Source organism: Novosphingobium sp. FG137, assembly GCF_057809735.1.
In genome coordinates, this window is record NZ_JBMDKN010000004.1 from 115,343 (window position 1) to 230,685 (window position 115,343).

The 115,343-nt window shown below is 63.8% G+C and carries 96 protein-coding genes (1 of these 96 cut by a window edge); 48 read left to right on the plus strand and 48 right to left on the minus strand.

The annotated features are described in order from the left end of the window. Window positions 1-34: 34 nt before the first annotated feature. Window positions 35-658 (plus strand): TetR/AcrR family transcriptional regulator, encoded by a 624-nt coding sequence (locus ACODS2_RS12530; protein WP_488999499.1) that lies wholly within the window; start codon window positions 35-37, stop codon window positions 656-658. A gap of 807 nt (window positions 659-1,465) precedes the next feature. After that, window positions 1,466-2,056: an Arm DNA-binding domain-containing protein gene (locus ACODS2_RS12535; RefSeq protein WP_488999117.1), complete on the plus strand. Its 591-nt coding sequence runs from the start codon at window positions 1,466-1,468 to the stop codon at window positions 2,054-2,056. Here the strand turns inward: ACODS2_RS12535 and ACODS2_RS12540 are convergent. Then, a complete protein-coding gene (locus ACODS2_RS12540) occupies window positions 2,053-2,277 on the minus strand; it encodes a hypothetical protein (RefSeq protein ID WP_488999118.1) in 225 nt (74 codons plus the stop codon). The genes ACODS2_RS12535 and ACODS2_RS12540 overlap by 4 nt on opposite strands. Window positions 2,278-2,442: 165 nt before the next feature. Here ACODS2_RS12540 and ACODS2_RS12545 point away from each other — a divergent pair, with 165 nt between their 5' ends. The 9 genes from ACODS2_RS12545 to ACODS2_RS12585 all read left to right on the plus strand — a co-directional run bounded on the left by ACODS2_RS12545 (window position 2,443) and on the right by ACODS2_RS12585 (window position 14,086). Next, window positions 2,443-5,667, plus strand: a complete 3,225-nt coding sequence (locus tag ACODS2_RS12545; protein WP_488999119.1) for a glycosyltransferase — start codon at window positions 2,443-2,445, stop codon at window positions 5,665-5,667. Next, entirely contained in the window at window positions 5,664-6,587 is a 924-nt protein-coding gene (locus tag ACODS2_RS12550) for an SDR family NAD(P)-dependent oxidoreductase (protein ID WP_488999120.1), read from the plus strand. The genes ACODS2_RS12545 and ACODS2_RS12550 overlap by 4 nt, the downstream gene beginning before the upstream one ends. Window positions 6,588-6,736: 149 nt before the next feature. Continuing rightward, window positions 6,737-7,090 carry a hypothetical protein gene (locus ACODS2_RS12555; RefSeq protein ID WP_298166559.1) on the plus strand — a complete coding sequence of 118 codons (354 nt, stop codon included), beginning with the start codon at window positions 6,737-6,739 and terminating at the stop codon, window positions 7,088-7,090. 90 nt (window positions 7,091-7,180) lie between these two features. Continuing rightward, a complete protein-coding gene (locus ACODS2_RS12560) occupies window positions 7,181-8,458 on the plus strand; it encodes an NAD-dependent epimerase/dehydratase family protein (protein WP_488999121.1) in 1,278 nt (425 codons plus the stop codon). A gap of 85 nt (window positions 8,459-8,543) precedes the next feature. Continuing rightward, a complete protein-coding gene (locus tag ACODS2_RS12565; RefSeq protein ID WP_488999122.1) occupies window positions 8,544-10,004 on the plus strand; it encodes a KpsE/RkpR family capsule polysaccharide export protein in 1,461 nt (486 codons plus the stop codon). Next, window positions 10,001-10,831 (plus strand): ABC transporter permease, encoded by an 831-nt coding sequence (locus ACODS2_RS12570; protein ID WP_298167154.1) that lies wholly within the window; start codon window positions 10,001-10,003, stop codon window positions 10,829-10,831. Before ACODS2_RS12565 ends, ACODS2_RS12570 begins: the two co-directional genes overlap by 4 nt. A 3-nt stretch (window positions 10,832-10,834) precedes the next feature. Continuing rightward, window positions 10,835-11,587 (plus strand): ATP-binding cassette domain-containing protein, encoded by a 753-nt coding sequence (locus ACODS2_RS12575; protein WP_488999123.1) that lies wholly within the window; start codon window positions 10,835-10,837, stop codon window positions 11,585-11,587. 140 nt (window positions 11,588-11,727) lie between these two features. Then, the gene (locus ACODS2_RS12580) at window positions 11,728-12,858 is read left to right on the plus strand and encodes a polysaccharide biosynthesis/export family protein (protein WP_298167159.1); all 1,131 of its coding nucleotides are present in this window, start codon (window positions 11,728-11,730) and stop codon (window positions 12,856-12,858) included. A 214-nt stretch (window positions 12,859-13,072) separates the two neighbouring features. Next, window positions 13,073-14,086, plus strand: coding sequence for a hypothetical protein (locus ACODS2_RS12585; RefSeq protein WP_488999124.1), 1,014 nt, complete (start codon window positions 13,073-13,075; stop codon window positions 14,084-14,086). A gap of 147 nt (window positions 14,087-14,233) precedes the next feature. Here the strand turns inward: ACODS2_RS12585 and ACODS2_RS12590 are convergent, their stop codons facing one another. Further along, window positions 14,234-15,235 carry a hypothetical protein gene (locus tag ACODS2_RS12590; RefSeq protein WP_488999125.1) on the minus strand — a complete coding sequence of 334 codons (1,002 nt, stop codon included), beginning with the start codon at window positions 15,233-15,235 and terminating at the stop codon, window positions 14,234-14,236. A gap of 120 nt (window positions 15,236-15,355) precedes the next feature. Next, window positions 15,356-15,955 (minus strand): hypothetical protein, encoded by a 600-nt coding sequence (locus ACODS2_RS12595; protein ID WP_488999126.1) that lies wholly within the window; start codon window positions 15,953-15,955, stop codon window positions 15,356-15,358. 97 nt (window positions 15,956-16,052) lie between these two features. Between ACODS2_RS12595 and ACODS2_RS12600 the strand changes: the two genes are divergently transcribed. Continuing rightward, window positions 16,053-16,961: a cell wall hydrolase gene (locus tag ACODS2_RS12600; protein ID WP_488999127.1), complete on the plus strand. Its 909-nt coding sequence runs from the start codon at window positions 16,053-16,055 to the stop codon at window positions 16,959-16,961. Between the two features lie 47 nt (window positions 16,962-17,008). Here the strand turns inward: ACODS2_RS12600 and ACODS2_RS12605 are convergent, their stop codons facing one another. From ACODS2_RS12605 to ACODS2_RS12655, 11 genes are read right to left on the minus strand one after another with little or no spacing between them, the layout of a single operon-like run. Next, window positions 17,009-17,863: a type II secretion system minor pseudopilin gene (locus tag ACODS2_RS12605; RefSeq protein WP_488999128.1), complete on the minus strand. Its 855-nt coding sequence runs from the start codon at window positions 17,861-17,863 to the stop codon at window positions 17,009-17,011. Beyond that, window positions 17,860-20,064, minus strand: a complete 2,205-nt coding sequence (gene gspD / locus ACODS2_RS12610; protein ID WP_488999129.1) for a type II secretion system secretin GspD — start codon at window positions 20,062-20,064, stop codon at window positions 17,860-17,862. The genes ACODS2_RS12605 and gspD overlap by 4 nt, the downstream gene beginning before the upstream one ends. Beyond that, on the minus strand, window positions 20,061-20,579 hold the full coding sequence (locus tag ACODS2_RS12615) for a hypothetical protein (RefSeq protein ID WP_488999130.1): 519 nt from the start codon (window positions 20,577-20,579) through the stop codon (window positions 20,061-20,063). The genes gspD and ACODS2_RS12615 overlap by 4 nt, the downstream gene beginning before the upstream one ends. Beyond that, window positions 20,539-21,099, minus strand: a complete 561-nt coding sequence (gene gspM, locus ACODS2_RS12620) for a type II secretion system protein GspM (RefSeq protein WP_488999131.1) — start codon at window positions 21,097-21,099, stop codon at window positions 20,539-20,541. The genes ACODS2_RS12615 and gspM overlap by 41 nt, the downstream gene beginning before the upstream one ends. Then, entirely contained in the window at window positions 21,096-22,118 is a 1,023-nt protein-coding gene (locus tag ACODS2_RS12625) for a hypothetical protein (RefSeq protein ID WP_488999132.1), read from the minus strand. The genes gspM and ACODS2_RS12625 overlap by 4 nt, the downstream gene beginning before the upstream one ends. Beyond that, window positions 22,115-22,798, minus strand: coding sequence for a prepilin-type N-terminal cleavage/methylation domain-containing protein (locus ACODS2_RS12630; protein ID WP_488999133.1), 684 nt, complete (start codon window positions 22,796-22,798; stop codon window positions 22,115-22,117). The genes ACODS2_RS12625 and ACODS2_RS12630 overlap by 4 nt, the downstream gene beginning before the upstream one ends. Next, window positions 22,795-23,190 carry a PulJ/GspJ family protein gene (locus ACODS2_RS12635; protein WP_488999134.1) on the minus strand — a complete coding sequence of 132 codons (396 nt, stop codon included), beginning with the start codon at window positions 23,188-23,190 and terminating at the stop codon, window positions 22,795-22,797. The genes ACODS2_RS12630 and ACODS2_RS12635 overlap by 4 nt, the downstream gene beginning before the upstream one ends. Beyond that, on the minus strand, window positions 23,187-23,693 hold the full coding sequence (locus ACODS2_RS12640) for a prepilin-type N-terminal cleavage/methylation domain-containing protein (RefSeq protein WP_488999135.1): 507 nt from the start codon (window positions 23,691-23,693) through the stop codon (window positions 23,187-23,189). The genes ACODS2_RS12635 and ACODS2_RS12640 overlap by 4 nt, the downstream gene beginning before the upstream one ends. Further along, window positions 23,611-24,033: a type II secretion system major pseudopilin GspG gene (gene gspG, locus ACODS2_RS12645; protein ID WP_488999136.1), complete on the minus strand. Its 423-nt coding sequence runs from the start codon at window positions 24,031-24,033 to the stop codon at window positions 23,611-23,613. Before gspG ends, ACODS2_RS12640 begins: the two co-directional genes overlap by 83 nt. Then, window positions 24,030-25,256 carry a type II secretion system F family protein gene (locus ACODS2_RS12650; RefSeq protein WP_488999137.1) on the minus strand — a complete coding sequence of 409 codons (1,227 nt, stop codon included), beginning with the start codon at window positions 25,254-25,256 and terminating at the stop codon, window positions 24,030-24,032. Before ACODS2_RS12650 ends, gspG begins: the two co-directional genes overlap by 4 nt. Further along, window positions 25,253-26,947, minus strand: a complete 1,695-nt coding sequence (locus ACODS2_RS12655) for a GspE/PulE family protein (RefSeq protein ID WP_488999138.1) — start codon at window positions 26,945-26,947, stop codon at window positions 25,253-25,255. The genes ACODS2_RS12650 and ACODS2_RS12655 overlap by 4 nt, the downstream gene beginning before the upstream one ends. Window positions 26,948-27,674: 727 nt before the next feature. Between ACODS2_RS12655 and ACODS2_RS12660 the strand changes: the two genes are divergently transcribed. From ACODS2_RS12660 to ACODS2_RS12680, 5 genes are all read left to right on the plus strand, one after another. Further along, the gene (locus ACODS2_RS12660; RefSeq protein ID WP_488999139.1) at window positions 27,675-29,759 is read left to right on the plus strand and encodes a substrate-binding domain-containing protein; all 2,085 of its coding nucleotides are present in this window, start codon (window positions 27,675-27,677) and stop codon (window positions 29,757-29,759) included. Window positions 29,760-29,986: 227 nt separating this feature from the next. Then, entirely contained in the window at window positions 29,987-31,633 is a 1,647-nt protein-coding gene (locus ACODS2_RS12665; protein WP_488999140.1) for a ShlB/FhaC/HecB family hemolysin secretion/activation protein, read from the plus strand. Next, a complete protein-coding gene (locus ACODS2_RS12670; protein WP_488999141.1) occupies window positions 31,634-33,433 on the plus strand; it encodes a DUF2341 domain-containing protein in 1,800 nt (599 codons plus the stop codon). 12 nt (window positions 33,434-33,445) lie between these two features. Next, on the plus strand, window positions 33,446-33,853 hold the full coding sequence (locus ACODS2_RS12675) for an ExbD/TolR family protein (RefSeq protein WP_488999142.1): 408 nt from the start codon (window positions 33,446-33,448) through the stop codon (window positions 33,851-33,853). A 31-nt stretch (window positions 33,854-33,884) separates the two neighbouring features. Continuing rightward, window positions 33,885-34,583 (plus strand): TonB C-terminal domain-containing protein, encoded by a 699-nt coding sequence (locus tag ACODS2_RS12680; protein ID WP_488999143.1) that lies wholly within the window; start codon window positions 33,885-33,887, stop codon window positions 34,581-34,583. Here the strand turns inward: ACODS2_RS12680 and ACODS2_RS12685 are convergent. After that, window positions 34,555-34,776 (minus strand): hypothetical protein, encoded by a 222-nt coding sequence (locus ACODS2_RS12685; protein WP_298167221.1) that lies wholly within the window; start codon window positions 34,774-34,776, stop codon window positions 34,555-34,557. The two genes, ACODS2_RS12680 and ACODS2_RS12685, sit on opposite strands and share 29 nt — an antisense overlap. Between ACODS2_RS12685 and ACODS2_RS12690 the strand changes: the two genes are divergently transcribed. Genes ACODS2_RS12690 through ACODS2_RS12700 form a run of 3 tightly spaced genes read left to right on the plus strand, consistent with a single transcriptional unit; the run spans window position 34,769 to window position 50,255 of the window. After that, window positions 34,769-36,487 (plus strand): putative porin, encoded by a 1,719-nt coding sequence (locus ACODS2_RS12690; protein WP_488999144.1) that lies wholly within the window; start codon window positions 34,769-34,771, stop codon window positions 36,485-36,487. The two genes, ACODS2_RS12685 and ACODS2_RS12690, sit on opposite strands and share 8 nt — an antisense overlap. After that, window positions 36,487-36,963, plus strand: coding sequence for a hypothetical protein (locus tag ACODS2_RS12695; protein ID WP_488999145.1), 477 nt, complete (start codon window positions 36,487-36,489; stop codon window positions 36,961-36,963). Before ACODS2_RS12690 ends, ACODS2_RS12695 begins: the two co-directional genes overlap by 1 nt. Window positions 36,964-36,965: 2 nt before the next feature. Next, window positions 36,966-50,255, plus strand: a complete 13,290-nt coding sequence (locus ACODS2_RS12700; RefSeq protein ID WP_488999146.1) for a filamentous hemagglutinin family protein — start codon at window positions 36,966-36,968, stop codon at window positions 50,253-50,255. 354 nt (window positions 50,256-50,609) lie between these two features. On the opposite strand, the gene ACODS2_RS12705 is transcribed toward ACODS2_RS12700, so the two are convergent. From ACODS2_RS12705 to ACODS2_RS12715, 3 genes are all read right to left on the minus strand, one after another. Continuing rightward, the gene (locus tag ACODS2_RS12705; protein WP_488999500.1) at window positions 50,610-51,410 is read right to left on the minus strand and encodes an ATP-binding protein; all 801 of its coding nucleotides are present in this window, start codon (window positions 51,408-51,410) and stop codon (window positions 50,610-50,612) included. Window positions 51,411-51,983: 573 nt separating this feature from the next. Next, window positions 51,984-52,913 carry an SDR family NAD(P)-dependent oxidoreductase gene (locus ACODS2_RS12710; protein ID WP_488999147.1) on the minus strand — a complete coding sequence of 310 codons (930 nt, stop codon included), beginning with the start codon at window positions 52,911-52,913 and terminating at the stop codon, window positions 51,984-51,986. A 284-nt stretch (window positions 52,914-53,197) separates the two neighbouring features. Then, the gene (locus ACODS2_RS12715; RefSeq protein ID WP_488999501.1) at window positions 53,198-53,887 is read right to left on the minus strand and encodes a dienelactone hydrolase family protein; all 690 of its coding nucleotides are present in this window, start codon (window positions 53,885-53,887) and stop codon (window positions 53,198-53,200) included. A gap of 429 nt (window positions 53,888-54,316) precedes the next feature. Between ACODS2_RS12715 and ACODS2_RS12720 the strand changes: the two genes are divergently transcribed. Continuing rightward, on the plus strand, window positions 54,317-59,674 hold the full coding sequence (locus ACODS2_RS12720; RefSeq protein ID WP_488999148.1) for a trifunctional serine/threonine-protein kinase/ATP-binding protein/sensor histidine kinase: 5,358 nt from the start codon (window positions 54,317-54,319) through the stop codon (window positions 59,672-59,674). Continuing rightward, complete coding sequence (locus ACODS2_RS12725) at window positions 59,658-60,281, plus strand: response regulator transcription factor (protein WP_488999149.1); 624 nt, start codon at window positions 59,658-59,660, stop codon at window positions 60,279-60,281. Before ACODS2_RS12720 ends, ACODS2_RS12725 begins: the two co-directional genes overlap by 17 nt. A 20-nt stretch (window positions 60,282-60,301) precedes the next feature. Here the strand turns inward: ACODS2_RS12725 and ACODS2_RS12730 are convergent, their stop codons facing one another. Further along, window positions 60,302-62,941 carry a TonB-dependent receptor gene (locus ACODS2_RS12730; protein ID WP_488999150.1) on the minus strand — a complete coding sequence of 880 codons (2,640 nt, stop codon included), beginning with the start codon at window positions 62,939-62,941 and terminating at the stop codon, window positions 60,302-60,304. A 485-nt stretch (window positions 62,942-63,426) separates the two neighbouring features. On the opposite strand from ACODS2_RS12730, the gene ACODS2_RS12735 reads away from it, so the two are divergent. Together ACODS2_RS12735 and ACODS2_RS12740 are read left to right on the plus strand one after the other, a co-directional pair. Further along, window positions 63,427-64,161, plus strand: coding sequence for a response regulator (locus ACODS2_RS12735; protein ID WP_488999151.1), 735 nt, complete (start codon window positions 63,427-63,429; stop codon window positions 64,159-64,161). A gap of 72 nt (window positions 64,162-64,233) precedes the next feature. Continuing rightward, window positions 64,234-65,499, plus strand: coding sequence for an MFS transporter (locus ACODS2_RS12740; RefSeq protein ID WP_488999152.1), 1,266 nt, complete (start codon window positions 64,234-64,236; stop codon window positions 65,497-65,499). A gap of 80 nt (window positions 65,500-65,579) precedes the next feature. Here the strand turns inward: ACODS2_RS12740 and ACODS2_RS12745 are convergent, their stop codons facing one another. From ACODS2_RS12745 to ACODS2_RS12785, 9 genes are all read right to left on the minus strand, one after another. Beyond that, a complete protein-coding gene (locus ACODS2_RS12745) occupies window positions 65,580-66,584 on the minus strand; it encodes an alpha/beta fold hydrolase (RefSeq protein ID WP_488999153.1) in 1,005 nt (334 codons plus the stop codon). 61 nt (window positions 66,585-66,645) lie between these two features. Continuing rightward, window positions 66,646-67,656, minus strand: a complete 1,011-nt coding sequence (locus tag ACODS2_RS12750; RefSeq protein WP_488999154.1) for a helix-turn-helix domain-containing protein — start codon at window positions 67,654-67,656, stop codon at window positions 66,646-66,648. Window positions 67,657-67,870: 214 nt separating this feature from the next. After that, window positions 67,871-68,341: a cytochrome P460 family protein gene (locus ACODS2_RS12755; RefSeq protein WP_488999155.1), complete on the minus strand. Its 471-nt coding sequence runs from the start codon at window positions 68,339-68,341 to the stop codon at window positions 67,871-67,873. Between the two features lie 163 nt (window positions 68,342-68,504). Further along, on the minus strand, window positions 68,505-69,260 hold the full coding sequence (locus tag ACODS2_RS12760) for an SDR family NAD(P)-dependent oxidoreductase (RefSeq protein WP_488999156.1): 756 nt from the start codon (window positions 69,258-69,260) through the stop codon (window positions 68,505-68,507). A 239-nt stretch (window positions 69,261-69,499) separates the two neighbouring features. Then, window positions 69,500-69,835, minus strand: a complete 336-nt coding sequence (locus ACODS2_RS12765; RefSeq protein ID WP_488999157.1) for a putative quinol monooxygenase — start codon at window positions 69,833-69,835, stop codon at window positions 69,500-69,502. Between the two features lie 54 nt (window positions 69,836-69,889). Beyond that, window positions 69,890-70,624, minus strand: coding sequence for a dienelactone hydrolase family protein (locus tag ACODS2_RS12770; RefSeq protein WP_488999158.1), 735 nt, complete (start codon window positions 70,622-70,624; stop codon window positions 69,890-69,892). A 67-nt stretch (window positions 70,625-70,691) separates the two neighbouring features. Next, on the minus strand, window positions 70,692-71,513 hold the full coding sequence (locus ACODS2_RS12775) for an alpha/beta fold hydrolase (RefSeq protein WP_488999159.1): 822 nt from the start codon (window positions 71,511-71,513) through the stop codon (window positions 70,692-70,694). Between the two features lie 40 nt (window positions 71,514-71,553). Next, the gene (locus ACODS2_RS12780; protein WP_488999502.1) at window positions 71,554-72,399 is read right to left on the minus strand and encodes an alpha/beta fold hydrolase; all 846 of its coding nucleotides are present in this window, start codon (window positions 72,397-72,399) and stop codon (window positions 71,554-71,556) included. Window positions 72,400-72,638: 239 nt separating this feature from the next. Further along, window positions 72,639-73,505 (minus strand): MBL fold metallo-hydrolase, encoded by an 867-nt coding sequence (locus ACODS2_RS12785; RefSeq protein ID WP_488999160.1) that lies wholly within the window; start codon window positions 73,503-73,505, stop codon window positions 72,639-72,641. Window positions 73,506-73,810: 305 nt separating this feature from the next. On the opposite strand from ACODS2_RS12785, the gene ACODS2_RS12790 reads away from it, so the two are divergent. The 8 genes from ACODS2_RS12790 (at window position 73,811) to ACODS2_RS12825 (ending at window position 78,608) form a co-directional block, all read left to right on the plus strand. Next, entirely contained in the window at window positions 73,811-73,972 is a 162-nt protein-coding gene (locus ACODS2_RS12790; RefSeq protein WP_488999161.1) for a hypothetical protein, read from the plus strand. Beyond that, entirely contained in the window at window positions 73,972-74,985 is a 1,014-nt protein-coding gene (locus ACODS2_RS12795) for an SLAC1 family transporter (RefSeq protein ID WP_488999162.1), read from the plus strand. Before ACODS2_RS12790 ends, ACODS2_RS12795 begins: the two co-directional genes overlap by 1 nt. 145 nt (window positions 74,986-75,130) lie before the next feature. Further along, complete coding sequence (locus ACODS2_RS12800) at window positions 75,131-75,463, plus strand: SH3-like domain-containing protein (protein ID WP_488999163.1); 333 nt, start codon at window positions 75,131-75,133, stop codon at window positions 75,461-75,463. After that, complete coding sequence (locus ACODS2_RS12805; protein ID WP_488999164.1) at window positions 75,460-76,113, plus strand: nitrile hydratase subunit alpha; 654 nt, start codon at window positions 75,460-75,462, stop codon at window positions 76,111-76,113. Before ACODS2_RS12800 ends, ACODS2_RS12805 begins: the two co-directional genes overlap by 4 nt. After that, a complete protein-coding gene (locus ACODS2_RS12810) occupies window positions 76,113-76,448 on the plus strand; it encodes a hypothetical protein (protein ID WP_488999165.1) in 336 nt (111 codons plus the stop codon). Before ACODS2_RS12805 ends, ACODS2_RS12810 begins: the two co-directional genes overlap by 1 nt. Next, the gene (locus ACODS2_RS12815) at window positions 76,445-77,152 is read left to right on the plus strand and encodes an aquaporin (protein WP_488999166.1); all 708 of its coding nucleotides are present in this window, start codon (window positions 76,445-76,447) and stop codon (window positions 77,150-77,152) included. Before ACODS2_RS12810 ends, ACODS2_RS12815 begins: the two co-directional genes overlap by 4 nt. Beyond that, window positions 77,149-77,556, plus strand: coding sequence for a DUF302 domain-containing protein (locus tag ACODS2_RS12820; protein ID WP_488999167.1), 408 nt, complete (start codon window positions 77,149-77,151; stop codon window positions 77,554-77,556). The genes ACODS2_RS12815 and ACODS2_RS12820 overlap by 4 nt, the downstream gene beginning before the upstream one ends. Further along, the gene (locus ACODS2_RS12825; RefSeq protein WP_488999168.1) at window positions 77,556-78,608 is read left to right on the plus strand and encodes a HoxN/HupN/NixA family nickel/cobalt transporter; all 1,053 of its coding nucleotides are present in this window, start codon (window positions 77,556-77,558) and stop codon (window positions 78,606-78,608) included. Before ACODS2_RS12820 ends, ACODS2_RS12825 begins: the two co-directional genes overlap by 1 nt. 24 nt (window positions 78,609-78,632) lie before the next feature. Here ACODS2_RS12825 and ACODS2_RS12830 read toward each other — a convergent pair whose 3' ends face one another. Then, window positions 78,633-79,823, minus strand: a complete 1,191-nt coding sequence (locus ACODS2_RS12830) for a carbohydrate porin (RefSeq protein WP_488999169.1) — start codon at window positions 79,821-79,823, stop codon at window positions 78,633-78,635. A 380-nt stretch (window positions 79,824-80,203) separates the two neighbouring features. Here ACODS2_RS12830 and ACODS2_RS12835 point away from each other — a divergent pair, with 380 nt between their 5' ends. From ACODS2_RS12835 to ACODS2_RS12865, 7 genes are all read left to right on the plus strand, one after another. Continuing rightward, window positions 80,204-80,785, plus strand: coding sequence for a sugar dehydrogenase complex small subunit (locus tag ACODS2_RS12835; RefSeq protein ID WP_488999170.1), 582 nt, complete (start codon window positions 80,204-80,206; stop codon window positions 80,783-80,785). Continuing rightward, entirely contained in the window at window positions 80,782-82,434 is a 1,653-nt protein-coding gene (locus ACODS2_RS12840) for a GMC family oxidoreductase (RefSeq protein ID WP_488999171.1), read from the plus strand. The genes ACODS2_RS12835 and ACODS2_RS12840 overlap by 4 nt, the downstream gene beginning before the upstream one ends. Continuing rightward, window positions 82,434-83,801: a c-type cytochrome gene (locus ACODS2_RS12845; protein WP_488999172.1), complete on the plus strand. Its 1,368-nt coding sequence runs from the start codon at window positions 82,434-82,436 to the stop codon at window positions 83,799-83,801. Before ACODS2_RS12840 ends, ACODS2_RS12845 begins: the two co-directional genes overlap by 1 nt. After that, on the plus strand, window positions 83,801-85,102 hold the full coding sequence (locus ACODS2_RS12850; RefSeq protein ID WP_488999173.1) for a carbohydrate porin: 1,302 nt from the start codon (window positions 83,801-83,803) through the stop codon (window positions 85,100-85,102). Before ACODS2_RS12845 ends, ACODS2_RS12850 begins: the two co-directional genes overlap by 1 nt. 167 nt (window positions 85,103-85,269) lie before the next feature. Next, on the plus strand, window positions 85,270-85,869 hold the full coding sequence (gene wrbA / locus ACODS2_RS12855; protein ID WP_488999174.1) for an NAD(P)H:quinone oxidoreductase: 600 nt from the start codon (window positions 85,270-85,272) through the stop codon (window positions 85,867-85,869). Window positions 85,870-85,925: 56 nt separating this feature from the next. After that, window positions 85,926-86,315: a CopM family metallochaperone gene (copM, locus tag ACODS2_RS12860; protein WP_488999175.1), complete on the plus strand. Its 390-nt coding sequence runs from the start codon at window positions 85,926-85,928 to the stop codon at window positions 86,313-86,315. A 1-nt stretch (window position 86,316) separates the two neighbouring features. Beyond that, on the plus strand, window positions 86,317-87,819 hold the full coding sequence (locus ACODS2_RS12865) for a YncE family protein (RefSeq protein ID WP_488999176.1): 1,503 nt from the start codon (window positions 86,317-86,319) through the stop codon (window positions 87,817-87,819). Between the two features lie 61 nt (window positions 87,820-87,880). Here the strand turns inward: ACODS2_RS12865 and ACODS2_RS12870 are convergent, their stop codons facing one another. The 8 genes from ACODS2_RS12870 to ACODS2_RS12905 all read right to left on the minus strand — a co-directional run bounded on the left by ACODS2_RS12870 (window position 87,881) and on the right by ACODS2_RS12905 (window position 93,988). Further along, complete coding sequence (locus ACODS2_RS12870) at window positions 87,881-88,846, minus strand: hypothetical protein (RefSeq protein WP_488999177.1); 966 nt, start codon at window positions 88,844-88,846, stop codon at window positions 87,881-87,883. Window positions 88,847-88,886: 40 nt separating this feature from the next. After that, entirely contained in the window at window positions 88,887-89,411 is a 525-nt protein-coding gene (locus ACODS2_RS12875; protein ID WP_488999178.1) for a Dps family protein, read from the minus strand. A 44-nt stretch (window positions 89,412-89,455) separates the two neighbouring features. Beyond that, window positions 89,456-89,920, minus strand: a complete 465-nt coding sequence (locus ACODS2_RS12880; protein WP_488999179.1) for a DUF4437 domain-containing protein — start codon at window positions 89,918-89,920, stop codon at window positions 89,456-89,458. 176 nt (window positions 89,921-90,096) lie between these two features. After that, on the minus strand, window positions 90,097-90,567 hold the full coding sequence (locus tag ACODS2_RS12885; RefSeq protein ID WP_488999180.1) for a GNAT family N-acetyltransferase: 471 nt from the start codon (window positions 90,565-90,567) through the stop codon (window positions 90,097-90,099). Window positions 90,568-90,687: 120 nt separating this feature from the next. Next, window positions 90,688-91,257, minus strand: a complete 570-nt coding sequence (locus ACODS2_RS12890; protein WP_488999181.1) for a DUF6151 family protein — start codon at window positions 91,255-91,257, stop codon at window positions 90,688-90,690. A 63-nt stretch (window positions 91,258-91,320) separates the two neighbouring features. After that, window positions 91,321-91,656: a hypothetical protein gene (locus tag ACODS2_RS12895; protein ID WP_488999182.1), complete on the minus strand. Its 336-nt coding sequence runs from the start codon at window positions 91,654-91,656 to the stop codon at window positions 91,321-91,323. Window positions 91,657-91,659: 3 nt separating this feature from the next. After that, on the minus strand, window positions 91,660-92,244 hold the full coding sequence (locus ACODS2_RS12900; RefSeq protein ID WP_488999183.1) for a TetR/AcrR family transcriptional regulator: 585 nt from the start codon (window positions 92,242-92,244) through the stop codon (window positions 91,660-91,662). A gap of 199 nt (window positions 92,245-92,443) precedes the next feature. Next, entirely contained in the window at window positions 92,444-93,988 is a 1,545-nt protein-coding gene (locus tag ACODS2_RS12905) for an MFS transporter (protein WP_488999184.1), read from the minus strand. A gap of 56 nt (window positions 93,989-94,044) precedes the next feature. Between ACODS2_RS12905 and ACODS2_RS12910 the strand changes: the two genes are divergently transcribed. Together ACODS2_RS12910 and ACODS2_RS12915 are read left to right on the plus strand one after the other, a co-directional pair. Next, window positions 94,045-94,275, plus strand: a complete 231-nt coding sequence (locus tag ACODS2_RS12910) for a hypothetical protein (protein ID WP_488999185.1) — start codon at window positions 94,045-94,047, stop codon at window positions 94,273-94,275. Window positions 94,276-94,306: 31 nt separating this feature from the next. Then, entirely contained in the window at window positions 94,307-94,933 is a 627-nt protein-coding gene (locus ACODS2_RS12915; protein WP_488999186.1) for a PilZ domain-containing protein, read from the plus strand. 42 nt (window positions 94,934-94,975) lie between these two features. On the opposite strand, the gene ACODS2_RS12920 is transcribed toward ACODS2_RS12915, so the two are convergent. Further along, on the minus strand, window positions 94,976-95,632 hold the full coding sequence (locus ACODS2_RS12920; protein ID WP_488999187.1) for a response regulator transcription factor: 657 nt from the start codon (window positions 95,630-95,632) through the stop codon (window positions 94,976-94,978). Between the two features lie 224 nt (window positions 95,633-95,856). On the opposite strand from ACODS2_RS12920, the gene ACODS2_RS12925 reads away from it, so the two are divergent. Next, entirely contained in the window at window positions 95,857-97,728 is a 1,872-nt protein-coding gene (locus ACODS2_RS12925; RefSeq protein ID WP_488999188.1) for a putative bifunctional diguanylate cyclase/phosphodiesterase, read from the plus strand. A gap of 11 nt (window positions 97,729-97,739) precedes the next feature. Continuing rightward, complete coding sequence (locus tag ACODS2_RS12930; RefSeq protein ID WP_488999189.1) at window positions 97,740-98,240, plus strand: BLUF domain-containing protein; 501 nt, start codon at window positions 97,740-97,742, stop codon at window positions 98,238-98,240. 190 nt (window positions 98,241-98,430) lie between these two features. Here the strand turns inward: ACODS2_RS12930 and ACODS2_RS12935 are convergent, their stop codons facing one another. Next, on the minus strand, window positions 98,431-99,972 hold the full coding sequence (locus ACODS2_RS12935) for a PAS domain-containing sensor histidine kinase (protein ID WP_488999190.1): 1,542 nt from the start codon (window positions 99,970-99,972) through the stop codon (window positions 98,431-98,433). A 551-nt stretch (window positions 99,973-100,523) separates the two neighbouring features. Between ACODS2_RS12935 and ACODS2_RS12940 the strand changes: the two genes are divergently transcribed. Together ACODS2_RS12940 and ACODS2_RS12945 are read left to right on the plus strand one after the other, a co-directional pair. Next, window positions 100,524-102,515: a putative bifunctional diguanylate cyclase/phosphodiesterase gene (locus ACODS2_RS12940; RefSeq protein ID WP_488999191.1), complete on the plus strand. Its 1,992-nt coding sequence runs from the start codon at window positions 100,524-100,526 to the stop codon at window positions 102,513-102,515. 116 nt (window positions 102,516-102,631) lie between these two features. Beyond that, complete coding sequence (locus ACODS2_RS12945) at window positions 102,632-102,871, plus strand: hypothetical protein (protein WP_488999192.1); 240 nt, start codon at window positions 102,632-102,634, stop codon at window positions 102,869-102,871. 475 nt (window positions 102,872-103,346) lie between these two features. On the opposite strand, the gene ACODS2_RS12950 is transcribed toward ACODS2_RS12945, so the two are convergent. The 5 genes from ACODS2_RS12950 to ACODS2_RS12970 form a co-directional block, all read right to left on the minus strand. Beyond that, a complete protein-coding gene (locus tag ACODS2_RS12950) occupies window positions 103,347-104,039 on the minus strand; it encodes an anti-sigma factor (RefSeq protein WP_488999193.1) in 693 nt (230 codons plus the stop codon). Continuing rightward, window positions 104,036-104,596 carry a sigma-70 family RNA polymerase sigma factor gene (locus ACODS2_RS12955; protein WP_298166437.1) on the minus strand — a complete coding sequence of 187 codons (561 nt, stop codon included), beginning with the start codon at window positions 104,594-104,596 and terminating at the stop codon, window positions 104,036-104,038. Before ACODS2_RS12955 ends, ACODS2_RS12950 begins: the two co-directional genes overlap by 4 nt. 96 nt (window positions 104,597-104,692) lie before the next feature. Beyond that, window positions 104,693-105,076: a c-type cytochrome gene (locus ACODS2_RS12960; RefSeq protein WP_488999194.1), complete on the minus strand. Its 384-nt coding sequence runs from the start codon at window positions 105,074-105,076 to the stop codon at window positions 104,693-104,695. Beyond that, window positions 105,073-105,585 (minus strand): group I truncated hemoglobin, encoded by a 513-nt coding sequence (locus ACODS2_RS12965; protein ID WP_488999195.1) that lies wholly within the window; start codon window positions 105,583-105,585, stop codon window positions 105,073-105,075. Before ACODS2_RS12965 ends, ACODS2_RS12960 begins: the two co-directional genes overlap by 4 nt. Before the next feature lie 24 nt (window positions 105,586-105,609). Next, complete coding sequence (locus tag ACODS2_RS12970) at window positions 105,610-106,629, minus strand: DUF3034 family protein (protein WP_488999196.1); 1,020 nt, start codon at window positions 106,627-106,629, stop codon at window positions 105,610-105,612. 319 nt (window positions 106,630-106,948) lie between these two features. Between ACODS2_RS12970 and ACODS2_RS12975 the strand changes: the two genes are divergently transcribed. Both ACODS2_RS12975 and ACODS2_RS12980 read left to right on the plus strand, forming a co-directional pair. After that, a complete protein-coding gene (locus ACODS2_RS12975; RefSeq protein ID WP_488999197.1) occupies window positions 106,949-107,308 on the plus strand; it encodes a YciI family protein in 360 nt (119 codons plus the stop codon). Between the two features lie 5 nt (window positions 107,309-107,313). Beyond that, a complete protein-coding gene (locus ACODS2_RS12980) occupies window positions 107,314-108,573 on the plus strand; it encodes an RNA polymerase sigma factor (RefSeq protein WP_488999198.1) in 1,260 nt (419 codons plus the stop codon). 9 nt (window positions 108,574-108,582) lie between these two features. On the opposite strand, the gene ACODS2_RS12985 is transcribed toward ACODS2_RS12980, so the two are convergent. From ACODS2_RS12985 to ACODS2_RS13000, 4 genes are all read right to left on the minus strand, one after another. Beyond that, a complete protein-coding gene (locus ACODS2_RS12985; protein ID WP_488999199.1) occupies window positions 108,583-110,139 on the minus strand; it encodes a hypothetical protein in 1,557 nt (518 codons plus the stop codon). 40 nt (window positions 110,140-110,179) lie between these two features. Then, entirely contained in the window at window positions 110,180-110,734 is a 555-nt protein-coding gene (locus tag ACODS2_RS12990; RefSeq protein ID WP_488999200.1) for an acyltransferase, read from the minus strand. After that, the gene (locus ACODS2_RS12995; RefSeq protein ID WP_488999503.1) at window positions 110,731-111,768 is read right to left on the minus strand and encodes a glycosyltransferase; all 1,038 of its coding nucleotides are present in this window, start codon (window positions 111,766-111,768) and stop codon (window positions 110,731-110,733) included. The genes ACODS2_RS12990 and ACODS2_RS12995 overlap by 4 nt, the downstream gene beginning before the upstream one ends. Window positions 111,769-112,165: 397 nt before the next feature. Then, a complete protein-coding gene (locus ACODS2_RS13000) occupies window positions 112,166-114,334 on the minus strand; it encodes a GumC family protein (RefSeq protein WP_488999201.1) in 2,169 nt (722 codons plus the stop codon). Window positions 114,335-114,838: 504 nt separating this feature from the next. On the opposite strand from ACODS2_RS13000, the gene ACODS2_RS13005 reads away from it, so the two are divergent. Next, a protein-coding gene (locus ACODS2_RS13005; RefSeq protein WP_488999202.1) for a polysaccharide biosynthesis/export family protein crosses the window boundary here: on the plus strand, window positions 114,839-115,343 show its 5' portion. The gene runs 110 nt beyond the window's last position; only the first 505 of its 615 coding nucleotides appear in the window; the start codon lies at window positions 114,839-114,841; the stop codon falls past the right edge of the window.

The following is a 115,343-nucleotide window of genomic DNA, read 5'->3' on the forward strand; positions in this document are numbered from 1 at the left end:
GGCAGATGAGTCAATTTATTTCCGAGTGATCACTATGAAAGGTGCTGGAATGCCGACAGCCCGAGGCCGCAAAACCGGTCGGCCGCTGTCATTTGACCGCGATGCGGCGCTTGAACAAGCGATGCTGATGTTCTGGCGGCATGGTTATGAGACGACCTCGATCGTCGATCTTACGACAGCGATGGGGGTGACCGCGCCCAGCCTGTATGCAGCCTTTGGTGACAAGAAACGCTTGTTTCTCGAAGCGATGCGCCGTTACGCTGGCGACCCGGACGCGATGGCACGGGACATCCGCGAGGCGCCGAGCGCATATGACGCAGCGAATGCGATGCTAACAAAGGCTGCTGTCGGATACACGGGAGACACGACCCCCAGGGGATGTCTACTCGCCAGTGCGACCGCGACCGGTTCGGCAGCATCCTGCGATGTTCAAGACGCAGTTGCGGATATTCGCAGGTTCATCGTTGCCTGCCTCCAGGCACGTATCGATGCTGATGTGGCGAGCGGCTTGCTGTCCCCCGCCACCGACGCTGTGGCGCTGGCTGGTCTCATCATGGCTGTCGCACAGGGTATGTCTGTACTGGCGCGTGACGGTGCCTCGCGCGCAGTCTTGGTCGCTATAGTCGCAGCCACAATGGCGGCATGGCCGAAAACCTAATTGAGCCTTTGTGCGGCGAAGGTCGCATTGACGGCTTTCCACAGATCTGCCGAGCAGACCCGACGGTCCAGTTTTAACGCAGTTGCAGCTGCCGGCGCGGTACAATGCCAGTGGTGTGAAAGCTGGCTGTCGGTTTTTGGCGAAAAACCTTCCGTTGAAAACGTCGCGGGGAGGCACCGGTAAGTCCAGCGGGTTCAACGGGTGGCCCGACTCGGGGTTCGAGCGGCTTTCAGCCAATTGACCTGCCTTGATTTCCAAGTAAGCCCGACCGTCCCGGCTCGATAGTGAGAAATTCGCCGAGCTACCTAGAATGCTACCTACAAGAAGCGGACAGCCAAACAGGCCTTCCTCATCCAGATATAAGTCTATGATTTATATAAAAAATATGGTGGACGCGCTTGGGCTCGAACCAAGGACCCGCTGATTAGGAGAAAGTTTTGTGCTTTGTCGCCCCGTGGGACCACTCGGCCACCATTTCGGGCGGCAGATCGTCCTGGCGCAGGCCTAAAACGGCTCACCGTAAAGTGGCCGATTTGGGGGTAGTGGTGGGGGTATTCCGAAATCTGTGACGAAAAAAACTTTATGAAACAGTTTGATGCGGATGCTCGGTGGATCCCTCCTCCGCTACCAACCTCGGGTCCGGAAGCTTCCCAGCGCTTCCGCATTTTTCCAAAAAATTGATAAAAAGCAGAGGGTTGCGGGTGATTTGTATCCGTATGCACCCGATGCCTTCCACATGCAGCCAGATTTGGTGCGGGGGTATTTTGGGCGTGTTTTCGCGGAGTGTCGGAAAGGAGCGATACCCCCATGCCTCTGACAGGGACTCAGGCCCGAAACGCGAAGCCAAACGATCGCGCATATAAGCTCTTCGATAGCGAGGGACTCTTCCTGCTCGTCCAGCCGAACGGCACGAAGCTGTGGCCGATGAAGTACCGCTTTGCGGGCAAGGAGAAGCTGCTGTCCTTCGGCGCCTATCCCGCCGTGGGGATCAGCGTCGTCTATGATTTTCGCGATGACCTGGGTCCTCTGCTGAACCGGTCTCATGTTACCAACTGGGCGCTCTCAGGATCGATCGAGGTAAAGCGCGGCCGCTGGGATGGCGAAGTCTGGGCCAATCACAGCGTCCAGCACGAAGAACTCGTTGCAAGCAACGAAGGCAACAGTGCCCGCCTTGCAGCAGCATTGGTCCGAAGCGATGCCCTCGGACGACCGCTCGCCTTCCATCTTACGGTGGGCGAGGCGGCAGATTGCAAAGCCTATGACGCCCTGATCGGCCTGCCCGAGCGCGCACCTGAAGCTTTGCTCGCCACCAGATGCGACCAGCTTGCCAACAGCTTCCTCGGCATGGTCCATCTTGCCACCCCCAGATACTGGCTCAAATTTGTCCACGCCGCCTAGCGGACCGCAGTGAAGTGAAGCTTTGCGGCTGTCGCGAGCAGAATGATCGCCAGCATCGAGAACATTGCCGACAGCAGGCCCCGCGAGACCAGGCTGGCCCGGTCAAGACCGGTGCGCTGCCCATGGCGGCGTTCGCGCCAAGTGGAAAGCACCGCGCCAACCAGTGCGATGCCACCATCTGCGGCAAATTCGTCAAAGGTGGTCAAGGCGTCAAAATCCATGGAGCTTCCCAAGTATTTCGAAGTCGGCTCGGCAATAGGGGATCATTGATGCCCGGCTCATGACAGCGCAGCAGCGCACGCGTGCTGAGGCCGCAGCCAATTGCAGTCCTAAGTGACTTCAAATTGACAAACTCCGCGGATACCGCCGCCTCGTGAGGGACGAGAATGGCATTGCGCGGTGTAGGGGAAGACAACGAGGCAAGCGCGCAGGGCCATGATGGCCAAGGTGATAGCGCTGCGCCGTTTGGCGAACATGTCGTCTCCGATATCGAGAGCTATCTCTGCGCGCCGACAGCAGAAGGCCGGATCGATCACTTGCAATCGCGCCATCCCGAGGCCTGGCACCTGCGGCTGCCGGGACTCGATAGCCTGCTTGATGGCAATCCTGCGCAATCCGACTCCGGCCAGCCGCTCCGCATCTGCATAGCCACCGAACAGGTCGCCGGCCCGGTACGCAACGGCGGCATCGGCAACACATATGCCAACCTTGCGCTGATGCTGGCCGAGCAGGGTTTTGATGTCACCGTGCTCTACCTGCGCGGTGAACAGGTCGAGACTGAAACGATCGGGCATTGGGTGAACCACTACGCCAAGAAGGGGGTGAGGCTGGTACCCGCGCCCGACTATGCGAGTGCAGAGCGCTTCGCGTCCAACGCCGACCGCTGGCTGCGCGTGCCCTACAACATGATGCGCTGGCTGATCGACAATCCGATGGACGTGGTCCACGTTTCGGAATGGCGGGGCACGGGGTACTTGTGCTTGCTGGCAAAGCGGCAGGGCTGGGCGTTTGCGCGGACCCTTTTCGTGGTGAAGACGTCAAGCCCGTGGATGTGGAACCGTCTTTACGGCGGTCATATGCTCGAACGTGCCGACGATCTGGTCAAGAATCACGCCGAGCGCCGTAGTGTCGAACTGGGCGATATCGTTGTCGGCGGCAGCCTCCACTTGCTGCGCTGGATGGCCAGCCAGGGCTATGTCCTGCCCGAGGAGCGCACGTTTGTGCAGCCCAATGTTGCGACCTTCGCTTCGCTCGAACCCTTGATGCGTGCCCGAAAGCTGGCACCTGGCACCCGCGCGCCGATCGATGAGCTGGTGTTCTTCGGTCGGCTTGAGGTGCGCAAGGGGCTGTTCATCTTCTGCCAGGCGATCCGCCGACTGGTGCGCAAGGGGGTACCCCTGCCGCGCCGGATCACGTTCATGGGCAAACCCGGCGGCCGCCTGCCCAGTCATCCCGAACTCGACACGCCCGACTACATCCGGGAAGTTTCCGAAGGGTGGCCTTGCGAGGTGCAGATCCTGACCGGCTTCCAGCAATACGAAGCGATTGAGTATCTGCTGGGTGGCAAGCGGCTGGCGGTCATGCCCTCGATTATCGAGAACAGCTCGATGGCGGTCTACGAGGCGGCCATCTGCGCGATTCCGACCGTGGCGACCGATGTCGGCGGCAATGCCGAGCTGATCGATCCGCGCGATCGTGCGGCGGTCCTGTGCCAGCCGCACCCGGTGGCGCTGGCCGACAAGCTGGAAGAGGCGCTCAAGCTTGGCGGGATGGTGCCGCGTCCCAGCTTCAACAACGATAGCAATCTGGCGATCTGGAACGCGTTCCACCAGCAGCTCAATGGACCACTGCACCAACGGCTGCTGGATCGGGCACGGGGGGATGCAGTGCCTGCACCCGATTGTCCGGCCACGGCGGTTTGCATTTACTTCCTTGGTCATGCTGCCGCGCTGGATGCGACACTGGCCAGCCTGGCTGCGCAAGAGGTGCCGCCGCGTGAGGTGCTGGTCGGGGTTGATGGCGACAGCGATGAGGACTGCGCGGTCGCGGCGGCGGCGTTGGCCCGCCACGGCTTTGCGCCGCATGCGGTGGAATGCTTCGATCTCGATGCCGGAGCCGCGTTCAACCGGTTGGCCGATGCCGCGAGCAGCGACTTCGCTCTTTTCGTTTGGGAAGGGGCGATGCTTGAACACGGCGCATTGCGCGAACTTGAACGGATTGCCCGGCACACCGATGCCCACGTGATCAACTTTCTGGTCGAGATGCGCGAACTGGGCGCAGAAAGCCCGCCCGAACTCAAGGCACAGTTTATCGTCGGTGTTTCCGACGCTTTCTTCCGCGATGACGAGATCGAGAATCCACTCTTCGTGCGGCGCGATGCCTTCTTGCAGTTGGGTGGATTCACCAACGACTATCGGCTTCTCGGCCATGACCACGAATTCGTCGCGCGCGCGCAGCTTGCCGGATATGCTTGCGAGACGGTGCCAATGCGGCTGGGCAGCATTGTCGCGCAACCCGCAGAGTGGCTGCGCGCACGCGGCTACGATCTTTCGGCCACCGCCTTTCGGGTCATGCGTCCCAAGCTCGCGGCAGCGCCGCTGGCGATGCGCGATACGCTGCTCCTCGCGCGCGGGTTGGCGGCGCGCGGCGGGGGCAAGGCCAAGCAGGCTGCGGCAGCGAATCCCGAAAGCGTGCTGATGCGCATCATGGCCGGGCTGAAACCCGACCGCAGTCCGGCAGGGCCTATCGACCCATCTGCCGCCGTCGCTGCGCTCACAAAGCCCGCGGCCCGCACCAGACCGGTCAAACCGCGCGCAAACCGCAATGGCCCTGCCAGGATTGGCAACTACGTTGCGTTGCTCAACATGGTTGCGGGCGAGGACATTGCCATGCCGGTGATACGGCCCCGCGCACCCCGCGCCCGGCCCATGTCTCCGCTGCTCAAGACGCTGGTGGAGCGCGGCGAAGTTACACGCGATGGAGAGGTCATCGGCCAGTTGCTCGGCGTACATCACAACCGGATCCATGGCTGGGTTACACAACTGCGCAAGGATGCGCCGCCGATCAGCGTGGAGATCATCGTCGATGGCGCCGTTCTGCAGGCGACGGCCGACCGGCATTTCGCCCCGTTTGCGGCCATTCCGGATGAGGCACGGCGGGCCGGCTTCGTGATCGACCTGCCTTCGCGGGGAACCCGGCGCAAGGCAGGGATGGTGTTTCGCGTCGTGGCTACCGGCAGCAATATCGTGTTGAACGATGGCTTGATCATGCCGCGCAACGTAACGTTTGCCGGCATGGGATATGACGGCTTGGTGGATGTCGACAGCGCCGGAGCCATCGGCGGGATCATTCGCCATCGTCAGGATCGCGCCCGTCGGTGCGATCTTGCCCTGTTTGCCGACGGCGTCTTTTTTGCGCGGGTCCCCATTGGTGGTCAGAGCGAAGGGCGCTTCTCCGTGCCGGTGCCGGATATCGTCCGAAACGGGGGAGCGCATGAAATTGAAGTGGTCTTGGCAGAGAATGGCGTCGCCGTGCCGGGTGGGCTGCTGACCGTGATGGAGGGGCAGATTGTCCGACCACGTTCCAGCATCTTGTCGATGCTCGGGCGATGAGGGTCCTCGTCACTGGCGGCTGCGGCTTTATCGGCGCCAACCTCGTCCCGCGCCTTGCCGCAGCGGGTTGGGAAGTGCGTGTGCTCGACAACGAAAGCATGGGGCGCCGCGAGCATCTCGATGATTTCACCGGGCAGTTCATCCACGGCGACATCCGCGATCCGGCGGCGCTGGATGTGGCGCTCGAGGGGGTCGACGCGGTGGTCCACCTTGCAGCGGATACCCGTGTGATCGAGTCGATTGCCGATCCGGCCTTCAATTTCGACGTCAACGTGGTCGGCAGCTTTCGCCTGCTTGAGGCTATGCGCGCGCGCGGCATTCGCCGTCTGGTCAATGCCTCGACCGGCGGTGCGATCATCGGCGCTGCCACGCCTCCCGTCCATGAAGCCATGGTCCCCAATCCTATCGCACCCTATGGCGCGACCAAGCTGGCGGTGGAGGGGCTGTGCTCCGCATGGTCGGGAAGCTATGGCTTTTCCACTCTTTCGCTTCGATTTGCCAACGTTTACGGCCCGCGTTCATATCACAAGGGGAGCGTTGTCGCCGCGTTCTTCCGGCGCATCGCGGACGGGCTGCCGCTGATCGTTCACGGAGACGGCGAACAGGTGCGCGATTTCGTGTTCGTCGACGATCTGTGCGACGGCATCATGCGTGGCATCGATTACGCGCAATCGGGTGTATTGCAGCTGGGTTCCGGGGTGCCGGTCTCGGTCAATGCGCTGATTGAAGAGATGCGCCTGGTTGTTGCACCGCAGCCTGTCGCGGTAGAATATCGCCCGGCGCGGGTGGGTGAGATCGAGCGAACCTGGTGCGATGTCTCGCGCGCGCGGTCTGAACTTGGCTTTGCTCCGGACACGTCGCTTGCGGTTGGGCTGGCGCGGACCTGGGCGTGGTTTCGTGTTCGGCGCGCGGGTAACTGACGGCCGCGGCAATCCGCAGTCAAGCGCCCGGTCCGGTGCTGCGCCAACGCCCCATTTTGCAACAACGCACGCCGGACGATGTCGCAACCGTGTCATATTGAGCAACTAGCAGCCCCAATAGCGAGCAAACGCATTTCGGGGGGTTAAACATGCTGCTTTTCATTGATGAACCGCGCAATATCAAGATCGTGCGCCAGCCTCCCGAGGGCGGGATTCGGGAGCCGCTTTGCAAGGTGAAGAAGCAGCAACTGGTTATTTCTGATGAAGTGGCCGCTCTCCTCAAGGGCGACGAGGTCGTTGAGATTGAAGCTGCTTTCAATCTTCTTGCCGAAGGTGAAACGGCTCGGATCAAGGCAGCTATTGCGGCTTTCCCGAGCACCATCCGCGAAGTTCTGGATTACTACAAGGATGGCGCTAGCCCCATGGAGCAGCGCTGGATTCTGGGCGCCCTGCTTGAAGGTTTGCGCCTGATCAGGCGCCACGATCGCGAGATCGGCATCTAAGCGATTCGGCTTTCGCCGGGGGCGGCATTTGCGCGGCTGCGTCTTGCCGCCAACCAGAAATTTGGGGGTAAGAACTTGGAAAAAGTCATCGTGCTTGGCGGCGACGGATTCTGTGGCTGGCCGACGGCATTGCACCTGTCGAAGCTTGGCTACGACGTTGTCATTGTCGACAACCTGTCGCGTCGGAAAATCGACATCGATCTGGAATCCGACTCCCTGACCCCGATCAGCTCGATCGGGGTGCGGCTTGCCGCGTGGAAGGAAGTGACCGGACGTACCATCCGGTTTGCCCAGATGACCGTCGGCACGGATTATGACCAGCTGCTCGACCTGATCCAGCGCGAGCGGCCGCGCGCGATCGTCCACTTTGCCGAGCAGCGCGCTGCGCCATACTCGATGAAGGGCACGCGCGAGAGGCGTTACACAGTCAACAACAACCTGAATGCCACGCATGACGTGCTCTCGGCCATTGTTGACAGCGGGTTGGAGATCCATCTCGTCCACCTCGGCACGATGGGTGTGTATGGGTATGGCACGGCGGGGATGGAGATCCCCGAAGGCTATCTGCCGGTCACCATCAATACACCTGAAGGCGCCAAGGAAATCGAGATCCTGTATCCGGCTCATCCGGGCAGCGTCTATCACATGACCAAGTCGCAGGATGCGCTGTTCTTCTGGTACTACAACCGCAATTATAAGACGCGCATCACTGATCTGCATCAAGGCATCGTGTGGGGCACCCAGACCGACGAGACCAGCCTGGATGAAAGGCTGATCAACCGGTTCGATTACGATGGCGACTACGGCACTGTGCTCAACCGGTTCCTGATGCAGGCCGCGATCGGCCATCCCATGACTGTGCACGGGACCGGCGGTCAGACGCGCGCGTTCATTCATATCCGTGACACTGTTCGGTGCATCGAGCTGGCGATTGCCAATCCGCCGCAGCGCGGTGACCGGGTCGCGATCATGAACCAGATGACCGAGACGCACCGGTTGATCGATCTGGCGCGGATGATCGAACAGATGACTGGGGCACCTTACCAGCTGGTACCCAATCCACGCGTCGAGGCTGCCGAGAACGACCTGACGGTTTGCAACGAACGGTTCCTGAAGCTGGGACTGCGGCCCACGCGGTTGCATGAGGGGCTGGCAGCTGAAGTGACCGACATCGCGCGGCGCTATGCTGGCCGTTGCAACCGGGCCAAGATCCCTTGCGTTTCGCAATGGACCGGGCCCCATCCTGAAACCCGGCCCGAGCCGCGTGCCGAGGTTGCGCACATTGTCCGCAGCGAGACCCAGTCCGCGGCGGTCAACTTGGTCCTGGTCGGCAACGACGTCTACGCACGGCTGCCTTCGGCGATGTGATTTGGGCCAGGCCATGATGGCCGGCAATGGAATTGAGGCCGGTACGGCAAGCGGCCGGGGCAGGCGATAGCAGGGGGCAGAAGGCATGTTGGCGGGCGGTGAACCAGGAGATGAGCAGCAGAAGCGCAAAGAGGGGCAAGAGCAGGCCGGCGACGGCGTGTCGAAGCTGGCTTCGCGCTCGTTGCAGAACCTGATGGAACGTTTGCCGAGCGCGCGCGTGGAAGGCCGGTCCGGTTCACGGGCCGTTCCGATCGGGGCGCCGCTGCGCACCAATCGCGAATACAAGGGTTCAGACGTTCCCGAACCGAATACGACTGCTTCTGCCTCGACGGATGCGCCGACCCAGACACCGCCCGCCGGTGAGACGGACGGCCCCTTCATGCTGCGCTCTACAGTGGACCGGTCGGCGGCTCTTCGCGAAGCCGGACCATCGCTGCCGGGACGCAAATCGCGCATGTCGAAGGGCAGCCTGATCTGGCTCATCCTGGCCTTTGTCGCCCCCGTCTTGCTCGGGGGTGTCTACATCTTCTTCGTGTTGCCCGATCAATATGTGACCGAGTTTCGTTTCTCGGTTCGTGTGCCGGTGGGCAATCCTGCAGCATTGGCGAAATCGAACGGCGGCGCGGCCCTTTCTGCATTGTTCGGCGGCAATCCAACGCCCGGAAGCGACCTGCTCGACAACTTTACCGTCGCTGATTACGCCCGCAGTCCACAGGCGGCGAGCGATGTTCACGCCAAGGTCAATCTCAAGGCGATGTTCAGCAAGCCATCCGATCCGTTTTCGCGACTTGCTGACACGGCCAGCCAGGAAGAGCTGGGGCGGTACTGGAAGGGCATGGTCTCGTCCGATTACGACGTGACCACTGGGCTCGCGCTTGTTCGCGTCAAGGCTTACGCGCCTCAGGACAGTTTCAGCATCGCGAATGCCCTGCTCACGCAGTCTAACCAGCTCGTTAACGACATCGGCAACCAGTCGCAGACGGATACGGTGCGCTTTGCCAAGGAACAGTTTGACCGGGCCACTACGCAGGTGGCAGATCTGCAACGGCAGATCGCGGGCATGGCGCGCGGCGGTGCGGACAGCGCATCAGTTGGTGTCATCCAGGCCAATACGCAGGTGGCCACCACGTCACGGGCGAACATCGCGCTGATCCAGTCCCAGATCGAAGTGCTGGAAGGGCAGTTGCATAATCCGAAGGCGCCACAGATCGTCCTTCTGCGCCAGCAACTCGCTGCCAACGAGCGCGCGCTGGCAGATGCGGTCAGCACCGCGAACACGGTGTCGACCAACAACTTTCAGGTCCTTACCGCGCAGCTTGCAAATGCCAACAGCGAGCTCTCTGCTGCCCAGGCAGCCTTGAGTCAGGCGAAGTCTGCTGCTGCGGCACAGCGGCTTTATCTGACCACTTATGTGCGTCCGTCGCTGCCGGAGAGCCCGGTTGGCCCCGATCGCTGGGTGGCCCTTTTGCTGCTGGTTGCGGGCGCAGGCATGGTCTGGGTGGTCGGTCTGCTGGTGCGCAACTCGATCCTGGAGCATAGGCTTTGACCCAGACCTACCCGAGTGGTCGGATGTACGCGGCGGGGCCGCGGCGGCTGGCACTGCGCGCTCAATTCAATGTCCTTTCTGCGTTGCTGTTCCGCGAAGCCGGCATGCGGCACGGGCAGAACTTCACGCTTGGCTATCTGGCCTCAGGGGTTGAGCCGCTGGTCATAGTTGCCACGATCGGCTTGTTGTTTTCTGCGCTCTCACGAACCCCGCCATATGGTTCGAGCCTGATGCTGTTTATCGGCACGGGTGTTTTCCCGATCTATCTCTTCATCCATACCTCGCTGCGACTGCGCCAGCCCTTGAACGCGGTGGCGCAGCGCCAGCGATTTCCGATCGAGCGGCCGTTTGACCATATTCTGGTGCATGCGGTTCTGCACTTGTTGAGCAGCGCACTGGTCGCGGTTTTGTTCTTTGGCAGCTTGTACCTGTTTTTCGGCGTCAACGCGGCCATTCCGAGCGACCCGGTCACAGCGGTTGTCTCACTGCTGGTGGTGCTTATGCTCGGCATTGCCACTGGCATCTGCAATTCAGTCATCGCGCGGATCATTCCGGCGTGGGATTTGCTGTGGCCGGCGATTGCTCGAGCATCACTCCATTTTTCCGGTCCTTACTTTGTCGCCGCCTATCTGCCGCCAGATAGCCGTTGGTACTTTGCGCTGAACCCGGTCATTCACGGTGTGAATTGGTTCCGACATGCGTTTTATCCGTTTTATCCCAATCAGTTGACTGACCACAGCTACATCCTGGCTTTCACGGCGGTGTTGCTGTTCTTCGGGGTTTTGCTCGAAGCCGGCACACGCCGCTATCTTGAAGAGAAGGACTGAGCGATGATCAGGCTCGACAATGTCAGTTTCGCCTATCAGCGTGGTCGGAACGAACTTGATCGCGTGTCGATCGAGTTGCCTTCGCATCGCCGGATGGCAATTCTGGGCGGGCAGGAAACCGGCAAGACTACGCTGATCGGGCTTCTCGCCGGTGTCATCGATCCAACTGGCGGGCGCATTGAACGGCTGGCTCATCTGTCGTTTCCGGCGGGCTACAATCGTGCCTTTCGCCTTGCCAATACAGTCAGACAGAATGTCATCTTTGCCGCTCGCGTCTATGATGCCGATCCCGGTGAAGTGGTCGATTTCATTTGCGGGATCCTCGATCTGAATGACTGGATTGATCGTCCAATGCGCGATCTCCCGGTTCAGACCCGCCGTTCGGTCGCATATGCGCTGACCTATGCGCTCCCGTTCGATACCTATCTTTTCGACAATATCATCGGTCCCGGCGATCCGGCAACGCGCGATCTCTGGCGCGTGTTGTATGAGGCACGGACGGCGACGGCGGGGGCAGTGCTCGCGACCCGGCAGCCCCGCGTGGCGGAAACCTACTGCGATTGCGCACTCGTGCTGCGGCGCGACGCCCATCCCGTCTTTTTCGAGAATCTGCGTGAAGCGACGGCCCTGTTTGAAGCGGAAGCCGCCGCCGAACAGCGGGCGAACGCTGTCGGCCACGACCAACCGGCGGTTGATACGCCGACATTCGATGAAGGCAGTGTTGGAAATCAAGCCTTGGCCAAAGTCGCAGACTGATGCGGTTTCCACCATCTTTTCCATCCCTGCCAAAGAACCTGAGGCACGCCGTGACAGATCATGAACTTTTGCCGACCGTCGCTGTAATGGGCCGACTTTCGCGTGCAGGTCTTGCCCGATATCTTTTGTCCGGTGCCCTGATGGTTTCGCTTTCGGCCTGCGCGTCGATGCCGATTACCGGTCCGCTTTCAAAGCAGATTTTGGCAGAAGGCAGCAGCGAGGCGCCGCCTTACCTGCTGGTTCCCGTTGATCGGATCACCCTCACGGCACTGTCGCATGCCACCCTTGACGGGCTCAGCCCGCTGGCCAGTCCTGCGCCGCCGCCGGTCGTTACAATCCATGTCGGTGATGCCGTTTCGGTCACGCTTTGGGAGTTCGGGAGCGGCTTGCTCGGACCGGTCAACGCGGCCACGGCGTCACAGCCGGGTCTGGTCGGCGCGCAGAGTGCGACGGTGCCGGTCCAGACGGTCGATCAGTCGGGTACCATCATGGTGCCCTTCGCGGGTGAAATCCGTGCAGCGGGCCTCACCACGCGCCAGGTTCAGCAGGCGATCATCGCTGCGCTTCGCGGGAAGGCCAACCAGACCCAGGCACTCGTCCAGGTCGTGCAGACGACCGACAATGCCGCGACCATCAGTGGCGACGTCAATCGTCCCGGTCGGGTTCCGTTGATGTGGGCCGGGACGCGCCTGCTTGATGCGATCTCGCAGGCGGGTGGAACCACAGGCAAGGCGCGCGACATGATCGTGCAGCTGACGCGCGGCGGGGTGGTGCGCTCCGTGCGGCTTGTCGAGTTGCAGACCATCCCGACCGAAAACATCTATCTGGTTCCGGGCGATCTCGTCACGTTGTCGCAGGAGCCACAGACCCTGGTCGTGCTTGGCGCGACAAACCGCAATCAGGAGGTGACCTTTGCCAAGGCGAAGGTGAACCTTGCGGAGGCGCTGGGCAATGGCGGCGGGCTCAATGATAGTCTCGCTGATCCCTACGGTGTCTATGTGCTGCGGTACGAACCAGTGGAGGTGGCGAAGTCGTTGCGGACCGAACCCTTGCCTGACTATCTGGCGGCCAATTCGACGGTGCCGGTGGTATATCAGGTCAATCTCAGATCTGCGGACGGCCTGCTCCTGGCGCAAAGCTTCTCGATGCATGACCGGGACGTTGTTTATGTTGCGACTTCGCAGTCGGTGCAGGTGGGCAAGCTGGCGGAGCTGTTCAACCAGATCGCCAACATAGGCAAGAGCCGTTCGACCCAACGCTTTACGTACTAACCGTTATTCGCTTGGCAGCACCCCGGTAGCTGGAAACAGATCGTGGTGAGCCGGGGAAACTGCCGAATGATGCGGTCACCCGCCTCGGGGGGAAGCATCCAGCGCCAGTGTGCCTGTGGGGCCCTCCGCGGCCTTGATTCGATGGGCACCAGCAAGTCGAGGTTACAAGCTGTGGTAAGCAACGATGCATGATGTTGTGAAAAGGAGTTCGGTGATGGTCAAGGACGGTCCGGCCGCAACGGGATTGGGCGCGGCGGAGCCACATCCTGACGCGGAACCGATGCGCATGGTGCGGTTCAACCCGGCGTTTTCGCGTTTGCTCGGGAATATCAGCCCGACTGCGATGAGAGTTCCATCGATGATGTCCATGCTCGAACGACGTGTGCTGTTCACACTCGCGCGCGAGCGTTATTCAGGGACCGGGGTGATCGTCGATGCGGGCATATTCCTTGGCGCGTCGACGGTGTGCCTCGGCGAGGGGCTTCGGCTGAACAAGGATTTCAAGACGATCTCCAAGCTCTGGAAGAAGCCGATCATTTCGTTCGAACGAGCAATCATCAACCCCGGTATGCCGGCGTTTTTCAAACGCAATAATGTCGAAGGCATGGCAGAGGCGGGCGAGTCCTTTGCTGAAGCGGTCCAGGCCAACATCCGGCCGGTAAGCGATCTGGTCGATCTTCGGTTGGGTGATATTCTCGAGACCGGGAAAGGCATCACCGATCCGATTGAAATTCTGTTTCTCGATGTGCTGAAGCTTCCGGAAATCAGCCGCTTTGTTGTCCGTAATTTCTTTCCGCGATTGATTCCCGGTGTCTCGATCATTGCGCAGCAGGATTATTTTTACGATCGACTGCCCTTCATCAAGACGGATCAGGAGTTCTTCGCAGACTACTTCACCTACATCGGCGAAGTCTGCTCGACCGCGCTGTTCCTTTGCACCAAGGCCATCCCGGAATCTGCGATCAACGCGCTTGAGCAGGGACTTCCTGCGCGTGAGCAGGAACGTTTGGCCAGCGTTGCCATGCAACGTTCATGCGATCCTGCACGCCGGTACATGATGGCGCTTTCCAAGGTACGGCTGGTCAAGCAACTGTACGGCAGCGAGAGCGCGCAAGACTATCTGCAGTTTGTCAGGAACGACTTTCCTGAACAGGTCGCATCCGATCTGCCGCGCCTGAAAGACGCGCTGGTGGCTGTTGAACGCGCGTGCTCAGGTTTGGATGAGTAATTTTATCGTTTGGTGAGGCTATCGGCGGGCTCGACCGGAGCGGACCTTACCGGCCTGGTGCTGGGGACCGAGCCCGCCCAGCCTTACCTCCGGCGTTGCCGTGATCAGATCCTGTCGCTGATTGCGTCAGACTGATCCGGCAATCGGTCAGCGCTCGTTCCCGGCCTCGTCGCCAAACGCGATCGCTGCGATCCGTTGGTTGACCGGCGTTGCGCAAGCGCCGCCCTGCTTGGCATAATTGCGCCAGAACATCACCCCGGAGAGGCGATCGCGGATGATCGCCTGACGCACGAAGCGTGCATCATCAAGCGTCGTCCCCGCCAATTCGAAATCGATCAGCAGACGCCGGGTGTCCACCGGTCCGCCCGCTTTGACGATGGCCAGCTGCGCTGCGTAACTTGCGGGGAGCGAGCTTTGCGCATTCCTGCTCCACAAGACCAGCGTGGTCCGGTCGAACAGCGCCACGATCCGGTTCGCGTTCTCGGCGGTGACGCCGGTGAACCGCTGTTGCCCAGGGGAATCAAGCGGATTGATCAGCAGGATGACCTGCTTGCCCGCAGCATGGACCAGCTTGGCATAGGAGGCCAGAAACCGCTCGGTCGTCGGCGGGTCGCGACCGTCTTGCACTTCATAGTCTAGGACAATCCCGCTCGCTTGGGGAGGCAGTTTGCCCGATGCCAGCACGCAGGTATCAGCCGGTGATCGAGGGGCGGTATCGGGCAGCGCTTCTTCGCTGGTCAGCGTGATCCCCGCTTCCTGGGCATAGCGACGCGCGCGGGCATTTTTCCCCAGCAGGCTGGACGCCTGCGCCAGAGTGCAGGCATTGGCCCGGTCGATCGAGCTGAACGCCGAACGATGGCGTCGGTTGCCCGTCCATGACGGTTCGATATTCAATTTCCGAATGATCTGCCGCCCGTCAGCGCCGACCAGCGGTGTCGCGGCGCGATTGGCCCAGTGGTAGTACCAGGTCCGGATGCCGCTGGGTGCCGATGCGAGGCGGCCCAATTGCCCCGATGCCGCCGCGGAAAGAGGATAGTATGGATAGGACCCGTGGCCGCTTGGCGGCGGTGCCTGTTGATAGACTTCGAACCGCAACCGGGCATTGTCCGCTGCTGAGAAACAGTCGGGGCCGGGAACTGTGGCGGCCACTCTCGGGACTGTCATCAGAGCCAGCCCGACAGAGGCAAGTGCGACCATGCCAATCATTCGCGGCCTTCGCATAGCCATCAGAGACCTACCCCTATCAATCCGACCTGGAGCTCGGGCCAGTCAGGCCATCGACTTGCCGGTTCCGGATGCCACGAACCGGACCTTGCATTCGCCCTGATAGACATGATTGGTCTGAAAGCGCGTGAGCTCCGCCGCGCGGGTCATGAAGAAGTTCGCGGTCTGCGTCGCTGGATCATACTTGTTGATCACGATGACGTTGAGCAGGTCTCCCGCAATGACGGCAGAGAGTTCGGTCCGCTCAGGCCAGTAATCGATCGCCCGGTCAAACGTTCCGTTGTTGGTGGGCGCGATGTTGCCGGGATCCGCGAGGATCCGGGTGCGCGGATCGACCGGCTCCGGCTTGTCCTGCGGTTCGGGCGGCGGCGCGGTCCGAACCGGGATGGCGGGCAGTGCAAGTGTCAGCGGGTAGACGGCATCATACTGCAGTTCGGCCGAAGTCTGGAGCTTCTCCGGATCGAAGTTGGTGATGTGCCGCACCGAACAGGTCAGCTGCCGATCGGGCAAGCGCGCCTTCATGTCGTGACCCTCCGCGCCGGAAGCCGGCCGAGGGGCAGCCAGCAGCGGCGACAGGGCCGGGCCTGAGCCCAGCATCGCCACGAGGAGAGCGGTTTTGATCAGCGGTGAAAGGGCATGCTTCATGGTGCGAATGCAACGATTCCTGCCGGGGGCGATAAGCCACCCATCAAGGGAAATTGTGTCAATCAAATGAAACAAAAACTGTTCAGGACCATTGGTCATGGTCTCCGCGAAACTCTCGGTCTTTCCTTGTCATGTTGCGGCACGCGGGTGGGCGGTCCTTGCGCTGCTCGCGGCGGCAGCCGTGCCGCAAGGCGCGCTTGCCGAGGACGGGTTGGAGCAGGCTGGCACGGGCGTACCGGCGCTGACGATTGGCGCCACTCCTGCGCGGATCGGACCGGCCAGCACTCCGTTGTTCGTCCGCAGCGCTCCGGAGCCGGACGTTGCTGCCGCCTACAATCCTCTTTCGGCGTATGCGCCCCCGGCTGTTAGCCAACTTGATGTCGGCAGCCTTCCTGCTGCCGCGACCGCACAGAGCCGCGCGCTCGATTGCCTGACCATGGCCATCGCCTATGAAGCGGGCCGCGAGCCGCTGGCCGGCCAGCAGGCCGTGGCGCAGGTGATCCTCAATCGCACCCGCGTCGCCCGCTTCCCGAGTTCGGTCTGCGGGGTGGTGTTCGATGGGTCCCAGCGCACGACCGGCTGCCAGTTCACGTTCACATGTGACGGTTCGATCCGCCGCCGCTTGCGCGAAACCACTCTGGAAAGCGCGCGGATGGCCGCGTTGTCGGTGCTGTCCGGTCAGGCGCCCGACCGCGTGAACGGGGCAACCCATTATCATGCCAACTACGTGAATCCCTATTGGGCCTATACCGGCATGCGCGTAGCGCAGATCGGCGCTCATATCTTCTACCGGATGCCAGGCGAAGCGGCCGGGTCCGCTGCCGCGTCGCTCGCCGGCGAAGAGCCCGAGCTTGCAGCGCTTGCGGCTTCGCGCCTGCGGGGGCGACCTGCGCTGCGGACACGCGCGCGCGTGGCACCGGGCGCGACGCAGCGGTTGTTCGCGCCGTGGGGCGTGCCGATCGCCGCCGCAGGCGATGCCAGCGCTGCGCCTGTCGGACAGAACTAGGTGGCTATTCGATTGCGGCACGGCATCGCTGTGCCCGCTGAGGGACTTTAGACCACCCGCCGCATGACGTAAGGATGGTCGGGCTTTCCGGTCAATTCGACAATCGCCTGAAGGCGGTACCGCCCGCGACCGGGTGTCGTCGCTTCGACCGCTATGGTTATGGGCCGCCCCGTCCACGACACCTGATCGGAAAAGCCGATTGCCGTGCGCTGCCCGTTCAGTTCGCGCTGGCGTTCGATCCCCGCGATGGCACCGCGACTGTCGCCGATTGCCGCAAGGGCCTGGGGCCCGGCATAGCGCGGGGAGAAGGGTACGGCATCGCGCTCCACGGTGACGAAGGAGCGGAGGCGGTCAACGACCGCAGGCGTGAAGCCGCGGATCATGCCCAGTTCGTCGATGCTTTGCACGCCGCCGTTGGGCGGGGTGACCTTCTGCTGCTCGTAGTACGAGGCCTCGGCTCCGTCCGGCAGGGCTTCATCGTCGGAATCCTGCCAATCCAGCAACGAATCGCGCGCAATGTTGCGCGCGTGGCCCTCGAGACCCGCTTCGGTCAGCATGCGCTCGATGACGGGTGCCTCGATCGCATTGATGTTCACCTTGCCGCGCTCATCGATCAGTGTGATGGCGATGTGGGCACCGCCGAAGTCGAGCTCCTGCGCGCGACCATCGAGCAGCGCCAGTGTGGTGGCGTCGCGGTTGATCAGCCCGTGCAGGGCGATCGCCAGCCCGCTTTCCGCAGCCAGCCGCGCCTGCGCGCTCGACAATTCGCCTTGCCCCTTGGCCAGATCGATGCGGGTCGCGCTGATCACGACGAGCGCGATTGCGGCAAAGACGGCCAGGCTGGCGACCGCGGCAATCAGGGCAAAGCCGCGTTCGTGCGCGTCTTGCGGCATGGCTATCATGGCAGCGTGCCGGCGCCCTTGAAGGGTTCGAGCATGCGGATCTTCTGCCGCAGGGAATTGGTCGCAGCCCGGGCATCGTCGGCGTTGGCCAGGACCTTGAGCTTGAGCAGCACGATCAATTCGGTGCGCCTTTCGGTGTTACGGTGCGTTCCGAACAGCCCCCCGATAACCGGGATCTGCGAGACCAGCGGGATGCCGTTCTTGCCGAAGCTTTTGGTGGTGCTGAACAGGCCGCCCAGCGCGATCACTTCGCCGTCGCGCACGGATACTGTCGAGGCGATGCGGCGGGTCGAGATCGTCGGCGATTGGCGCTGGGTGGCTGAAGAGCCGGCCGCAGATGTGCTGATCTGGCTGACTTCCTGCGATACATCGAGCTGAACCAATCCGCTGGCGTTGATGCGCGGGGTGATTTTCAGGATGACGCCGGTATCCTTGTATTCGATCGTGTTGATCACGGCGTTGGTGTTGCCGATCAGATTGGTGGCAGACCCGGTCGAGATCGGCACCTGATCGCCCACCTGCAACGCCGCGCTCTGGTTGTTGAGTACGAGTAGCTTCGGCGCCGAGACGACCTTGACGTTGGTGCGTTCCTGCAGCGCGTTGAGCGTGGCGGTGATGCTGTTGCCGCCGTAGAAATAGGAGAATCCGGGATAGGTCTGCGTCGGCACGGCTGTCGTGCCTTCGGAATAGCCGACCTGGTTCGAGCCGCTGAGGTAATTCCACTGTACGCCGTAGCGCAGATCGTCGTTCAGGCTTACTTCGGTGATGGCCGCCTCGATCAATACCTGGCGCGGGGCGATATCAAGCTTGCGCAAGGCTGCCTCGATGGTGGCATATTCGCGCTGGGTGCCGAACACGATGATTGCGCTGTTGACCTCGTCCGCAGTGATCCGGATGGCGTTCGCGCCATTCCCGTTACCCTGTGCGGTGCCATCGGAGCCCGCGGCCTGCCCGAAAGCGGGGCGGGGGAGGTTGCTGCCCGAAACGGTTCCGCCCTGACCCAGCCCGCCCTGGCCCAGACCGCCCTGACCGAGTCCGCCCTGACCCAGCCCGGCCGCGCTGCCGCGTGGGCCGCCGGTCTGGTTCGGATCGCCCTGATCGCCAAAGGCATTGTTGCCATTGCCGGCCTGGCCGCCGGTGTCGTTGCTGCCAGTTCCGAAGGCGTTGTTGATGGTCCGCACCAGATCGCGGGCGCGCCCGTTCTGCACCTCGTATACGAACAGCCTGCGCTCATTGTTTTCGCCCTCGCGATCAAGGATCTCGATCCAGCGCTTCACGTCGGTGAGATATTGCGGCTGCATGCTGATCGCGAGAATGCCGTTGAGCTCTTCCATCGAGATCAGCCGCACCAGCCCGCGCGTCGGCGAATCCGGCGCATTGATGAGCTTGTCGATCGACGGGACAATCAGCCGCGCATCGGTGCGATCTGGCACGAAAAGCGCGAAGCTGGTGTTGCGCAGCCAATCGACATCGAACTGCTTCAGCAGATCGCGGGCACTGGCACGCTGGCCGGTGGTTCCGGCAATCGTGATGGTGCCGGTCTGGGGGGCGGTCGCGCTCACCACGCCGGGCAGTATCGAATCGAGCACCTTGCGGACTTCATCGGCATTGATGAAACGCAGCGTGACGACCTCGCTGCCGAAGCCGGTCGCGTTCGCGGCAATGACCGCGCGCGCAGCGGCAGAGTTCTGGATCTCGAAGCCGCCGGCAACCGGCACCATCGCCAGATTGCTTTGCCGCAGGGCCCGCTCGAACAGTTCGAGCAGCGACGACTTTGATACCGGACCCGGTGTGACGAGGCTGACCCGGCCGGTCACGCCGCGAGCGATCGTGTAGTTTCGCCCGAGTATGTCGCGCAGCACCGCCTGGGCAACCACGGCGACATCCGCGTCGGGGAAATTGACCGCAATGTCGCCCGGCTTCGTTTTCGGATCGGCTGATTTCGGGATTACCGGCTGCGGCTGGGTACCCGGGACGAGGGTCGCGCGGACGTTGTAGTCAGGGTCGGCAGACGGCGGAAGCAGGGGGAGGGCCTTGGGCTCAGCGGGGGCGGTCGTGTTCTGGACAGCACCGGGATCGTCGATCTGCGCCAGTTCCGGAGTTGCCGGAATGGGGAGCGGCGGTGGAGCGGCGGCAAACGCCGTGGTGCCAGTCAGGGCGATGATGAGGCTGGGCTTGAAGCGCACGTGGCGAGAGATCATTGGCCGTCTTCCGGGTCTTCTGGGGCGGGGGCGGCGGGTCCTGTGGGGATGGCGCCATAGGCTGCGTTGAACTGTTCGGTGCCGCGCGTCAGGCGGGCGCTGCTGGGGGTCAGCCCGGAAATGCGCCATCCAGCCACCGTGCCGCCCGGGGCGACATGGCGGATCCGGCCGCCGCGTTCCTGGACGACCGCGTAGAGCCTGCGTCCGTGCATCACGGTTCCGGCTATCACTGCGCCGTCAAGGACATTGGTCGGCGCAGCGGCGCCGGCGGCCGATGTGGCGGCGGGAGCGAACACGCGGCGCCCTTCGAGCGCTGTCGGCACCAGCACGCGCGGCACATCGGGCGGCGGCGCGACCTGCTTCTGGCGCAAGGGTGCGCCGCCGGCTGGCAGCTCATCGCCAAAGGGCAGCGCCAGCTGCAGCAGGGCTGCAGCGACCAGCACCGGCAGGATCAGCGCGGGCAGGCGGGCGCTGCTACCGCTTGGCGGCAGGGCGATAGGGAATCGATGCTTCAATCTGAACATCCAATGCGGAGGCCTGACCGGTCACCAGCGCTTCGTCAGCGCCGACGACCACGGAGGTGATGGTGAGATAGGGTTTGGAATTTTGAACGCTTGCAAGGAGTTGACTGAGCTGGCCCTCCGAAAGCCGCGCGGTGACCCGCACTGCGGCCTCACCGCCCGCTGCCGGGGCGATGTCTTCGCCGCCGCGGAATTCGCCTCCCAGCGCGATGATGCTCGCCTGCAACCGCTGCCGCAGCGCTTCGCCGGCGGTGGCGGCATCGGGCGCTTCGAGGAGGAAGTCGCCCAGCAGTTGCTCGTGCGCGCCCGCCATGCGGCGCAACCGCGGGATGGCGGCGATGTTGCGCACGTTGGCGCTGTATTGCAGGGCGAGCTGCTCGCGCTGTGCTGCGCGCTCCTGGAAGCCCGCGATCAGTGGTCCCACGATCAGGAACGCCACAACAACCAGCATGACGAGTAGGATGAGCACCGCAGCGGTCTGCGATTGCCGGGGGGTGAGGCTGCGCGTGCTCATGGCTTTGTCATCCGCACAGTGACTTCGAAGGGCTGACCCAGCGGGTTCTGCGCCGCCGTCGAGGCATCGCTGTAGCGCTGCACGCTGAGACCGGCGCGGCGAAAGCCCCCCGCTACGTCGGCCTGCTGCGGGCGATAGCCACTGATCCGCAGCGCATCGCCCTGCCAAGTATAGCGTTGCACCCAGGCCCCTTGCGGCAAAGCGGCCGCGACGCGCGACAGCATCGCCAGCGGCTCGGCGGTCTTGCGTGCCTCCACCGTGGCGGCCGCAAACTGGTCCGCTTTCGCGATCCGCGCGTTGATCCGACGGACTGCGTTCACCGCTGGCTGCTGCTCGGCGATACGCGCTTCGAGCATGGCTGTAGCGGCCGCGTCACGCCAGACCAGCAGGCCGAGGTTGATGGCAAACAGGGCACCGACCGCGATCCACAGCGGAAGGGCACCCCGGCCTTCGTCTCGAACCAGACCGGACCGCCGGAAAGCGGGGAGAAAGTCGATCGGATCCTCCGCCTGCGACTCCGGCGCGGCGGTGAGGATGGCGACACAGGGCTTCTCGAGCCGTGCCAGGGCCGTCCCAAGGGCCTCAGCTGCGGCGCGCGGCATCGCGGCCACTTCGATCTGCATCCGGACGCTGCCCTCGGTGCGCGCCGCGATCCGGGCAGCGAGCAGCATGCCCTCGGTTCCCATCGGCATGATCCGTGCGGCATCGAGCTGGATCATGCTCGCCGTATCGCGGGGGCTCATGACCGGCCGTTCGATCATCCGGCTCAGGCAGAGCGCGGGGGGAAGGATGATCGTGACCGGGCCGGAGCGTCGGGGATGGGCGCCGTAGCCATCGGAGCGCAGCAGCAATGCGCCGGTTTCGGGATCATAGTCCGCCAGGATCCGCCGCGCATCGCGCCAGAGCTGCAAGCGCTTCGGCGCCAGCGTGGCGAGCTGGTCCAGCCACCACCGCAGGCCATCGGTGATCCAATGCCCGACCGTGTGCATGTCTGCCTGCAAGATGGTGCGTCCGTTCATGGGATAACCCTGCACTCGTCCGTGCGCAGATCGCGCGCGCACGTATCGCCATTTGCGACGCGCAGCCGCACCACGAGATCGGGCCATGCGCGCCTGTCGCCGGGGGGAAACTCGATCCGCAGGCTGACGAGCGAGGGGAGCACGTCCCGGCTGGACCACTGCAGCTGCCATTGCGGCGGCAAGCCTGCGCCTGCAAAACGGCTGTCCGGCGAGCCAAGGTAGCGGACGGACAAGCTTGATACGCCCGAAAGCAGTCGGGTCGCGGTCCAGCCGGTCACGTCAGGCTGGCGCCGGTCGACCGTCTCGTCGAGCGTGCTGATGCGGTAGAGCATGAGATCGCCGCCACGCTCTAGCCTGAGCCGGTAGCGCTGAAGGGCGTCGGGTGCGGCATTGCCAGGCGGCTTGCCATCGAATTCAAGGCCGAACTGGTTGCCGACGAATTCCACGGTGTTGCCAGTCTGGGGACTGATCGAGGGATGAATGTTGGCGATCAGGTGGCGCAGCGTGAACTGCGCCTGCGCGATTTCGTCGATCTGCGCATCCTTCTGGCCGATCATCCGCTGGCGCAGATCCATCCGGCCAATCCCCGTGACGAGCACGGCCGAAACCATGCCGAGGATGGCCAGGCAGACCAGCATTTCCACGAGCGTGAATCCGGCGGCAGATTGCGGGCGGTTCATGGCTTGATCCGCACCGTACTGAGCTGAATGAGCTCGCCGCGTCCCGCGCCTGCAAGATCGACGGCGACCGTGATCTGCTCGAGCGGATGGCGATCAAGCGGATCGGCGAGCTGGAACGGTTGCCGCAGGACCCGCCAGCCATAGCCGCGCCACCGGCCCTCGACCGGGGTGCTGCCATCCGCCATCTGGTCCAGTACTGATTGCGCCACCAGCAGAGCCTCGCGGCGTTGCTGCACGGCAAGCCGCGTCCGCGCATCCTGTCCCACGGTGCCCACCAGCGCGGTGGTCATCGCGGCCACGATGGCCAGCGCGATCAAGAGCTCGATCAGCGTGAAGCCCAGCTCGCTGGCGTCGCATGGCGCCCCCGCCGGGGAATCGGCAGCGGACCTCACGGCGTAAACACGAGGCGCGAGGTGGCAGGGTCGACCGAAAACCGGCTGGCTCGGCCGGCGGCGAGGATGGCGCCGTCGCCGCCGTTGGCGGTGCCATCGGGAAAGAAGGCAAACCCCTCGGCAGGCCATTCGAGATCAGCCGCTTCCGGCAGCGTTTGGGCCGGGCGGCCTGAAGACGATTGCAGCATCCGTCGCGAAGCGGACCATGACACAAGGACGGGGTCAGCCCCGGCGATGGCATCGGCGCGGGCCTGGGTGAGCACCAGCGCCGTGGTCATCCGAGCTTCGGTCTGCGCACTTTGCCCAAGCCGATGCTGCAGTGCCGGAAAGGCGATCCCGGCGACCAGGGCCGCGATGGCCAGCGCCACCAGGAGTTCGATCAACGTAAATCCGTCGTCGCGGCGGGAGCCGCGCCGTCGCTCACCAATTGCCGACATCTTTGGCCTCACCGGTACCGCCAGCGGCACCATCCGAGCCGAAGCTGTAGATATCGACCTCGCCATGATCGCCCGGAGACTTGTAGAGGTAGGGCTTGCCCCATGGGTCGTTGAGGGCGGCAGGATCGGCGATGTAGGGGCCGTTCCAGTTCGGATCGTTGGTCGGCGCCTTGACGAGCGCGGTGAGACCTTCCGTGCCGGAGGGGTAGCGCCCGGCATCGAGCTTGAACAGTTCGAGCGCAGCGGCGATGTTCTTGGTCTGGATCTGGGCAGTCTGTGTGCGCGAGCTGCCGAGATACTTGATCACTTGCGGTCCGACGATGGCGGCAAGCAGGCCGAGTACGGCCAGCACGACCAGCAGCTCGATCAGGGTAAAGCCCCGTTCATTCGGGTTGTTCTTGTTCATCGGGATACCGCCAGTTCATTGAAGCCGAGAATTGCCGACATCACCGCGGCGATGATGACCGCCACCGCAGTGCCCAGCACTATCGTGATGGCCGGCGTCAGAATGGCGACAAGCCGTTCCAGCCGGGTGCGAACATCGCGATCGAGCACCACAGCCAGCCGCGAAAGCATGAGGGCGAGTTGCGAGGTTTCCTCGCCGGTGCGGATGAAACCGATGGCGAGGTGCGGCAGCATGCCGGTCGCGGCGAGCGGCGCGGAAAGACTGCCGCCTTCGCGCACGCCCTCGGCAATCTTGGCAATCGCGCTGGCCATCGCGGTGTTGCTAACGGTGCGTTGGGACAGGGCCAGCGCGCTGGGCAGCGGAACCCCGCCTTCAAGCAATGCCCCCAGCGTATGAGCAAACCGCGCGGTCTCGATGCGCCGCACCAGATCCCCGATCAGCGGCAGGCCCAGCATGATCTGGTCGAACCGTATGCGGCTGGCAGGGCGGGCGAGCAGGTTGCGTGCGACAAGGCCGATCACCACCAGTCCGGCCAGCAGCCATAGCCCATAGGCGCGCAGGAACTGGCTCGCCGCAATGACGGCCATCGAGGCGAATGGCAGTTCTACCTGATTGTTGTCGAGAAGCCGTTCGAACTGCGGCACGACAAACAGCAGCATCATCAGAATCACGGCTACAGCAATCACCGATAGCGCGATCGGGTAGATCATGGAGGTGATCACCAGCCGCCGCAGCTCGGCAGCTTGTTCGAGCATCTGGGACAATCGCTCCATCGCCTCGCCCAGCTTGCCGTTGGCCTCGCCGGCTTCTGCCATTGCCGCCTCACCGGGGCTGAACAACGCCGGATTATCGCGCATCGCGCGCGAGATCGGCGCGCCCTCGCGGACTGCGCTCAAGAGCATGCCCATCGCCTCCGCCGCGGCGGGATCATCGATGTTGCCGACCGCCAGCGCGAGCGCCCGGTCCAGCGGGAGGCCCGCCTTGAGCAGGACCGCCAGTTCGGCGATCACGGCGCGGCTGATGGCGGAGTTGCGGCGGGATATGCTCTCGCCGGTTGCGGCAGCAGGGGTGCCGGCGGTGATCAGGCGCAGTTCTACCGGCGTGTTGCCGCTGCGCCGGATCTGGGCCAGCGCATCGCTTTCATTGGCCGCATCAAGCTGTCCGGCGACAATCCGGCCATCCGTGCGCATCGCGCGATAGCGAAAGGCGGGTGCAGCGCTCATTCGCCGCTCGCAACCCTAAGCACTTCCTCGATGGTCGTAAGCCCTTGGGCGGCCTTGGCGAAGCCTTCCTGAAGCAACGAACGATGACCGGCCGCGTTGGCGCATTCCTCGATCTGGCGGGCATCGGCACGCTTCAGGATCAGACGCGCAATCGCCTCATCGACCGGCAGGAAATCGAACAGCGCGATACGTCCACTGTAGCCGGTGCCGTGACAGGCCGCGCAGCCGGCGGCGCGGTGGAAGTGGCTTTCGTAGCCCGCAGTGGTATCGATGCCGAGCGATGTCAGCAGCGCCTCATCCGGCACAAACGGAACGCGGCATTGCAGGCACAGGCGCCGGACCAGCCGCTGCGCCAGCACCCCGGCCAGCACCGAGCTCAACAAGAAGGGTTCCACTTCCATGTCGATCAGCCGGGTGATTGCGCCCGCGGCCGTGTTGGTGTGGAGCGTCGAGAGGATCATATGGCCGGTCAGCGCGGCCTGCACCGCGATCTGCGCCGTTTCGACATCGCGGATCTCGCCGACCATGATTGCGTCGGGATCCTGCCGCAGAAACGAGCGCAAGGCGGTGGCGAACGTGAAGCCGATCCCGGGCTGCACCTGCGTCTGGACAATTCCGGGCAGGCGGTACTCGATCGGATCTTCCACCGTCAGCAGCTTGCGCTCGACCTGGTTAAGCTCGGCGAGCGCGGCGTAGAGCGTGGTGGTCTTGCCGCTGCCGGTGGGGCCGGTCACCAGCACGATCCCGTAGGGCCGGTGGATTGCCTCGCGGAACTGTTCCACCAACTGGTCATCAAGACCCAGCGCCGCAAACTCGAGCTTGAGGTTGGATCTATCGAGAATGCGCAGCACTGCGCTTTCGCCGTGGATCGAAGGCGCGGTGGCTACGCGCAGATCGATCTCGTGCCCGCGCACCGCCAGCCGGAGACGGCCATCCTGCGGAATACGGCGCTCGGCGATGTCGAGCCCGGCCATGACCTTGATGCGGGCCACGACCGACGCGCGCATGGCCTGCGGCAACCGGGTGACAAGGCGCAGCATGCCATCGATGCGGAACCGCACGACGAGGCTGTCGTCGCTCGGCTCCAGGTGAATGTCAGAAGCGTTCGCATCGACTGCCTCGGCAATCAGGCGGTTGACCGCGCGGATAGCTGGCGCGTCGCTCGTCAGATCGCGCATCCGGTCGATGTCATCGGACTCGACGGCATCCTCGATCACCGCCGCCTCGGCCCCTTCATGGCAGAGGCGCTCTATGGCCGCTTCGATGTCGCTGGCGCGGGCGATGACCTGATCGACCCGCCGCCCGAACATGAAGCGGAAGGCGTTCTCGATGAAAGGGTCGAAGGGATCACCAACCGCAACGCAGACCCGCTCGTCATCAACCGCAATCGGGACAGCGCGTATATCGCGGAGGAATTCGGCCGTGATCGGTTGTTCGAGGGTGACCGGTTCACGCAGCAGTTCGGCCGGCGCCATGGGCATCCCGCTGGCATCGGACAGATGTTCGCACAGCGATTGTTCCGACATCAGGCCGAGCCGCGTGACCACCGATTCAATGCGCTCGCCGCTTTCCTGCTGGACGAGGCGTGCGCGGGAGAGGGCTTCGCGCGAGAGCAGGGCGCGGTCTTCCAGCACGGCGGCGATTGAGCCGAGGCCATGATGTGCTTCCTTGCCGCCGGACGGGCTGGGCATGGTCTCAGCCAGAGATCTTGAAGCAGGGGCTACTGCCTGATCCATGCGCGATAGCTGCGGAGAGCCACCAGCCATTGTTAAGAGTTTTGCTTTACCGAGCACGTTAACCCTCACGGTCAGACCAGAAGCGGCATGGCCCTCGCTTATAATGGCCCAGAAGCAGCCAACGCTGGATCAACCATCACCCGTTCCGTCGCCTTATGTGGGCAATGCTGCATTTGTGTGACGGGCGCTGATCGGTGCGCCGGGGGCGCGGAAGCGGCTCTCCACTGCGCCTCGCGCCGGGCGATGCGGGTATGGGGAACCGCTTGGCAGCCCGGAAAACCTTTGTTTTCCCGGAAGCCTTCAGAGCCCGGCATAGACCACGCGCAGCATCGAAGCAGGGGGTGGATGATATTCGGCGAATGCAACAAAAGAATCACGTTGTTGTCATTTGCCGAGTCTATTGACCCTCTCACCAACCAAGGATTGGGTTGGGAATCGGGGGCTCAGGAGACAAATTCCACAAATCTGCAGATGTACTTGCTCGATCAGCGCGCTGTTCGGGGCGATATATAGTGAATTAGCCTCGAATCAGTTTCGAATATGTGTCGAAGAATTGAGTCTCAATAATGAGATTGATTTGGAGCAATCTGCAGATTTTTTGATTTTGAATCGGCCAAATTATTCTGATTCAGTATCATTACTGGTTGCGATTTCCTTCAGGAGGAATTAACAAATGGTTAACTTGAAGTCTCTGCTCCTTGCCGCGACGGTTGTCGCCGGCTCGGTAGCATCGCCAGCCTTCGCGCAGCAGATCCCGCTGCCGGCTCCTTCGACGTCCGACGGCGCGCTGCGCGGTGCGGGCGCTTCTTCGGTCCAGAACGTCGTCGCACGCAGCTTCAACTGCCTCAGCGCAGTCGACAACCAGCGCGGTACTTCGTCGAGCGCGACCTCGCTGACCACCCTGACCCAGGGCGTGTTCAACGGCGTCCCTGCCGTTAACTGCGCTGTTGACACGGATGCTGTCCAGACCAACGTCCAGGGCAAGTACGTTGCGACCGGTTCGGGCTTTGGCCGTCAGGTGTGGCGCAACTTCCGCAATGATTTCGTCGGCGGCGCGACTGCGACGGCTGGCGTGTTCAACCCCTTCGGGACCTGGAGCAACGTGCAGTACGGCTTCTCCGACGCCGGCATCTCGACTTCGGATCTGACCACCTACAACGCTGGTCTGGCGGCCACGAACGGCGGTGCGGCGATTTCTTTCCCGCTCTACCTGCTCCCCATCGCGGTGGCCTACAGCTCGACCTACGGCACCAACGCTGCCGGCAACCCGATGGTTTTCAATGCGAAGGGCAAGGGCATCGCGCCCGCCGGTGGTACGCCGGCTGCGGTTCTGAAGTTGTCGAAGGCAGCCTACTGCGGCATCTTCAATGGCACGATCACGAACTGGAACGATCCTGCGCTGAAGACGCTCAACAACAACATCTCGCTTCACGATCCGGTCAACGACACGCAGACCCGGTGGGATACTGACGGTGCGCCGATCCGTCTCGTCGGCCGTCTCGACCGCTCGGGCACGACCGATCTCTTCACACGCCACCTAGCGGCTGTCTGCAACCCCACCAATGCGCCGGGCGTTCCGGCGAGGACGTCGGCGACAGGCAAGGTGCTCGCTGCTGCCGTACCTACTTTCACCGGCCTGAACCGTTTCAGCAACGCGGCGGAAACGCTGCCCTATGCGACTTCGACCGGCATCGACTTCCGCAGCATCCGTTCGGATACCGGCTACCGTGTCAACAACACCGCCTCGAACCTCGCTGGCACCACGAATTCGATCTCGGGCGACTACTTCAACGGGACCTCGATCGTGAACATCGGTTCGGGTTCGGTCGCTTTCCCGAGCAACCCGGGGCCTTCGTCGACGCCGAACGGCAACCAGGGCACCGGCTTCTTCATCCTCGGGGATGGCAGCTCGCGCGTTGCTGGTGCGATTACGCTGGCACCGGACTACCAGCTGGGTGCCGTCAAGATCAACGGCAAGGTCGGCTACATCTCGGCCGACTTCGTCAATCCTTCGGTTGACGCGCTCGCCGGTCTGTCTGCAGCCACGCTGCAGGTGGGCGTTTCGACGACCCTCTATGCCAACCCGACCGCCGCCGCCGCCAAGACCGCGATGGGCACCATCCTGCCCCCGCAGTCGGACACGACTGGTCTCTTCAGCACGGCCACCGCGGACAGCCGTCTGGTTCGCCCGACCAGCGGCACCACGCTCGTTTCTGCGACGCGTGACAACCCCCTCGCCTGGACCGACGTCCTCTATGCGGACAGCAGCCAGACGCTGGCAAACCCGACCGTCGGTTATCCGATGACCGGCACGACCCAGGTGCTGCTGTACACCTGCTACGCCGGTGCGAACCGCGAAGCCATGGTGTCGTTCCTTGGCTGGACGCTTGGCCAGTACACGAAGAATGGCAGCGGTGCGGTCGCTCCCAAGGGCCTGCTGAACGGTACCGTTCCGGCCACCCCGGGCGTGCTCTTCCAGAACAACATCGGCGTCGTGCCGGCGAACTGGACGCGCGCGATCGTCAACACCTTTCTTTCGAACCCGACTGCCGAGCCTGCGCTCGGTGCGCTGAACCTGTGGATCCAGGACAAGACGATCCCGGCCTATCAGACGGCGACAGCGGCCATCTACTACGGTGAGACAACGAAGGGTGCGCCGGCGGCAACTGCTACCAACCCGGCGACCAAGATCTGGCGGGCTGCCAAGCCGAACATCCGGATCGCGACCAACCCGAACCCGACCTGCTCTGGCAAGACGGGCGCCTGATCTTCCGCTCATGGCGTAAGCTGAACGAGAAGGGCTCCGGAGTAATCCGGGGCTCTTTTTGTTTACCTTGTGCCGCACCGGGAATCCGCCAGCCGGCTCATCAACAGACTGTCACACAGATTAAACACTGGCCCGCCAGAGACCATGGAGACAGGTGTCGGGGGAATCAGATTGCGATGGGCGGGCTTAATGCACCTGTTTTACGTGCGTGCTTGCCGCTGGCATGGTTGCTGACGCCTGGCTCTGCAGCTTGGGCTGCGCAATCGTCTCCGGTCGAGCAAGCGGCTCCCGCCGGGCAAGCTGCTCCTGCTGCTTCCGCAACGCCCGCCGGTGCCGAGCGCGCACCCGACAAGTTCTTTGTCCAGGCCTATGATATCTCAGGCGTGACGGTCTTGCCGGCGAGCGAGATCGAGCGTCTGGTCTATGCGTACTCGGGTCCTGATCGCACCGATGCCGATGTCGAAGCGGCGCGCAAGGCCTTGCAGGATGCCTATGCCGTCCGCGGCTATGGCGCGGCGGTGGTCGAGGTTCCGCTGCAGGAGCGGGAAGCCTTCGCGCAAGGTGTGATCCGCATCGCGGTTAACGAAGTGCCGGTCGGGCAAGTGCGGGTCACCGACAGCCGCTATCACTCGCTGTGGGTCGCCCGTAGGCAGATCCCTTCGCTCGTCGAGGGCAAGCCGCTCAATATTCCGGCCCTGCAGGCTGACATGACTCAGGCGAACCGGTTTCCCGATCGCACGCTCAATCCGATTTTCAAGCCGGGCAGGGCTCCCGGGACGATCGACGTCGACATCAATGTCGACGACCAGCGGCCGCTTCACGCCAGCCTCGACCTGAACAACGACGCCAGCCCGGCCACAACCCAGCTGCGCGCGATCGGCACCGTCAGGTACACCAACCTGTTCCAGACGGGCCATGCTGCAACGTTCACGTACATCGTATCGCCGCTCAAGCGCACGGAAACGGAAGTCTTCTCGGGCTCGTATACCTTTCCGCTGCTGCGCACGCCCTGGAGCTTCGCGATTTCAGGGTACTACTCGAACAGCAATATTGCGGCGCTGGGCGGGACCAACGTTCTGGGCAACGGCTATCAGATCGGCGCACGCGCCATCTATCACCTTGCTTCCTCCGGCAGCCAGCAGCAGTTCAGCTTCGGGTTCGATTACAAGAACTTCAAGCAAAACATCCTTGTCGCGGACGTTCCCACCAGCACTGCGCCGATCCGGTATCTTCCGATTGAGCTTGAATATACGGTTGCCGGTGGCAGCGAGAAGGTCAATTACGCAGTCACCCTGGGGACGACGATCGGTCTCCGCGCGATCAGGCCCAAGGTTTGCGCCAGCCTTACCGGGCCTTGCGTGCTGGTCGATGCCTTCCGCAACCGGGAGCAGTTCAGCAACGAGAACTTCGTCCGCGGCGATCTCTCGGTCGATCTGTCCTATGCCTTCAAGAACGATATCGTCGCGGCGTTCCGGCTGAACGCGCAGCTGGCGGATTCGCATCTCATCACCAACGAGCAGTTTTCCGCCGGCGGCCTGCGCAGCGTGCGCGGATACTATTCGTCCGAGGCTGTCGGCGATAACGGGATCGGGCCAAGCCTTGAACTGCGCTCGCCGTCGCTGGCGGGAAGCTTCGGCAAATGGCTGACCGAGGCCCGCTTCTTCGCGTTCGGCGATGCGTCTTTCCTGCGCGTGCTCAACCCCCTGCCCGAGCAGACTTCGAGCTTCACGCTCGTCGGTCTTGGCGGCGGACTGAGAGTGCGGTTGTTCGACCGGATTTCCGGTGAGGTGCTGGGCGCGGTCGCGATGACCAGCGGCCCGGTGACGAAGCGGGGATCGCCCCGAGTAAGCTTCGACGTGAAGGGGGAATTCTGAGTGTATCAGGCAACCGTTAAAACAGCGATCCTGCGCCTGTTGCTGGCGTTCGTCCTGTCCCTGGGGCTGGCCTCTCCGGCTGCCGCTGAGGGTGAGGCCGCCGGCTGGTGGAACAAGGAATGGAGCTATCGCAAGGCGGTAACGATCGACACCTCGCCGACCGGTGTCAACGTCAGTGGCGCGATCGGCCGCACGGTGGTGCTTGTGCGGCTGCACAGCGGCAACTTCACCTTCACCGACGCGATGGACAACGGTGCGGACATCCGCTTCGTCGACAGCGACGACAAGACCCCGCTGCCCTACCACATCGAGCAGTACGACGCGGCGACGGGCATCGCCACGGTGTGGGTTTCGGTGCCCAATCTGACCGGCGGCGAGAAGAAGAAGATCTGGATCTATTTCGGCAACAAGTCGGCACCGGTTGGCGCGGACGTACCCGGCACGTTTGATCCGGATTACACCGCCGTCTATCATTTTATCGAAAAGCCGGGCCAGCCGGCCACCGATTCCACCGCCAATGCGAATTCTGCCAAGGTGGCCCCTCCGGGAGTGGACGAGAGCGGGATCGTGGGCCGCGCGGCGCAGTTTCCGGGGCAGGGCGCGCTGACGATCGATGCCAGCGGTTCGCTGGCGATGACCGCAGGTGCGCCGTTCACGTTCACGGCCTGGATCAAGCCGCAGCAGTTGGGAGGCCAGCAGGCCATCTTTGCGCGGGGCGGGCTGGTGATCGGGCTGAACGCCGGGGTTCCCTACGCCTCAGGACCGGGGGTCTCGGTCACGGGAAGCACTGCGGTGAAGCAGGGTGAGTGGAGCCACATCGCGTTCGTTTCCGATGGCAAGGTGTTCTTCATCTACGTCAATGGCACCGAGCAGGGCACGGCGGCCGGTGCGATGCCGGCGCTCGACGGTCCGATCAGCATCGGCGGTGAGACCAGCCAGCCCTTTACTGGCGCCCTCGACGAAGTGCGCCTTTCGAAGGCGGCGCGACCCGCGGCGATGCTTCTGGCGATGGCCCAGGCTGAAGGCCCGGGAGGAAAGCTCGTCTCGGTTTCGGAAACTGCGGAAAAGCAGAGCTCGGGCAGCGGCGTAATCTCGTTCATCATCAGCAAGCTGGAGCCAGTCGATACGGTCATCATCGGGCTGTGCATGCTGCTGCTGGCGGCCGCGATCGCGCTGATGACCGCAAAGGTGCGCTACCTCAATGCGGCCGACAAGGCCAACAAGCGCTTCCTCCGCCACTTCGAGGCGATGCGCGACGCGTTCGTGCCGCTGGATGAAGCCGAAGGGGTGGCCCCGCAGGAAGCGGCCCATCTCGACCGCGCTTCCCCGCTGGCCCGGCTCTATGCTGTCGGCTTCGACGAACTCTACGAACGCGTGGTCGCCTCGGGGAGCCGGCCGCTCTCGAGCCAGGCGATCAACTCGATGCGGGCGGCGGTGGATTCGCAGTTCGTCAAGGAAAACCAGAAGCTCGACCATCTCGTCGTGATCCTCACCATCGCGATTTCGGGCGGTCCGTTCATCGGCCTCCTCGGCACGGTGGTCGGCGTCATGACCGTGTTCGGCGGCGTGGCGATGGCCGGTGACGTGAACGTGAACGCGATCGCACCGGGCATCGCGGCCGCGCTGCTCGCCACGATCGCAGGCCTGGCCTGCGCCATCCCCTCGCTGTTCGGATACAACTATCTGAACGGACGCATCAGCGCGCTGGCGGATCAGATGCGCGTGTTCATCGAGCAGCTGATTACCCGCATGGCCGAGGTCCAGGCCAATGCTGCGCTCGCCCTTGAAGAATCGAATTAAGGAAACCGTGCGATGCAGGTAGGTGGCGGCCGCAAGGCCTATGACGACATCAATATCACCCCAATGCTGGACCTCGCTTACGTCCTCCTGGTGATCTTCATCCTGATGGCGACGGCCTCGGTGCAGGGCATCAAGGTCGATCTGCCCAAGGCAAGTTCGGCCAAGAGCCTGGTCCAACCCAAGACCATCGCCATAACGGTGAACAATCAGGGACAGATCTTCATGGACGCGTTCCCGGTCACGCTCGCCGATCTGGAAACACGCCTGCGCAATGCCAAGGCGTCGAACCCCGACGTGCCGATCGTGCTGAAGGGCGATCAGACCGCGCAATATGGCAAGATCACCGAAGTGCTGGATATGTGCCGCCAGCTCGACCTGAACAAGGTCGGCCTGGTCACCGGCAAGCCGACCGCCTCCTGATCGCCGGACCGGACCCAGAGCAGACTGCGCCGTGGCCAGACAACCATCCTTTCCGGATCCTGAAGAGCAGGGGGCGCGCCGCGGACTGCTGATCGCAGTGGGCGCGGTGATGGTCATTGCCCTGCTGTGGTTTGCTTACTCGGCGCTGACCGCCACCAAAGGCGTAAAGGTCGAAGCGCCGCCACCGGCCGTCATCTCGATGCTGCCACCCCCGCCTCCGCCCCCGCCGCCGCCGCCGCCGCAGCCCAAGCCGCCCGAGCCGCAGGAAAAGGCGGCACCGGTGCCAAGCGTCGAGCCGCCCAAGGCGCCCGCACCGGCCGCGGTTTCGATCAATGGCCCGGCCCAGGCCGGCGGTGATGCTTTTGGCCTGCAATCGGGCAATGGCGGCGGCATCGGCGGCGGCGGCTCCACCGGTGCCTGCGTCGGGCCCAACTGCGGCGGCAGTACGGGCATGAGCGAGGTGTTCTACCGCCGCTATCTGAGCGCCGTCCTGCAGGAGAAGGTGCAGCGCGACGACCGCGTCAACCGGCTGGTTTTCAGCGCCGATTTTGCGATCACCATTTCGCCTTCGGGCCGGGTCACTTCGGTGAGCTTGCTGAAGACAAGCGGGCGCGAGGACCGGGATGCCTCGCTCAAGGCCATCTTGCTTGCCATTTCCAATCTCGATCCGCCGCCCAGTGCGGTCCGGTTTCCGCAGCGGATCACGGTTCGAGGAAGGCGCTCGCTGTGAGCAGCGCCTGTACGCATTCCAGGGGAAGTTTGATGAGACGGTTGAGGTCTTCTTTTGCATCGGCACCGCTGCTCGCAGCGTCGATCTGCGCGGCACTGGCAGCGACGCCTGCGTATGCCGACCAGCAGGCCGGATCGGCGCTTGACGCACCGCCGGCGGCAAAGCCTGCGCCGTCGAGCAACGCGATGATCAATCTCGTCCGGCTGCTTGTCGCACAGGGCACGATCACGCGAGAGAACGGCGACAAGCTGATCGAGGAAGCGGAACGCGAAGCCGCCGAGGCGCGGCTTGCGGCGGCGCAGCCGCCGGCGGCAGCAGCAGCCCAGAGCGCAACCGGCAACCCCGCAGCGGCGGCCGCCGGGCAGTATGCGGCGGGCAATCTTCCCCCACCGGCGCAGGGCACCATCCGTGTGCCCTATATTCCGCAAGTGGTGCGCGATCAGATCCGCGACGAGCTCAAGGATGAAGTGCTGAAGCAGGCCAAGGCGCAAGGCTGGGCTTCGCCGGGCAAGGCAGCCCCGGAATGGGTGAACAACCTCAATGTCTATGGCGATATGCGCATCCGCTCGCAGTCGCACTTCTATAGCAAGGACAATTCGGACTTCGTGCCGAATTTCCAGCAGATTGTCTCGGGCGACCGCAATCAGGGCCAGGTTCCGCTCGATCTGATCAACGATCCGATCCCGCTGCTCAACACGCGGCAGAACCAGTACAACCTGCTGCGCTACCGCTTGCGGGTCGGGGTCGATTTCAAGATCGGTTCGAAGGTCAAGGTCGGGTTCATGCTCGGCGGCGGCAACGACGTTTCGCCGGTCGGCTCGAACGTCAACCTGGCGGGCAACTTCACCGATCGCAATTTCATGATCCACAAGGCCTTTATCGAGGCCAAGCCCACCGAATGGGCGACAATCACCGCCGGACGCATGGGCAATCCGTTCTGGACTACCGAGGCGCTCTTCGACAACGACCTGAGCTTCGACGGGTTTGCTGGCGCATTCCGCTTGCCCGATATGGGCGGCGCGTTCGACAGCAAGCTCGTGCTGGGAGCGTTCCCGCTCGATTTCGGCGCGCTGAACTTCCCGAATACCTCGAACGTCAAGACGGGCGTGCCGCAGCGCTGGCTGTTCTCCGCCCAGGCCGAAACCGACTTCCACCTTGGCGGCGACATTCTCGTCAGGTCGGCGGTCGGCTATCACCACTATATCAACATGCAAGGCCAGCCCTCGGCACCTTGCGCGCTCTATCTCGGCGTGACCGAATGTTCGACCGATGGCACGGCAGCGGGCTTCGTGCAGAAGGGCAATACGCTCTCGTTCATCCGGCGCATCGTGTTCGATCCGACCCTGCCGGCCACCGCAGTTCAGCCGCAACCGCAGTTGCTCGGTCTGGTCCAGCCCTATCACATTCTCGACGCCATGCTTTCGGTGAAGGTGCCGATGGGCGAGAACACCGACGTCACGTTCAGCGGCGAATACATGCGCAACCTCGGCTTCAAACGCAGCAACGCGTGCCGCTACGGGATCGCCGGTCAGCCGGTCAACAATGGCGGTTCGGGTGGCAACGGCAACATCTGCGATCCGGTCGAGGCCAATCGCACGCCCTATGTCGGCGGGAATCAGGGGTTCGACCTGCAAATCGGCGCAGGCTGGGCGCATCCCAACCGCCCGGGCCAGTGGCGGGCCTATGTGGGCTATCGCTATCTTGAGACCGACGCCGTGGTCGATGCCTTCACCAACGACTACTGGCGGCTCGGCGGGACCAATACCAAGGGCTACGTCATCGGCGCCACGGTGGGTCTCTACAAGAATGTCACCTTCGGAGGGCGCTGGCTGAGCGCCAACCAGATTAGCGGCGAACCGCTGGCCATCGATGTCCTGCAACTCGATCTGAACGTGGAGTTCTGATGCGCGCCCTGCCTGTCCTGCTCGCGGTGTTGTTGGGCGCCCCCGTAGCCATGGCGCAGCCGGTCGTTCCGCCGCCACCTCCGCCTGCGCAGACTGCCGCGTCGGTGCAGTCGGGCCAGCCGGTAGCCCCGACAGCTGCCGACATCGATGCGTTGCAGCAGCGCCTGCTTGCCTCGCAGCAGGTGATCGCGACGTTGCAGCGCGAACTGGCGGATGCGACGGGGCGGGCGGGTGCGCTCGAGCAGTGCCGCCTGCGCAATGGCCGGCTTGTCTCGATCGGGCGCCAGCTCATCGACGCCTATGCCAGTCGCTATGCCCAGTTGCATCGGCGCGATCCACTCCAGCTCGGTCGGCGGCGTTTCGAGTTCGAGCTGCAGGCCCTGTCTGATGCTGTCTACGACAACAAGGTCGATGTCCCGCTGCGCACCTTGCCGGGCGGAACGGCGATAACCGGCGAGCCGGAAAAGGCGAACTAACCATGGCATTTCGGCGATCAGGCGTAGGTGGGCTGCTCGGTGGGACAAGCCTAGCCGCGATCATGCTCGGGCTCTCGGCCAACCCGGCACACGCGCAGCTTGCCGCGATGCGCGCGGCGGCCGGGACTGTTGTTCCGCCGGTTGCGGTGCCCGCCGGTCCGGGTACGCCGCAACGCTCGCAGACCATGCAGGATGCGCTGGCGCGGCAGGTGCGCCTGCAATCGCGCGCGCAGGCGCTGGCTACGTATGTGACATCGGCGAAGTCCGCCGCTCTGGCCGCGATCAAGACAAAGCCGGTTGATGGCGTTGCCAATGCCGGGCTCAATCCGATCCAGGCGGTCCGCAATGCGACGATCTATGTCGCGGCCGGTGTCGATGCCTCCACCGTAAAGGGTAACAGCGCGCCGCTGTCCGTTGCAGCGGTGAATGACCTTACCGGTCAGAATACCTGGGAAGGTGCGCTGGCACCGGTCCAGAGCACGGGCAGCAATGGCAAGGTTACGGTCCGGATCGATCAGACGCAGCAGCGCGCGCTGCTTACCTGGCAGAACTTCGATGTCGGGGCGAACACCGAGCTGGTGTTCAATCAGAAGCAGGGCGGTGTCGTCCAGAAGAGCTGGAGCGTTGTCAACCGGGTGGCCAATCCGGTCGCGCCGAGCACGATCCTGGGCGCGATCAAGGCCGATGGCACCGTGCTGGTGCTCAATCGCGCGGGGGTCATGTTCGGCCCGACCGCGCAAATCAACCTGCATTCGCTGGTCGCCAGCAGCCTTGAGCTTGGCAACTTTGCCTCGTCGGTCACGACTGTCGGCGCCACTTCGTTCTTCAATCCGACGACAGTCAAGGACCGGATTACCGCCTATCTGCAGAATGGCCTGCTGGTTCAGGGTGCGCCCGGGCTCAAGGGACAGCTGCTGTCCTCGCTGCTTCCTGCCGGCAGCCAGTATGATGTCAATCAGCCGCTGCCCGTGGCGGGCGGCCTCGAAGGGGACGTCCTCGTCCACCAGGGCGCATCGATCACCTCGGACAGCGGTGGCTACATCATCCTCGCCGGCCCGACTGTGCACAACGCCGGGACGCTGACGGCCAGCGAAGGTCAGGTCAGCCTGCAGGGTGGGCGCTTCATCGGCGCGACCACCTCCACCGGTGCAACCGGTAGCGCCGACGAGAACGTGCGCGGCCTGATCCTTTCGAGCCAGATCCCCAACGTGCCGCTGCAGCCGCAGGCGCCGACCCCGGATCAGGGCGTGGTGACCAATTCCGGCCTGATCGTTTCCCGCCGGGGCTATATCTCGATGGGAACGTCGATCTATGGTCAGGTCACCAACGATGGCTTGCTGAGCGCCACGACCAGTGTTTCGCGCAACGGCAAGATCGCGCTGACGGGCGGGTCCGTCATCCTTGCCGGCAATGTCGATCCCGGCAAGGCCAGCGGGATATCGATCCTGCCGGACGACAACGGCGAAACAATTCCGCAGGGCAGCGCCAGCAGCCCGCCAGCGTTCAAGAGCTCGCAGATCGTGATCGGCAACACGGTCAACTCCTATCTCAGCACCGACGGCAGCGGCGATACTGCCCTGCTGCCGACGCAGTTCGCGATGGAGCAGAACGCCTTTATCTTCGCGCCCAGCGCGAAAGTCGTGATCGGTCACGATCTTTCGCAAGGCGTCTTCGTTCCGAACCCCGGCATCACCGCATCGGTGTCGATCGCCGACGGCGCGATCATTGATGTCAGCGGCATGAAGGGGGTGGCCCGCAAGGTTTCGGACAACAGCGTCAAGATCAGTCCCGCCAAGCAGAACGAACTGCGCGATACGCCAACTTACCGCTCGGTGCGCACCGATGGCGGCTTCACGCTCAACGGCGCGACGCTCTATGTCGATGCCCGCGCCTCCGGGGTGCGATCGGACGGGGTGGCCTGGGTCGGCTCGCCGCTGCTCGAAGCGGGCAGCGCCGTCAGCCAGATTGCCGTCACAGCCGCCGAACTGATGACCAAGGGCGGCAGCATCAGCATCGATGTCGGCACCGCCATCAGCACGATCAATCTGACCGCCACGCAGATCGATGCCTTGGCCAAGGTGTCGATTGCCAAGGGGGCGCTGTTCGATGTTTCGGGTGGCTGGACCACCTACTCCGCCGGGTTCGTGCAAACCACGCAGCTGCTGACCAAGGATGGCCGGGTCGTCAGCATCGATCAGGCCGATCCGAACGACGTGTTTGTTGACATCGTCGACGGGTTCACTGCGGCGCAGACCCGGCTTGGCATTTCGCAAACCTTCAGCTCCGGCTCCCTGCAGGACCAACGCTTCGAGGACGCCTACGACGAAGGTCGCGATGCCGGCGCGCTGCAGATCGGGGGATCCCTGATCGCCTTTGAAGGCACAGTGCATGGGGATGCCTTCGCCGGATCGCGGCAGCTGGCCGGGGCTATCGAACCGACAGCCAAGTCATCGATCACCGGCGATCCGCGAAAGCTGCAATATTCCAAGAACCAGCTGCCTTCGGGCGGGCTGCTGCGGATCGGCTCGTTCAGCGGCTCGTCCGGGACAGGCCTTGGCCAGGACATCGTGGTCTATCGCGGCACGAAGACGGGGCCGGCGAACCAGGCAGAGTTGCTGCTCGATGACCGGATGCTCTCGCAGGCGGGTCTTTCGGGCCTGATGCTGCAGACAAGCGGTTCGGTGACGTTCGCATCAGCTTCCGACCGGTTGCTGACGGACAGCTCGGCGCTTGCGATCACGGGCAATTCCGCGCTGACGCTGGCTGACGGCGGCATACTCGAAGTCGATGCCGGACGGGCGATCCGGTTTGGCGGCAGCGTTCGCATTGCCGGCGGGACAATCGCGGCGCGAACGTACCAACTGAGCGACATCAGCGCGCCGGGTCTTTCCACCACAGGCAACCCGTTCCGCGACGATGACGATATCGCGATCAGCTATGCCAGCGGCGATACCCTGCCAGGTGGCCGGTTCGACGTTACGGTAAGCGGCACGCTCTCGGTCGCAGGCAAGTGGGTGAACGACTACCGTGGGGTTGCCAGCCCGCAGGGCGCTGGCTGGATCAATGGCGGCTCGATCAGCCTGACGGTCGCGCCCAAGGTGTTCGTGCCGCTGGATGGCGACATCTTCACCGCTTCGCGCGCGGCCGATCTCAGCGGCAGCATCCGGATCAAGTCCGGCGCACTGCTCGATGTCTCTGCCGGCGCCTTTGTGTCCAGTGCGCGCCAGTTCGATCTTTCGGCGAGCGGCGGCAATGTCAGCCTGATCAACGAGACGACCTACGCTGCGGTCGCGGCCGTGCAGAACAATGCCGATCTGGTCGGTAGCCAGGTGCGCGGCCAGACAGTCGCGTTCACGCCGAAGACGGCGCAGTCGACGACGATCGGCGTGCTCCCCTCGTTGGTGCCGACGAGCCAGAATGCCGAAGTGAGTTTCGCGGCCGACAGCATCCGGGGTTTCGGCTTCTCCGGCGGCGGCACGTTCAAGCTCGTTTCGCCCAATATCGCCTTTGCCGGGGCGAGCGCCAGCGCAGGCGAGGGCAACGCCACGGTCGTGCCGCTCGATTTCCTGCAGCGGACCGGCTTCGGTACGCTCGACATGACCAGCTACCGTGCACGCACGGTGCGCGATCTGTTCGACAACGGCAGCGCCCGGCTGTCGAGCTTCTTCGAAACCACGCGTTTTACGGTCGGGTCGGGCGAGACGCTTGATCTGACACAAGTCACGCTGCCTGCCATCCTTGATGCAGCGGCCCAATCGCGCTTGCTCGGCCTCGCCAGCGGCGGTGATCTGGGGACCATTCTGACCCCCGGCGTGCCCAGCGATGTCTGGTATCGCAAACCGGCAAACCTGGTCCTGCGCGGCCTGACCGAGCTTGATGTCGAGGCTGGCGGCAAGATCATCGGCGCGCCGGAAGCGTCGATCGTGGCGCCAAAGCTCTACAATGCCGGGGTGATCGATCTGCCGGGGGGCAAGATCCAGCAGATCGCGACCTTGCCGCTGGCGCTTGATCAGAGCGGCACGGGCCTGTTCGATGTTATGGGCGACACACGCGATTTCGCGGTCGTGTTCGGGGCGCAGGATGCGTCGGGGCGCTACGCTGAAAGCGGCCTCAACACCGGCGGGTTCCTCAATGCCGATGGCTCGGTCAAGACCAACAATCAGTTGTTCACTACGGTGGGGAGCGAGCAGTTCTTTTATTTCCTCGGCCGTGTAGGGGCCAACGACGGCATCGTGCTGGCGGAAGGAAGCACGACCAACCTCGCCGGAACCGCGCTGTTCGATCCCGCAGCCCCGCTGCGGGCCGATGGCACGCGCTACCTCTTCGGCCGGATGATCGGCGGCGGCAGCATCACGACTGCAGCCGCGTTCCGTCCGCAAAGCGACGCGAGCCGTGCCCTGTTTCCCAATCCGTCCTATGGCTTTGTCAGCTATCCTGATCCGACGAGCACATCGTCATCGCCGCCGCCGCTGCTCGCCCAGACAGTGGCGCGCCGGTTCGTGGCGCGGCCCGGTGCGCTGCTCGACATCAGTGGTGCCAGCGCCACTTTCGATGTTCCGGTGCAGGACGGTCAGTACGCGCCCAGCCAGCAATGGAGTGATGCGGGAACCGTTGCGCTGAGGTCAGGGGGAACGCTTTCCGGCGCGACGATCAAGGCGCAAGGCGGTGCCGCTGCAGCGACAGGGGGTACGCTGGAATGGCTGCTGCCCACGCTCCGGGCGGCAGACGACGGTTCCGGCGCGGACAACGTGGCGTTTGCGGACGGCATCACGAAGGCCGGCTTCGACAGCCTCATCGCCTACGGTGGCTTGACGCTGGACGGGGTGTTCAACCTCAAGCTGGACAAGGGCCTGCTGGTCCGTTCTCCCGTTTCGCTCGACGGGACGCCGATCGGTCCGAATGCCTCTGTCACGATCTCCGCGACGCAAGGGACGAACGCGACGATCGAGGCTCCCTACATCGCCTTTGCCAGCCGTTCCGGCGCGTTGCGCAATTCTGCAGCCGCGACCGGGGATGCGACTGTCACCTTCTCGGCCGGTGCGCTGGGGATGGACTTTTTCGGAACAACTCTGTTCGACAGTTCGATCGGCAACACCAATCTGCTCAGCCGTGCGGATGTGCGCCTTATCGGGGTGGACGACCGGACGGACTTGACCTCGGCCCCCGTCCTGAACGGAAGCCTGACCGCCGCCGGCAACCTGACGTTCGACGCGGCGCGGGTCTACGCGACGACCGGAACCGGCAACCTGCAGCGCACCCTTGAGATTGCCGCGGGTGCGAGCGACACGCGGGCACCCTTGCCCTTCCAGATCTCTGCTCTCGGCAACGGGACGATCACGTTCCTCGGCAGCCATATCGATAGCCGTGCACCGTTGTCGGCAGGCTCTTTCCTGCAGATCAATGCGAAGAACATCGTCCAGAATGGCTATCTGGCTGCTCCGCTGGGCCGGATCGCCTTCGGTACATCTGAGAATCCGGTAGGGACGATCAGCTTTGGCGCCGGCAGCGTGACCCAGGTTTCGGGTGCAGGACTCAATATTCCCTACGGAACAACCACGGACCTCTCGCAGTACTTCTTCACGCCGGGTTCGGCAGCGCCGCTGACGCAGTTGCCCAGCGGGAATCTGCGGGTTAGCGCGGAAGAGATCGATTTCGCGGAAGGCGCGAAAGTTCTGGGCAGCGGCGGTGGCGATGTCTTCGCCTATGAGTTCGTGTCAGGCACGGGTGGCTCGCGCGATGTGCTGAGCCGATTCAACACCGATGTCTTCAGCAGCAACGATTTCGACGCAGCGACTGGGCTGGGCTACCAGTATGCCGACCAGCGGCAGGTCTATGCGCTGGTTCCGAGCGAAGTTGCGGCCAAGATCGCGCTGTACGATCCGGTCTATTCGGCCGACTACGGCATCGGCAGCCCGAGCGAGCTTTATGGCACCAGCGCCGGGCTTGCCGTGACGCTGGATGGCGGCGGCGGCCTTGCGGCGGGTCAGTATGTGCTGATGCCGGCGCACTATGCCCTGCTGCCGGGTGCGTACCGGATTGTCGAGAATGTCGGTGCGGCCGCGCCGGCCAGCGGCAGCGTACAAGCCCTGCTTGACGGAAGCGTTGTGCTTGGCGGGGTCTATTCGACCGCAGGGACAAACCTAGCCTCCTCGCAGCGGCGTTCGTTCACGGTGCAATCGCAGGCAAGCTTCCTGCGCTATTCGTCGATCCGGACCACGGGCGGCACCACCACGATCCGCGACGACGCCATCAGCAGCGGACGCATCGTCCCGCGCTTGCCGCTTGATGCGGCGCGGGTCGTGCTGGATCCGCTCAAGGCGCTGCGTGTGGCGGGTGCCTTCGAGATGGCTCCGGCCGCAGGGGGCCGGGGTTCGACGGTCGATATCCTCGGTAGCTCGATCATCATCAGCAATTCGGACACGCCCCGGGCAAACGGGCTGTCGCTGTCCAACAAATCGATCGAAAATCTCAACGCCAACAGCCTGATGATCGGCGGTGAGCGGATCGAGAACACCGACGGGACGACCCGGCTCGGCATCACGGCCAATCGCATCGTCGTCACTTCCGCGGCCGATATCAAGGTGCCGGAACTGATCCTCGCGGTGGCGGGTGCGGGGTCGGCCCTCAACATCAACGACGGTGCGTCGCTGACGGCGACCGGAACCCTCGCGGACGACCGCGCGGGCAACTACCTGATTACGTCGAACGCCTCCCCATCGCCGAGCGATCCGTTCGACCAGACCGGCATCGGCTCGGTTCTGCGCTTGTCCGGCGGACCGCAACGCGCCGTTTCGCGGCTGGGATCGTTTGCCGCCAGCAACGCCGGACGCAGTTCGCTGCTGAATGTGGGCAAGGTCGCGCTCACCGGCAACAGCCTGTTGCTTGATACCAATTTCCGCTTCACGATCGACGATGCTGCGCAGCTTACAACCCCACTGATCGGGATCAGCGCCTCCAACATCGCCTTCGGCGCAGGGGGAACGATAAGCGCCACGCTGGAAAGCCAGCTGGCGAAGGCTTCGGAACTGATCCTGAGTTCTTCCGGCCCGATCTTGTTTGATGCCAATACAACCCACACCTTCAAGGGCCTGACGATCGATGCGTCCGGGATCGCGCTCTCCAATCGGACAGCGGGCACCGACACACTCACGATCAACGCTGCCGACACGCGGATTGCCAACAGCCGCCAGACTGCAAGCAACAATGCTTGCGCGCTGACGGGGCTTCTGGCCTGCGGGACGAACGGCAATGTATTCAACCTCAACGCAGCGACGCTGACGCTGGGTTCCGGCAACTTCAACACCTACAGCTTTGATGGCGGCGTCAATCTCACCGCGACAAACGGCACGTATATCACCGGCAGTGGCGCGTTGCAGGCCAACGGCGCGGCACTGACGCTCAACACGCCGTTCCTGATCGACCGCGCTTCGGTGATCGATCTGAACAGCAATACCGGGGTGGCCAGCGACCGGATCACGCCGAAGGGCAACTACACCATCCCGGTCACGCCCGATTACCGGTTCGCGACCACGGGTGCCGTGAAGGTGACCTCTGCCGGAACGGTGAGCAGCACGCCCACCGGGCTGCGCGCGCCGGGCGCGCGGATCAGCTTTGGTTCGACTTCGGCACCGGTTGCCGCGATCACGATCGATGGAGCCGCGCTGACCGCGACGGCGGGCGTGCTCGATATCCAGTCCGCCGGCTCGGTGACGCTGGCCGGGGCTGCCTCGCTGGCCACGCCAGGCTTTTCGCGCAGCTTCGGTGATGCACAAAGCACCACGACGATCTCTGCCGGGGCCGGAACCATCAATCTCGTGTCGCTGACGGGCGATATCATCCTGCCCTCGACGAGCACGCTTTCCGTCGACAACGGCATCGGCAATGCTGGCCGGCTCAATCTTCTGGCTGGCCGGGGGGCAATCGCTTTCGACGCGGTGCTGAACCCGCAGGTGACGGGCGTGCGGACCGCATCGCTGGCCTTCGATTCAGGAACTTCGGCGTTCGATCTTGACCGTTTTGTCAGCACAAATGGCCTGAAGTTCCAGGGCGATCTCTCGGTCCGCTCGGGCGCGGGCAATCTGTCGCTGGGCAGTGGCCGCACCATCCGGGCAACCAGTGCCAGCCTCACGGCGGACGGCGGCTCGATCATTATCGGCGGCAAGATCGACACTTCGGGTGTCTCGGCGGCAGGCCTGACGCCCAGCCAGCTTGCGACTGCGCGGATCAGCGGCGGCGATGTCGCGCTGTGGGGCCGTGACGGCGTCAGGCTGCAGGCCGGCTCGGTGATTGACACCCATACCAGCGGTTATGCCGATACCGATCTGCGTCAGGCCAGTGCAGGCGACGTGCGCATCGGCATTGGCGATACCGGCGGCGCAATCGCGATCGATGCGGGCGCCACGATCGATCTTGGCGCGCGCCGCACGCAGGCCGCGCTCGCTGCGAACACGACGGCCAACCGCCTCGTCAGGAACACAGTCAAGGACCCGCTGACGCTGGTCAACAAGGACGTCTACCAGTTTGTGGCGGCTGACAAAGGCGGCACGCTCTCGCTGCGCGCGCCGATCATCGGCAGCGGAATGGACGAGATCGACGTGCGGCTGAAGGGAACCATCGTTGGTGCCGGCGCGCAGCAGATCGAGGCTTACCGCCGCTATGATCTCGATGCCCTGTCGGGCTTGTACGACGGCGTTTCGCCCTCGAGCAATGGCGTCTTCCAGTTCCTCGATTTCACGCCGACCGGGGCGAACATCTTTAGCGATGTGTTTGTCGACGACCTGACCGGGATCCAGTCGCTTCCCTACTTCATCCAGAACTTTGCCGTCCACGCTGCCGACGGCAGCAATCTGGGCGGAATGCGGCTGCGGCCCGGTGTCGATCTGGTCTCGAGCCGTTCGATCTATACGCAGACGGCGTGGAACCTGGCGGCGGGAACGCTGGACGAAGCCGGTGCCCGCGCGGCCGGCCTGCTGGTCGATCTGCCCGAACTGGGCCGGCGTGCGACCGATGCGCAGCCGTACTTTGCCCTGAAGCCGGGGTCGGAAAGCCGGATTATGTCCGACTACGTCTCGTTCCTCTACCGTGTCGGCGGCAAGGCCAGCGGCGAGGCGGCCGTGGTCAATTTCAAGGCTGCCGGCAGTCTCAACATCACCCGTTCGATCAACGACGGCTTCTTCAGTTTCGCCGACAAGACCGACGCCAGCTACGTGAGCTACCAGCTTGGCGGCGGCGACCGGACGTTCAATCTCGGGCTGCTCACCTCTTGCGGCACAGCTTTCGACTGCAGCAATGTGACGAGCTATTCGGCGGTCGATTCCGGCACCGTAGCGGCAAGCGCCTCCAACACGCTGACGATCAACATATCGCGCTTCCTCACCGGCAATCAGGTCGGCGCTTCGAAGGTCCTCGCGCCCTATAATCCCTTGGCCAATTCCGCGATTGCACTCGGCAACAACTCGGACAACCTGACCGGCGACATTGGCGGCGATGTGCTGGGCTTTGCGCAGCTCTTCCCGAGATTGACCGATGGCAACGTCATTCGTTCCAGCGACTTGCGGCTCGTCGCCGGCGGTGCTGCATCGGTCAATCCGCTTCAGGTCGATCGGGCCAATGTCAGGAACCTGACGGTCGAGGGCGAGACGAGCTATCAATTGACTGCGACACAGGGGCTCGCATTCCTTGGCAATTCGATCGACCTCAAGCTGTCGGTTGCCGGGCTCAGCAATGCGGCGCTTCCGGCCTACTCGTTCGCAGATCTGCTCCGCACCAAGGATACCCGCGGCAACGTCGACGCGCTCGATGACGACTCCTATGCCTCGATAACGTGGGGCACGCTGGAAAGCGGCCAGGCTCAGGATTTCCGCGTTGCGTCGCAGGCCTTCTTCCAGTCGGGTCGTGCGCGGTTCCAGACCAACGCGCGCGGGCTCGTGACGGGTGTCGCGGCACCGCTTTCCGACATGCTTGCGTTCTTGGAGTCGATTACGCCGGACTTCCTGGCCAAGCAGCAGAGCGGCACTTCGGTCGGTTATCCCGTTGGCAGGCCGACGGCGCCCACGCCGATCAACTTCGGCGACCGGTCAGCCTTCGTCCGTTCGTTCGTGCGCACCGGCGATGGTTCCATCTCGCTTGCGGCATCGGGCAATATCGATCTGCGCAACGGCGAGACCGCAACCTATCGCAACGAGAACGGCAGGACCGTGTCGGCCGGAGCCGGCTCGCTGGTGGGCGGCACGGCCGTCTACACAGCGGGTGTGCGGGTTTCGCCCGCGACACTTTCGGCAAGGATGGTCGATACCGGGACCATCGCTGCGATCACACCGGATAGCATCTACATCAAGACGCCGGACCAGGACATCACCTTCCTGCCTTCACCCAAGGGGCTCGACGATCAGGCGGCGGTGATGGCCGACCAAGGCGGATCGCTCACGCTGTTTGCAGGCGGTTCGGTCCTGGGTCGGCGGGACGAATGGTCGGAAAAGTTCCTGGGGAACGGCGCCACTGCACCGGGCAATATCGTCACCAGCTATCGCAAGTCGGCGATCGGCGATACTTCGCAGCGCTGGCGGCCGGGCGTGGTCGGCCAGGACACCGAAATCGCGATCGCGCCCAAGTACTTCACCAGCGGCATCGGCGCTCTTGCTGGCGGCGATGTAAATCTTGTCACCGGGGGATCGGTCAACGACCTCACCGTGGCGCTCGACGCGGCGGTGACGACCACCACGAACACCGGCGGGATCGGTGATGTGATGCTGACGCTTGGTCACGGGGATCTTTCCACAACGATCGGTGGCAATCTCGGCGGCGGTCAGATCGATATTGCCTCAGGCCAGGGGCGGATCAACGTGACGGGCAGCGTGGTCAGCTTCGGCCGCGAACCGCGATCTTCGACCGGCGAGACCACGCAATATCTGCGCGTGCGGCTGGCCGGCGCCAATGTGGCCCTCGCCGCGCAAGGCTCGATTGCCATGGCAGGCGTCTCCGCGCTGGGTGCATCACGCAGCGACGAGAGCGTTGATCGCTACAACGAGGCCGGGTTCTTTACGCCTTCCGCCTCGTTCAGTGCCATCGCGACCGGCGGCCTGCGCTATGTCAACAACCGCTTCGAACAGACGGTGCCTTTCCAGGTCGGCACTGGCGGCGCTGGCATTTTCGGCGGTTCGGTGTTGCCGCCCACGCTGACGCTTGCCGCACTCACCGACACGCTGGTTGCGCCGAGCGTGCCCTTGATGCTCTACCCGTCCAGAACGGGGAACTTGCAGCTGTTCAGTGCGGGCGACATTTCCTCGCTCGTGATCGCGATGAGCGATAGCGATCCATCGCTTCTGGCAGGCGCATTCTCTGCGGCCAGCTTCAGCCTGACCTCGATCAACGCCACCGGCGGCGGCATCGTCTCGGCGCCGGTCGGGCTCGGTTTCGGCATCCCCGGCATCCAGCAAACCACCAGCGAATACCTGCTGCGGCTCTATCACAACGAGCAGCTGACCCATGCCGGCGATACCGACCCGGTCCGGATCTTCGCGGGCCGGGACATCAGTCAGTCGTTGATCAACCTCCCCAAGGCGGCGCAAATCACCGCTGGTCGGGATATCACCAATCTCATCTTCACCGGCCAGAATGCCAATGCGCAGGATACCACGCTGATCAGCGCCGGGCGCGATATCACCTCCACCACGGCCACCTCGACGATCGACAACCTGCCCTACATCGTGGGCAACAACTTCGTGCTCGGGGGAATGGGCAACCTCGTGGTTCAGGCCGGACGTGACATTGGTCCGTTCATCAATTCCGCGGTCGTCGACAATGTGAGCTATGCGGGCGGCATCCAGACCGTCGGCAATTTCTTCAATCCCTGGATCAGCGAAGGCGGCGCCAATCTGGCGGTGCTGTTCGGCGTTGCCGGCGGCATCGACTATTCCGCTATGCGGGAGACCTATCTCAATCCGGCCAATGCCGACAATCTCGACAAGGCACTGTTCGTGCAGAACGCCGACAGCCTCGGCATTCGCCGCCCGGACCGGACGAAGCCGATCTACGCGCCGATCCTGGCAAAGTGGCTCAGGAGCAACGATCCGACCGGCTTTGCCGCCATTTTCGGGACGGCAGACTTTCCCGATACGACTGCGGGCCAGCAGGCGCTCGCCAATGCCGCCTATCCGCAGGCCGACAAGCTCTACAGCGCGTTCACGAAGCTTGATCCGTTGCTGCAGAACCAGTTCCTGCGCACGGAAGTCCTCTTCAACGAACTGCAGCAGCCGGCGCTTCCGGACGGTCCTTCGTATCTGCAGTACTATCGCGGCTACCGCGCGATCCAGACACTGTTCCCGGTCAGCAAGGGCTACACCGACAACCTTGCCGTCTACACCACGGATTCGGCAACAGTATCGGCCGACAGCCCGCAAGGCATTCCGACGCGCAACCTGGTGGACGGCCAGCCCCAGAAGGCCGAGCTCAAGTCGACCGGCAATGCGGACTTGCGGCTTGCCACGCTGCAGACCCTGAATGGCGGCGATCTGGCGATCATCGGCCCGGGCGGCAACTTCATCGCCGGTTCGGTGGTGCGCACGTCGGAGCAGGCAGCGTCGCGCGTGACACGCTTCGGGGTCGATCAGTCCGCAAGCCTCGCCTATGGGCAGCTGACCAATCAGAACACCAATCGCATCAGCGCGATCCCGATCGGCTTCGAAGGCGTGCTCACGCTGAACGGCGGTTCCGTGAGCTCCCTCACGGACGGCAACTTCCTCGTCAACCAGAGCCGTGTGTTCACGCAGGCAGGCGGCAACATCACCATGTGGTCGTCGAACGGAGACCTCAACGCGGGGCAAGGTCCGCGCAGCGCCTCGAACTTCCCGCCGGTCACCGTGCGCTTCAATCTCGACGGCTACAGCCAGGTCGATAGTGCAGGGAGCGTATCGGGTGCGGGTATCGGTGCCTTCCAGCGCCGTCCGACAGATCCGACCTCGTCGATCATCCTGCTCGCACCAGCTGGCGAAGTCGACGCGGGTGATGCGGGCGTGCGCGCCACTGGCAACGTGCTTGTGGCGGCAGCGCGAGTCGCCAACTCCGATGGGTTCAGCGCCGGTGGCTCGATTTCGGGTGTTCCGAGCCTGGCGGCGACGCCGGCGCCCGTGGCTCCGTCCTCGGCTGCTTCAGCGGTGACGTCGCAAAGCAGCGGTTCGAACAGCGGCAGCGACACGTCGAATCGGCGCTCGATCATCTCGGTCGACGTGGTCGGCTTTGCGGGGAATGCCGCGCCTTGCGAACCAGGTTCAACCGATCCCAAGTGCAAGCCGTAGAGGGCATTCGGACCAGTCTGGGGGGCAGCCAAGCAGCTCTGGACTGGCCGGAAAATGCATCGGGCAGCCGATACGGGCTGGACCAATGCGGGGGCGGCCACGCGACGCGCGTGGATCACTGTCTGCCTGAACTGGCTGGTGACCCCTACGGGAATCGAACCCGTGTTTCAGCCATGAGAGAGTACCAAGAACGGCATTTTCTGACCACCTGATCGGTCCGCTCGCTTCCGTAAACATTCATATTTATCATACACTTGCAATCCAAATCGTCCGCTTCTACCCTCCACGCCACGCATGGGCTTACTCGACGTAAATTTGACGCTTTTGCGGAATCTGACATGTCCCTGTTGATTGTCACTGAGGAGTGACCCGGGATTTCCATCGAGAATTGACCCGGTTGGATATGTGTCCCCCGTTGTGGGGGTGGGGCCAGGCGGGTGATTTGGCCTTTCGTGTTTTGGGTGCTGCGGCACTGCTGGCCCTGAAGCGGAAGCTGTCGTTTCCGGTCTCCAGGATGTGGCAGTGGTGGGTGAGGCGATCGAGCAGCGCGGTGGTCATCTTGGCATCGCCGAAGACGCTGGCCCACTCGGAGAAGCTCAGGTTGGTGATGATGATGACACTGGTGCGCTCGTAGAGCTTGCTCAGCAGGTGGAAGAGCAAAGCGCCGCCCGATGAGCTGAACGGCAGGTAGCCCAGCTCGTCGAGGATCACGAGGTCGAGGCGGAGCAGACGGTCGGCCAACTGCCCGGCCCGGTTCAGAACCTTGTCCTGCTCGAGCACATTGACCAGATCGACGGTGGCGAAGAAGCGCACCTTCTTGCGATGAGGCTCGACGGCCTGGATGCCAAGGGCCGTTGCGATGTGGGTCTTGCTGCTACCGGGCCCGCCGATCAGCACCAGATCGGCGTGCATCTGCTTGACCGTGCGCCGCTGCTTGCGCGAGCGGTCAGTCTCGACCCGCAGCCAGCCTGACGGCTTCTCGGCAAACAGGTCCAACTTGCTGGGGCGCTCGGGAACCTTGAACAGCGGCTCGACCGTGCCGGCCCGCAGGTACTTGCGGATCGTGTTCCGGGATAAGCCCGAGCGACGTTCAATCTCCCGGATCGGCATCCCCTCCCGGAAATGCCAGCGGCGGATCGCATTCAATAACGCCATGTCGATCACTCGATGATCCCCCAGCTGCCAGCCAAGGGAACGATCAGAACAAGGGGCAAATCTCACTGGAAATTACGGCCTCTCCCAGGTCACTTCTCATTGGTAATCAACAACATGACCGCACGATCTTTGTCGACAAGGCGCACAAGGCCAAGGTCAAACCGGAGCTTCAGACGGGTGATAATACGTCAGCGCTGCAGACTGTTGGCGAAGTCGAAAGGAAACCGCCGGAGCTCGAGATAAAACGCAGCCGGGCCATGGATTTTGGGATCGGATAAGCACTTGGTGCCAGCCAAACAGATATGGACGATTGCGATCAGCATGCGCTCTTCGCCCGGGAAAACGAAATTCCCGAGGCTGCGCTGGGTCTGCGCGCCCCAGTAGGTACCTCAATCTACCCGAAGCTGTCGTGCTCTTCGCGAGTTGGTACAACGTCCTGCGATGGCATGGGTCCAGCTTTCAATCAGGTCGGCGAACCGTTTCGTCAACCTACCGGGCCAGCGCAGCCTTGACCGCGCCAAAGGCGGAAAATGAAAAAACGATCCGGTGCCTACCGCTGTCCGGGATTTTCCATCATGCGACATAGCCCTTGATGATCTGCTCCGACAATGACCACAACCTCGCAGCGTTCCCGGGATCAAGCGCGTAAGCAGCGTAGCCGCCGGTGAAATCGGTTGGCCGCTGCTCGACTTGCATGGCCTCATTGCAGTCTTCGAAGTAGCGCCCGCCAATGCCTTCCAGCAGCGGTGATACTGCGAGCAGTACGCTGGTGGACGCCCCCTGCTCAACGGTCTTGCGGCGCTCGACCGGTGTTTTGAGCCCGCCCGTATGCTTTTGCAGTCCCGTCGAGATGGCGCCGGGGTTCAGCGCGTTCGAAAGGATGCCGTCGTCGTGCCAGTACAGCGTGATACCAACGGACAATAGCGCGGTTGCCGCCTTCGATTGCCCGTAGGCTCCTATCGGGGTGTAGGGAACAAAATCGAAGCCAAGGTCGTCAAACAAGACCGGCGAAAAGAGATGGCCACTGGAACTTACCGAGACGACGCGCGCGCCATGGGCGGCGGCAAGGAACCTGCGCAGACCCAGCGTGAGGGCAAAATGCCCGAGATAGTTTGTACCGAACTGCAGTTCGAACCCTTGTGGCGTCCGTTCAAGCTCCGGGGTTGCCATGATCCCTGCGTTGTTGATCAGGACGTGAAGCGGACCACTCCACGCGCGAACGAAGGATTGCACGGAACGCAGGTCCGACAGGTCAAGCTCACGAACCTTTATGGCGGAGTTGCCCGTGGCGTGGCGCAGGTGCTTGGCGACCTCCAGCGCCGCGCTGGGTCGACGCACCGCGAGCGTGACCTCGGCGCCCGCACTGGCAAGCACGCGAGCCGTCTCCAATCCGATTCCCGCCGCGCCGCCGGTAATGACGATCCGCTTGCCGGCAAGCTCGATGCCGTCGGCGACCTCATCGGCCGTCGAATAGAATCCAAACGGTGTCTTCACTGGCTGCATGACGTCCTCCTGGCGAAGCGGCACCGGTCTTGGCGGAATGGTTCGCGATACACTCGCGCTGTCGGAGCCGGGGCAACAGAGAGTTGGTGCAAGTTCTCGCAAGCAGGTGTTGTCCGTGCAGGACCTGGCCGCACAATAACTTATCAGCCATGTCACCAACTGCCTGTCGGTGACCGATTGGCCTACGTCCAAGCCATCGCAGGGACTGGTCACTTGTCCTCCGATTACCGCGGAAGCGGGCTACTTGCGCCGCAGCGGCGCACGCTGAAGCAGGTTCCGAGGAGTCAGTTCAAGGCGCGGTTTAGGAACTCTGCTGTGCGGTTCTGTGCCAGCTCAGCTGCCTCACCGTTGAAGTGAACGCCGTTTTCCCGGGCAAACGCGTGGCGGCTTGCAGGATAGCGCAAGATCTGAATGTTCGACTTGTGGCCAAATGTGCCGACGATCGCAGCAACGACAGATGGCGGAATGAGGCTGTCGTCCTCACCGACATGCATCAATAGCGGAACCGATATCTTGATCGCCTCCGCGAGGAACTGCTCGATCCGCGGACCATAATAGACAACGGCGGCGTCGATCGGCAGGCGAGCGGCGGTCAGATACGCAAGGAACCCGCCCAGGCCAAAACCCATGACCCCGATCTTGCCAGATGTGATTTCCGAGTCCCGCACCGCCCGCACGACGGCGGCGATGTCCTGCAGACCCAGATCATGGTCAAACGGGGTGGCATGAACCGGGCCCGATCCGTTTTCGCGGTCGAGTTTCACCGGCTTGTCACTCCCGAGTTCATCGCGCCAGAACAGATCGGGGGCGATGGCCAGAAATCCGCACGTGGCCAGCGCCTCGCATTTCGTCCTGATATCGGCGTTCAATCCGCAGCTTTCGTGCAGGACGACAACGGCGCCACCCGAAACACGCGGCATCGCGGGGCGTGCTACGAAACTGGCGAACGTGCCATCTTCAACCGTTACTTTCATCACTGTATCCCTTTGAGCCTTGCGATCGGCATCAGTATAACTGACTAGTAAATCAGGATATTTCGAGAATGCACGGTCTAATGGCAGGGCTCATTCGGCACTCCGGCCCGTGATGCGGGGATTGGCAGCGTGTAGGGCAGGGCCATTTCGGGAATCGCGAGTAAGTGATAGAAAACGTTAGCTTGCGTGTGCACCCAGCGAAAGCGGGCGAACCTGGGCCGGAAATGCGCTAGGTTTCGCTTGCACGTGGACGAGAGGCCACACCCAATGGACCTGTCGGACTATCGGTTGGAGAAGATTCAGGAGACCTCCGGGTTTGCCTTGTACCGTGCGCGCGGACCCGGCGGTACACCCCAGGTTCTAGTGCGAACCCCTCGTGCGGACTTGACGGACGGGTCAGTCCAACTGCGGCTGGAGCGGGAATACGCTATGCGGGCCTGGCTCGATCCCGAACGGGCCTTGCTGCCGATGCGGCTGGTGCGCCATGAAGGGCAACCCGCGCTGCTGCTGCGCGATCCTGATGGGCAGCCCTGTGACAGGCTCGTCGGAAAGCCAAGCCCGATCCTGCCCTTTCTCAAACTGGCGATCGGCATCACGCGCGCGCTGGAAGTGTTGCACGCACGCGGCTTGATCCACAACGACATCAATCCCGGCAATTTATGGGTGGAAGAAGCTGGAAACGTTCGGGTTACGGGGTTTGGCCTCGCGATGCACCACGCGCGCGAACGCCAGCCAGTTCCGGGTCAGGGGTGCGAAGCCGGCTCGCTGCCCTATATGGCGCCGGAACAGACCGGACGCACCAACCGGTCGGTCGATACGCGCAGCGACCTCTATGGTCTGGGTGTCACGCTCTACGAATTGCTGGTCGGGGCCTTGCCCTTCAACGCCATCGATCTGGCCGACTGGGTGCATTGCCATATCGCACGTCAGCCGCCGCCTCCGGGCACGCGGATGGACGGCGTGCCGCCGGTCGTCGATGCGATCATCCTGAAGCTGCTCGCCAAAGATCCCGACGAGCGGTACCAGACCGCGTCGGGGGTCCGGCACGACCTCGAGCGATGCCTTGCAGACTTGAGCGACAACGGTGCCATCGAGAAGTTTGAGATCGGCGCGCGCGACCGCCCGCAGCGGCTATTGGCGCCGGGCAGGCTCTATGGCCGATCGGCCGAGCTTGCCTCGCTGGTCGATGCCTTCGAGCACGTAGCCAAGCATCGCCAGTTCGAAATGGTCATCATCTCCGGTCATTCGGGGATGGGCAAGTCAGCGCTTGTCCATGAGTTCGGGCGAACGCTGGAAACTTCCGGCGCCTTGTTCGCGACGGGCAAATTCGATCAGTACAAGCGAAGCGTCCCCTTCGCGACGTTGTCGCAGGCGTTCGAGAGGCTTCTCAAGCAGATACTGACCGGAAGCGATCGGGAACTGGCGCGTTGGCGGTCGGTCCTGAGCGCGGCGGTCGGCGTGAACGGCCAGTTGATGGCTGATCTGTTCCCGAGCCTTTCGCACGTGATCGGGCCATCGCCGCCACTCGCCATGGTTTCGCCGCAGGAGGCCAAGAACCGCTTCAATCTGGTATTCCGGCGGTTCGTCGGCGCCTTCGCGCAGCCAGACCGCCCGCTCATATTGTTCCTGGACGATCTGCAATGGCTCGACGCCGCAACCCAGGATCTGCTTGAGAAGCTGGCTGCAGAGGAGCCGATCCCCAGCCTCATGCTCGTTGGTGCCTATCGGCGCGAAGCACTGCAAGCGACGGAACCGCTCGCAATCCTGCTGTCGGCGATTGCGAGGGCGCCGGCAACCCTCAGGCAGATCGACCTCGCCCCGCTGACCCGCGCGGCCGCCGCGGAGTTGACGGCCGCGGCGGTGAACGCGGTGCCGGCAGAGATCGTGCCACTGACTGATCTTGTTTACGCCAAGACGCAGGGCAATCCGTTCTTCCTGTTGCAATTCCTTGTCTCGATCCACGAGGACGGTTTACTCAGGCTGGACGATGGCTCGGGCAGGTTGACGTTCGATCTGCAGCGCATCAGGGCCGCTTTCATCACTGACAACGTCGCTGATCTGATCGTTGCGAAGCTTGGCCGCTATCCGGCATCGGCGGTGGACGTGATGAAGATCCTCGCCTGCTTCGGCACGGCGGCGCCCGTGGCGCAACTTGCGGACCTGATGGAGCAAAGCGAGGCCGCGATCGAAAGCGCGCTCCAGATTTTCGTATATGACAGCCTGCTGCTGCGCGTCGACGACAACTACTACTTCGCCCACGACAGCGTACGCGAAGCGGCCTACGCGCTGCTGACGGCGGAAGACCGTGCCGAGATGCACTTGCGGGTCGGACGTCTCCTGAGCAGGGGTCTTGCGGCGGCGGATGTCGGGGATGATGTCTTCGCGGTCGTCGGGCAGTTCAACAGGGCTGTTGGCCTTGTCCACTCCGTCGAAGAACAGGTCCTCGTGGCCGAACTCAATCTGGAAGCTGGCAAGCGGGCGATTGCGGCTGCTGCCTACGAGACCGCACTGCGCTATCTGGATGCGGGATATGCCATGCTTGGCACGACAAGCTGGTCAGCGCATTACCGGCTCAGCTTCGAGCTGATGTTTCATCGCGCAGATTGCAAGTTCATGGCTGGGGACGTCGAGTCCGCGCAGAAAAACCTCGCCTTTCTTGCTGAAATCAGCACCGAACTGGCCGAGCAGGCACGGATCGTGAACCGCCAGATGGTGGTCTATTCCTACCTTGGCGAATGGGAAACCGCCGTAGCGCTGACAGTGGCCTGTGCAGCGCGCCTCGGTCTGGCGCTTCCGCTCTGCCCCGGGCCAGCTGAGCTCGACGAGGAATATGGCCGCTTTGTCCGCTTGCTGCAGGGTCGTCCAGTTGAGTCCTTGTTCGAATTGCCGAGCATGACCGATCCCCACTGGCTCCTCGTCATGGATGTGCTGGAATCGCTCAACATTGCCTCGGGCGTGCATCACGAGAATCTGCAGACCCTCACAATCCTTCGGATGGCCAGCATCAGCCTCGAGCATGGCTTGTCGCATGAAAGCGCGCACATCTTTTCAAACCTTGCAGGCCTCGTGCTTGGTTGGCGTTTCGGCGATTTCATGACGGGCCACCGGTTCGGTCAACTCGCGCTTCGTCTCGCCGATGAGCGGGGTTTCGACCGCTATGCCGCTCGGATCTATGCAGTCGTCTCGGGCACCGTCGGCCCATGGAGCCTACCGCTGGCCGATTGCTTTGACCTTGCCATACGTGCACTCGAAATGGGACGGGAGCAGGGCGGTGTAACTTATCCCGGCTACGCCTGGTCGACTGGCCTGACGGCGGCGCTGGGCGGCGGGCGGAGTCTGGGCGAGGTTCACCGGCTTGCCGAGGCTGGCCTCGCGCTGATGACGAAGATGAAGTTCTCGTTGGCAGTTGAATTCGTGAACGGCATTCTGGCCATCGTGCGCGGTTTGCGGGGCATGACCGAAACTTTCGGTTCGTTCAGCTACGCGGACTTCGATGAGGAGGCTTATGAGGCCTTTCTTGTTCGGTCTCCGCATTTGTGGCACGCGCTGGTGCGCTACCGCGTGCGCAAGTTGCAGATGCGCTATTTTGCCGGGGACTGGACGGCTTGCCTTACGGTTTCCGAGCAACTTGCAATCGACATCGAACCGATCAAGGTGTTCGAACGCGCTGAATACTGTCTGTTTGCAGCTTTGGCGCGGGCTGCGCTCCTCACCGATGTCCCACCCGACGAACGCCAGCCTCAACTGGCGGAGCTCGCAGGCGCTCAGAAGCAACTGTCGGAGTGGGCCGGGCTGTGCCCGGAGAATTTCGCCGCACGTGCCGCATTGGTCGCTGCAGAGATTGCCCGGCTCGAAGACCGCGACCTTGCAGCGCAGCGATTGTACGAAGATGCGATCACCGCGGCGGCCCGGGACGGGCAGGTTTCGATGGAAGCGCTGGGATACGAATTGGCGGCCCGTTATTACGAATCGCGCGATTTCCGCACAATTGCGCAAACCTATTTGCGCAAGGCGCGCGCCTGTTATGCCCGCTGGGGCGCCGATGGAAAGGTTGCCCAGCTTGACCGGCTTCATCCCGGGCTCGGGCGCGAGGATACCGGCCGCGCGGCCAGCGCGCTCTCTTCGGGCGCCTTGACGGACAACCTCGATCTCTCCGCGCTCGTGGACATCTACCACGCCGTATCCGGTGAAATCGTTCTGGACCGGCTGATCGAACAATTGATGACGATCGTGGTCGAGCAGGCCGGTGCGGTGCGCGGTGTACTCTTGCTGAAGCGCGAGGACGAGATGCAGATCGCCGCCGAGGCGACGACCGGCAGCGACGGTGTTGTGGTGGAGCTGCGCTCATCTCGCGAACTTGCCGGCGAATTGCCGCTGTCGATGCTGAATTATGCCGTGCGTTCGCTCGAACCGGTGATCCTCGACGATGCACTCCAACCCAACATGTTCTCGAGCGACGTTTATCTGCTTGCGGCCAAGCCGCGCTCGATCCTGTGCTTGCCATTGGTGAAGCAAGGTCGGCTTGTCGCGGTCCTGTACCTCGAAAACTCGCTTTCCTCGCATGTCTTCACACCCGCGCGCCTTGGCATCCTGCAGATGCTTTCCTCACCGGCGGCAGTCTCGATCGAGAATGCGGGCCTGTTCCTCGAAGCCAAACGCGCGCGGGACAGGGCGCGGCGAGTCAGCGACGAATTACGCCAGTCGTTCGACATGATCCCGACGCTTGCCTGGCGGGCGTTTCCGGATGGACGCTTCGAGATCGCCAACAAGAAATGGAAGGACTACAGCGGCAGCGAGGTGGCGGACGCATTGGCAGGAGATTTCTGGCCGGGGACCTACCATCCGGACGATATCGGCCGGGTCCGCGATCGCTGGCAGAACTTGCTTGCCTTTGGCGTGTCGGGCGAGGTCGAAGCACGGATCCGCCGGTTCGACGGCGAGTTTCGGCGGTTCCTGTTCCGTGTCGAACCGATGCGCGACGAGAGCGGGACGATCGTCAAATGGTATGGCACCGCCGTGGACATCGAGGATTTCCGACGGGCGGAGCAGGCGCAGGAAGCGTTGGCGCGGGTTTCGCGGATCACGGCGCTCGGCGAGTTGTCCGTCTCTATCGCGCATGAGGTCAATCAGCCACTGATGGCGGTCGTGACCAATGCGGCGACGTGCCTGAGGTGGCTGGCTGAGGAGCGGCTGAATGTCGCCGAGGCGCGCCGGGCGGCTGAGCGCATCATCAACGACGGGCACCGCGCCGGCGACGTGATCGCGAGCATCCGGGCGCTCGCTAAGAAGGCGGCCCCCGAAATGGTCGCGCTCGATCTCAACGATGCGATTCTCGAGGTGGTGCAGCTGATGCGCAACGAACTGGATCGCAACAAGATCACGGTCGAAACACGCCTCGACCGCACGATCGGCTATGCCCTCGCTGACCGGGTCCAGATGCAGCAGGTCATCCTCAATCTGGTCCTCAACGGGATCGAAGCGATGAGCGCGTCCGGTGGCCGCGTCCGCAAGCTGGTGATCCAGTCGAGCGCCGGGCCTGACGGTGAGCTTACAATTGCGGTTTCAGATACGGGCAAGGGCCTCGATCCGGCTTTGAAGGACCGGGTCTTCGAGGCTTTCTTCACGACCAAGGCAGGCGGCATCGGCATGGGCCTGTCGATCTGCCGGTCGATCATCGAGTCCCACCGCGGGCGCCTGACGGTCAGCCCAAATCGGCCGCGCGGCGCGACATTTGCATTCAGTCTTCCTGCCCTGGCCGAGGAGCAGGCCATTGCCAACGCGAGCTGAAGCAGAGAGCGCGGTCGTTGTCGTCATCGATGACGACCTCGCTGTGCGCGAGGCTTTGGGGGGCTTGTTCCAGTCGATTGGCCTCACGGTCGATCTCTACGGCTCGGTCGATGCCTTTCAGGCCGCGGGAACCGGCGACCGGGGCGATTGTCTGGTCGTCGATGTGAGGCTGCCGGGCAAGGGCGGGCTCGAATTCATCGAGGAGCTTGGCCGCGAAGGAACGCGCCGGGCCATCGTGTTCATCAGCGGGCATGCCGATGTGCCGATGTCGGTGCGCGCGATGAAGGCCGGTGCCATCGATTTCCTCACCAAACCGGTGCGCGAACAAGAGTTGCTGGAGGCGGTTCAGCGCGCCATCGCCGCGAACCGCAGACGCCGCGCAGACGAGGCCTTGGTTGCTCAGGCACATGCCCGTTTCGCCTTGCTCACGCCGCGAGAACGAGCCGTCATGGCCGAAGTGGTGACGGGAAAACCCAACCGCCAGATTGCGGCGGCCATCGGCATAACCGAAGCCACCGTCAAGCTGCACCGCAGCCAGATCATGCGCAAGATGCAGGCCGGCTCGCTTGTCGATCTCGTACGGCTTGCCGACCTGCTCACCGACTGAGACGGGCACCGTCGCGCGGCTCAGAATTCATACGCGATTTGCGTGAACCACATCCGCGGCTCGCCGGTGAGGGTGTAGACATCGCCGATGATCTCGAATGCGCTTGCCGAGCTGACCCGATAGTTCTTGTCGGCAAGGTTGGTGACGCCCGCTGCGAGGTTGAGACGCGATCCGCCGACGTGGTGCCAGTCGAGACGCAGATCGGTGATGGTATAGCCCGGGGCGGTATAGGGATCGCTGGTTGCGTAGCCGAACACGGTCTGCTGGCTCAGCAGCGGAACGCCGGCCAGTTTGGATGTATTGGCCACCGCCACAGCGTCGACATAGGGCCCGCGGTGATAGATGTTTCCAGCAAGCGTGATGTCCTGTCCCAGCCATTCCTGCAGCTGCAGCATCGGGCGGATCGACCACTGCCATTTCGAGGTATTGGCGAAGCGATCGGGCGTGAAGGCGATCGTGTTGCCGCCAATCGTGAGCCTGCCGGCAGCGTGATCGATGGCGATCGGTGTCGAGGGGGCGAGCCCGGCGCACTGCGGTCTCCAGAACTGCGCGCTGCAGTTGGTGACTTCGGACCAGTCCGAATAGCGGGCATTGGTATAGGCCAGATTGCCGGCCAGCGTGAACCAGCCAACTGGCGAAACCGATCCTTCGAGCTCAAACCCGTCAATCCTTGCGTTGGCCAGGTTGGTTGTCACGGTCTGCGCCGTGCCGGGGATAACCTCGCCCTCCTGAATGTTGGCATACCAGGTGTGATAGTAGGCCGCATTGATCTGCCCCTTGATCGAGCCCATCGTCCACGTGCTCTTGATCCCCGCTTCGAAATCCCGTGCGCGCTCGGGGCCGAAGGTACGCTGCGGACTGCCGGGATCGGCCACGGCGTTGATTCCGCCGGTCTTGTAGCCGCTGCGATGCGCGGCATAGAGCAGAACGCTGTCGCTTGCCTGCCAATCGACCGAGACATCATAGGAGCCATTGGCGGGGAGATCGACAACGGTGCTGACGATCGTCGCTCCCGCTGCAGGCGTCTCACCGTAGACCGGAATGGCGATCTGCCTGCCGCGAAACGGCACGCGGTAGCTTGGCTTCGCCGTCGTGTCAGTGCGTGTGTAGTCCCAGGTTTCGCGATAACCGCCCGCAATATGCAGATTGGGTAGCACTGCGTACGAGGCGTGGCCGAACACGGCATAGCTGTGGGTGGTGGTGCGGCCCATCGAGGCGCAGGGCGCAGCCACATTGACCGAGGCGCAGAATGCTGCGCTGGCGGGATCGCCAGAGAGCGACCCGAACACGATGAAGGGCCGGCTGCTCTCCCGGAACGTCCGCGAACCGCCATCGAGGTAGAACCCACCCAGCAGCCACTGCAGCTTCCCGGCAAAGGCCTTGCCCTGCAGTTGAACCTCGTTGGTGAGCGTACGTTCAGGCCATCCGCCCGTCTTTGCGCAAGTGCCCGAAGCGCTGGTCGTCCCGGGTGTGAAGCGGCATTGAAAGTCGAGCAAGGGCAGTGCGGTCGCATCCTGATCGTAGATGGCCCCCTGCGCTGATTGCCAACGCAGCCCGAAGATGTTCTTGAGGCGCAGGCCGTCCGAAATGTCCCATTGCGTCTGGTTGATGAGGCTTCGGGTATTTGTCTCGTTCGTGAGGCCATAGTCGGTGAACATGGTCCGCGGCCCAGCGGCGAGTTGTTTCGCGAAAGCACCTGACAGCAATTGCGCGAAGGTTTGGCCGGCGGGCGGGGCGGAGCCGGTCCAGAACTCGTAGCCCGCGGCGATCGAGGGGACGCTCGCAGGTGCCAGATTGCGCACAGCGGGGTTCATGAATCGCGGGTCGATGTAATAGAGCGGCGAGCCAGTGCCATGGCTGCGGATGCGATCGGCCGCGAACACCGTGTAGTTTTCGATCGTATCTGTCGGCCGCCAGATTGTTGAGACCCGCAGGCTCGCGTTATCAAGGTTGTTCAGTTCGGACGTCGTGCCATCGGGGCGGATGCCCTTGATCCAGCCGTCGCGGTTGCGCGCCTGGAACGCCACGCGAGCGATGAGGCGGTCAGCAACGATGGGGAGGTTTATCGCTCCTTCCAACTGATAGTAGCCGCGATTTCCGGCCTCGGCCGAGAAATACCCGCCGAACACGCCTGATGGGCGCCGGGGTTCGAACAGTACGACCCCGCCCGTCGATGTCTGGCCGAAGAGCGTTCCTTGCGGTCCCTTGATGACCTGGATGTTGGCGAGATCGAAATACGTCAGCGGTACATTCGGAACTTCCGCAAAGTAGGGGATCACGCCGGGTTGTCCTGCAAACGCTGTGCCCTGGCCGCGAATCGTGAAGTTCACCGACGTCAACGAACCGATTGGCGCTCCGCCAAGGCCTGCAATCTTGTTGAGATCGAGCGGCGTGTTGATCGCGAGCCGGTCGATGGCGTCACCCGGCACCACGGTGATCGCGACCGGCACCTCCTCGGCCTTTTCGCCGATCCGGCGGGCCGTGACGACGATATCAGCACGGGCTGGCTCGCCGGCCATTTCCGACGGGGCGGCTTCGCTGGCAAATGCCGGACCGGCGCTTTCGACCAGTCCGCCTGCCAGGAGAACGAGGCAGCCTGCGCGGACCGCTGCACCGCGGGCGATGGGGCGGGAGCCCTCGGATGTGTCTGTTCTGCGCACCGATATTCCCCCACCGTTATCATCCAACGACTAGTTCGCACCGGTAACCAACGGAAATCAGCCGCCGCTAGCGGTTGTTATTTTGTGTTAGTTCACAATTTTTCATCTGTACGGCGCGCAGGAATCGCTTTGAAATATAAGCCAATTAAACGTTGGCATCGGCGCTGCCCAAGCCAGATCGGCAACAAGGTCGATACGGTCCTCGACCAAAGTCTAGCTCGGCTGGCCATGATGCCTAGTCAACGCCGCTCAGGGGATGATTGCAGCCATGCGCAGTGACGCGCTAACATTGGTTAAATGGCAAACGCTGCATCGGAGCAGCGGGCGAATCTGGGGCAAGAGAGCTGTACGCGGAACCTGCTGTGATCCAGCACCAACGGGAGGCGGAAATGCTTGAGCAGCAACAACCAACCCCGTCAGCGGGAGAAACGGCCACCCTGGCTTCGCGGGACGGTCTTGCAGAGGGGCGGCGAGCGGACTCCGCCATGCACTTCCGGCGGTTCACAGTGCTGCCGAACGCGCGGCAGTTGCTGGCGAATGGCGTCCCGGTCGAATTGGGCAGCCGGGCCTTTGACTTGCTGGTCGTGCTGCTGCGATCGCGCGGGCAGATCGTAACCAAGGCCGAGATATTCAGCCACGTCTGGCCATCGACGACGGTTGAGGAAAGCAATCTTCGCTTCCAGATGGCGACGCTGCGCACCGCGCTCGGCGAAGACCGCGATGTTATCAAGACAATCCCGGGCAGAGGGTATCTCCTCATCGCGGAACCCACGCCGAGCGGGCAGGGCGTCGCTGCGGCTGGAGCAGCGCAGGCAGTCAGCCCTGGCGAGCCCAGCGGCACATCGACGCAACCGGCCGGCTCGCGGACGGTGGCGATCATCGATGACGATCACGGCGTCCGCGAAGCGCTCGAAGGTCTGCTGCTGTCCGCAGGCATTGCCGCCGAAACCTACGGTTCGGTGCAGGAGTTTCGGGATCGACCCTCGCCGCAGCAACCGGCATGCCTTGTGCTCGACGTCTGGCTTCCCGGCGTGAACGGGATCGATTTCAACAACGAAATGGTTCGCGACGGAACCCAGCCGCCGGTCATCTTCATCAGCGGCCACGCCGATGTCCATACCTCTGTGCGCGCGATGAAAGCGGGCGCGCGCGAATTTCTGACCAAGCCTGTTCGCCATCAGGATTTGCTGGATGCCATTCAGGAAGCGATCGGAGCATGACAAGCGCCCCGAACAAGGGGTGGGCGCCGGTACTAGCTTGCCGCCGCCGCACCTGTTGATCGCCAGGCTCGCATGAGCAACGCCGCAACCGCCATTACCTCGGAAGGCACCCGGACCGCGGCTTCGCGCATGGTCATCGGCGCGATGCTGGGCAATATGGTCAGCGTCAACACGGTGCTGACCTTCACCATGGGCGTTTTCATCAGCAGCCTCCATTCGGCCTATGGTTGGTCGCGCGCCGATATCGCCCTTTCGATGACATGCTTTACGCTCGTGGCGTTCCTGGGATCGTCGCTCATCGGCCGAGCCTCCGATCTCGGCGATCCGCGCCGAATTGCCGTGACGAGCTTCATTGCGTTCGGTTTCGCGCTGATGCTGCTCCCGCTGTTTGTGCGCAGTTTGCAGTCGCTGTGGCTGGCCTACACACTCGTGGCGATCCTTGGGCTTGGAACGTCACCGGTGGTCATCAACCGGCCGCTCGTTGCAGCGTTCTCGAAACACCGCGGGCTCGCGATCGCCTTGGCACTCACCGGGTCCGGTCTCGGCGGCTTCGTGCTGCCGCAACTGGTGGCAGCGCTCATCGCCGGTGGCGACTGGCGATCCGGTTTTACCGGATTGGGCGCGCTGGCTGTTGTGGCGGGGCCCGCAGTGTGGTTGCTGCTGGGAAAGAGCGCCCCGGCCAGTGAGCGACACGGCGTGCTCGCTGCTGCTGATAGCGGCGTCCGGCTCGGAGACGTTGCCCGATCGCGCACCTTCTGGATCCTTTCGGCCCTTGCGCTGTGCGGCGGGCTCGGCATGTCGGGGCCTGCTGCGCATCTTGTTCCGATGCTGGGCGATCTGGGCATCGACGCGCCGGGTGCCGCCCGTTTCGCGGCCATTATCGGCCTTTCCAGCGTGGTCGGTCGCCTGCTGACGGGCGCTGCGCTCGATCGCTTCGACAGCCCGCTGCCGGGCGTGCCCTTGCTTGCGGTGGGGGCCGCAGGCGTCGCCGTCCTGAGCCATCCTGACTTGCGCACGGCGCTGCCGGCGATTGCCATGCTCGGCTTTGTCATCGGGGCTGAGCTCGCGATGCTGGCGTACTTCAGCAGCCGCTATTTCGGACTGGCAGCGCACGCCACCATCTTCGGGTGGACGTATGGCATGGTCTCGATCGGATCTGCCATCGGACCCGTCCTTGTCGGCGCGCTGCGGGACAATCTGGGAGATTACCGCCTCGGCTTTGGGCTGAGCGCGGGCGCTCTTGCGCTGTCGTGCGCCTTCTGTCTGCTGCTCGGGCCCTATCGCATAGCGGTGAAGCCAAGCACCTCGCCAGGCGGTGATCTCAAAGAGCCGCAGTAAGGCGCCCCCCGCCAGATGGGGCGACCAACCCATGCGCCGGCTGGTCGCCCCGGGGGGAGGTCAGGCAAGGGAAGCCGCAATCATCGGCGGGTCAAATTGCGGTCGAGGAAATTGCGGATCAGCGGAACCATCACGTCGAGCTTGTCCTCGAGCGCAAAATGGCCGGTGTCGAGGAGATGCAGTTCGGCGTCGGGCAGGTCCCGCAGATAGGGCGTCGCCCCGCTTGCGGGAAAGATCTTGTCGTTCTTTCCCCACACGATGATCGTCGGTGGCCGGTACTTGCGGAAGAAGGCCTGGAACTGGGGATAGAGCGGCACGTTGCTGCCATAGTCCTTGAACAGGTCGAGCTGGATTTCGAGGTTGCCCGGCCGATCCAGCAGCGCCTGATCGTGGACCCAGTTGTCAGGATCGATATGGGAGAGGTCGCTCATGCCGTCGGTATATTGGAACTTCGTCGTCGCCAGCGTCATCAGCCCTTCGAGCGCCTTGCGATGCTCGGGCGTGTCGCCCGACCAGTAGGCCTTGATCGGATCCCAGAACAGGCCAAGGCCTTCGTCATAGGCATTGCCGTTCTGGACGATGAGCGCGCTAACCCGCTCGGGGTGCTTGAGCGCGAGGCGGTACCCGACGGGTGCGCCATAATCCATGACGTACATCGCATAGCGCTGCATGCCCTTCTGCTTGAGCAAGGCGTCGACGATGTCGGCATAGTGCGCGAACGTGTACGAAAAGCTCGTGTGGTCCGGCGCATCGCTCTGACCAAAGCCCGGGTAGTCCGGCGCGATCACGTGATATTTGTCGGCCAGCAGCGGGATCAGGTTGCGAAACATGTGCGACGAGGTTGGAAAACCATGGAGCAGCAGCACGACAGGGGCTCCGGCCGGACCGGCTTCGCGATAGAAGATGTCTCGACCCTCGATCTTCGCTGTGCGGTACTGAACCATCACGACCGGCGCCGCATGCGCTCGCGGCGCGGCATGCGCATGCGGTGTGCCGCGCGCCATGGCGGCGGCGGGAAGCAACGCACTCCCGTTAAGGAGCCCGGTCGATGCGAGCGCCAGAGCAAAGCGGCGATATCTCTTCATGGCATTTTCCCTTTCAAGTCTTTGAGGAAGCGCAGATATTCGGGAGTGCGGGGCGGACCGCTCATTGGTGTGCCGCTGTTTTGGGTGTGTGCGGCCAGCGCGTCTCGCGGCCCCGCCATCGGGATGGTGTCATCCCCGTCTGTTGCTTGAAAACTGCGCAGAAATGCGCCTGCGACTGAAACCCGGCATCGAGCGCCACATTGACCAGCGCGCTGTCCGTGTTCGCCATCAAAGTCTTGGCCCGGTCGATACGGCGCGCCACGACAAAGGCATGAGGGGCCATGCCGGTGGCTGCCCGGAACTGCGCGGCAAAATGCATGCGGGAGAGGCCGACCACCGCGGCAAGATCGGCGAGCCGCAGTGGTTCATCGATATGGGCATCGACGTAGGCGCGAATTCGTTTGAGCCGCCACATCGTCAGGCACCCGGATGAATGCCTCGGCGCCAGATGCAGCAGGCGCACGAGCGTGATCTGGCTGAGCATGTCGGCATTGGCCTGCAGCCAGCTCGCGGGCGCGTCCGCCAGCAACTGGCCAATCGTGGCGAACAGGGGATCGCGCACCACCATGCAGCCGAACTTGGCGAGCGCACTTCGCGGCAAATCGACCAGGTGCTCCGGAACTGCCAGGTGAACGAGATTGCAGCTGCCGCGAGGGGCGATGACCAGTTGCCGGCCAGGACCCGTGACGCACGCTGTGCCGGGCAGAACGGGCCCGTCCAGAAGTCGGCGGCAGCCATTCGCCAAAGTCAGCTCGGCCGGTGCCAGAACGAGAGTTACCAGATAACTGTCGCGCGGGCTCCAAAGCCTTGTCGCGCCTCGCACAGAGCTGTCTTGAGGTTGGCTGCGATAAGTTCGTGCGACGCTGATGCCCGAGGTCGGCCAGGCATGATCCATTGCCGTGAATAGCGGACGCGGCTGGCTGGCGCTGTCCGACGATGCTTGCATACCATCCACAGGGTGAGGGGCGCTGCCGATGCGTCGTAAACGCACAACAGGATCGGATGAAGCAGGGCGAACAAGACCTTCATAGTTCGTCGCATTGATCCTGATCACGCCGCTTTCGTAATACATGAGCAATAACCCATCGATTTTGATAATCTATTCGGTAGAATGACTTACTGTTATCGTGACAGATTAGGCCTGTTTCAGCCGAAAATGAGTGAAATCCCGACGAAAAGTGTTAGCTCTTGCTGGCATCGTCGCCAAAGAGGTTGCCAAAGATCCCGAAGCGCTTTTTTTTCAGCCGGGTGAGAGCGACGGGCAGCGCTGCCGTGGACGCGGCGCCTCAGCGTGCGTAGTGCGTAAACACGAAGTCCTCGGAGGCGGGCAATTTTGCATGGCAGGCAAAGCACGTCTGCATCAGCGTCCGATCGGGGTTCGCCTTGCCCGCTTCAAACTGGCCATATCCCCAGCCTCCCGTCGCCGCGTAGCGCCGTGCGTCCTTGCGGGCGATCTGAACGTTGGTCGCTTCGCCCGCCACAAAGGATTGCGGCGTGCCGAACACTGCATTGTTGCGCTCGGACGGTATGAGCTTCCAGGCGACCCGCGCGAGCATCGCCCCGTCGGGAAAAGGCCGTCTGCCTTCGCGATAGGCCCTGACAGCAAGCGCGTTGCCGAGGATAACCCGGATGTCGTCAAGTTTCCCGGCCTCATGGGCGGCACTGATGACTTGCCACTGACGGTATCCGGCGGGCATTGCCACGCCGTAAATGGGCGAGACATTCTGCGGATCTGGCGCTTTCGCGCTGCTGGCCAAGCCAAGCGGGAGCGCGAGAAATGCCGCTGCGGCAAACCAGACAGGGTGCAGTCTCATTCCGGGTGCGTCCGTTGCGGGTGGATGGCTGGCTAGCGGCTCTGTGCGGAAAAAAGGGCGCCCGGCTGCCGGGAGGGATGGGGCTATACAGCCGGGCGCCTGCGGGTCAGACCTGAGCCGCCCCGCCATCCGCGAACAGCTCGGAGCCGTTCACGAAACTTGCCTTGTCCGATGCGAGGAACAGCGCGGCCTGCGCGATTTCCTCGGCATCTCCCACTCGGCCGAGCGGGACCTCGCCTGCAAAGAAATCGAGCAGTTCCTGCTGGCGGACGGCATCATCGCCCGCGAGCCCGACCAGGCCGGGTGTGCGAACCGGGCCGGGGCTGAGGACATTGACCCTGATGCCGGTGCCTTTCAGATCCGTCGCCCAGCCGCGGGCCAGATTGCGCACGGCCGCTTTGGAGGCCGAGTAGACGCTGAAGGCCGCCGTGCCGCCAGATGCAGCGGTCGAGCCGGTCAGGATGATCGAGCCGCCGTTCCCCATCAGGGGCAGCGCTTTCTGGACCGTGAAGATGACGCCCTTGACGTTGCGGCCGAAGGTATCATCGACCTGCTCTTCGGTAATCTTGCCCAGCGGCAGTAGGCTGCCGCCGCCTGCATTGGCAAAGAGGATATCGATCCGGCCCGTTTCCGATCGAACCCGGTCGTACAAGCTGTCCAGATCGGAAAGCTTGGCCGAGTCAGCGCGGATACCGGTCGCACTGGGGCCGATTTCCTCAACCGCGCGGTCGAGCGCGCTCTGATTGCGGCCGGTGATGAAGACCCTCGCGCCTTCGTCTGCAAAGAGTTTGGCGGTCGCGAACCCGATCCCGGTCGATCCTCCCGTGACAACGGCGATCTTGTCCTTGAGAAAATCCTTCATGATGTAATCCCTTTCGATCACCAAAATTTTATACTGGAAGACTTATTCTTCCCTTGCATTGCGAGAATACAAAAGGATGTGGTTTTGGACAAACCAGCCTTTGTTAGATTGCATGGGGTTCTGCCAGATTGGGCCGCTATCGAGGTGCCAAGCTGGGAATTTTACTATGCGAGCGGTACTGACCCCGCGGCCGCCACACGCCACTAAATTAGCGGCAAGGACATTGCCGCCGCGACGAGCTATGATGGCATGTCCAGTGCTTGCGCGCCGCTCACCTGGTACATCGTGCCGGATCGCGCCAATATCTTGAGCTTCAGCGCGGCGGCGAGGATGGCCTGGAATTCGTCACTCGCAAAATGTGCGCTCAGGGCTTCCTCACTGCTCCAGCCCTCCGTCAGGTGGAAGGTATCGGGATCAAGCACGTCCTGCGCAGCGTTAAGAAAAACGCAGCCGGGACGCGCGCGAGCAGCTTTGGTCATGTGGGCCGCGAGCGCCTTGTATGCGGCTGTGTCTGCCGGATCGAGGACGTAGCTCGCGCTGATGAGGAGAGCGGGCTTGGCTGTCTGGTCGGTCATGGGCGGTGCCTTCGATAGGGGGCGCAAGGTGGCGCGTGCGACGGTTGGCGCTGGCTATCGGCTTGGCGGTTCTGGCTTTTCTTCTCCATCGCTCCCTACAAGCGTAGCGGTGAAGAACGACCAGGTGCGTGCGTTTGCCAGTGCCGAGGCCGCCGGGTCATAGTGCGCGCCGTTATGGCGAGAGAACGCGTGATGGCAGCCTGGATAGGTGAAGACCTCGATATTGTCGTGATCGGCCAAGGCCATGGCGATGGCTGACCGCGCCATGGCCGGCATGAACTCGTCATCCCCGGCAAGATGCAGCAACATCGGCGCCGAAATGGCGTTGGCCTCGCCCAGATACCTATCGGTATCGGCCCCGTGGAACGCCACACCTGCATTGATCTGCAAGCGCGCTGCGGCGAGGAAGGTCAGCAAACCGCCAAGGCAATAGCCCAGCACGCCGACCTTGCCCGTCGTGCCATCGAGGCTGGCAGCGGCACGAATGGTCGCGGCTATGTCCTGCACACCCACGTCGCGATCATAGGCCTGATAAAGCGCAAGGCCCGTCTGCCAGTCCGCTTCCGATCGGACATCGAGATCGGTCCCGCGCTGCTGGCGCCAGAACAGATCGGGGCAGATCGCATGGAAGCCGTGCTCGGCAAGTGTGTCGCAGGTCTGGCGCATATCCGCGTTCACTCCGAACACCTCGTGGAGCACCACGATGGCGGGGGCGGGAAGGGCCGCCGGGGTGGCGCGATAGGCTTTAAACGTGCCATCCGGCACGGTGATTTCCATCTGATCGCCCATGGCGGCCTCCCGATCGGAATGTCAGCGCGGCAGGCGCCGGTCAGCACCCGCCGCGCAGCAGACGGCTTCAGCTTCTTAGGAACTCGAGCAGATCCGCGTTGAACCGGTCGCGGTGCGTGACCATCAGGCCGTGCGGCGCACCGGGATAGACCTTGAGCACCGCGCCCTTGACCATGGTGACCGTGAGGCGTGCGGCGTCGTCGATCGGCACGATCTGGTCGTCGTCGCCATGAATGATGAGCGTCGGCTTATCGAACTTGGCCAGATCGTCGTAGAACACCGATTCTGAAAACTGCTTGATGCAATCATAGGCGCCCTTGAGACCTGCTTGCATCGATTGCAGCCAGAATGCGTCCTTGATGCCTTGCGAAACGGTCGAGCCGGGGCGGTTGGCGCTGTAGAAGAACTCTGCCAGGTCGTGATAATACTGCGAGCGATCAGTGCCGACGCCTTTGCGGATGTCGTCGAAGACGCCGATCGGCAGACCACCCGGATTGCGGTCGGTCTTGAGCATCGTCGGCGGAATGGCCGAGACCAGAACGGCCGCCTTGACCCGCGATGTCCCATGCCGGCCGATATAGCGGGTCACCTCGCCGCCCCCGGTTGAATGGCCCACATGCGTCACGTCGTGCAGGTCGAGGGCATGGACCACTGCGGCCAGATCATCGGCATAAGTGTCCATGTCGTTGCCCGCCCAGGTCTGGCTGGAACGCCCATGGCCGCGGCGATCATGTGCGATCGCGCGAAAGCCGTGCGAGGCGACCGTGAAGAGCTGGTCTTCCCAGGCATCAGCATTGAGCGGCCAGCCATGGGAGAACATCACGACCGGTCCGGTCCCCCAGTCCTTGTAGAAGATTTCAGCTCCGTCCTTGGTATTTACGACAGGCATGATGGATCCTTTCAGCGGGGCTTGGTGGAGTTGGGCGCAGTCATGATCTGACAAACGCCAGCAAGTCGGCGTTGAAGCGGTCGCGGTGCGTCACGGCGAGGCCATGGGGCGCGCCCGCGTAGACCTTGAGCGTCGCGCTGCGGATCAGCTTCTGCTGCAGCAGCGCCGAATTGGCGATCGGCACGAGCTGGTCATCGTCGCCATGCACGATCAACGTCGGAACGTCGAAGCGCCGGAGATCGGCGGTGAAGTCGGTCTCGGTTTGCGCCTTGATCCCGTCGTAGACCGCCTTCAGTCCGGCTGCCATGCATTGCCGCCAGAACGCGTCGCGTACGCCTTGGGAAACGACCGCACCCGGCCGGTTGGCGCCAAAGAACGGCGCACTGAGATCGTGATAGAACTGGGCGCGATCAGTGGCCACGGTCTTGCGCAGATCATCGAAGGCCGAGAGCGGTGCCCCATCAGGATTTGCCGCCGTGCGCAGTCGCAGTGGGGGAATGGCCGAAACCAGCACCGCTTTGCGCAGGCGGGACGTACTGTGACGACCGATGTAGCGCGTGATCTCACCCCCTCCGGTCGAGTGGCCAACGAGCGTGACGCCGCGCAGATCGAGCGCTTCGAAGACGGCGGCGAGATCGTCGGCATAGGTATCGATGTCGTTGCCATGCCAGGTCTGGCTCGAGCGGCCGTGGCCGCGCCGATCATGTGCGATCACGCGGCACCCGTTCGAGGCAAGGAAGAACAGCTGGTCTTCCCACGCTTCGCTGTTGAGGGGCCACCCGTGGGACAGCACGACAACCGGGCCTGATCCCCAGTCCTTATAGAAGATGGACGCACCGTCCTTGGTCTTGGTTTCGCCTTCCTTGGGGTGCCAACCGGCTGTCATGGGGGCGGCCCATGGGCGAGCTAGCGGCGCCATGCCGAAGGCGCCGACGGCGGCCAGACCTGCGGCTCCGGTGAGAACGCGCCGGCGCGATGTCGGCGGAAAGGCGAGCGGGGTCGGGGGCATGCGATCCTCCAGGGACACGCGCGGACGCGTTGGGTTCTTGGGAAAGCTACGGACGACGGGGGCAGAGCGTTAGCCAGTTGCCACGAGAAGCCGTTAGATGGTGCGAGGGACCGGTTTCAGACGCCGCGATAGACAAGGCGGGTGAACAGCTCGCCGCTGATGAGCGCGCGGCCCCATTTCACATCAAGGTCGGCGGTCGGCCGGGCCGCGACAATCTGATCGGCCGATTGGCCCTTTGCCTTGAGCGCTGCGACCCTGTTTCGGACCGTCACCAGCATGTCGCGGAAGGCGATCAACTGCGCGCGATTGCCCAGCGGGCCGTGACCGGGAACAATCTGCGTGCGGGGGCCCGCGAGGTTAATGTTGACGCTGGCGGCGCGGATCGCGCCATCGATACCACCGCCGCCGACATAGTCGATGAACGGGTACATCCCGTTCCAGAAGGTGTCGCCGGTCGCGAGTACATCTGCTTGTCTGAAGTAGACCGACATGTCGCCGTCAGTGTGTCCCGGCCGATAGTGGCGAATAGAGATCGTCTCGCCACCGAACTTCATCAGCTTGTTCGCGGTCAGGATCCGGTTCGGCAGGTCGCTTGCGGCGATGGGCGTAAAGGTATGCTCCCATTCGACCACGCGGATGGTCTGACCGAGCCGGAGGCGGGCCTTGCGGTCCGCAAGGATCGTCGCACCCGAATGGCGCAACCAGGCGTTCCCGTCGGTATGATCCCAGTGCCAATGGGTGTTTACGACATAGCGCACGGGACCTTTGCCGACCGTGCTCAAGGCTTTCTCGATCTTGGCCTGGGATACCGCGATGCCGGCATCGACCAGAAACAGACCGTCAGGCCCTGCCAGCACCGAGATGTTGCCACCTGAACCCGAGAGCATCGCCATTCCGCCGCGCAGCTTCTTCACGGAGATCGGATCGGCAGCGGCAGCATCGTTGATGGTCGAATAGGGACTTGCGCTGAGGGCTCCGGCCATGAGCGCAATGCCCAGTGCAAAGCCACAACCGACAGATATGCCCCGTTTTTGCCGCGCGTTCATTTCGGGTCTCCACCATTGTTCCGCTGTATTGGGATATACCGAACCAGCGTCGATGCGATGGAATTACGAAGTTAAGAATCGGGAGAAACCATAAGGCCCTTGGAAAAGATCATATATTCACTTGGTAATGTTGGTACTTCTATAGATTATTTACTATCGATATTTTGCAATTTCTAACGCACTCGCGGTCACGAAGAGCTTATATTGATGGGGATATATGTAAGCCTGCGAAGGAACGCGCCATGCCCCGCGATGAGAAGGTGTCGGAACAGCCGGACGAGCCCCTGGCTGCTCGTCATCAGCAGCAGTTTGATCTCGAAGCGCACGATGACGAAATGCTGGACGAGGCGTTGGCGGCATCGTTTCCGGCGAGCGATCCACCTGCATCGCATCGTTTCGATTGATGACTGTCAGTTCCGGCGAGCAAAGTCTGCGGGTTGGCCTCGGCGGCGTAGCTGGGCCGGCGAGGGGGCAACGGCTGCTGCGGGTCCCGGCTTCCTATTTCGGGATGGTTCTGGGGCTTGAGGGCCTGGCTGGCAGCTGGCGGGTGGCTCATGCCGCATGGGGCGCGTCGGCCGAGGTCGGCGAGGGGCTGTTCGCTCTGGCCGCAGTTGTCTGGCTGGCCGTTACCGGGCTCTATCTGGCCAAGTGGATCTGGCGCTTTGGTGACGCGCTGACCGAGTGCGCGGATCCGCTGCGTGGCAGCTTCATTGGTCTCGGCGGTGTCTCGACTCTGCTTCTGGCGCAGGGTGCTTTGCCGTACAGCCGTGAACTGGCTGTGATGCTGTTCTTCGCAGAGGGAGCCTTCTCGCTCGGGTTCGGTATCTGGCGCTCGGGGCCGCTCTGGCAAGGCGGGCGCCCGGTCGAGGTGACCACGCCGATCCTCTATCTTCCGCTCGTGGCAAGTGGCTTCGTCATGGCCGCAACGGCGGGTGCGCTGGGCTGGCATGCCTGGGCTGCCCTGGCGTTCGGCGGCGCATTCTTTGCTTGGCTCGCGCTCGAATCCGTGGTGCTCCACCGGCTGCTGGAGGCTGCGACGCTCCCGCCCGAGGTTCGCCCGATGCTTGGGCTCCTGCTTGCGCCGCCCGCGGTCGGTGCGCTCGCTGCGCTTGCGGGCGGGGCGAACCCGGCGGGCCCGCTGGTGCTTGCGCTGGCCGGATATGCCCTGCTCCAGGCGATGCTGCTGCTGCGCATGTGGTGGTGGATCGCGAAGCAACCGTTTGTGCCTTCGTATTGGGCGATCACATTTGGCGCGACCGCGCTGCCGAACACGATCACCCGATTGTCGATGGCCTCGCCGACACAGGAACTGGCTGGTCTGGGTTTTGTGCTGTTTGTTGCAAGCAACCTGCTGGTGGCGGTGATCGCGTTCAAGACGATCATGCTGTTCCTGCGCCCTGCGCCGGGGGCCAGATGAACCTCAAACAGTGAAGTTAAGGCGGACTCGCAAGAGTTTGCGACGGCTAACAGCGTCTTACTGGAACGGTTGCCCACTTCATCGCACACCATGGATGACCGCCCCCCAATGCGCGGCGACGAGATCGCCTGGCAGGAGACCCATCGTGAGCCCAACAGTGTTCGACCGCGTGGTGCCCGCAACCGGTGAGGCTCCGGCCTTCGCTCCGGGAGACAAAGTACGTGTGGGGACCCGCACGCCGATCGGCCACTACCGCGTCCCGCGGTATCTGCGCGGCAAGATCGGCCGTGTCGTCAAGATCATCGAGCCCTCTCTGGTCGACAACGAGGAAGAGGGCTTCGGCCGCAACGCCGGAAACCGGCGGCATTACTACCGCATATCGGTGCCGTTGGCCGAGATCTGGCCCGACTACGAGGCATCGCCGCGCGACGAGCTTTTGATCGAAGTCTTCGAAACCTGGTTGGAGTGCCTGCCATGACCGCAAACCACGCTGCACAGGGGCATGATCACGATCACGACCACACCCCGATCACCGCCGACCCGAGGCCCGGCTATTACGAGATTATGGAAACCGCCGTGCGCGAGCTGCTCATCGAGAAGGGCCACTTCACGGCGGGCGAGATCCGCCGGCAGATCGAAGTGCTGGACAGCCGATCCCCCGCCCTAGGTGCCGCAGTCGTCGCCAGGGCCTGGACGGACCCTGCATTTCGGCAGCGGCTCCTCGAAAACGGTCGCCGCGCTTGCGAGGAGCTGGGGATCACGTTCTACGACGATACCGATCTCATCGTGCTTGAGAACACGGCCTCGGTGCACAACCTCATCGTGTGCACCTTGTGCTCGTGCTACCCGCGCCCGGTGCTCGGGCTACCGCCCGACTGGTACAAACTGAAGCCGTACCGCGCCCGCGCAGTGATCGAACCGCGCAAGGTGCTCGCTGAGTTTGGCACGATCATCCCCGATCATGTCGAGGTGCGGGTCAGCGACTCCACCGCAACCGTTCGCTTTCTCGTATTGCCCCGCCGGCCGGAAGGCACCGACGGCTGGTCCGAGGCCGAACTCGCCGCGCTTGTGACGCGCGATGCGATGATCGGCGTCATCCCCGTCACTCTCGACAAGGAGGCCGCGTGATGTTTGGTCCCGAAAGGGTTACCCGTCTGCCGAACGATATCGGCGGCCTCGATGCCCCCGCCTTCAGCCGCGTAGATCATGATCTGCTGCCATGGGAAAAGCGCTGCCACGCACTCGCCGACGTGCTCGATCTGCGCAAGATCATCAATACCGAGGAGAAGCGCAAAGGCGTCGAAGCGCTGGGCGCGAGCCTGATCGGCGAACTCACATACTATGAGCGCTGGATCGTGGTGTTCGCCAACCTGTCCTTTGCCAAGGGCTTTTTCGCCCCGAGCGAGTTGGCCCGCAAGATGGTCGAAGTGGCAGACCGCTTCGACACCGATCACCCGGTGTGATCGGCACGCCGCCCGCCTGCTTCCACGAAGCCGATCCGGGCAGCGCGCTCACCCGGCGTGCTGCGGCGGAAGGCATCGGCACGCTACTGTTGGTCTTTGCAGCCAGCGCGGCCGGGATTGCGGCGACGCGGCTGCTGCCTGGGCAGCCCGGGTGGGCGGCCGTGCTGGTCGCCTTCGCTGTGGCCGGCGCTCTGGTGGGGCTGATCGTGGCGCTTGGCACGCTATCGGGCGGGCATTTCAATCCGCTGATCAGCTTTGCGCAAATGCTGTCTGGTGAGCGGACAGTGGTTTGCGCAATCACTTACATCGCGTGCCAGCTGGCTGGCGGCCTTGGCGGAGGCGCGCTCGCCGCGAGCGTGTGGCATGCGGCGCCATCGGGCAGCGGTGGGCTCGGACCAGCGGGCATGCTCAGTGAGTTCGTTGCCAGCGCCGGTCTGATGCTGATTGTGCTGGGCTCGGGGCGGAGCGGCCGCCCCGAAACCGGGCCATTTGCAGTGGGTGCGTGGCTCGTGGCCGCCGTGATTGCGACGCCGACCGGTTCCTACGCCAATCCGGCAGTCGTGGCTGGTGCGGTCGTAACCGCTGGACCAGTCGCGCTCGGGACCGGCTCAGTGTTCCCCTACATCGCTGCGGAAACCGGAGGCGCCCTGCTCGCGGTGGCAGTCGTCGCTGGCTTGTTTCCCAGGAAGGAGACCATGGCATGACCTTGGAAGGACTGATTTCGGTGGCCAGCGACGCATCCTTCGCCGTCACGGTCGACCGGCTCGACAAGGCGCTCGCTTGCCGGGGCATTTCGCCGATCCTGCGGCTCGATCACGCGGCGGCGGCCGCTGCAGCGGGCCTATCGCTACGGCCCTTGCTGCTGTTCCTGATTGGCGATCCGCGGGTAGGGACGCCCTTCATGCAGGCGAACCCGGCGGCGGGCATCGACCTGCCGCTGCGGCTGCTGGTGTGGGAAACAGCGCACGGCGAAACCTGGCTTGGTTACATCGACCCTGCCTGGATCGAGGCGCGCCATGCGCTTGATTCCGTGCCGGGCGTGGCGGGCCAGATGACAGCCCTCTTGCACAATCTGGTGCTGACCTCTGCTGGCGGAGGCGCAGCGTGATGTCGCGCCCGCTGGGCATGCTGCCGGCTGATCCGGCGTTTCGGGCCAATCTTGTTGGCGTCTACGGCGTGGTCGCGTTGATGAACCTTGGCGCCTGGGGCTGGGCGCTGGTCGCGTTTGCCGGGCAGCCGGTGCTGCTGGGTGTCGGCGTTGTGGTTTATGGCCTTGGCCTGCGCCACGCCGTCGACGCGGACCACATCGCCGCAATCGACAATGTCACGCGCAAGTTCCTGCACGAGGGCAGGCGCTCCGCCTCGATCGGCCTTTGGTTCGCCCTTGGCCACTCGGCGGTGATTCTGCTCGCTACCGCGCTAGTCGTTGTGGCGGCCGGCAGCCTTGGTCAACTCAGGGCTTTCCGCGAGATCGGCGGGCTCATCAGCATGAGCGTTTCGGGAGTATTCCTCCTGCTCGTGGCGGTGATGAACACCTGCATCCTGCTGGCGATCATCCGCACCATCCGCCGTGTTCGCGCAGGACATGCCATCGCCGAAGTCGAACTCGACGTGCTGTTTGCCGGCAGCGGTCTGCTCTCGCGGCTTGTGCGGCCGTTGTTCCGCTGCGTCACGCGCCCGTGGCACATGGGGCTGCTCGGCTTCCTGTTCGGGCTCAGCTTCGAAACGGCATCCGAGGTGGCGCTCTTCGGGATCTCCGCTACGCAGGCGGCGCATGGCAGCGGGATCGGCATGGCGCTGGTCTATCCAGTTCTGTTCGCGGCGGGCATGGCGCTCCTCGATACGACCGACGGTGTGATGATGGTGGGCGCGTACCACTGGGCTGTCGCGAACCCGCTACGCAAGCTCTACTACAACATGACCATCACCATGATGTCGATCGCGGTTGCCGTGTTAATCGGCGGTGTCGAGCTTTGCACCTTGGTTGTTCACGGCTTCGGCCTGAGCGGGGCCTTCGCGGACGGGACGGCACGGCTGGTGGGGGACTTCGACTATCTCGGCCTTGCCATCGTCGGGGTCTTTGCGTTTGCCTGGTTTGCATCGATGGTGACGTTCCGACTCATCGGCAGCGACCCTGTGCCGGCGCAGGCGACGAGCTAGCGCCCGGACCCGTCACGATCGCGGTCAATGCCTGAATGAGGTGCGCAGGCCGACAATCAACGCATTTTCCGGCGCCCGCTGGACGGAGCGTGGATCTGCCAGCAAGGCGGCCGAGGGATTGACGATCACCTGCAGATTGGGCTGCAGACTGAGTTTTCCGCTAACGTGGAACTGATAGCTAGCCTCGAAGACCGCTTCGCCGCTTGCTGTCCGGCAAGCGGAAGCCGTGCGCACGCAGCTGTTGCGGTGCAAGGCTCGAAGGCGGGGGGAGCTGCGGGCAAACGCGATGCCGAGCGCGAAAATGTCATGTGGCCGGTGCCGAAAGGGACCGCTGATTGCAACGCCGCCATCGGCATAGAGGTCGATGGCATTGCGGTCTGGCGGACTGGCCGTGGCCCGCACGAAGCCGCGCAGTACACGCCCGCCTGCCTGCCACAACCGCATATCGCCAATCACATAGATCGCGGCGTTGCCGGGGTGTACTTGCGGACTTGCTGCCGCAGGCGCGCCACTCAGCGACTTTCCGGTGCGGTCGAAACGCAGATCGGCGAACCCGTTGGAATGGACCCAGCCGCCTGCCGTGACCGACCACGCCGGATCGGCCCCTTGCGCGGTTCGCTGAAGCTCGCCGATCAGAAACGGACTGCCCGAGAAGCGCAGACCGTTGAAACCATGCCGATCGCGCTGCTGAGGATCGCCGCTGCCAGGCCCGGCAGGGTCTCCGGCAAACACGGCGAGGCGCATGGTGGTGCGCGGGGTAGCCGCCACGATCAGCGACAGGCCCGGAGCGGCAAGCGGGTAGGCAGGTCCTCCGCTCGGCAGGTCGCTCGCGAAGCTGCCCGGCCAGCCGAACGTCGAGTTGACCAAATGGCCCGCGGTCTGGCTTAGGGCGAAGTCCTGGTCGGCGTTGAACTGTCCTGCCCGCAAGGTCACGCGGTCACCAATCTTCTGCTCGATCCACAGGTTGAACAGCCTGACGGCCGGCTCTGCCTCGATCCCGCTGACCGTCAGTACATTGCCCGTCCGCTGCGACGACAGGCCGGTGCCCGCAATCGCATGCACGCTGACATGAGCCTGCGCTCCGTGCCAGCTGATGGCCTGCGAGAGGTTCCACTCACCGATCAGTCCGATCCGGTGCAGATAGGCCGCGCCGGTCCGCGTGCCGCCGCTGATATCGGCATTGGCATCGCCGGTGTAGATGAGCGACCACCGCAAGGCGTGGTCATGCGATTGCGGAGTCGGCAAGGCGTCGTCGCGTGGCAAAGCATCGGTGGGCGCGGTGGATGACCCGTCACTTGCTGCTGCTACCTCCGCTGAAAGCAGGGTTGCCAAGAGGCTGGCACCAATACCGGACAGTTGTCGCATGTGCGAATAACTCAAATTGCTGCTTTGTCGGCTATCGTTTTGTCAATTATCCAGTTAAATAACAGAATGGGAGAGCTTGACATCGGTAGGGGATATCAACTTATTGAATAAGTGTATTGCTGCATGAAAATGTTAGATCCGGTTCGCATCTAAAATCGTGCAATTCGACAATCCAACGCGTCTCAACTTTCACAGAATTTAGCCGGTCCACTTAGATCGGGAATTCGGCCATGGCCTTCTTGCATCCGGATTTGCTGCAAACCAAAGTCGCGACAGCCGCGAGCCGCAGAAGCGTGCTGCTGGGCATCGCCGCTGCGCTGTGTGCCGGTGCTTGTACGGGCTGCCATCCGCCAACCTCTGAAGGCACGATCGAGCCGCCGCCTGCTCCACAGTTTCTCAAGTTGTCACAAAGTCTGACAGGTCATTCCGACCTCGATCCCCTGACCGCCGCCAGGCTTGTGGACGCCTTCGAGCGGCTCGCGCCGACGGTCCATGACCAGTTTGCCGCGCTTTCGCTGCTGAGCGGAGATAGTCCCGCAGCATTGCTGGCTGCCGCGCAGACCAAGGGGCTGGACGGTGCCGTGCTGGCGATCGTGGCAGCTTGGTATACCGGCAGTCTGGGCAAGGAGCCGCATTCCGGCACCGTCGCTTACCGGGATGCGCTAATGCAGCGCCCGGTCGCGGACGCGCTCTTTCCGCCCACCTACGCGATGGGCGGGCCCGGCTGGTGGACCGCGCCGCCGCCACCGGTACAGTCGGCGCAAGGCTTCGTGGAGCCCTCCCAATCGCGCCGCGTTCGAGGCACGGCGTGAGCGGGCCAGGCTCGCCGCTGCCGGGCGATCTTGTGGCAGATGTCGTCATTGTTGGATCCGGAGTGGTCGGAGCGCTCATTGCCGAGCAGCTGGCAGCTGCGGGGCGGTCGGTCGTGGTGCTCGAGGCCGGACCGCGCCTTGCTCGGGCGACGGTTGTCGAAAACTGGCGCAACATCGGGTTCGAACGGCGTCTCGGGAATGATTTCCAGGGGCTGTACCCACAGTCCCCGCATGCCACCGCGCCGCTCTATTATCCGCCGAACGACTACGTTGCGCTCTCGGGGCCGGACGGTGCGAGCTACAAGCAAGGCTATGTGAAGGCGGTTGGCGGCACGACGTGGCACTGGGCAGCCTCGTGCTGGCGGCACCTGCCAGTCGATTTCCGGATGGCCTCCACTTATGGCGTCGGGCGCGACTGGCCGATCTCCTACGATGATCTTGAGCCTTACTATGTCCGCGCCGAGGAGGCGATGGGCGTCGCCGGGCCCCACGATCCCGCGCTGCAATCGCCCCCGGAGCGAAGCCGACCCTACCTTGCTGACAGTATTCCCTGGGGTCACGGCGACGAGGTGGTCGCGAGCGTGGTCAACCCGCACGGTTACCGGCTCGTGCCGATCCCGCAGGCGCGCATGGTGCAGCCGTGGCAGGGAAGGCCAGCCTGCTGCGGCAACAACAATTGCCAGCCGATCTGCCCGATCGGCGCCATGTACAACGCGGTGCACACGGTCGAGGCGGCAGAGCGCAAGGGTGCGCGCTTGCTGGCCGATGCTGTAGTCTACCGGATCGATACCGACGCCAACAACCGCGTGACCGGCGTCCACTGGTACGACCGCGACAGGGTCAGCCACCGTGCGCAGGGCCGGGCCTATGTGTTGGCTTGCAACGCGCTGGAGAACGCTCGCCTGCTGCTGATCGCGGCCAATGCACAGAACCCGCGCGGCATCGCCAATTCGTCCGACCAGGTCGGCCGCAACATGATGGACCATTCCGGGTTTCACTGCACGTTCCTGGCCGACCGCCCGATCTGGCTGGGGCGCGGGCCAGCGCAATCGAGCTGCATGGTTGGCCCGCGCGACGGGGCATTCCGGTCCGAATACTCGGCCAACAAGATCATCCTCAACAACATCAGCCGCATTGCACCGGCAACGGATCAAGCACTGAAGCAGGGCCTTGTCGGCGATGCGCTGGATGCCGAGATCCGGCGGCGCGCAGTCTTCGGGGTGGACCTGTCGATCAGCCTGGAACCGCTGCCGCACCCGGACAATCGGCTGACCCTGTCGCCCACCCGGCGCGACGGGCTGGGGCTGCCATGTCCCGATATCCGCTACGAGGTCGGCAGCTATGCGCGCAAAGGCTACGACAAGGCCTGCGAGCAGCTGCGTCACATCGGGTCCTTGTTCAACGCCGAAGAGTTCGTGATCACCACCACGCTCAACGCCAACAATCACATGATGGGAAGCACCATCATGGGCGCGGACCGCCGCAATTCGGTGGTCGATAGCGATTGCCGCGCGCACGATCACGCCAACCTCTGGCTCCCCGGCGGCGGCGCGATGCCGTCCGCCAGTGTCGTCAACTCGACGCTCAGCATGGCGGCGTTGGGCCTCAAGGCCGCCGACGCCATAGCCCGCACGCTGGAGCAGGCTTGATGCGGGCGTTGCTTGCCGCATTGGCTCTGGCGGCGGCAGGGAACGCTGCAGCCGCACCGCCGCCTGCGCCGTTCGCGCCAGAGGAGATCGAACGGGGTCGCTATCTGGCCATCGCCGGAGACTGCACGGCCTGTCACACCGCCCCCGGGCGCCCGGATTTTTCGGGAGGGCAGACAATCGAGTCGCCGGTCGGACCGATCATGGCGACCAATATCACGCCTTCGCGCCGCTTCGGGATCGGTGGATACTCGCTGGCGCAATTCACGGCTGCCCTGCGTCAGGGTATCCGGGCAGACGGCGCGCATCTTTACCCCGCGATGCCCTACGACAGCCTTGTCCTCCTTACCGACGCCGATGTCCGTGCGCTTTACGCGTATTTCATGGCGGGCGTCCGCGCCGTCGATCGTCCGGTCCCGGCCACGCGTCTGCCGTTCCCGTTCGGCGTCCGTGCAACGATGGCGGGGTGGAATGCCATGTTCCTGCGCGATCGGCGCTTTGCCGAAACACCCGGTCGCGGCGCCGTGTGGAACCGCGGCGCGTACCTCGCGCAGGCGCTTGGCCATTGTTCCAGCTGCCACACCCCGCGCGGCCTGTTGCTGCAGGAAGATCAGCGGCGCGCGTATGGCGGCGCGCCGTTCGGACCGTGGTATGCGCCCAACATCACATCCGACCGCCGCAGCGGCATTGGCGAGTGGAGCAGCGCCGATCTGACCGCCTATTTCCGCACCGGCATCGCACCCGGTAAAGGCCGGGCGGCGAGCGCGATGGCCGAGGTTGTCGAGCACAGTCTCAGTCGGATGACGCCGGATGATCTGAACGCGATTACGACTTACATCAAGGCTTTGCCGCCCGTTCGCGAAGCTATTTCGCATGAGCCGGCCGGGCCTGTGCCGGTCCCGCGTGAGGCCGCCTTGCGCGGCGCGGCCAGCCCATCAGGCCGGGGCGCAGCGCTTTTCAGCGGGCTTTGCGCGAGCTGCCACGGTGTATCCGGCACGGGGACGCGGGACCTTGCCTATCCCGATCTGATCGCTGCCGCGCGCCCCGGGACGGATCGCAAAGCCAATCTGATCGCCGCCATCCTGTTCGGCGTCGACCGCACGGTCGGCAACGCCCACGTCGCCATGCCGGCCTTTGGCGCCGGCTCCTATGTTCAGGCGCTCAGCGACGAGGATGTTGCGGCTGTGGCGACGTTCGTGCGCAGCCGTTTCGGCAGCGGCGGCGCGGTGACGTCCGCCGAAGTCGCGATGGCCCGCGCGGGCGGACCGCACCCGCCGCTCGTGGCCATCGTGCGAGGCCTGCTGGCGACGACCGTGCTGATCTTAGCGAGCGTGATACTCGTATGGTTTCGCCGCAAGGCTAGCCGGTGATGTGGCGGGCGCTGATCGCTCCGGTGTGCCTTGCCAGCAGCGCACCCGCAGCGGCGCAGACCATCTCGACGCCTGCCCCCGACGAAATCATCCACGCGGCGCCGCCGCCAAAGTCAGCCGCGCAGCAGCCGAGCGACAGCGTACGTCAGATTCCGCTGCTGGCGCAGTGGGCACCGCGGCGCTGGCTGGCGGAACGAGGCATCACGCTGACGGGACATTTCATTGCGGAATCGGCTGTCAATGACCGGGGCTATCGCGGCGCCGGGTGGGACTACATCCAGCACCTCGATTTCGGGGCGCAACTCAATCTGGCCAAGCTTGGCGCCGGAGACGGCACCGTCCGCATCCTGTTATCCGACCGTCTGGGCCACGCGCTCCATGCCGAACGGACCGGCGCCTATATCCAGAATCAGGCCTACTACGGACAAGGCAACAATTTCCGGATCGACGAAATCAGTTACGAGCGGCTGCTGCTGGACCGGCGCCTTAGCCTCAAAGGCGGGTTCTATTCGATGGGCAACGACTTTGGCGGTTTGCCCTACGTGTGCAACTTCAACAACAACGGCCACTGCGGCCACCCGCTTGGCCTGCTTTACGGCAGTGGCTGGGTGGATTCGCCAACGGGACAGTGGGGCGCGCGCGCCAAGTGGACCGACCATGCCGGATGGTACGTGGCCGCAGGGGTTTACGATGTCACTCCTCTGCGCAAAACCCAGTCGCACGGCCTCGATCTGGGCTTCCCGCGCACCACCGGCGTGATCGTGCCGATCGAGGTGGGGCTGGTCCGCGGCAAGAGCGCTGCCGACTACCCCGGTACGTACAAGTTCGGGGTCTATCACGACACGTCGAAAGTCGCCGCGCTTGGCGAGCCCGGACGACAGGTGCGTGGCCGGAGCGGGATGTATATTCAGGCCGCGCAGCAGATCTGGAAATCGCGGCCCGGCAGCGTGCAGGGCCTCTCGGTCTTCGGCGTCATGACCTTGAACGACCGCCGGACAGGCCTCTTCCGCACGAGCTATGAAGCTGGGGCCAGCTGGCGCGGACTGCTGCGCGGGCGGGGCGACGATATCGCCAGCCTCGGCTGGGTGCGGCTCGACGTGAATTCGCGCGTTCGCGCACAGCAACGCGCGCTCGGTCAATCCGAGCAGAGCAACGAGCAGATGTTCGAACTGAATTACGGCATCCAGCTCGATCATTCGCTCGTGCTCAGGCCCGGCCTGCAATACGTGATCCGGCCGGGGGCCTATGCCAATCGCCCCGACGCGCTGGTCTTCACGGTGCATTTTCAGGTCACGCTGTGACGGCCGCACGCGGGGGTCCGCTTTCGCATCAATTCACCCCGCCTCACGCCAGCTTGCTCGCAGTCTTGCGAGCCGCGCCTAAACTCATCGTCCAGGCAGGTGCTTGCCGATGAGTTCCTGGCAGACTGCCCGCACAGTTCCGACATCCTCAAACTTTGGAGTGAGTCATGAGCCGAATACTGGTCCTCTATTACTCGGCATACGGTCATATCGAGACCATGGCGAACGCCGTGGCCGAGGGCGCGCGCGCTTCGGGTGCGACGGTCGATGTGCGGCGTGTGCCCGAAACGGTCCCGCTCGAAATCGCCACGGCGGCGCACTTCAAACTGGATCAGGCGGCACCCGTTGCGACGATCGAAGAGCTTGAGCACTACGATGCAATCATCATCGGCGTCGGCACGCGCTTTGGCCGGATCGCCTCGCAGATGGCGAGCTTTCTCGATCAGGCCGGCGGGCTTTGGGCGCGGGGTGCGCTCAACGGCAAAGTCGGTGCAGCCTTCACCTCGAGCGGCTCGCAACATGGCGGCAACGAGATGACACTGTTCTCGATCATCACCAACCTGCTGCACTTCGGGATGATCGTGGTGGGGCTGCCTTATAGCCATCAGGGCCAGATGACGCTCGACGAGATCGCTGGCGGTTCCCCCTATGGCGCGACGACCATCGCGGGAGCCGATGGCAGCCGCCAGCCAAGCGCGATCGAGCTCGAGGGCGCGCGGCACCAGGGTGCGCTTGTCGCGCAAGCCACTGCAAAGCTGAGCGCCTGATGCGCAGCATCGGAGATCATCCGCAGCGGGGCAGGGCGATGCGGGGCCAGACAATCGTGGTGGCGGCTGCCTTGATCGCGTTCGTATTGGTGCTGGGCCGATCCACCGCCTGGGGTGACACGGCTCCGGCTGACTACGGGCAAGCTGTCGATGCGGCGATGGAGCGCATGCACAAGGACATGATGGCACCGCGCAGTGGCGATGTGGACCACGACTTCGTGCAGGCGATGGTGCCGCATCATCAGGGCGCGATCGACATGGCGGTGGCCGAACTGCGCTACGGCCGCAATCCACAGCTGAAGCGGATCGCGCAGGAGATCATCATCGAGCAGCAGCAGGAAATTGCCGCGATGCGTTTGGCACTCGGCCAGCCGCTGCCCCCTTCAATGCCGGCGCCGACACAGCCGCAAGGCAGCACCGGCAAACCTGCTTCCGGGGTGGATTGAGATGGTACGCAAGACCGCTCTGGCAGCACTCCTCGTCTGCTCAGCGCCTACGCAGGGCTGGGCAGGACCGACTGGTCAGGCGCCCGGTGCTTCGTCCTCGCCCGCAATTCCGGTCAGTCACCAGGACCGGGTCTATGCCGCCGAGCAGTTCTCCAACACGGTCTCGGTGATAGATCCCGCGAGCAACGCTGTGCTCGGCGTCATCCGCCTCGGCGATCCGCAGCCCGCTAATTTCAGCCCGCTCTACCGCGGGCAGGTGCTTGTGCACGGCCTCGGCTTCTCGCCCGACCATCGCACCCTTGTGGTCGTCTCGATCGGATCGAACTCGCTCACGTTCATCGACACCACGACGAACGCGGTGAAGCACACGACCTATCTGGGGCGATCGCCGCACGAAGCCTTCTTCACGCCGGACAACCGCGAAGTCTGGGTGACAATCCGCGGCGAAGACTACGTCTCCGTGATTGATGCCGCGACTTGGGTGGAAACGGCCCGGATCAAGGTGCCGGGCGGGCCGGGCATGGCCATCTTCTCGCCCGACGGCCGCTATGGCTATGTCTGCTCCTCGTTCAATCCGGAAATCGTCGTGATTGCCGTGGCGCGGCGAAGGATTGTCGGCTGGGTGGCCCAACCAAGCCCGTTCTGTCCCAATATCGCCGCTTCGCCCGATGGCAAACAGGTGTGGTTCACCCTGAAGGACACCGGCAAGGTCGGCGTGTTTGCGGCCAGACCGCCGTTTAGCCTTCTGAAAGTGCTCGATACCGGGCCGATCACCAACCACGTGAACTTCGTCGCCACTGCGCACGAGCAATGGGCCTACGTAACGGTCGGCGGGAGAAACGAAGTGCAAGTGTTTCGCACCCGCGATTTCGCGAAGGTCGCGACCATCCCGGTTGGCAAGTTGCCGCACGGCTTGTGGCCATCCGGCGATGGCACGCGGATTTACGTCGGGCTCGAAAATGATGACGCGCTGGCAGTCATCGATACGGCCACGAACGAGGTCATCGCGACCATGCCGATCGGGCAGGCGCCGCAAGCCGTCGTCTACGTACCCGGCGCGGTGGCCATCGGTGATGGTCTCGAAGGCCTTCAGCCGCTTGGCATAGCCGGGCAGGCGGGGCATCTGGTTCTGGCGTCTGTCGCAAATCCCGATGGTCCGGCCGGAAGTGTCAGCCTGTTCGATCAGGGGCTGGTCCAGATCGTCCAGGCTGCGGTGGTCGGCCTTGAGCCCCAGCGGCCCTACGTGCTCGGTCTGGCCGACCGGCCTGACGGCAGCGGCGCGATCGAAGCGCTCGCGGCGTTCACCGCCAATCCAGCCGGCGCGGCCATCGTCAATTCGGTTGGACCGGTTCGCCAGATCGTGCGCGAACTCGATCCGGCAGGGACCAGGTACCTCCTGATTGCAGAGGGCAATCCAGCGAGAACCGGCCGTGTCGTCCTGTTGCAGCAGCCCCTTGCGAACAGAGCAGGGCAACCTGAAATAGTGACCCAGCCCAAAGAATGACTACCGTTGTCTTGGACATTCGGAACGGACTTGATGGCAACGCCAGCCCTTGGCGGATGGTTCAGGCAAGAGCCGGGGGATCACTCGCCGGGAAGCTCTCCGCGAGCGCCTGGTCCAGCGCCTGATCGCGGCGAAGTGCTGACAACGTGGGAATGGGGCGCCCGCCAAGCCACTGCGCCAGGTTGGCAACGTAGGTATGAACAGCCTGAACGGCAGCAGGTGACGCAGGCAGAGTGCCTCCGGGGGCTTCGCTGACAAAGTCTGGGCATCCACGCAACGGGTCCCAGTTGTAGTCGGCGAAATGGTGGAAGCTTGAATGCGCTACGGCGGGACCAAGCGTGCCCTCCGGCTCGAATGCCACGATCAGATTGAAGCGGCGCCCGGTGACCTTGCTTGTCCCTGCAGCGATCACGCGCGCTGACGTCCCTGGAGGTACGCCAACGCAGCCTTCATGCGGGTGGGCGGGAAGATAGTGGATCAGGCCATCGGGTGCTGTTGGATCGAGCATCAGCGGATGCGGTGGATCGCTCACCTCGATCTCCTGAAAATCGCCATTGGCACCCGAATGGTAGTTTGGCCAAAGGATCGTGCCCGTCTCGTGATCGTCCACTGTATGCCGGGAGATGTCTGGATCCGGGTTCACGCTGTGGAAGTGATGAGCAAGGCCGACACCACCGAGATCGCAGACCGATTGCCCCAGATCCATATGGTCGCGGGTGACAAGCAAACCGCCACCCCGCTCGCGGAACCGGGTGATTCCGGCGCAGTCGGCGGGATCGAGCCCGTCCCCAGTATCGACTGCAAACAGCCAGAGCTCATCGAACAGTGAGGTGTCGAGTGTTGACAGCACGGGGTCGGGCAGGCCGACCACCGCGCGGTCGCGAGCGGTCACTTCCACGAGCGGTTGCCCGGCTTCGTCGCGCAAGTCCGCCAGAAACGCCTGCAACATCGAAAAGCGGCCGATATGCCAGTCGTTTTCGGTCGAAGTGATGGTCGTCTGCAGCAGGATACGGATCGGTCGGGACATGCTGAAGCACTCTCTATCCAGCTAGAGTTGATCTATGCCTTCACATCAAAACCGACGACCGACTACTCTCGTACAGGAACCAGGCCCGCTGCTCCGTCTCATCGATCCACACTTCGATCAGGCTTGCAGTCGCGACATCGGCATATTCATCACAAAGCTCATGCGTACGCCTGAGTTCGGCGACCAGTTGCTTGTTGTCTCCGTGCAGCTCGGCAAGCATGTCTTTGGGGTCGACATAGTCGGCGTTGTTGTCGAGCAGCCGCTGCTTTGCGGCGATGTCCGAGATGGAACGAATTGTCGTGCCACCAATCTTGCGCGCGCGCTCGGCGATCGTGTCGGTCATGGCGAAGACCTGCTCAGCCTGATCGTCCAGCAGCAGATGATAGTCCCGAAAATTCGGGCCGCTCATGTGCCAATGGAAGTTCTTGGTCTTGAGATAGAGCGCAAAGACGTCCGCCAGCAGTGCCCTCAGGCTCCCGGAGATGTCACGCGTTGCATCCTCGCCAAGATCGGTGGGGGTGCCGAGCTGCCGCCGGGCGGCCGAGACACGCACATTTTTCGTCATCTGTTTTCTCCTTTGTCTCGGGTGGCTAGCAAGACGTCCTGCCTTCATCGTTTCGGCAAAGCGGTCTGCCCATCACCCGGCGCGGCCACCGGATGAAAATCGAACGGTCCCTTGGACGTCACGAAGATCAGACACTCTGTCTCCGAGAGGCAGTCGGTCACATGGGGTTCGCCCCCCTTCTGGACCCAGTATGACCCTGGCCGAAGAGTTTGCGCAGCCGTGCTTTCGCTTGCCGCATTGGCAAGCTCGCCTTTGACGACCACCCCGTAGTAGCTGAACCTGTGCGTGTGGAGGCCGCTCTTCGCATGGCCCGGCATCCGGATGAAATTGCTGTGCGGCCCCGTGTCGGGGTCGCCCCAGGCTTTGGCCACGGTGAGCCCCTGCCTGTTCTTGTAGAACCGCAATTCCTCGACCGGGATCACTTTGGACGCCGATGCGTGCACGGATTTGGGCGGTGTCTTTGCCAATCCTCCGCCGGCCATCAATGCCGAGAACACCAGGACCGACAAGGCTCTTCGCACAGGATCATCCTTTCGCTTTCGCGGGTCCCACAAGGGACTGGACATGATCCTGCCAGATGCCGGGAAGCCGGCCTTTCCGGAATGCACGAGATTTAGCAGGGGCGACCTCCGCTGACGCGAGGCCAAGGCCGCCTGATCAAAGCCGGAAGCCGCTGGTCTGCGGCCTACAGCACCCGCCGAAAGACAAGGCTGGACCGGTCGGGGAATTCATAGTTTGGGGGCAACACTTCGCGATCCGACAGCTTAAATCCCTCGCGTTCATAGAAGGCATGCGAGCGCACCGCGACCGAAGGCGTATCGAGAAAGATGTCGGTGAAGCCCTCATTGATCGCAAAGTTCAGGAGGCTCCCGAAAAGCGCGCGGGCCGGACCCTCGGCTCCTCGGTGCTCTTTTGCGACGAAGAACTTCTTGAGCGCGGCGCGCGGACCATAGGGCAGCAGTCCGATAGTCCCTACCACCCGTCCCGCATGATCCGCGATCCAGAAACCCCCTTCGCGGTAGGACGATAGCACATCGATCAGATCCGGTTGGTCGGCAATCGTAAGGTCGAGCCCGGCTTCATCGTTCTGGATGGACAGGATGAGGGCCGCTATCTCATCGTTTCGACCACCTTCATAACGGCTGACTGTGTACATCGATCTGCGATCCATTTCTGTGACTATCGTAGCATGGAGGTGGCAGTCCTAGTTGGCCAGGAAACCTGAATTCCAGTAACAGCTTTCTGCCGCGTAAGGATCAATTGCGCAGGTCCGGCTTCACTGCGCCAGAGGATAGCGAAGGTCGGTCGTGTCGTCCTTGCAGAAAGGGTTCGGCCTGCCTTGTCCTGTCAGCTTCCAGAACAGGACCTTGGGGACCGCACGCAGCAGGACTGAAATGCCGATGCCACTTCCGATGGGCGGGCCTTCGCCAATGGCGTCTTGTCCGTGAATTTCACCGATCGGCGCGCCAACGAGCGTACCCAGCGCGCTGCCGTAATCCGCGAACGAAGCCGCCAGTACGCCAAGCGCAGGTGACTGCGGCGAGCTCATGTTCGCGATCGGCGCATGGCAGCATCTGGCATACCAGCGGATGGTGGGCCTGGCCGTCATCTTGAGGCCAACGATCCGCTCTCCGCCCGAGACGATCCGGAACTGCCCTGCCGGCAACTGGATGATGTCGGATCCGCCTCTTGAGTTGAGGATGTCCGATCGTTGGAGGTGGCGGGCATAAGCCTGACAGTCTCCACAATAGCAGATCACCCGATTGACCCGACCGGGCGAAAGATGCCGGGCCAGGGCCGCAACGCGTCCGCATGTGCAGGTCACTCTGGCGTCACGGCTCCGCATTTCTTCGTCTCCATGCTGCGAGCCAATCTTCTCCCGGGCGTTCAGGCGGCTTTTGCATGTGGCTCAGCCCAGCCGAACAGGTGTGGGGTCGCCGAACTCGTCGATGAGTGACTTTCTCGCTTCCTGCCGCGCGCGATCGACAACGCAGCGCCACGCAGGATCGTCGGTGGGATGGCGAAGCTTTGTGCGCAGATCGGCAAGAATGGCTTCGAACTCGCGCGTTGCGATCTCGCTGGCGTACCTGAATGGATCGATCGCGGCAGGATATTGTGCCTGCTCGCTCACCCACGCCGCCACGCGGCGGATCGTCCGTGCGCGCAGGCGAAAATCGAAGTCGTCGAGGCGGGCGCACTCCCGCTCCTGCTTCTGCGCCATCAGCAGGCCGAGGTCGAACGTCATGAATCAGCTCCCGTGGTCCTTGTGCGGCAACGCGAGCGAAGCCCATGCCGCATCGGCGAAAACGCGGCAGATCGCTTTGATCGGGACATCCTCGGCAGCCTCTCCCTGCCGAAGATATTCGTAGGCAGGGCCAAGCATGAGCGCCGACGCGACGGGCCAAGGCAGGTCGCGAACCAGTCCGGCCGAAACAGCCTCTTCGAATGAGGTACGCGCTTCGCCGCGGCCATGATGCAGAACCAGTCCAAGCTCAGAGCCGCCTTCGTGCCGCTCGGCCAAAGACCTCAACTCGTCCATGATTCTGAAAGCATCACGGTCAGTGCTGCCCCAGACGATCAGGCCTTCCACGGTCGCCTCAAGCAATGCCCTGAAATCCCCGCTTTGCGCCTGTTCCATTGTCGCTGCCGTCCATCCGCCAATGGCATGGCGCACAAGCGCCGCTGCGATCGCCTCCTTGGAGGCAAAGGCGTGATAGATGCTGCCGGTGCTGGCGCCGCTCGCAGCGCGGATGTCTGCGATGGTGGTCGCAGCAAATCCCTTGGCGAGAAAGAGCGCCCGCGCCGCATCGAGGATGTCCGAATGCCGACTCATTACAGCTCCTAGAACGATATTCTATCTCTAGAATATCGTTCTAACATGTCAACCTGCGTGAGCACCTGGTCCGATCCCGAGGAACCAGAGACCAGTAGGTCAATCGGCGCGTGCAATGGCAAATCTCAGCGGATTTCCACGATAAAATAACAACTTGTTGCCAATCTTGCCAATAGATCTGCCTTCCGCTCAAACGGCTTTAGGCATCAAGCTCACGCAGATCGAGGCCACGCGTTTCCCGCCCGAACCAGGCCACAAGGACCAGGGACAGGACAGTTGGCACCATCACCATCAGCGATGAAGTGAACATCGAGAGCGCGGCGCCACTGATCGTGAGGCCCTGGGCCATTAGCCCGCCAGCCTTGGTGCAGGCGGCGATCCACCCGGTAGCGCGGCCGCGCACGCGCAAGGGAAAGCTTTCGGCAGTGTAGGGCAGCACGATAGATATGATGCCCTTCGTGCCGACGATCAGCAGCGCCACGGGGAGCACTGGGCTGCCGCTCCCTACTTGTTCGAGCCGCAGGACGAGCAGCAATCCGGCAAGGGTCAGCGCGATCATGGCGCACAGCGCCCATTTGGTGCTCCATCGGCTGTAGAGCAACGCGGCGACAAACACGGTCGGGAACGCGATAAGCGCGCTTTCCGCAAGCAGACGGCTCGAGACGCTCACCGAATAGCCCTTCGCCACGAGGTCGGCGGGCAGCCACAGCAGGAGGCCGAAGTTGATCAGACCCCACGAAAGCGCACAAATGCTGAGCGCGGCGAGCTTGCCATAGAGCGCGAGGCCGGAAAGCGCTTGCGATGTGCGCGGCTCGCTGGACACAGCGGCGCTGGCGTAAGTCGCGCGCGCACCGAAGCGGCGCATCACGGCCTCGGCTTCCTCTACTCGCCCGCGCGCGAGCAGGAACTTCGCCGATTCCGGAATGAGTGCGCCGAGCAGTACCAGCGTTAGGCCGGTCGGCAGATTGGCGAGCCAGAGAATGCGCCAGCCGAAGATTGGCTGAAGGAGGGCGGAGAGGCCGCTCGCCGCGAAGTAGCCGCCAACAGCGCCTAGCCCGCCGACCAGCACGAGGCTCCAGCCACGATGGCGATTGGGCATCATCTCGGCCAGTAGCGCGTAAGTGACGGGCAGCATGCCGCCTGCCGCCGCGCCCATCATGAAGCACATTGCGATGTTCCACGCGAGGCTGGGCATCGCCCCGCAGATCGAAGTGCCGACGAACATCACAGCCGAGAGCAGGATCGAAGCCTTGCGGCCATAGATGTCGGCGATCCAACCCCACAGCACCGAGCCGGTGACCGTTCCGGCCAGCGCAAAGAACGGTACCAGAGACACCGTCTTCTTGGGTACGCCATATTCGCTGATCATGCCCGGTACGGTGAAGCCGAGCGACGCAGGCTTCATCACATCGATGATCAGCGCGATCACCAGCACCGCCATCAGCCCCCAGTGTGCCGCGCTGAGCGGGGCATCTTCGGGTGCGGCGACGACGATATCTGCCGCAGCTGCGCGTTGTGCAGCAAGCTCGCGCGGCAGCAGGCCGTATGCAGCGATCCCGGTCCCGAGCAGGATAAGCATCATCCCACCCAGCATCAGGTTGTCCATCGGCATGCCGGCGAGATGGTAATGCATCGCCCGAGCCATTGCGAACATCGGCAGGTGGGCCATGACGCCAAGCGTGACGGCAAGGCAGCCCAACGCAAAAGCCCAGACCGCTTGCCGATCAGATAGCGTGCTTTTCATCGGTTCTGTGCATCCCGCCCACGTGGCCACTGGCGATAGCCGCTCGTTGCCGCAAGGTGAAGGTGCACTACCCGTCCCTTCTGTGCACGGATGCGCTGCGGAACCGCCTGTGGGTAACACTTGCCTTCATTCAGAGTGCGTTGTTGCGCGCCTGGACGCGGCATCACGCGCAGCGCCTGATCGCCTGGAACGCCTCGCCGCAGCTCTTCTTCCGGCGAACCATCCTCAAAACCCCGTACTTTTTCGGTAACGTTACCGACTCCCTCGTAACCGCGCTGATCCCATGAGGGGCCTTGCGGCAAACGGGAGGCTGACGCGATGCTTATGGATTCGAAGGTTCACCAACTTGCCACGGCGCTGGACGAGACGCCGGCGGCCGCGTCCAGCGATCGCCGCCGCGCGCGCCGCCGGTCGGTCTTTCTGCGAGCATCGATCTATCCCATCGATGCCTTTGGGGATGCGCGAATCCGCGATGCCTCGGCAACCGGGCTCATGGGAGAGACCGACCTCGAGCTGGTCATCGGCCAGACCCTGCACCTCACGATCGATGAGCAGAATTTCTACGCGGGCAAGGTGCGGTGGATCCTGGACCGGCGCTTTGGCATTGACGTGCCGCAAGCGTTGGCAATGTTCGGGCAGGGGACCTGCCATGTCGATTATGGCAGCAAAGTCGCGCACCTGCCTCGCGCGCCGCGCGTGCGGCTCGATCAGGCGGCGCGCCTGCTGGTGGGGCGCCCCCCCCGCCCGGCGATCGTGCGCAACCTGTCGGAGTATGGCATGCTGCTCGATACCAGCCCTGGCCTGAAGCCGGGTCAGATCCTCGTCGTGCGGATCGGGAATGCACCGCTGCTATATGGCCGCACCCAATGGAGCAAGGATGGCCGGATCGGATTCAGGACGCAGCAACCGGTTTCGGCGCCATCTGCCGCCAGCGCACCGAACTGAACGGTGGTGCAGACCTATCGCGCCTTTGCCACAACAGACCGATCAGATCTGGCTCACACCCGAGCCGAGCGGCTGTCCGCCCAGATCCGCGGCCGTGACGAGTGCGACGGCTTCGGCGATGCTCTTGAGGCCCAGCTTCGCGAGGGCATTGCCGCGATGCATCTCGACCGTGCGGGGGCTGAGGTCCAACCGGTGCGCGGCAATCTTGTTGGGCACGCCCTCCATGAGGATTGTCAGGACTTCGTTTTCGCGGCGGGAAAGTTGGCCGAGCAACTGCCGCGCCCTGCGCCGCGACTGCACAGTCCCTTCAATGCGGCCGAGGAGGCCGTAGGCCTGATCGAGAACCTGCTCGAGCAAGTCCGGATCAAAGGGCTTTTCAAGGAACTCGATGGCGCCAAGCTTCATCGCGCGCACCGCGACTGCGATGTCTCCATGCGCCGTCATCATGATCACCGGCCAAGCGATCTCACGCTCCTTGAGCAGCACCAGCATTTGCAGGCCGTCAATCCGCGGCATGCGGATGTCGAGCAGGATCGGCGCGGGTGGCAATTCGTCAAGCTGGTCCAGAAAATCGGCGGACTCGGCAAACGGCCAGGCGGTGATCGAGCAGACACCGAGAAGAAAATGAAGCGACTTGCGCACATCCGCATCATCATCGATCACATAGACCCGGCGCCGCGGCGGGGCCAGCTGATCCATCAGGATCTCGATTGCGCCAGACCTCCCCTGTTCCATCATGTTTTCAATCAGTTGGAGCATCGCCAGACCAGACGCTCGGGGATACAGCATAGGCGTCCTGATCGAGTTGTATATGGTGGGTTAAACCTTAGTTATTGGCTTTTTCTCGGCAGGCTTTACCTTCCGGCGGCTAGGCAGAACTTTGCTATTGATGCGAATGCCACGAAGACGGCCTGGAGGCGCACATGAACGTCATCGCCCACGAGGCGTCGCGGATCCGCTCGGCCCTTCCGGCGGTAAAGCGGTCTATCCGTCGTGCCGCTATTGATCACTACGATATCCTCGACAGCGAGCGCGAGGTAGCGTTCGACAATATCGCCATGCTTGCTGCGCGCTTCTGCCACACCGAGGCGGCGGCGATCAGCTTCCTCGATGATGACCGGCAATGGTTCAAGGCGACGTGGGGTTTCAGTCTGCAGGAAACCCCCATCGACATCTCGTTCTGCGTGCATGTCATTGAATCGGAGGCGGTGTTCATCGTAACGGATGCGCAGCACGATCCTCGGTTCAGCAACAATCCTCTCGTCACGGGCGATCCGCACATCGGCTTCTATGCCGGCACGCGAATTGTTGCAGCCGACGGCACTCCCATCGCGTCGCTTTGCGTGATTGATCAGGCACCGCGCCATGCGGGGCTCAGCGAGGACGAGCAGGAAACCTTGCGCGCGCTGGCGACGCAGGTGCGCTCGCTCCTGGAGTTGCGCCGTTCGGTGATCGAGCGGCAGGAGCAGCTGGCGATCCAATCAGCGCTCTCCAAGCAGCTGCTCTACGTTGCCGAACACGACGAACTGACTGGCCTGCCGATGCGCACCCTGTTCCAGAAGCGGCTGGAGAGCGCCATGAAGAATGCGCGCCGCGATGGCACCCGAGTTGCGCTGATGCTTGTCGATGTCGACCATTTCAAGCAGATAAATGACTCGCTCGGTCATGATGTTGGCGACGCCCTGCTGTGCAGCTTTGCGAAAAGGTTGCCTTCCGTTCTGCGCGCCTCGGATACTGTCGCGCGGCTTGGCGGTGATGAGTTTGGCGTTGTGCTGCCGGGCATCGAGCGCGACGAAGAGATCGCCGCTTGCATGCGCTCGCTCAATGCGAGGCTGCAGGAGCCGATCCTGCATGAGGGACGCATGGTGGAATGCCGGGCCAGCATCGGCCTTGCCATTTATCCCGATCATGCTGCCACGGCGTCGGAGCTTACCAAGTGCAGCGATCTCGCGCTGGCGACAGCAAAACTCAGTCGTGGCTGCGCGATAACTTATTCGCCGAGCATGGCTGACGAGTTTGAGCGCGAAGCGCGGATGATGGCGATCGCGCGCGAGGGTGTCGCCGAGAACCGCATCATCCCCTACTATCAGCCAAAGCTCGATCTCGCCTCGGGTGCGCTGGTCGGCTTCGAGGCGCTGGTGCGTTGCGCGCAGGTCGGTGGCGCGCCTATTCTGCCTGAGATGTTCGCGCCGGCCTTCACCGATCGCCAGCTTGCCGCCGCGATCAGCCGGCAGATGATCGCACGTGTACTCGATGACATGCGCCGCTGGGCCGATATCGGGCTGTCATTCGGGCATGTCGCGATCAACACCTGCGCGGCGGATTTCCATGCTGACGACTTTGCCGAGCGGCTGCTTGCGGAGCTTGATGCTCGTGCGCTGCCTGCAGGTCTTATCGAGGTCGAGGTGACCGAGGGCGTTTTCCTCGGCCGCGGCGCGCATCATGTAGCGCGCGCGCTCAGGAAGCTTAGCGAATGCGGCATACGCATCGCGCTCGATGATTTCGGCACCGGCTTTGCCTCGCTGACGCACCTCAAGCAGTTTCCCGTCGATGTCCTCAAGATCGATCGCTCCTTCGTTGGCGGCATCGGCCGCAACCCCGATGACATGGCGATTGTCCGAGCGCTGATTGGCCTCGGCAACAGCCTTGGCATCGAAACCGTCGCGGAAGGCATCGAGACCTCGACCCAAGCCGAATTCGTCAAGGCACATGGTTGCGACGTCGGGCAGGGCTTCCTGTTCAGCCCTCCTGAGGCATCAAGCCACGTCCCGGCGATGGTTGCCCACTTCAGCTAAGGGATTGGAAAATGGCCGATCACTTGAACCAGAAGGGAACCGTGCAGATCTGTGAGGCCGCCACGCTGGGTTCCCTGCTCTACATCAGCCGCAGCACGATTGCGCCGGAGGAAGCCGAAGCTGTCGTCGCCGGGATCGTCGCGGCATCGGTAACACGCAATGCCGCGGCCGGGGTTACCGGCGCGCTGCTGTTCACCGGCACGCATTTCGCACAAGCGCTCGAAGGAGACAAAGCCGCGATCGAGGACCTCATGCACCGCGTTACCTGCGACACCCGCCACGACGAGATCGTGATCGTCGAGCAGGGATCGCTGGAGCAGCGCCGCTTCGAAACGTGGAGCATGGCCTATTTCGGCCCTTCGCAGTTCGTCTCGCGCCACGTCACGCGCCTGCTCAACGACCCTTCGCCGGCCGAACGCCGCCGCGCTGCGGATTGGCTTGGTGAACTGCTGTGCGAATTCGCGGCGCGCAGCCCGTTCCAGACCCTGAATCAGCAGCCGTCGATACCGTAAATCTCCGGTAGCGCCGCCAAGTCCGCCTTAAGCGCCGAGGCTGCAGTAAGGGTGCAACACGAGACTGCACCGGGACAAGCTCCCCCCGGTGTCAGCGGCCGGGGTGCCACGTCCCCCCAAACTCATCGGTACCCCGGCAAGTGCCTCCCCGCCCGATCATTCCCCCCCCAAAGCCCTGATCGGGCGGGGTTCAGGCGGGCGCCGTCTCGGCAGGAAGGGGGACGGAGAAGCAGAACTCCGAGCCATCGGGCCCGCTGTTCTCCAGCCAGATCCGGCCGCGATGGGCTTCGACGATCGTGCGGCAGATCGAGAGGCCGAAGCCCATGCCGCCTTCTTTCGTCGAATCCGACCACGAGAAGATGTCCTGCGCGGCCTCGGCCGAAACGCCGGGCCCCGTATCGATCACGCTGACAACGAGTGAGCCCTGCTTTGCATGGGCCGTGATCGAAACCTCCTGCCGGTCCATCGGCATCACGGCTTCGCAGGCATTCCGGAGCAGGTTGATGATGACCTGCTGGATCTGCACCCGGTCAGCGGCCATTGTGGTGCCGGAAGCAACCTGATCGTGGATGCTGATTCCCGGCGAAACCGTCGCGCGTACGAGCCGGACGCATTCGCCGACCGCCGACTTGAGTTCAAAGGCCACCCGCTTGGGCTCGCGCCGCCGCGTCAGTTCCCGCATGTTGCGGATGATGTCGGCGGCGCGATGGGCGGCTTCATTGATGCCTTCCATGGCCTGGATCAGGCGGCCGGCATCGTGCGCCGCAGGATCGATCAGTTTCAGGCCGCCCGCCGCATAGTTGGTGATCGCACTCAGCGGCTGGTTGAGTTCGTGCGCGAGCGTCGTCGCCATCGTTCCCATCGCATTGACGCGCGAGACGTGGATCATCTCGGATTGCAGGGCCGCAAGGCTCTCTGCGGTCTTGCGCTGCACCGTCACGTCGTAGCCCTCGCAGAACAGGCCCGTGATCGTCCCGCTTGCATTTCGCACGGCCTGATAAACGAAATCGGCATAACGCTGTTCGGTCTTGCCCGTGTCCGGGTTGACGAAACCGAGTGGCATGCCCCTGCCGACGAACGGTTCGCCAGTACGGTAGACTTGATCGAGCAGTCCGATGAACCCCTGCTCGACCAGTTCCGGCATGGTCTCGGCCACGGTCAGGCCAACGAGGTGATCGCGCCCGACGAAGCGCTTGTATGAGGCATTGGCAAAGGTGAAACGATGCTCCGGCCCTTCAGCGGCGGCGATGAAACCGGGGGCCTGCTCGTAGAGCGCATGGAACTCGTTGCGCTGCTCCAGCAGCCGGTCAACCGGACCGCCGAGCTCGATGAACGAGAGGAGGTTGTGCCGGATCACATGCTGCGCATCGCGCATGGGGCTCAGGAAAATGGCAGCAAGGAACTCGCTGCGATCGGCACGCCGGCATTGCAGCTCCCAGTTTCCGCTCTGGCCTGTCGACAAGGCCGTCTGGATCGCTGCCGAAGTTCCGGAATCGGCCAACTCGCCAAGCAGGCCACCGATCGGCTGACCGGGCAGCGCCTCTGCATTGAAACCCGCAAGATCCCTGAAGGCGCGATTGGCGAACACGATCGGATGATCGGCCTCCTGCCCGTCGGCAAAGATCATCGGCATGTGGGTCGACTCGGCAGCTGCCACGAACGGGCCGATCGATGTCCGAAAGCGTTCGACCAGCATCTCAACGTGTTTGTGCGTTTCAAGCGGAATCGACATGGTGCACGCTTATTGCACAACCAGAGCACAATGATACCCAAAGGTCGATTGTGTAACTATCTTATGTTAAGGGCAGCGCTGGTGGCAGGGATGTTCCAAGCACCGCTGGAGGGCTCACGCTTGCGGATATTCGCCCGTGGATGTGCGGATCGAGGCCAAAGCACAGATTGAACGCAGGAGGTTCGCAGCGTTGAAAGGTGTTACCGGGCCCGCGCGCCAAGATACCCTGCTTTTCCGCCATCTCCCTTCGCCTGCTCGGCAAAAGTAACGCATCAAATCAGCAGCTTCGCGCTGAATTCGTATCTCGGCACGCCTTGACGGATACAACCAGCAGGTTGCCGCGCGTGGTCCGGAAAGTGGATGCTGAAGAGCGAATTAACGCTGAATCTTCAAGGTCCGTTAGGCGCGCGCTCCCACGTTCACGATCCGCGAGGTGGATTGTGCGCGTCTTGAATTGTCTGACACACGAACACGATCCGCTGCTGGTACTGCTTGCGGCCCTCGTCTGCTTGTTCGGGTCTTCGGTAACCATACGACTGGCGCATCGGAGCTTGCACGCGCGTGGGTCGACCGGGCTGCACTGGCTCTTCCTCACCTCGGTCTGTGCCGGCTTTTCGATCTGGTCGACGCACTTCATCGCGATGCTCGGCTATCGTCCCGGTGTTCCGGTGCGCTTTGATGCCACGCTGACGATTGTCTCGGCGCTCATCGCCATTGGCGGAACGGCGATCGGCCTCATCCTCGCGCGGCTGCGTGGCCGCCTCTCCTCCGCCATCTGCGGTGGTGGCATGATCGGGCTGGCGATCTGCGTGATGCACTATGTCGGGATGTTTGCCTATCGGCCCGACGGGGTGGTGCATTGGCTGCCCGGCTATGTCGCCTTATCGGCCCTGTGCGCCATGGGGTTCTCGGCGATCGCGATCGACCGCTTGCGGGCCAAACGGACCACCGCGATGGGGCGGGCCTGGGATGCGACATTCCTGCTGATGGCCGCGATCCTGATCCTGCACTTTGTCGGCATGGCGGCCTTTGTGGTGATCCCGATCGAGGGATTTGGCAGAGGCGCCAACAGCGAGGTATTCAGTGCCATGGCCGCTGCAATCGCCGTCGCTGCGATGGTCATCGTCGGCACCGGCGTCTCGACCCACCTCGTCGAAGAAGGCCGGGCAGAGGCGCAGGACCGCCTGCGCCAGCTTGCCTTGCACGACATGCTGACAGGGCTCTGCAACCGCTACAGCTTTGTCACCCAGCTATCCGACGAATGCGAACTCCTCGTTCGCAACGGGCAGGCCTTCGCCATCCTGATGATCGATCTCGACCGGTTCAAGGCAATCAACGACACGCTCGGTCATCCGGTCGGCGACCTGCTGCTCAAGAGCGTCGCACAGCGGCTACGGCGGGTGGCGCGCGGCTGTGACCTCATCGCCCGCATCGGCGGCGACGAATTTGCCATCATCGCGCGCAACATTGCCGATCGCGAGGTGGCACGCGATCTTGCCGAGGAGATCGTCGAGGCGCTCTCCTGCCCGTTCATGCTCGACGGCTATGTCGCCGAGATCGGCGCGAGTGTCGGCGTCACCCTCGCGCCCACCGACAGCAGCGACGCCGAGACGCTGACCCAGCAGGCAGATGTGGCGCTCTACCGGGCCAAGCACGAAGGCCGCGGCCGCACCTGCCTGTTCGATCCCTCGCTCACCCGCAAGATGCTGGAACGCTGTGCGCTTGAGAACGAGTTGCGGCTCGCCTGGTCGAACCGCAGCCTCGAGGTCGCGTTCCAGCCTATCCTCGATGTGCGCAGTGCCCGGTTCACCGGGGCGGAGGCGCTGCTCCGATGGCACTCACCGACCCGCGGCGAGGTGCCGCCCGGCGTGTTCATCCCGGTCGCGGAAGAGCTGGGCCTTATCTGCGCGATCGGCGAGATGGTATTGCAGACGGCGTGCACGGCCGCGACGAAATGGCCAGCGGACCTTGCCGTTTCGGTCAATGTGTCGCCGATTCAGATCATGAGCGGCGGGCTGCTCGACGTCGTCCGGAATGCGCTCGATAGCAGCGGTCTCAGCCCCGCGCGGCTCGCGATCGAGATTACCGAAACCTCGCTGCTGGGGGATGACGAGGTGGTGCTGCGCACACTGCGGGAGCTGCGCTCACTTGGCCTTACCATTACGCTCGATGATTTCGGCACCGGCTACTCCTCGCTCGGCTACCTCCATCGTTTTCCCATCGACCGGATCAAGATCGACCGCAGCTTCATCGCAAGCCTGCCGGGCGATTCCGGCACTGCCTCGATCGTGCGCGCGATATGCCAGCTCGGTGCAAATCTGCAGCTCGACGTCACCGCCGAAGGCATCGAGAACGACGCGCAGCTCGCCCTCGTGGCGGCGAATGGTTGCACCCATGTGCAGGGCTTCCTGCTCAGCGCGCCGCTGGAATCCTGCAAGGTTGCACTGCTGTTCGATGGGCAACACCAATCCTTGTCCGGCCGACAGTCAGCCGTGGACGCATTCCCAACCTCAGACCATCTCGTCTCGATCGGTGCGCGCTAGCTTGGGCATAGCCGCAGCTGCCCACGAGGCTGGACCCTCGGGCTGGTCCGCTGGGGAACTTGCGGGCAAACGGGGAGTTATGATCAGCAACTGGGGGATCATGTAAGGATTGATCAATGGCTGATGAACGTATTGTCGAAGTCGAGCGGCCCTCGGGCGGCGGGTCCGGATGGATGATCGCCATAGTGCTGCTGGTTGCGTTGGTGGTAGGTGTCCTGCTCTTCACCAATATGTCAAACAGCGGTGCGCGAAAAGACAACGCCATCGCAGCTGCGGCGGACGATGTGGGCAAGGCAGCGACCAAGGCGGGCAATGCTGCCGACAATGCAGCCGATAAGGTAGCGCCTTCGAACTGAAGCAATTTGTAAAACTTTCCTGCAAATGCCGCGCGCCTCCATCAAGAGGCGCGCGTTTTTGTTAGAGCGGAAATCATTGGCCGCCTGCGAGGCTTGTTAAGCTTGCAGACTGTTCGACCCCGTTCCGGGCCGGTAGCGGCGCATGATGCGATGAGAAGGCGAGGTCGATCAGAAGAAGCGCTGACTGTGGGCGCTTGGCAAGACCTGACGCTCAGCACGGAAACTAGGGGCGACCAGAAAGTCTCAAACGCGGCGACCGGGTTCTGCAGCAGCCGACCAGACCCGGTTCTCAGATCTGATAACGCGACCGGTTACTTTGCTCCAAAGCTGCCGATTAGGTGTCTTGAGGCGGACCGTCAGCAAAGCGCTCCAACAGCGGTCAGGCTCGGACTGATAGAGCGACGACCCCGCTAAGGCAGCGAGGAACGGCTCAGAAGCATCACAAAGCAGGGCGAAAAGTGGATGCGTAGCAGCCTCAGCTCCCGCTGATTTTTCCTGTGCCGAGGATGGGCCCTGTGGGTAGGCCGGTCGGCGAGCCGCCGCGAGGCTCAAGCGAGATCGCGAATGTTGCTCCCCGCGCGATCAGACGGCGGACCTCGGTGCGTGCCGGGCGGGTGGCTGCGCGTGCCGGATCGATCGTGCCGAGCGAGCGCGGCCTGCCATCTGCCGGAATGATCCACAGTTCGGCGTCGCGCTGACCGGCATCGAGCTTGCCAGGGGCAATCGTGAGATCGCCGGCCGTCTGGTTGTAGGCGATTGTCGCAACAATACCGCCGCTTCCTGCAATGCTTGCGAGCAGGACCGGTGCCGGGGCCGGAGCAGCCGCAGGCGGAGCTGCTTGCGGTACAGGCGCGGGGCGCAGCACAAGGGTCACACCAAGCAGCCCAGCGACGACCGTGGCCGCCAGCGCCGCCGCCCGCCAGCGCCGCGCTTCGATGACTGCGGCATTGTCGTTGCCCGGCAGCATGGCCTCGATGCGCTGCCACAGGTCTTCGCTCGGCTCCACACTGTCGTCCGCCGAAAGCGGCTCGAAGCGTTCGCGCCACCAGTCGACCTGCTCGGCCAGTGCAGCGTCGCTGCCCAGGCGGCGAACCGCAGCCTCGCGTTCCGGTCCGTCAAGAAGACCCAGCGCAATCTCGCCGGCCAGCAGATCGTCTTCATCGCTCATGACAGGCACGCCTTCAACTTGATCAGCGCGCGTCTGATCCGGCTCTTGACCGTGCCGAGCGGCATATCGGAGCGCGTCGCAAGTTCGGCATAGGTGGCCTGCTGGAAGAATGCTGTGCGCACCAGCACGGCATCGGCTTTTGCCAGCTCTTCGATGCACACCGTAATGTCGTGCTCGCTTTCGGCTTCGAGCAATTGCTCAAGCGCGCCCGCGCTCTCGTCGGCGGGTTCGTCTATGCTTTCGATCGGAGTGGTGATCCGCCGTCCGTTCGCCCGCAGACGATCGATCGCGCGATTGCGCGCCAGCGCCGCAAGCCATGTGATCGGACTTGCGCGCGCAGGATCGAACATCGCTGCCTTCTGCCAGACGGTGACATAGACCTCCTGCAGAACGTCCTCCGCTTCCTGTCTATCCGCAGAGATGCGCATGCACACACCAAGGAGTCGCGCGCAGGTACGCCGATAGACCTCGCGAAACGCAAGCTTGTCGCCGCTGGCAACGCGCTGGAGCGCGGCGATCAGGAGAGACTGCTCGGAGTCTCCAGCTTTGGAAATCATTGACTTATGTCTAGCACCGCTTGGTCTTTGCAACAACGCGGGGCGGGCCGGCGGGTAACACTTCGAAGCTTACCACACCGGCCAGCGCCCGCTCGTTCATTTGCCCGATGTGGCCTTGAGATAGGCGATGATCGCCGCGCGATCGCTCGCGCCCGGCATGACGAAATACATCTTCGAGCCTTTGACCATCTTCTGCGGCCCCTGCAGCCACTGGTCCAGGCTGGCCGCATTCCAGACGATGCCGGACGCTTTGAGCATAGGCGAATAACTGTAGCCAGCTGCCGAGCCGGCCGCGCGGCCAAACACTCCGCGATGCGCCGGGCCGATCCGATTTGCATCGAGGCTATGGCAGGTGCCGCACTTGGCCTGATAGAGCTTGGCTCCGGGCAGGGTGTCGGCAGACTGGGCCAACGCGGGATGCGTGGGCACCAGCCCGCCAAGACCTGCCAGTGCGAAAGTCAGGGCGCGCAGGGCGATCATTTGTCGATGATATCCCGGTGCATCGGCGCGAGCGCGGCGATCAGGCGGTTCTGCGCGCGGAAGGGAATGTGGCGCTTGTTCATGGCCACCTGCAGTTCCTCGACAAGGCCGTAGAAGTTGCCTTCCTTCACGTTCATGCCGCGGTGTGCCTCGGCCATCGTGCGCCCGGAATAGGTGCAGGGGCCGTGCATGATCACGCAGAACTGCTCGACCAGCAGCGCCTTGATCCTGGCCTGATCGGCATTCTCGAAAAAGGGCCGTGTCTTCGGGTTCTGCAGCCAGCGCGCCATGGCATCGTCCATCAGCGCGGTAAGGCCCTCGCGCCCGCCGAAGGTCTCATACAGGTGTTCGTCATCGGTGATGACAGGGGTGGTCGGCGCCGTGGGCTTTATCGACGGATCGCTCACTGCCGGCTCCTGCACGTCGTACTTGGGAGCAAGGTTTTCCTGTGCGAACGCGGCCGTGGAAGCGCCGATCAGCAGCGCTAGCGAAAGGGTGGTCTTGAACATGATCGTGTCCTTGATGAAGCTGGATCAGAAGCCGAGCTGGAGCGAGACGTAGGCACCGTTCTGGCGGGCCAGCGCGATCTGCCCGAGCCGCGCGTAGGCTGCGGTGATCGAGATGTTGCGCGTGGGCGCGTAAGCCACGAAGACGTCGTAGGCGTTCTCCTCGCGGAACGAGGTGCCGCCCAGCGCACCTTCAAGACGGTTCGACTTGGTGCGGTATTCCCCGCCAACCGCCAGCTTGCGCGTAAGCAGAACGGCGGCTGAGCCTTCGAACTGCGCCTTGTAGGCCTGGTCCTTGCCGCCAAGCCCGCCGAAGCCGAGAATGCCGAACTGGTTGGCCTTGGTGAGGCGCACCGTGCCGCTCAACAGGAGGCTTTGCGACAGGATGATCTTGGTTGCGGAGGCATAGATGTCCACGCCCTTGCGCTTCAGCCCGAGCGCACCGCCGACGACGGTCTTGTCGTCATTGATCTTGTACTGCACGCCGACCGCGACCTGCGGCAGGATCGTGTCCTGATCGAGCACGGCATCGCCGAACAGGCGCAGCTTGGCACCTATGATCGTCTGGCTGATGGTGTAGCGATTGCCGAGGCCGATCGCGGCACCCACTTCGCGCAAGTTGAAGTTCTGCCGCGCCACCGAAAGTTCGAGCCGGTTGTAGAGGCTCACCGCGCCGCCATAGGAAGCCAGCGTGAAATCCTGGGTATCGACGCCTGTAACAAAGGCGCTTGCGCCGATCTGATTGCGGGTGGCGTAGCTGCCGATCAGCGCCCAGGGGACGAGGCCGCCACCACCTGCACCCTCGATCGTGGATACGCCGCCGGTCAGCAGCAGGCGTCCGCCTTGCGGCAGCAACGATCCGCGTGTTTCGGGCACGGCCAGTTCGGCCGCCGGACCATCGGCTACGGCGCCATCGGCGGCAGCCCCGGCCGAGGATACTGCCTCAACCGCAGATGGTTCTGCGGCATGTGCGGCGGAAAGCGGAATGGCGCAAAGCACGATCCCGGCGGAGATCGCGGCGGCGATCTTCGTCTGAACAAACAACATGGTGAGGTATGCTCCCTTGCCCTGCCGGGTCGATGTTTCCCGGCTTTCGCCAAGGCATACGAAGGAGGCCCTGCTGCGGATGCATGCGGGCGGAGATTTTTTCCTCGGGTAGATCTTTTGGGCCGCCTTGGCACAGGAGTAGCCGCGTCTCATTCTCGCTACGTGCCGCGCAGTGGGTGCGGATTGGGAATGGCGGAAACGTAGGTGCCGCACTAATTTCGCCTGCTTGTCGAAATCGCGGTGCCTTGCCGCACAGTGTTGCAGGCAGCCCCTGCTGCTTGCCGGGCAACCCGGCCCAGACCGAAAAAGGAACCGATCGATGCAGTACGTCCTCCTCTTTCAGGAAAACGCCGAAGAGCGCGGCAAGCGCACTGATCCCGTCGCCGCCGGGCCCTATTGGGGCAGCTGGTCGGCCTATATGGGCGCAATCGCGCAGGCCGGTGTGATGGTGGGCGGCAATGGCCTGCAGCCGCCCGAAACCGGCACCACCCTGCGGATCGAGAACGGCACGCGCCACGTTGCCGATGGCCCCTTCGCCGATACCAAGGAAGCGCTCGGCGGCTATGTCGTGATCGAGGTCGCCGATCTCGATGCCGCGCTCGCTTGGGCAGCGCGGGCACCCTGTGTTGTGGCCGGGTCGGTCGAGATCCGCCCGGTGATGGCGCCGCCGGCAGGCTGACCACGATGGACGCCGCGCGCCGCCGTTCCTCCGCCGCTGCAGAGCAAGCGGCGCGCGCGTCCTATGGCCGTCTCCTCGCGCTCGTTGCGGCGCGCACCCGCGATATTGCTGCCGCCGAGGATGCGTTGGCCGAAGCTTTCGCCGCCGCGCTCGCCCAGTGGGGAGAGCAGGGCGTGCCGGCCAATCCCGAAGCCTGGCTGCTCACCGTTGCCCGCCGCGCGGCCGGCCACCAGCAGGCGCGCGCGGCCACGGCTTCCCGCGCCGAGGATGTCCTCGCGCTTCTGGCCGAAGAGCGGGAGAATACCGCCGCCAGCCCCTTCAGCGATCAGCGGCTGGCGCTCCTGTTCGTCTGTGCGCACCCGGCGATCGATCCCGATGCGCAGGCCCCGCTCATGCTGCAGACCGTGCTCGGCCTTGATGCCTCCCGCATTGCCGCCGCGTTCCTCGTCAGCAGCGGTGCGATGGGCCAGCGCCTTGTGCGGGCCAAGCGCAAGATCCGCGATGCGGGCATCGCCTTTGCCGTGCCCGATCCTGCCGATGCGCCCCAGCGGCTGGGCGGGGTGCTTTCGGCGATCTACGCGGCGTATGGCACCGCGTGGGACGATACGCTCGGCGCGGATTCGCGGCTCGCCGGTCTGCGCGGCGAAGCACTGTTCCTTGCTCGCCTCATCGCCGAACTGATGCCGGATCAGCCCGAGGCGCTTGGGCTTCTCGCGCTGATCCTCCACTGCGAGGCACGCCAGCCTGCCCGCCGCGCGCCGGACGGCACCTTTGTGCCTCTGCATGCGCAGGATCCGCTGCTGTGGTCGCACGAAATGGTGGTCGAAGCCGAAGCGGCGCTGCGCCGCGCCGCAACGTTCGGCGCGCCCGGCCGCTTCCAGACCGAGGCGGCGATCCAGTCGCTCCACGCGCACCAGCGCATGACCGGGGAACGGTTCACCGGCCCGCTCGCACGGCTCTACGATGTGTTGGCCGGCATCGCGCCGACTACCGGCGTGATGGTCGCCCGCGCCGTCGCCCATGCCGAAAACGGCGCGAGCAGCGCCGCGCTCGAACAGTTAAGGGCGATGGCCGGCACGCAAACCTACCAGCCATGGTGGGCCGCGCTCGCCCGCGTCACATGGCTCGCGGGGGATGCGCAGGGCGCCGCCGCTGCCGCCGCAACGGCCGCCGGCCTCAGCGCAGACCCCGCGATCCGCGCCTTCCTGCTCGGCGGGGGCTACCGCTTTGCCGCCGGCGGTGCGAATGCCGGGAAACGCGGCTGACCCTGCCAGTCACGCAATCTCCAGCGCGCTGTCGAGCACTAACGGCTCCGCCATCGTGAACCCGCGCGGCGTTGCGGCTTCGCTCAGCAGGAACGGCGAGTCAGGCATTGCCGGGATGGTGATCGCCGGTGTTGGCGCTGTCAGCGGGCTTTCCGCCGCCGCCCTTGGCGCCGCCACCGACCGCCGCCGCAGCGAGAGCGCCGCGCCGCTCAGCATCGCGATGTCGGTGCCCGGATCGCAGGTGGGGGATGAGATCGAGGCCATCATCAGGCCCATCATCATCGCCCAGCCACACGCCGCTGCGGTCGACAGCGTCTTGTCCGCCACCGGCGTCCACGTCGATTGCCGCAGCGGGCTGAACGCGGTGAGAAAATGGAGCGTCAGTGTCACCGCCCCGATGATCCCGGTGCAGCCCAGCACGGCCGTCGCCAGGCTGGATGAGCGGAAGCTGCCCGGCCCGATCCCGATGCCGCCGCTCTCGATAAAGGCGTTGATCCCCTGCCACGCCCAGAACCGGCGCTGCAGCGCGGAGAGCGTTTCGCTCTTCTCCACGGTCATGTGGCGGATCATGTCGGCAAAGCCATCGGCGAAGCGGGGCTGCCAGATCATCACCGCGCAGCCGGCGGCCGTAAGCGCCAGCAGCGCGGCACCGACCCACAAGGCGCGGTCGACCGGCAGCGCGCCGGGGAAGAGGACCGCACGCGCACCGACGAGTACGGCATAGGTCGGCAGGCCGGCATAGGCCGTGCTCGATGTGCTGAGCGCCAGCGCGGCCGCCAGCAGGGCTGCTGCGGGCCCCGTCCAGCGCGGATCGATCCGGCGCAGCCAGCACTCGAACGAGAAAACGAACAGCAGCAGGCCATAATTGGCAAAGGTCGATGCTTCGGGAAACAACCCGGTCATCCGCACGAAGCCGAGGTAGGACTGGTCGAGCTGCGCATAAGCCGCGTTGCGGAACACCGAGAGCACCACTTCCGCCGGCGTGCCCCGGACTACCACCGACATGAAGCCAGTCAGCGCGTGCGCCATCCCCAAAGCCGCCAGCGTGCGCACCAGAACCGCGCGCCCGCTCTCCCGCTGGCAGGCGACATAGCTAGCAATGCCCGCCAGCAGCGTGCCGATCAGATAGACGGCGGTCGTCAGGTTCTGCGGAGTGAAGACCAGCGGCCGCACCGCATAGACATAGGCCAGCGTCGAGACATAGCGGGCCTCCACGCGGCCACGCAGCGGGGTCACCTCGATCTGCCCTGCGAACAGGCGCGGCGCGATGAAGGCAAGGGCCGCGCCGTAGATCACAAAGCATACCAGCCAGCCGTTGGCGCGCAGCGCGCGGCCCACCGCCGCCATCTGCCCGGCGCCCGGCACCAGCAGGCGCATGGCGACGAACAGCAGGGCGAACTGCACCGGCGGGATCGACGAGTTGCCGAGCACCGGCAGCAGGATCGCCGCCGATCCGCCGAACAGCGCCGAAACCAGCGCGAATGCGAACATCGCCTCGACCGATCCGGCCACGAACAGCGCGAGGCCGACAAGCACTTGCACCGCGCCGATGAAGGTCAATTCCATGGCCGCGCCCTTCCTGCCACTTGTGGGTCGCACAGCGCGCTCATGGCCGCACGTACCCGTCCCCGGCACGCACCGGCTTCACGAATGCGGCGGGATTGCCCCGCCACACCTCACGTGGCGGCACATCGGTGAACACCACCGAGCCAGCCGCGATCACCGCGTGATCACCGATCGTCACGCCGGGCAGCACCGTCACCCCGCGCCCCAGCCAGACGTTGCGGCCCAACTGCACCGGCGCCACCCGCACGCCCTGGCCTTCATGCACCGGATGGTGGTTGGTATCAGCCAGCACGCAGCGCGGGCCAATGCGGCAATTCTCGCCAATCCGCACCCACTGATGGCAGACGATCTCGACCCCGGCGTTGAGGAAGGCGCGCGCCCCGATCTCGAGCAGCGCACCGGACCCGACTTCAACCGCTACCGGCGCGCCGTGGCAGCTCCAGTTCACCCTCTCGCCGATTGCCAGCCGCCCGCGCCCTTCTATGCGCGGCAGCCCGCTGTGAACGAAGAAGCGCTTGCCCGGCCGTTCGCCGCGCAGCCGAAGGCGCAGCACGGTCAGCAGGGTACGCATACGGTTGAGCGGCTGCAGCTTCATGCCAGCGCCTCCAGCACGCCCGCATCGAACCGCTCCGGCGCGAAATCACATGCGCGCGCTGTCGCTTCGGCGGGATCGAAGTGCGGTAACCACTGCTCCAGACCCTGCACCGCCGCGATCAGCGCTTCCGTCGTCTGCTCGGCAAAGAACAGCCCGGTGCGCCCCTCGACCACGCTGTCGAGCGCGCCGCCCCGGCCATAAGCGACCACCGGCCGGCCCGAGGCCATGACCTCGACTGGTACGATGCCGAAATCCTCCTCGGCCGTGAACACCAGCGCGCGGCACCGGGCATAGGCGCGGCGCAACTCGCCAAAATCGAGCCGCGGGATCATCCGGATCGTCGGCCCGGCGCGCTTCTTCAGCGTGGCCGCCTGCGGGCCATCGCCCACCACGGTCAGCGGCAGGCCCAGCGCGTTGAACGCGTCGATCGCAAGGTCCGCGCGCTTGTAGGGCACCAGCTGGCCGACCCAGAGATAACCCGGCTCCACCTCGTCCGAAGGCGAAAACAGTGCGGGATCGACCGGCGGATGCACCACCTCGGCCTCGCGCCGCCAGGCCTTGGCCACGCGCTCGCGGATGAAGTTCGAATTGGCCAGCACCCGGTCGACCCGCGCCGCCGAACTCGTGTCCCACTGGCGCAGGCCGTGGCACAGCACCGGCATCACCGCGCGCCGCAGCCAGCCCGCTTCGTCGCGATAATCGTGGTAGTGATCCCACAAGTATCGCATCGGCGAGTGGACATAGCACATATGCAGCGCATCGGGCGCGGGGATCACCCCCTTGGCCGGCCCGCTCTCGCTCGAAATCACGAGGTCGTAGCCGCGCAGATCCAGCTGCTCGAGCGCCATCGGCATCAGCGGCAGATAGGCCTGGTAGTGCTTGCGCGCCCCCGGCAGCTTCTGGATGAAGCTGGTGCGCACCGTGCGCGCCCGGATGGTGGCGGACATTGCCGCCGGATCATAGACGTGCGTGAAGATATCGGCTTCGGGAAACAGTTGCAGCAGCCGCTCAAGCACGCGCTCGCCGCCGCGCATCGTGACCAGCCAGTAATGGATGATCGCCACCCGGCGGAAGCGCCTGCGCGGATCGGCTGGCACGACGGCGCCGGGGCGGACGACAGCCGGGCGGTGCGGTCCTTCAAGGACCGGCGCCGGGCCCGCCAGCCCGAGGCTTGCCAGATCGAGCCCGGCAAGGTGTCCGGCGCGCGCTGCGGGAAGGGCGGTCCCCCGCGCCATCGCGGCCTGCGGTGCGACTTCGGCGCTCTCGCCCTGCGCCTCGGCGGCATCGCTCGCCGCATGCGCTTCGCCGCCATGGAACAGGAAAGGCAAAGCACTGCCCTGTTCGCTCCCCGCAGCGATCAAGGGTTGGCCGTTTCCGGGCGTGGGAGTTTGGGGCCGGGGAGAGCGGGGCCGGGGGGTGGGGGAGGCCGCCTCAGGCATAGTAGCGCTTGTACGAGTGGTAGAATGCATCGTCGCCATAACCGAAGCGCGCCTGCTTGCGCATGTCGACGCGGGTCAGCGCGACGCCGGCCAATTGCACCCGGTCATCAGGCAGCAGCCGCAGCGCAGACCGCAGCGCCGCCTCCGGCGTCTTGCGCCAGCGCACCACGAAGACGGAGGCATCGGCCTTGCGCAGCATCAGCCGCGCGTCCGCGATGGGCAGCACCGGCGCGGTATCGATGATGATCGCATCGAACATCTCGCGCGCGGCATCCAGCATGCGGTCCATCTCGTCCCCGGTCAGCAGTTCGGGCGCCTTGTCGCTCCCTTCGGCCAGCGGCAGGATGTTGAGCCCCGTCGCCGGGTCCACCACCAGCGCAGCTTCGAGCGATGCGCTGCCGCCCAGCACGTCCATCAGCCCTGGCCGCCCGGCATCGCCGCGCAGGAACCGGCTCACGCCCTGGCGGCGCAAGTCGCCGTCGATCAGCAGAACGCGGTCTCCCGAAAGCGCCATGGAGCGCGCCAGGCAGATCGAGGTCGTCGTCTTGCCTTCATCGGGCAGCGCCGATGTCAGCGCGATGATCCGCGCCTTCGTGGTGTTCATCGCGATCGATGCGCGCAGCGAGCGGAAGCTTTCGGCAAAGGCCGAACGCGGATCCTCCAGCAGCGCCGCCGTCGGCACTTTCTCCTCACCCCGCCAGACCGAGCCCAGCGTCGGGATCGAGCCGAGATAGCGCACGCCCAGCCGCTGCTCGATGTCGTCCCCGGTGGTGAGCCCGCTGAACGTCATTTCCGCCGCGAACGCCGCCGCCACGCCAAGCCCGAGCCCGAGCGCCACCGACAGCACGAGGTTCAGCGCCACGTTGGGGCTGGTCGGTTTGAACGGCACCGCAGCCGGGTGGAGCAGATCGGCATCCGCCTGTTCTGTCCCCTCACGCGCGGTCAGTTCCTTGAACCGGTTGAGATAGCTCTCGTAAAGCGCGTTCGAGGTTTCGGCCCGCTTTTCAAGGTCCTGCAGTCCGACCATCGCCGCATTGTTCTGCGCCAGCGTGCCGCGCGATTGCTGCAGCGATCCGGTGAGCGAGGCCAGCCGCTGCTGGGAAACCCGCGCCCGCGCCTCAAGGCTGGAGATCACCCGCTGCGTCTCGTCGACAATCCGCGCGTCGATCGCGCCCAGTGCTGCCTTTGCGCGCAGCACATCGGGATGGCGCGGGCCATAGCGTGCGGTGAGCGAGGCAAGTTCGGTCGCCGCACTGGCCTGCTGCGCGCGGAGCGAGCCGACTGCAGGCGAGGAGGCCACTTCGCCCACGCCGCCCGCACTGACGCCCAGCGCCAGTTGCCGCCGCGCCGCATCGAGCCGCGCGCCATCTTCGCTTGCCGACGCGCGCGAAGTGGTAACCGCCTGGTTGTAGCTGGAGATTTCTTGCTCGGTCAGTGAGCCCATCGTCGTCGAGAGGAGGTTGTTGGCGATGCGGTAGCGCTGCACCGCTGCGGTATCGCCAAGGGCCTGCTGGCGCAGCTGCTCGAGCCGCTCGGCGATGGCGGTCGTTGTTGCCCGCGCAGTCTTCCGCTTCGCTTCCAGCGCGCCAGCCGTGTATTGCTGCGCGAAACTGTTGGCCACGCGGGCGGCAAGTGCGGGATCGGTGTCCTCGAAGGTAATCGCGATGCCATAAGTCGTGCTGATGCGCGTGGCCACCACGCCCTTGCGCAACCAGGCCAGCGCCGCTGCCTGGGCCTCTGTCCCGCGCTTCGCAAAGCGGTCCTCCTTCGCAAGGCCGAGGCTTTCTGCCACCGCGCCGAGATTGGCTTCCGAGGTCACCACGGCGACTTGTGTATCGACGTAGCCTTCGCTCGGGATCGCGGCCTGCTGCGGCCCGTCGCTCGTGCTCGTCGGCGCGACTGCCTGCGGCCGGCTGTTGAGCGTGACTTCGGCGCGCGCCGTATACGTGCGCGGCTGCAGCGCTGTCAGCAGCAGGCCGGTGGCCAGCACCGCGAGCAGGACCGCAAGAAATACGCCGAGGCGGCGCCGGAACACCGCGAAGAGCAGCCTCAGGTCCACCCGGTCCGCCGCCGGGGGCGGCATTCTGGGTTCGAAGGCGAGGGTGGGCGCCATGCCTGGCACACCCCCGGCGTTGCGATAGAGGCCGACTGCCGTGTTCACCCCTGTTCTCCTCGGTCGAATGGTTCGCCGCCAGATGCCCGTGCAGCTGGCAAACCTATGTGGTAAATTTCGTCCGATCCGGGAGCGCGGCCCCCTTCTCGGCATGGCGCAAGACTAGGCAAGGGGCCGCGACGGGGAAGGCGAAGCGTATCCGCTGCGGAGGCAAACCGGAGGCAGGGAAGGCTCCGACCCGCATCACAGGATCGCTGCGCGCCTTCGCGGGCGCAGTCCGAAGCTTCGTGCTGCCCTGCATCCCGCATCGCCGGATCGGGGGCAAATCCGGGTGAATGCTTAAGGATTTATGCACCATATGCCGCGGCGCCGGTCTGCGCCGATAGTGGGCGGGGCAGGTGTACCGGCTGCGGTCCGGGGCCTTTGCGGGGTCGCACCGGAACACCTCCAAGTCGGAGGATTCGGCAAGGGGCGGGGTGATTGCGCTTTGCCGCCCGCCGCATAGACTTGTGGGCATCGAACAAAAGCACGCAGAAGCATTGGAGATTTCGCATGGATAGCAGGCACGATGGCGGTCGGCGCGCAGGGCACCGCCTGGCGCTAGTCATGGCTGGCATGATGGTCGTGGCCGGGGCGTTCGCGCTGGGTGGGTGCGCCAGCGCGGGCGCACCCCCGATCTCGACGGCGGATGTCGCCGCAGGCCTCGAAAGTTACCACCTCGGCGCGGGAGACCGCGTGCGCGTCACCGTTTTCAATGAGCCGACGCTTACCGGCGAATACAACATCACGCCCGGCGGAGCGCTGGCATTCCCACTGATCGGCGTGGTGGCGGCGGGCGGGCGCACGATCGATGCGGTGCAGCAGGAACTCACGGCCAAGCTCGCCGAGGGCTATGTCAACGACCCGCGCGTGAGCGTCGAGGTGCTCAATTACCGGCCGTTCTACATTTTGGGCGAAGTTAACCGACCTGGTGAGTATTCCTATGCCTCGGGGATGACGGTGGAGCAGGCCATCGCCCGCGCCGGCGGCTTTACCTACCGCGCGAACGAGAAGACCG

Coding starts and splice junctions, on each gene's coding strand:
- ACODS2_RS12530 (WP_488999499.1), top strand. CDS start 35: ATGAAAGGTGCTGGAATGCCGACAGCCCGAGGCCGCAAAACCGGTCGG.
- ACODS2_RS12535 (WP_488999117.1), top strand. CDS start 1,466: ATGCCTCTGACAGGGACTCAGGCCCGAAACGCGAAGCCAAACGATCGC.
- ACODS2_RS12540 (WP_488999118.1), bottom strand. CDS start 2,277: ATGGATTTTGACGCCTTGACCACCTTTGACGAATTTGCCGCAGATGGT.
- ACODS2_RS12545 (WP_488999119.1), top strand. CDS start 2,443: ATGGCATTGCGCGGTGTAGGGGAAGACAACGAGGCAAGCGCGCAGGGC.
- ACODS2_RS12550 (WP_488999120.1), top strand. CDS start 5,664: ATGAGGGTCCTCGTCACTGGCGGCTGCGGCTTTATCGGCGCCAACCTC.
- ACODS2_RS12555 (WP_298166559.1), top strand. CDS start 6,737: ATGCTGCTTTTCATTGATGAACCGCGCAATATCAAGATCGTGCGCCAG.
- ACODS2_RS12565 (WP_488999122.1), top strand. CDS start 8,544: ATGTTGGCGGGCGGTGAACCAGGAGATGAGCAGCAGAAGCGCAAAGAG.
- ACODS2_RS12575 (WP_488999123.1), top strand. CDS start 10,835: ATGATCAGGCTCGACAATGTCAGTTTCGCCTATCAGCGTGGTCGGAAC.
- ACODS2_RS12580 (WP_298167159.1), top strand. CDS start 11,728: ATGGTTTCGCTTTCGGCCTGCGCGTCGATGCCGATTACCGGTCCGCTT.
- ACODS2_RS12585 (WP_488999124.1), top strand. CDS start 13,073: ATGGTCAAGGACGGTCCGGCCGCAACGGGATTGGGCGCGGCGGAGCCA.
- ACODS2_RS12595 (WP_488999126.1), bottom strand. CDS start 15,955: ATGAAGCATGCCCTTTCACCGCTGATCAAAACCGCTCTCCTCGTGGCG.
- ACODS2_RS12600 (WP_488999127.1), top strand. CDS start 16,053: ATGGTCTCCGCGAAACTCTCGGTCTTTCCTTGTCATGTTGCGGCACGC.
- ACODS2_RS12605 (WP_488999128.1), bottom strand. CDS start 17,863: ATGATAGCCATGCCGCAAGACGCGCACGAACGCGGCTTTGCCCTGATT.
- gspD (WP_488999129.1), bottom strand. CDS start 20,064: ATGATCTCTCGCCACGTGCGCTTCAAGCCCAGCCTCATCATCGCCCTG.
- gspM (WP_488999131.1), bottom strand. CDS start 21,099: ATGAGCACGCGCAGCCTCACCCCCCGGCAATCGCAGACCGCTGCGGTG.
- ACODS2_RS12625 (WP_488999132.1), bottom strand. CDS start 22,118: ATGAACGGACGCACCATCTTGCAGGCAGACATGCACACGGTCGGGCAT.
- ACODS2_RS12630 (WP_488999133.1), bottom strand. CDS start 22,798: ATGAACCGCCCGCAATCTGCCGCCGGATTCACGCTCGTGGAAATGCTG.
- ACODS2_RS12640 (WP_488999135.1), bottom strand. CDS start 23,693: ATGGCGAGGTCGATATCTACAGCTTCGGCTCGGATGGTGCCGCTGGCG.
- gspG (WP_488999136.1), bottom strand. CDS start 24,033: ATGAACAAGAACAACCCGAATGAACGGGGCTTTACCCTGATCGAGCTG.
- ACODS2_RS12650 (WP_488999137.1), bottom strand. CDS start 25,256: ATGAGCGCTGCACCCGCCTTTCGCTATCGCGCGATGCGCACGGATGGC.
- ACODS2_RS12655 (WP_488999138.1), bottom strand. CDS start 26,947: ATGCCCAGCCCGTCCGGCGGCAAGGAAGCACATCATGGCCTCGGCTCA.
- ACODS2_RS12675 (WP_488999142.1), top strand. CDS start 33,446: ATGCAGGTAGGTGGCGGCCGCAAGGCCTATGACGACATCAATATCACC.
- ACODS2_RS12690 (WP_488999144.1), top strand. CDS start 34,769: ATGATCAATCTCGTCCGGCTGCTTGTCGCACAGGGCACGATCACGCGA.
- ACODS2_RS12695 (WP_488999145.1), top strand. CDS start 36,487: ATGCGCGCCCTGCCTGTCCTGCTCGCGGTGTTGTTGGGCGCCCCCGTA.
- ACODS2_RS12700 (WP_488999146.1), top strand. CDS start 36,966: ATGGCATTTCGGCGATCAGGCGTAGGTGGGCTGCTCGGTGGGACAAGC.
- ACODS2_RS12705 (WP_488999500.1), bottom strand. CDS start 51,410: ATGGCGTTATTGAATGCGATCCGCCGCTGGCATTTCCGGGAGGGGATG.
- ACODS2_RS12710 (WP_488999147.1), bottom strand. CDS start 52,913: ATGCAGCCAGTGAAGACACCGTTTGGATTCTATTCGACGGCCGATGAG.
- ACODS2_RS12715 (WP_488999501.1), bottom strand. CDS start 53,887: ATGAAAGTAACGGTTGAAGATGGCACGTTCGCCAGTTTCGTAGCACGC.
- ACODS2_RS12720 (WP_488999148.1), top strand. CDS start 54,317: ATGCGGGCCTGGCTCGATCCCGAACGGGCCTTGCTGCCGATGCGGCTG.
- ACODS2_RS12735 (WP_488999151.1), top strand. CDS start 63,427: ATGCACTTCCGGCGGTTCACAGTGCTGCCGAACGCGCGGCAGTTGCTG.
- ACODS2_RS12740 (WP_488999152.1), top strand. CDS start 64,234: ATGAGCAACGCCGCAACCGCCATTACCTCGGAAGGCACCCGGACCGCG.
- ACODS2_RS12745 (WP_488999153.1), bottom strand. CDS start 66,584: ATGAAGAGATATCGCCGCTTTGCTCTGGCGCTCGCATCGACCGGGCTC.
- ACODS2_RS12750 (WP_488999154.1), bottom strand. CDS start 67,656: ATGTATTACGAAAGCGGCGTGATCAGGATCAATGCGACGAACTATGAA.
- ACODS2_RS12760 (WP_488999156.1), bottom strand. CDS start 69,260: ATGAAGGATTTTCTCAAGGACAAGATCGCCGTTGTCACGGGAGGATCG.
- ACODS2_RS12765 (WP_488999157.1), bottom strand. CDS start 69,835: ATGACCGACCAGACAGCCAAGCCCGCTCTCCTCATCAGCGCGAGCTAC.
- ACODS2_RS12770 (WP_488999158.1), bottom strand. CDS start 70,624: ATGGGCGATCAGATGGAAATCACCGTGCCGGATGGCACGTTTAAAGCC.
- ACODS2_RS12775 (WP_488999159.1), bottom strand. CDS start 71,513: ATGCCTGTCGTAAATACCAAGGACGGAGCTGAAATCTTCTACAAGGAC.
- ACODS2_RS12780 (WP_488999502.1), bottom strand. CDS start 72,399: ATGACAGCCGGTTGGCACCCCAAGGAAGGCGAAACCAAGACCAAGGAC.
- ACODS2_RS12785 (WP_488999160.1), bottom strand. CDS start 73,505: ATGGCCGGAGCCCTCAGCGCAAGTCCCTATTCGACCATCAACGATGCT.
- ACODS2_RS12790 (WP_488999161.1), top strand. CDS start 73,811: ATGCCCCGCGATGAGAAGGTGTCGGAACAGCCGGACGAGCCCCTGGCT.
- ACODS2_RS12795 (WP_488999162.1), top strand. CDS start 73,972: ATGACTGTCAGTTCCGGCGAGCAAAGTCTGCGGGTTGGCCTCGGCGGC.
- ACODS2_RS12805 (WP_488999164.1), top strand. CDS start 75,460: ATGACCGCAAACCACGCTGCACAGGGGCATGATCACGATCACGACCAC.
- ACODS2_RS12810 (WP_488999165.1), top strand. CDS start 76,113: ATGTTTGGTCCCGAAAGGGTTACCCGTCTGCCGAACGATATCGGCGGC.
- ACODS2_RS12820 (WP_488999167.1), top strand. CDS start 77,149: ATGACCTTGGAAGGACTGATTTCGGTGGCCAGCGACGCATCCTTCGCC.
- ACODS2_RS12825 (WP_488999168.1), top strand. CDS start 77,556: ATGTCGCGCCCGCTGGGCATGCTGCCGGCTGATCCGGCGTTTCGGGCC.
- ACODS2_RS12835 (WP_488999170.1), top strand. CDS start 80,204: ATGGCCTTCTTGCATCCGGATTTGCTGCAAACCAAAGTCGCGACAGCC.
- ACODS2_RS12845 (WP_488999172.1), top strand. CDS start 82,434: ATGCGGGCGTTGCTTGCCGCATTGGCTCTGGCGGCGGCAGGGAACGCT.
- ACODS2_RS12850 (WP_488999173.1), top strand. CDS start 83,801: ATGTGGCGGGCGCTGATCGCTCCGGTGTGCCTTGCCAGCAGCGCACCC.
- wrbA (WP_488999174.1), top strand. CDS start 85,270: ATGAGCCGAATACTGGTCCTCTATTACTCGGCATACGGTCATATCGAG.
- ACODS2_RS12865 (WP_488999176.1), top strand. CDS start 86,317: ATGGTACGCAAGACCGCTCTGGCAGCACTCCTCGTCTGCTCAGCGCCT.
- ACODS2_RS12870 (WP_488999177.1), bottom strand. CDS start 88,846: ATGTCCCGACCGATCCGTATCCTGCTGCAGACGACCATCACTTCGACC.
- ACODS2_RS12875 (WP_488999178.1), bottom strand. CDS start 89,411: ATGACGAAAAATGTGCGTGTCTCGGCCGCCCGGCGGCAGCTCGGCACC.
- ACODS2_RS12885 (WP_488999180.1), bottom strand. CDS start 90,567: ATGTACACAGTCAGCCGTTATGAAGGTGGTCGAAACGATGAGATAGCG.
- ACODS2_RS12890 (WP_488999181.1), bottom strand. CDS start 91,257: ATGCGGAGCCGTGACGCCAGAGTGACCTGCACATGCGGACGCGTTGCG.
- ACODS2_RS12895 (WP_488999182.1), bottom strand. CDS start 91,656: ATGACGTTCGACCTCGGCCTGCTGATGGCGCAGAAGCAGGAGCGGGAG.
- ACODS2_RS12900 (WP_488999183.1), bottom strand. CDS start 92,244: ATGAGTCGGCATTCGGACATCCTCGATGCGGCGCGGGCGCTCTTTCTC.
- ACODS2_RS12905 (WP_488999184.1), bottom strand. CDS start 93,988: ATGAAAAGCACGCTATCTGATCGGCAAGCGGTCTGGGCTTTTGCGTTG.
- ACODS2_RS12915 (WP_488999186.1), top strand. CDS start 94,307: ATGCTTATGGATTCGAAGGTTCACCAACTTGCCACGGCGCTGGACGAG.
- ACODS2_RS12920 (WP_488999187.1), bottom strand. CDS start 95,632: ATGGATCAGCTGGCCCCGCCGCGGCGCCGGGTCTATGTGATCGATGAT.
- ACODS2_RS12925 (WP_488999188.1), top strand. CDS start 95,857: ATGAACGTCATCGCCCACGAGGCGTCGCGGATCCGCTCGGCCCTTCCG.
- ACODS2_RS12930 (WP_488999189.1), top strand. CDS start 97,740: ATGGCCGATCACTTGAACCAGAAGGGAACCGTGCAGATCTGTGAGGCC.
- ACODS2_RS12935 (WP_488999190.1), bottom strand. CDS start 99,972: ATGTCGATTCCGCTTGAAACGCACAAACACGTTGAGATGCTGGTCGAA.
- ACODS2_RS12945 (WP_488999192.1), top strand. CDS start 102,632: ATGGCTGATGAACGTATTGTCGAAGTCGAGCGGCCCTCGGGCGGCGGG.
- ACODS2_RS12950 (WP_488999193.1), bottom strand. CDS start 104,039: ATGAGCGATGAAGACGATCTGCTGGCCGGCGAGATTGCGCTGGGTCTT.
- ACODS2_RS12955 (WP_298166437.1), bottom strand. CDS start 104,596: ATGATTTCCAAAGCTGGAGACTCCGAGCAGTCTCTCCTGATCGCCGCG.
- ACODS2_RS12960 (WP_488999194.1), bottom strand. CDS start 105,076: ATGATCGCCCTGCGCGCCCTGACTTTCGCACTGGCAGGTCTTGGCGGG.
- ACODS2_RS12965 (WP_488999195.1), bottom strand. CDS start 105,585: ATGTTCAAGACCACCCTTTCGCTAGCGCTGCTGATCGGCGCTTCCACG.
- ACODS2_RS12970 (WP_488999196.1), bottom strand. CDS start 106,629: ATGTTGTTTGTTCAGACGAAGATCGCCGCCGCGATCTCCGCCGGGATC.
- ACODS2_RS12975 (WP_488999197.1), top strand. CDS start 106,949: ATGCAGTACGTCCTCCTCTTTCAGGAAAACGCCGAAGAGCGCGGCAAG.
- ACODS2_RS12980 (WP_488999198.1), top strand. CDS start 107,314: ATGGACGCCGCGCGCCGCCGTTCCTCCGCCGCTGCAGAGCAAGCGGCG.
- ACODS2_RS12985 (WP_488999199.1), bottom strand. CDS start 110,139: ATGGAATTGACCTTCATCGGCGCGGTGCAAGTGCTTGTCGGCCTCGCG.
- ACODS2_RS12990 (WP_488999200.1), bottom strand. CDS start 110,734: ATGAAGCTGCAGCCGCTCAACCGTATGCGTACCCTGCTGACCGTGCTG.
- ACODS2_RS12995 (WP_488999503.1), bottom strand. CDS start 111,768: ATGCGCGGCGGCGAGCGCGTGCTTGAGCGGCTGCTGCAACTGTTTCCC.